Origin of the sequence: Pelagicoccus sp. SDUM812005 (genome assembly GCF_031127875.1) — a bacterium.
In the GTDB taxonomy this organism is placed as follows: Bacteria; Verrucomicrobiota; Verrucomicrobiia; order Opitutales; family Opitutaceae; genus Pelagicoccus.
In genome coordinates this window covers 1-115,343 of record NZ_JARXIA010000006.1, presented here as the reverse complement: position 1 = coordinate 115,343, position 115,343 = coordinate 1, and the positions used below count along the sequence as shown (strand labels likewise).

Annotated in this window: 102 protein-coding genes and 3 pseudogenes (1 of these 105 running past the window's edge); 66 read left to right on the top strand and 39 right to left on the bottom strand. The window is 57.5% G+C overall.

All coding sequences use genetic code 11. The annotated features are described in order from the left end of the window. Together QEH57_RS09155 and QEH57_RS09150 are read left to right on the top strand one after the other, a co-directional pair. Window positions 1-312: the 3' portion of a GxxExxY protein gene (locus tag QEH57_RS09155; protein WP_309006421.1), read on the top strand. It extends 78 nt beyond the left edge of the window; 312 of the gene's 390 nt are visible here — the last part of the coding sequence; the start codon falls outside the window, past its left edge; its stop codon occupies window positions 310-312. A 35-nt stretch (window positions 313-347) separates the two neighbouring features. After that, window positions 348-1,298, top strand: a complete 951-nt coding sequence (locus QEH57_RS09150; protein ID WP_309006420.1) for a GDP-L-fucose synthase — start codon at window positions 348-350, stop codon at window positions 1,296-1,298. A 687-nt stretch (window positions 1,299-1,985) separates the two neighbouring features. Here the strand turns inward: QEH57_RS09150 and QEH57_RS09145 are convergent. Further along, window positions 1,986-2,966 carry an NAD-dependent epimerase/dehydratase family protein gene (locus tag QEH57_RS09145; RefSeq protein WP_309006419.1) on the bottom strand — a complete coding sequence of 327 codons (981 nt, stop codon included), beginning with the start codon at window positions 2,964-2,966 and terminating at the stop codon, window positions 1,986-1,988. Between the two features lie 379 nt (window positions 2,967-3,345). On the opposite strand from QEH57_RS09145, the gene QEH57_RS09140 reads away from it, so the two are divergent. The 21 genes and pseudogenes from QEH57_RS09140 to QEH57_RS24960 all read left to right on the top strand — a co-directional run. After that, the gene (locus QEH57_RS09140) at window positions 3,346-3,606 is read left to right on the top strand and encodes a hypothetical protein (RefSeq protein WP_309006418.1); all 261 of its coding nucleotides are present in this window, start codon (window positions 3,346-3,348) and stop codon (window positions 3,604-3,606) included. Further along, window positions 3,607-4,002 carry a type II toxin-antitoxin system VapC family toxin gene (locus QEH57_RS09135; RefSeq protein WP_309006417.1) on the top strand — a complete coding sequence of 132 codons (396 nt, stop codon included), beginning with the start codon at window positions 3,607-3,609 and terminating at the stop codon, window positions 4,000-4,002. A 505-nt stretch (window positions 4,003-4,507) separates the two neighbouring features. Continuing rightward, on the top strand, window positions 4,508-5,011 hold the full coding sequence (locus QEH57_RS09130) for a hypothetical protein (protein ID WP_309006416.1): 504 nt from the start codon (window positions 4,508-4,510) through the stop codon (window positions 5,009-5,011). 23 nt (window positions 5,012-5,034) lie between these two features. After that, window positions 5,035-6,312: a nucleotide sugar dehydrogenase gene (locus QEH57_RS09125; RefSeq protein ID WP_309006415.1), complete on the top strand. Its 1,278-nt coding sequence runs from the start codon at window positions 5,035-5,037 to the stop codon at window positions 6,310-6,312. 12 nt (window positions 6,313-6,324) lie between these two features. Then, window positions 6,325-7,269 carry a Gfo/Idh/MocA family oxidoreductase gene (locus tag QEH57_RS09120; RefSeq protein ID WP_309006414.1) on the top strand — a complete coding sequence of 315 codons (945 nt, stop codon included), beginning with the start codon at window positions 6,325-6,327 and terminating at the stop codon, window positions 7,267-7,269. Next, on the top strand, window positions 7,266-7,925 hold the full coding sequence (locus QEH57_RS09115; protein WP_309006413.1) for an acyltransferase: 660 nt from the start codon (window positions 7,266-7,268) through the stop codon (window positions 7,923-7,925). The genes QEH57_RS09120 and QEH57_RS09115 overlap by 4 nt, the downstream gene beginning before the upstream one ends. 15 nt (window positions 7,926-7,940) lie before the next feature. Then, the gene (locus tag QEH57_RS09110; protein WP_309006412.1) at window positions 7,941-9,041 is read left to right on the top strand and encodes a DegT/DnrJ/EryC1/StrS family aminotransferase; all 1,101 of its coding nucleotides are present in this window, start codon (window positions 7,941-7,943) and stop codon (window positions 9,039-9,041) included. A gap of 25 nt (window positions 9,042-9,066) precedes the next feature. Beyond that, the gene (gene wecB / locus QEH57_RS09105) at window positions 9,067-10,161 is read left to right on the top strand and encodes a UDP-N-acetylglucosamine 2-epimerase (non-hydrolyzing) (RefSeq protein ID WP_309006411.1); all 1,095 of its coding nucleotides are present in this window, start codon (window positions 9,067-9,069) and stop codon (window positions 10,159-10,161) included. Window positions 10,162-10,215: 54 nt separating this feature from the next. Continuing rightward, window positions 10,216-11,535, top strand: coding sequence for an oligosaccharide flippase family protein (locus tag QEH57_RS09100; RefSeq protein ID WP_309006410.1), 1,320 nt, complete (start codon window positions 10,216-10,218; stop codon window positions 11,533-11,535). 139 nt (window positions 11,536-11,674) lie between these two features. After that, window positions 11,675-12,328 carry an imidazole glycerol phosphate synthase subunit HisH gene (gene hisH / locus QEH57_RS09095; RefSeq protein WP_309006409.1) on the top strand — a complete coding sequence of 218 codons (654 nt, stop codon included), beginning with the start codon at window positions 11,675-11,677 and terminating at the stop codon, window positions 12,326-12,328. Next, the gene (locus QEH57_RS09090) at window positions 12,321-13,076 is read left to right on the top strand and encodes an AglZ/HisF2 family acetamidino modification protein (RefSeq protein ID WP_309006408.1); all 756 of its coding nucleotides are present in this window, start codon (window positions 12,321-12,323) and stop codon (window positions 13,074-13,076) included. Before hisH ends, QEH57_RS09090 begins: the two co-directional genes overlap by 8 nt. Then, window positions 13,073-14,209: an N-acetyl sugar amidotransferase gene (locus QEH57_RS09085; RefSeq protein WP_309006407.1), complete on the top strand. Its 1,137-nt coding sequence runs from the start codon at window positions 13,073-13,075 to the stop codon at window positions 14,207-14,209. The genes QEH57_RS09090 and QEH57_RS09085 overlap by 4 nt, the downstream gene beginning before the upstream one ends. Before the next feature lie 7 nt (window positions 14,210-14,216). Next, the gene (locus QEH57_RS09080) at window positions 14,217-15,413 is read left to right on the top strand and encodes a glycosyltransferase family 4 protein (protein ID WP_309006406.1); all 1,197 of its coding nucleotides are present in this window, start codon (window positions 14,217-14,219) and stop codon (window positions 15,411-15,413) included. A 6-nt stretch (window positions 15,414-15,419) separates the two neighbouring features. After that, a complete protein-coding gene (locus tag QEH57_RS09075) occupies window positions 15,420-16,670 on the top strand; it encodes an O-antigen ligase family protein (RefSeq protein ID WP_309006405.1) in 1,251 nt (416 codons plus the stop codon). Window positions 16,671-16,675: 5 nt separating this feature from the next. Next, window positions 16,676-17,806, top strand: coding sequence for a glycosyltransferase (locus QEH57_RS09070; protein WP_309006404.1), 1,131 nt, complete (start codon window positions 16,676-16,678; stop codon window positions 17,804-17,806). A gap of 1 nt (window position 17,807) precedes the next feature. Continuing rightward, entirely contained in the window at window positions 17,808-19,679 is a 1,872-nt protein-coding gene (gene asnB, locus QEH57_RS09065; RefSeq protein ID WP_309006403.1) for an asparagine synthase (glutamine-hydrolyzing), read from the top strand. Window positions 19,680-19,696: 17 nt separating this feature from the next. Next, the gene (locus tag QEH57_RS09060) at window positions 19,697-20,932 is read left to right on the top strand and encodes a glycosyltransferase family 4 protein (RefSeq protein ID WP_309006401.1); all 1,236 of its coding nucleotides are present in this window, start codon (window positions 19,697-19,699) and stop codon (window positions 20,930-20,932) included. A gap of 22 nt (window positions 20,933-20,954) precedes the next feature. Next, window positions 20,955-21,551, top strand: coding sequence for a sugar transferase (locus QEH57_RS09055; RefSeq protein WP_309006400.1), 597 nt, complete (start codon window positions 20,955-20,957; stop codon window positions 21,549-21,551). Beyond that, a complete protein-coding gene (locus QEH57_RS09050; protein ID WP_309006399.1) occupies window positions 21,538-22,188 on the top strand; it encodes an acetyltransferase in 651 nt (216 codons plus the stop codon). Before QEH57_RS09055 ends, QEH57_RS09050 begins: the two co-directional genes overlap by 14 nt. Further along, window positions 22,182-23,357 carry a DegT/DnrJ/EryC1/StrS aminotransferase family protein gene (locus QEH57_RS09045; RefSeq protein ID WP_309006398.1) on the top strand — a complete coding sequence of 392 codons (1,176 nt, stop codon included), beginning with the start codon at window positions 22,182-22,184 and terminating at the stop codon, window positions 23,355-23,357. The genes QEH57_RS09050 and QEH57_RS09045 overlap by 7 nt, the downstream gene beginning before the upstream one ends. A 14-nt stretch (window positions 23,358-23,371) precedes the next feature. Further along, window positions 23,372-23,512: pseudogene (locus QEH57_RS24960) on the top strand (sugar transferase); the annotation flags it as partial. 91 nt (window positions 23,513-23,603) lie between these two features. On the opposite strand, the gene QEH57_RS24955 reads toward QEH57_RS24960, so the two are convergent. Together QEH57_RS24955 and QEH57_RS09040 are read right to left on the bottom strand one after the other, a co-directional pair. Next, entirely contained in the window at window positions 23,604-23,843 is a 240-nt protein-coding gene (locus QEH57_RS24955) for a DUF6290 family protein (RefSeq protein WP_343224766.1), read from the bottom strand. Then, window positions 23,840-24,256 (bottom strand): putative toxin-antitoxin system toxin component, PIN family, encoded by a 417-nt coding sequence (locus QEH57_RS09040; protein ID WP_309006397.1) that lies wholly within the window; start codon window positions 24,254-24,256, stop codon window positions 23,840-23,842. The genes QEH57_RS24955 and QEH57_RS09040 overlap by 4 nt, the downstream gene beginning before the upstream one ends. A gap of 618 nt (window positions 24,257-24,874) precedes the next feature. Here QEH57_RS09040 and QEH57_RS09035 point away from each other — a divergent pair. Then, a complete protein-coding gene (locus tag QEH57_RS09035; RefSeq protein ID WP_309006396.1) occupies window positions 24,875-26,389 on the top strand; it encodes a capsule assembly Wzi family protein in 1,515 nt (504 codons plus the stop codon). A 582-nt stretch (window positions 26,390-26,971) separates the two neighbouring features. Here the strand turns inward: QEH57_RS09035 and QEH57_RS09030 are convergent. Further along, a complete protein-coding gene (locus QEH57_RS09030; RefSeq protein WP_309006395.1) occupies window positions 26,972-27,121 on the bottom strand; it encodes a hypothetical protein in 150 nt (49 codons plus the stop codon). A gap of 56 nt (window positions 27,122-27,177) precedes the next feature. Here QEH57_RS09030 and QEH57_RS09025 point away from each other — a divergent pair, with 56 nt between their 5' ends. The 4 genes from QEH57_RS09025 (at window position 27,178) to QEH57_RS09010 (ending at window position 31,832) form a co-directional block, all read left to right on the top strand. Next, window positions 27,178-27,462 carry a type II toxin-antitoxin system RelE/ParE family toxin gene (locus QEH57_RS09025; protein WP_309006394.1) on the top strand — a complete coding sequence of 95 codons (285 nt, stop codon included), beginning with the start codon at window positions 27,178-27,180 and terminating at the stop codon, window positions 27,460-27,462. Window positions 27,463-27,897: 435 nt separating this feature from the next. Then, the gene (locus tag QEH57_RS09020) at window positions 27,898-30,435 is read left to right on the top strand and encodes an SLBB domain-containing protein (RefSeq protein WP_309006393.1); all 2,538 of its coding nucleotides are present in this window, start codon (window positions 27,898-27,900) and stop codon (window positions 30,433-30,435) included. A 40-nt stretch (window positions 30,436-30,475) separates the two neighbouring features. Further along, window positions 30,476-30,853 (top strand): GxxExxY protein, encoded by a 378-nt coding sequence (locus tag QEH57_RS09015; protein ID WP_309006392.1) that lies wholly within the window; start codon window positions 30,476-30,478, stop codon window positions 30,851-30,853. Between the two features lie 49 nt (window positions 30,854-30,902). Next, window positions 30,903-31,832 (top strand): Wzz/FepE/Etk N-terminal domain-containing protein, encoded by a 930-nt coding sequence (locus tag QEH57_RS09010; protein WP_309006391.1) that lies wholly within the window; start codon window positions 30,903-30,905, stop codon window positions 31,830-31,832. A gap of 386 nt (window positions 31,833-32,218) precedes the next feature. Here the strand turns inward: QEH57_RS09010 and QEH57_RS09005 are convergent, their stop codons facing one another. The 5 genes from QEH57_RS09005 to QEH57_RS08985 all read right to left on the bottom strand — a co-directional run bounded on the left by QEH57_RS09005 (window position 32,219) and on the right by QEH57_RS08985 (window position 37,958). Next, complete coding sequence (locus QEH57_RS09005; RefSeq protein ID WP_309006390.1) at window positions 32,219-34,195, bottom strand: nucleoside-diphosphate sugar epimerase/dehydratase; 1,977 nt, start codon at window positions 34,193-34,195, stop codon at window positions 32,219-32,221. A gap of 539 nt (window positions 34,196-34,734) precedes the next feature. After that, window positions 34,735-35,361: a VPDSG-CTERM sorting domain-containing protein gene (locus QEH57_RS09000; protein WP_309006389.1), complete on the bottom strand. Its 627-nt coding sequence runs from the start codon at window positions 35,359-35,361 to the stop codon at window positions 34,735-34,737. Between the two features lie 438 nt (window positions 35,362-35,799). Beyond that, window positions 35,800-37,320: a pyridoxal-phosphate dependent enzyme gene (locus QEH57_RS08995; protein WP_309006388.1), complete on the bottom strand. Its 1,521-nt coding sequence runs from the start codon at window positions 37,318-37,320 to the stop codon at window positions 35,800-35,802. Further along, window positions 37,317-37,496 (bottom strand): hypothetical protein, encoded by a 180-nt coding sequence (locus QEH57_RS08990; protein WP_309006387.1) that lies wholly within the window; start codon window positions 37,494-37,496, stop codon window positions 37,317-37,319. The genes QEH57_RS08995 and QEH57_RS08990 overlap by 4 nt, the downstream gene beginning before the upstream one ends. A 72-nt stretch (window positions 37,497-37,568) precedes the next feature. Beyond that, window positions 37,569-37,958: a S4 domain-containing protein gene (locus tag QEH57_RS08985; RefSeq protein WP_309006386.1), complete on the bottom strand. Its 390-nt coding sequence runs from the start codon at window positions 37,956-37,958 to the stop codon at window positions 37,569-37,571. A 156-nt stretch (window positions 37,959-38,114) separates the two neighbouring features. Between QEH57_RS08985 and rodA the strand changes: the two genes are divergently transcribed. The 17 genes from rodA (at window position 38,115) to QEH57_RS08900 (ending at window position 56,946) form a co-directional block, all read left to right on the top strand. Then, the gene (gene rodA / locus QEH57_RS08980) at window positions 38,115-39,317 is read left to right on the top strand and encodes a rod shape-determining protein RodA (RefSeq protein ID WP_309006385.1); all 1,203 of its coding nucleotides are present in this window, start codon (window positions 38,115-38,117) and stop codon (window positions 39,315-39,317) included. A gap of 121 nt (window positions 39,318-39,438) precedes the next feature. After that, a complete protein-coding gene (locus tag QEH57_RS08975; RefSeq protein WP_309006384.1) occupies window positions 39,439-41,187 on the top strand; it encodes an Rne/Rng family ribonuclease in 1,749 nt (582 codons plus the stop codon). A gap of 338 nt (window positions 41,188-41,525) precedes the next feature. Beyond that, on the top strand, window positions 41,526-41,948 hold the full coding sequence (locus QEH57_RS08970) for a hemerythrin domain-containing protein (RefSeq protein WP_309006383.1): 423 nt from the start codon (window positions 41,526-41,528) through the stop codon (window positions 41,946-41,948). A 105-nt stretch (window positions 41,949-42,053) separates the two neighbouring features. Next, on the top strand, window positions 42,054-43,490 hold the full coding sequence (locus tag QEH57_RS08965) for a PQQ-dependent sugar dehydrogenase (protein WP_309006382.1): 1,437 nt from the start codon (window positions 42,054-42,056) through the stop codon (window positions 43,488-43,490). 139 nt (window positions 43,491-43,629) lie between these two features. Next, window positions 43,630-44,172 (top strand): hypothetical protein, encoded by a 543-nt coding sequence (locus tag QEH57_RS08960; protein ID WP_309006381.1) that lies wholly within the window; start codon window positions 43,630-43,632, stop codon window positions 44,170-44,172. Window positions 44,173-44,176: 4 nt separating this feature from the next. Further along, complete coding sequence (sigJ, locus tag QEH57_RS08955) at window positions 44,177-45,079, top strand: RNA polymerase sigma factor SigJ (protein WP_309006380.1); 903 nt, start codon at window positions 44,177-44,179, stop codon at window positions 45,077-45,079. A gap of 63 nt (window positions 45,080-45,142) precedes the next feature. Continuing rightward, the gene (locus QEH57_RS08950) at window positions 45,143-45,670 is read left to right on the top strand and encodes an NAD(P)H-dependent oxidoreductase (protein WP_309006379.1); all 528 of its coding nucleotides are present in this window, start codon (window positions 45,143-45,145) and stop codon (window positions 45,668-45,670) included. A gap of 36 nt (window positions 45,671-45,706) precedes the next feature. Then, window positions 45,707-47,011 (top strand): hypothetical protein, encoded by a 1,305-nt coding sequence (locus QEH57_RS08945; RefSeq protein ID WP_309006378.1) that lies wholly within the window; start codon window positions 45,707-45,709, stop codon window positions 47,009-47,011. 141 nt (window positions 47,012-47,152) lie between these two features. Beyond that, window positions 47,153-48,286 (top strand): efflux RND transporter periplasmic adaptor subunit, encoded by a 1,134-nt coding sequence (locus tag QEH57_RS08940; protein WP_309006377.1) that lies wholly within the window; start codon window positions 47,153-47,155, stop codon window positions 48,284-48,286. A 39-nt stretch (window positions 48,287-48,325) separates the two neighbouring features. After that, window positions 48,326-51,448, top strand: coding sequence for an efflux RND transporter permease subunit (locus tag QEH57_RS08935; protein WP_309006376.1), 3,123 nt, complete (start codon window positions 48,326-48,328; stop codon window positions 51,446-51,448). After that, window positions 51,441-52,862: an efflux transporter outer membrane subunit gene (locus tag QEH57_RS08930; protein ID WP_309006375.1), complete on the top strand. Its 1,422-nt coding sequence runs from the start codon at window positions 51,441-51,443 to the stop codon at window positions 52,860-52,862. Before QEH57_RS08935 ends, QEH57_RS08930 begins: the two co-directional genes overlap by 8 nt. After that, window positions 52,859-53,467, top strand: a complete 609-nt coding sequence (locus tag QEH57_RS08925) for a helix-turn-helix domain-containing protein (protein ID WP_309006374.1) — start codon at window positions 52,859-52,861, stop codon at window positions 53,465-53,467. The genes QEH57_RS08930 and QEH57_RS08925 overlap by 4 nt, the downstream gene beginning before the upstream one ends. A gap of 165 nt (window positions 53,468-53,632) precedes the next feature. Continuing rightward, window positions 53,633-54,688, top strand: a complete 1,056-nt coding sequence (locus QEH57_RS08920; RefSeq protein ID WP_309006373.1) for a sensor histidine kinase — start codon at window positions 53,633-53,635, stop codon at window positions 54,686-54,688. Then, entirely contained in the window at window positions 54,685-55,368 is a 684-nt protein-coding gene (locus QEH57_RS08915; protein ID WP_309006372.1) for a response regulator transcription factor, read from the top strand. The genes QEH57_RS08920 and QEH57_RS08915 overlap by 4 nt, the downstream gene beginning before the upstream one ends. A 16-nt stretch (window positions 55,369-55,384) precedes the next feature. Then, window positions 55,385-56,242, top strand: coding sequence for a transglutaminase family protein (locus tag QEH57_RS08910; RefSeq protein ID WP_309006371.1), 858 nt, complete (start codon window positions 55,385-55,387; stop codon window positions 56,240-56,242). A 344-nt stretch (window positions 56,243-56,586) separates the two neighbouring features. Continuing rightward, window positions 56,587-56,709, top strand: a complete 123-nt coding sequence (locus QEH57_RS08905) for a hypothetical protein (RefSeq protein WP_309006370.1) — start codon at window positions 56,587-56,589, stop codon at window positions 56,707-56,709. Between the two features lie 90 nt (window positions 56,710-56,799). Further along, complete coding sequence (locus tag QEH57_RS08900) at window positions 56,800-56,946, top strand: hypothetical protein (RefSeq protein WP_309006369.1); 147 nt, start codon at window positions 56,800-56,802, stop codon at window positions 56,944-56,946. 31 nt (window positions 56,947-56,977) lie between these two features. On the opposite strand, the gene QEH57_RS08895 is transcribed toward QEH57_RS08900, so the two are convergent. Next, on the bottom strand, window positions 56,978-57,976 hold the full coding sequence (locus QEH57_RS08895; RefSeq protein WP_309006368.1) for a cellulase family glycosylhydrolase: 999 nt from the start codon (window positions 57,974-57,976) through the stop codon (window positions 56,978-56,980). 206 nt (window positions 57,977-58,182) lie between these two features. After that, a complete protein-coding gene (gene rbsK, locus QEH57_RS08890; RefSeq protein ID WP_309006367.1) occupies window positions 58,183-59,100 on the bottom strand; it encodes a ribokinase in 918 nt (305 codons plus the stop codon). A gap of 142 nt (window positions 59,101-59,242) precedes the next feature. On the opposite strand from rbsK, the gene QEH57_RS08885 reads away from it, so the two are divergent. The 3 genes and pseudogenes from QEH57_RS08885 (at window position 59,243) to QEH57_RS08880 (ending at window position 60,702) form a co-directional block, all read left to right on the top strand. After that, complete coding sequence (locus QEH57_RS08885) at window positions 59,243-60,112, top strand: endonuclease/exonuclease/phosphatase family protein (protein ID WP_309006366.1); 870 nt, start codon at window positions 59,243-59,245, stop codon at window positions 60,110-60,112. Window positions 60,113-60,241: 129 nt separating this feature from the next. Further along, window positions 60,242-60,376: pseudogene (locus QEH57_RS24950) on the top strand (type II toxin-antitoxin system HicA family toxin); the annotation flags it as partial. A gap of 5 nt (window positions 60,377-60,381) precedes the next feature. Further along, on the top strand, window positions 60,382-60,702 hold the full coding sequence (locus tag QEH57_RS08880; protein ID WP_309006365.1) for a type II toxin-antitoxin system HicB family antitoxin: 321 nt from the start codon (window positions 60,382-60,384) through the stop codon (window positions 60,700-60,702). Between the two features lie 79 nt (window positions 60,703-60,781). Here the strand turns inward: QEH57_RS08880 and QEH57_RS08875 are convergent, their stop codons facing one another. After that, entirely contained in the window at window positions 60,782-62,128 is a 1,347-nt protein-coding gene (locus QEH57_RS08875) for a GDSL-type esterase/lipase family protein (RefSeq protein ID WP_309006364.1), read from the bottom strand. A 127-nt stretch (window positions 62,129-62,255) separates the two neighbouring features. Here QEH57_RS08875 and QEH57_RS08870 point away from each other — a divergent pair, with 127 nt between their 5' ends. Continuing rightward, complete coding sequence (locus QEH57_RS08870) at window positions 62,256-63,221, top strand: paraquat-inducible protein A (protein ID WP_309006363.1); 966 nt, start codon at window positions 62,256-62,258, stop codon at window positions 63,219-63,221. Here the strand turns inward: QEH57_RS08870 and QEH57_RS08865 are convergent. Continuing rightward, window positions 63,206-63,886, bottom strand: a complete 681-nt coding sequence (locus tag QEH57_RS08865) for a hypothetical protein (protein ID WP_309006362.1) — start codon at window positions 63,884-63,886, stop codon at window positions 63,206-63,208. The genes QEH57_RS08870 and QEH57_RS08865 overlap by 16 nt on opposite strands. A gap of 252 nt (window positions 63,887-64,138) precedes the next feature. Here QEH57_RS08865 and QEH57_RS08860 point away from each other — a divergent pair, with 252 nt between their 5' ends. Genes QEH57_RS08860 through QEH57_RS08850 form a run of 3 tightly spaced genes read left to right on the top strand, consistent with a single transcriptional unit; the run spans window position 64,139 to window position 65,964 of the window. Further along, window positions 64,139-64,417 carry a hypothetical protein gene (locus QEH57_RS08860; RefSeq protein ID WP_309006361.1) on the top strand — a complete coding sequence of 93 codons (279 nt, stop codon included), beginning with the start codon at window positions 64,139-64,141 and terminating at the stop codon, window positions 64,415-64,417. Between the two features lies 1 nt (window position 64,418). Continuing rightward, window positions 64,419-65,309 carry a LysR family transcriptional regulator gene (locus tag QEH57_RS08855; protein ID WP_309006360.1) on the top strand — a complete coding sequence of 297 codons (891 nt, stop codon included), beginning with the start codon at window positions 64,419-64,421 and terminating at the stop codon, window positions 65,307-65,309. Window positions 65,310-65,325: 16 nt separating this feature from the next. Beyond that, window positions 65,326-65,964, top strand: coding sequence for a hypothetical protein (locus tag QEH57_RS08850; RefSeq protein WP_309006359.1), 639 nt, complete (start codon window positions 65,326-65,328; stop codon window positions 65,962-65,964). Between the two features lie 89 nt (window positions 65,965-66,053). On the opposite strand, the gene QEH57_RS08845 is transcribed toward QEH57_RS08850, so the two are convergent. The 3 genes from QEH57_RS08845 to QEH57_RS08835 all read right to left on the bottom strand — a co-directional run bounded on the left by QEH57_RS08845 (window position 66,054) and on the right by QEH57_RS08835 (window position 68,120). Further along, window positions 66,054-66,656, bottom strand: a complete 603-nt coding sequence (locus QEH57_RS08845) for an EF-hand domain-containing protein (protein ID WP_309006358.1) — start codon at window positions 66,654-66,656, stop codon at window positions 66,054-66,056. A 10-nt stretch (window positions 66,657-66,666) separates the two neighbouring features. Continuing rightward, complete coding sequence (locus QEH57_RS08840; protein ID WP_309006357.1) at window positions 66,667-67,287, bottom strand: hypothetical protein; 621 nt, start codon at window positions 67,285-67,287, stop codon at window positions 66,667-66,669. A gap of 311 nt (window positions 67,288-67,598) precedes the next feature. Beyond that, window positions 67,599-68,120 (bottom strand): hypothetical protein, encoded by a 522-nt coding sequence (locus QEH57_RS08835; RefSeq protein WP_309006356.1) that lies wholly within the window; start codon window positions 68,118-68,120, stop codon window positions 67,599-67,601. A 292-nt stretch (window positions 68,121-68,412) separates the two neighbouring features. Here QEH57_RS08835 and QEH57_RS08830 point away from each other — a divergent pair, with 292 nt between their 5' ends. Then, window positions 68,413-69,663: a glycoside hydrolase family 27 protein gene (locus QEH57_RS08830; protein ID WP_309006355.1), complete on the top strand. Its 1,251-nt coding sequence runs from the start codon at window positions 68,413-68,415 to the stop codon at window positions 69,661-69,663. Window positions 69,664-69,714: 51 nt separating this feature from the next. Then, complete coding sequence (locus QEH57_RS08825) at window positions 69,715-70,548, top strand: AraC family transcriptional regulator (protein ID WP_309006354.1); 834 nt, start codon at window positions 69,715-69,717, stop codon at window positions 70,546-70,548. A 128-nt stretch (window positions 70,549-70,676) separates the two neighbouring features. Here the strand turns inward: QEH57_RS08825 and QEH57_RS08820 are convergent, their stop codons facing one another. The 12 genes from QEH57_RS08820 to QEH57_RS08765 all read right to left on the bottom strand — a co-directional run bounded on the left by QEH57_RS08820 (window position 70,677) and on the right by QEH57_RS08765 (window position 85,677). Then, the gene (locus tag QEH57_RS08820; RefSeq protein WP_309006353.1) at window positions 70,677-73,502 is read right to left on the bottom strand and encodes a TonB-dependent receptor; all 2,826 of its coding nucleotides are present in this window, start codon (window positions 73,500-73,502) and stop codon (window positions 70,677-70,679) included. A gap of 196 nt (window positions 73,503-73,698) precedes the next feature. Then, complete coding sequence (locus QEH57_RS08815; RefSeq protein WP_309006352.1) at window positions 73,699-74,733, bottom strand: family 43 glycosylhydrolase; 1,035 nt, start codon at window positions 74,731-74,733, stop codon at window positions 73,699-73,701. A gap of 21 nt (window positions 74,734-74,754) precedes the next feature. Continuing rightward, complete coding sequence (locus QEH57_RS08810; protein ID WP_309006351.1) at window positions 74,755-75,699, bottom strand: glycoside hydrolase family 43 protein; 945 nt, start codon at window positions 75,697-75,699, stop codon at window positions 74,755-74,757. 56 nt (window positions 75,700-75,755) lie between these two features. Then, window positions 75,756-77,114: an MFS transporter gene (locus tag QEH57_RS08805; RefSeq protein ID WP_309006350.1), complete on the bottom strand. Its 1,359-nt coding sequence runs from the start codon at window positions 77,112-77,114 to the stop codon at window positions 75,756-75,758. A 227-nt stretch (window positions 77,115-77,341) separates the two neighbouring features. Next, window positions 77,342-79,519, bottom strand: coding sequence for a serine/threonine-protein kinase (locus QEH57_RS08800; protein WP_309006349.1), 2,178 nt, complete (start codon window positions 79,517-79,519; stop codon window positions 77,342-77,344). Then, window positions 79,516-80,136, bottom strand: coding sequence for a sigma-70 family RNA polymerase sigma factor (locus QEH57_RS08795; RefSeq protein ID WP_309006348.1), 621 nt, complete (start codon window positions 80,134-80,136; stop codon window positions 79,516-79,518). Before QEH57_RS08795 ends, QEH57_RS08800 begins: the two co-directional genes overlap by 4 nt. A gap of 155 nt (window positions 80,137-80,291) precedes the next feature. Then, on the bottom strand, window positions 80,292-81,248 hold the full coding sequence (locus tag QEH57_RS08790) for a glycoside hydrolase family 43 protein (protein ID WP_309006347.1): 957 nt from the start codon (window positions 81,246-81,248) through the stop codon (window positions 80,292-80,294). Between the two features lie 34 nt (window positions 81,249-81,282). Next, window positions 81,283-82,248 carry a glycoside hydrolase family 43 protein gene (locus QEH57_RS08785; RefSeq protein WP_309006346.1) on the bottom strand — a complete coding sequence of 322 codons (966 nt, stop codon included), beginning with the start codon at window positions 82,246-82,248 and terminating at the stop codon, window positions 81,283-81,285. Between the two features lie 94 nt (window positions 82,249-82,342). Beyond that, window positions 82,343-82,663: a winged helix-turn-helix domain-containing protein gene (locus QEH57_RS08780; protein ID WP_309006345.1), complete on the bottom strand. Its 321-nt coding sequence runs from the start codon at window positions 82,661-82,663 to the stop codon at window positions 82,343-82,345. A 117-nt stretch (window positions 82,664-82,780) separates the two neighbouring features. Then, complete coding sequence (locus QEH57_RS08775) at window positions 82,781-83,485, bottom strand: ThuA domain-containing protein (protein ID WP_309006344.1); 705 nt, start codon at window positions 83,483-83,485, stop codon at window positions 82,781-82,783. A 2-nt stretch (window positions 83,486-83,487) separates the two neighbouring features. Continuing rightward, on the bottom strand, window positions 83,488-84,807 hold the full coding sequence (locus QEH57_RS08770; RefSeq protein ID WP_309006343.1) for a Gfo/Idh/MocA family oxidoreductase: 1,320 nt from the start codon (window positions 84,805-84,807) through the stop codon (window positions 83,488-83,490). Between the two features lie 81 nt (window positions 84,808-84,888). Beyond that, on the bottom strand, window positions 84,889-85,677 hold the full coding sequence (locus tag QEH57_RS08765; RefSeq protein WP_309006342.1) for a DUF1445 domain-containing protein: 789 nt from the start codon (window positions 85,675-85,677) through the stop codon (window positions 84,889-84,891). Window positions 85,678-85,782: 105 nt separating this feature from the next. Between QEH57_RS08765 and QEH57_RS08760 the strand changes: the two genes are divergently transcribed. Further along, window positions 85,783-86,964, top strand: a complete 1,182-nt coding sequence (locus QEH57_RS08760) for a DNA-binding transcriptional regulator (RefSeq protein ID WP_309006341.1) — start codon at window positions 85,783-85,785, stop codon at window positions 86,962-86,964. 28 nt (window positions 86,965-86,992) lie between these two features. Here the strand turns inward: QEH57_RS08760 and QEH57_RS08755 are convergent, their stop codons facing one another. The 3 genes from QEH57_RS08755 to QEH57_RS08745 form a co-directional block, all read right to left on the bottom strand. Then, entirely contained in the window at window positions 86,993-87,484 is a 492-nt protein-coding gene (locus QEH57_RS08755; RefSeq protein WP_309006340.1) for an ABA4-like family protein, read from the bottom strand. A 9-nt stretch (window positions 87,485-87,493) separates the two neighbouring features. Then, a complete protein-coding gene (locus QEH57_RS08750; protein WP_309006339.1) occupies window positions 87,494-87,973 on the bottom strand; it encodes a magnesium-dependent phosphatase-1 in 480 nt (159 codons plus the stop codon). 154 nt (window positions 87,974-88,127) lie between these two features. Continuing rightward, the gene (locus QEH57_RS08745) at window positions 88,128-88,559 is read right to left on the bottom strand and encodes a Spy/CpxP family protein refolding chaperone (protein ID WP_309006338.1); all 432 of its coding nucleotides are present in this window, start codon (window positions 88,557-88,559) and stop codon (window positions 88,128-88,130) included. 382 nt (window positions 88,560-88,941) lie between these two features. Between QEH57_RS08745 and QEH57_RS08740 the strand changes: the two genes are divergently transcribed. After that, the gene (locus tag QEH57_RS08740) at window positions 88,942-90,675 is read left to right on the top strand and encodes a response regulator (RefSeq protein WP_309006337.1); all 1,734 of its coding nucleotides are present in this window, start codon (window positions 88,942-88,944) and stop codon (window positions 90,673-90,675) included. Window positions 90,676-90,715: 40 nt separating this feature from the next. On the opposite strand, the gene QEH57_RS08735 is transcribed toward QEH57_RS08740, so the two are convergent. Both QEH57_RS08735 and QEH57_RS24945 read right to left on the bottom strand, forming a co-directional pair. Beyond that, on the bottom strand, window positions 90,716-92,023 hold the full coding sequence (locus QEH57_RS08735; protein WP_309006336.1) for a DEAD/DEAH box helicase: 1,308 nt from the start codon (window positions 92,021-92,023) through the stop codon (window positions 90,716-90,718). 244 nt (window positions 92,024-92,267) lie between these two features. Next, window positions 92,268-92,474, bottom strand: a pseudogene (locus QEH57_RS24945) (VF530 family protein); the annotation flags it as partial. 86 nt (window positions 92,475-92,560) lie between these two features. On the opposite strand from QEH57_RS24945, the gene QEH57_RS08725 reads away from it, so the two are divergent. Further along, window positions 92,561-92,908 carry a zinc ribbon domain-containing protein YjdM gene (locus QEH57_RS08725; RefSeq protein WP_309006334.1) on the top strand — a complete coding sequence of 116 codons (348 nt, stop codon included), beginning with the start codon at window positions 92,561-92,563 and terminating at the stop codon, window positions 92,906-92,908. 27 nt (window positions 92,909-92,935) lie between these two features. Here the strand turns inward: QEH57_RS08725 and QEH57_RS08720 are convergent, their stop codons facing one another. Beyond that, complete coding sequence (locus tag QEH57_RS08720) at window positions 92,936-96,346, bottom strand: hypothetical protein (RefSeq protein ID WP_309006333.1); 3,411 nt, start codon at window positions 96,344-96,346, stop codon at window positions 92,936-92,938. 480 nt (window positions 96,347-96,826) lie between these two features. Further along, window positions 96,827-97,741 carry an Abi family protein gene (locus tag QEH57_RS08715; protein WP_309006332.1) on the bottom strand — a complete coding sequence of 305 codons (915 nt, stop codon included), beginning with the start codon at window positions 97,739-97,741 and terminating at the stop codon, window positions 96,827-96,829. A gap of 344 nt (window positions 97,742-98,085) precedes the next feature. On the opposite strand from QEH57_RS08715, the gene QEH57_RS08710 reads away from it, so the two are divergent. The 7 genes from QEH57_RS08710 (at window position 98,086) to QEH57_RS08680 (ending at window position 107,209) form a co-directional block, all read left to right on the top strand. Next, window positions 98,086-99,393, top strand: coding sequence for a trehalase family glycosidase (locus QEH57_RS08710; protein WP_309006331.1), 1,308 nt, complete (start codon window positions 98,086-98,088; stop codon window positions 99,391-99,393). Window positions 99,394-99,757: 364 nt separating this feature from the next. Further along, complete coding sequence (locus QEH57_RS08705; protein WP_309006330.1) at window positions 99,758-100,219, top strand: hypothetical protein; 462 nt, start codon at window positions 99,758-99,760, stop codon at window positions 100,217-100,219. A 116-nt stretch (window positions 100,220-100,335) separates the two neighbouring features. Next, on the top strand, window positions 100,336-101,583 hold the full coding sequence (locus tag QEH57_RS08700; RefSeq protein WP_309006329.1) for a peptidylprolyl isomerase: 1,248 nt from the start codon (window positions 100,336-100,338) through the stop codon (window positions 101,581-101,583). A 371-nt stretch (window positions 101,584-101,954) separates the two neighbouring features. Further along, window positions 101,955-104,006, top strand: coding sequence for a DUF1800 family protein (locus QEH57_RS08695; protein WP_309006328.1), 2,052 nt, complete (start codon window positions 101,955-101,957; stop codon window positions 104,004-104,006). Between the two features lie 21 nt (window positions 104,007-104,027). Further along, entirely contained in the window at window positions 104,028-105,452 is a 1,425-nt protein-coding gene (locus QEH57_RS08690; RefSeq protein WP_309006327.1) for a DUF1501 domain-containing protein, read from the top strand. 31 nt (window positions 105,453-105,483) lie between these two features. Further along, the gene (locus QEH57_RS08685; protein ID WP_309006326.1) at window positions 105,484-106,242 is read left to right on the top strand and encodes a hypothetical protein; all 759 of its coding nucleotides are present in this window, start codon (window positions 105,484-105,486) and stop codon (window positions 106,240-106,242) included. 199 nt (window positions 106,243-106,441) lie between these two features. After that, window positions 106,442-107,209 (top strand): hypothetical protein, encoded by a 768-nt coding sequence (locus tag QEH57_RS08680; RefSeq protein ID WP_309006325.1) that lies wholly within the window; start codon window positions 106,442-106,444, stop codon window positions 107,207-107,209. Window positions 107,210-107,218: 9 nt separating this feature from the next. On the opposite strand, the gene QEH57_RS08675 is transcribed toward QEH57_RS08680, so the two are convergent. The 4 genes from QEH57_RS08675 to QEH57_RS08660 form a co-directional block, all read right to left on the bottom strand. Then, window positions 107,219-108,415 carry an MFS transporter gene (locus QEH57_RS08675; RefSeq protein WP_309006324.1) on the bottom strand — a complete coding sequence of 399 codons (1,197 nt, stop codon included), beginning with the start codon at window positions 108,413-108,415 and terminating at the stop codon, window positions 107,219-107,221. 165 nt (window positions 108,416-108,580) lie between these two features. Then, window positions 108,581-109,096: a hypothetical protein gene (locus QEH57_RS08670; protein ID WP_309006323.1), complete on the bottom strand. Its 516-nt coding sequence runs from the start codon at window positions 109,094-109,096 to the stop codon at window positions 108,581-108,583. Window positions 109,097-109,298: 202 nt separating this feature from the next. Next, a complete protein-coding gene (locus tag QEH57_RS08665; RefSeq protein ID WP_309006322.1) occupies window positions 109,299-110,216 on the bottom strand; it encodes a branched-chain amino acid transaminase in 918 nt (305 codons plus the stop codon). A gap of 1,294 nt (window positions 110,217-111,510) precedes the next feature. Then, a complete protein-coding gene (locus tag QEH57_RS08660; protein ID WP_309006321.1) occupies window positions 111,511-113,133 on the bottom strand; it encodes a sigma-70 family RNA polymerase sigma factor in 1,623 nt (540 codons plus the stop codon). 202 nt (window positions 113,134-113,335) lie between these two features. Between QEH57_RS08660 and QEH57_RS08655 the strand changes: the two genes are divergently transcribed. Together QEH57_RS08655 and QEH57_RS08650 are read left to right on the top strand one after the other, a co-directional pair. Continuing rightward, window positions 113,336-113,908 carry a CIA30 family protein gene (locus QEH57_RS08655; protein ID WP_309006320.1) on the top strand — a complete coding sequence of 191 codons (573 nt, stop codon included), beginning with the start codon at window positions 113,336-113,338 and terminating at the stop codon, window positions 113,906-113,908. Window positions 113,909-113,953: 45 nt separating this feature from the next. After that, window positions 113,954-115,204, top strand: coding sequence for an acyltransferase family protein (locus tag QEH57_RS08650; protein ID WP_309006319.1), 1,251 nt, complete (start codon window positions 113,954-113,956; stop codon window positions 115,202-115,204). Window positions 115,205-115,343 lie beyond the last annotated feature (139 nt).

The following is a 115,343-nucleotide window of genomic DNA, read 5'->3' as shown; positions in this document are numbered from 1 at the left end:
GAGAAGATATTTGAGAACAGTCTCGCCATCGCTCTCACCGAAGACGGTTTCAAAGTCTCTCAACAGCACCCCATAGACGTGCACTTCCGAGGTCATCTAGTTGGAGAATTTTTCGCCGACATCCTAGTCGACGACACTCTCATCCTAGAACTCAAGGCACTAACCGCCCTAGCACCAGAACACCACGCCCAACTTATTAACTACATCAAAGCCGCAAACCTCCAAACCGGCCTGCTCCTCAACTTCGGCGCCCCCAAGCTCCAAGTCAAAAGAGCCTACCACCCAAACCTACCGTCGCGCAGCGACACCTAATCGGCCGCAGGCCGACCTGACAATTCCCGTCTCACATGACTCCCTCTTCCAAGATCTACGTCGCCGGCCACAACGGCATGGTCGGCTCCGCCGTCATCCGTCGCCTCCACGCCCTCGGCTTCACTAACACGATCACTGCATCCTCCTCCGAGCTCGACCTCACCCGCCAAGCCGACGTCGAAGCCTTCTTCCAAGCCCACCAGCCCGACGTCGTGGTCATGGCCGCCGCCAAAGTCGGCGGTATCCACGCTAACAATACCTACCCCGCCGACTTCGGCTACCAGAACCTAGCCATCGCCAGCAATACCATTCACGCCGCCTACCAGAGCGGCGTATCCAGATTCCTCTTCCTTGGCTCCTCCTGCATCTACCCCAAGCTGGCGCCCCAACCCCTGCGCGAGGACTGCCTGCTCACCTCCCCGCTGGAGCCCACCAACGAAGCCTACGCCATCGCCAAGATCGCCGGCCTCAAGCTCTGCGAGTACTACCGCAAGCAATACGGAGTCCTCTACCACTCCCTCATGCCCACCAACCTCTACGGCCCCGGCGACAACTACCACCCCGACAACTCCCACCTCCTGCCCGCCCTCATCCGCCGCTTCCACGAAGCCAAGGAAGCCCAGGCCCCCGAAGTCACCATGTGGGGAACCGGAACTCCCCTGCGCGAGCTCATGCACGCCGACGACCTAGCCGACGCCATAGTATTCGCCCTTCAACTACAAGACCCACCCAGCATCTTGAACGCCGGCACCGGCGTCGAGCACAGCATCAAGCAAATCGCCGAACTCGTAGCAAAGACCGTCGGCTACACCGGCCAGATCGTCAACGACCTCAGCAAGCCCGACGGCACCCCCCGCAAGCTCATGGACGTCTCCCGCCTGCGCGATCTCGGCTGGACCGCCCAGATCCCCCTCGAAGAAGGCATCGAAAAAACCTACCCCCTCTTCCTCGAGCAGCTGGAGCAAGGCAGTCTCCGCCAAAGGTAGGCCGCAACCGCCGGACACCCCGAGTCCCGAATGAAGGTAGGGCGTGACCGCCGGGCACGCCGAATCTTCAAGCCAAGCTCGCGGTCGCTAAGGCCAACCTTCCGCCCCTACAGCAAAAACCGGTCTCCCCTTATCGGACCTCGCTTCGAAACATCCTTCGTCATAAATTGCTGAGCCCAATTCAAAAACGCGTTCAGCTCCTCCACCGACAACGGCCTTCTCGCCCCCGCCTCCAAGGCCCGAAACTCCTCCCGACGGTCCTCCGAAAGCGAATCCTGGAGAAACTCCCCCTTTTCCTCCCTGCTCAACCTAGCCACAATACACCTCCTTCAAACTCTTTAAAATCTCACCCCGATCAAAAAGAGCGAAATAGTCACCCAGTAGCCCCCAATCAAAGCATATCGGACTCCTTGCTCATCAAAGCTCTGCAAAACCTTGTTTGTCACCAACTGAAAATCCATAGGCACCTCACTACGAAGCCTGACGCGTCAGCGAACTACAGCCACCAAAAAGTGAAAAGCCCTTCTCTCCTGTTTTCCAATCCTCCATCACCTTAGGCGATGGACGGACAGCGATTAAAAAAAACCAACCTTCCGAACGATTTCGCGAACATTAGCGTTTTTTGCGGTCACCCCACTTCCGCCTGTCGCCCTACATCATGATCCTTCGTGCCCCTAAAGGGAGAACCTACCGCCAATCAAGCTTCCCCTCAACCTCGGCCCGGTACCATTTCACCATCCGCTCCAAGCCTTCCCGCAACGACGTCCGCGGCTCCCACCCCAAAGTATTGCGGACCTTCTCAATATTCGCATGCGTGGCCGCCTGATCTCCCGGACGCGGAGGCAAGACCTCGATCCGAGCCTTCTTCCCCATGATCTCCTGCACCGTCTCGATCGCTTCCCCTGTGGTAAAGCACTGATCCGTACCCACGTTGAAAATCTCTCCCTCGACCTTCTCCCAGTTTCCCAAAACGCAAGAGATCGCCTCGCAAATGTCGCCCACATAAGTGAAGGACCGTTGATGTTCCCAGCTACCCTCGAACAACGGAAACTCCTCGTCCTTCGCGATCGCTCGAATCAGCCGCGGAAACAGCTTATCCGGCCGCTCCCGTTCCCCGTACACCGAAAACAAGCGCAGCGAACAAGCAGGAAACCCATTCAAGCGATGGGCTCCCATCACCTCCAACTCCGCCGCCAACTTCGTTTCCCCATACCACGAAGCCGGTTTCGGCTCACCCACCTCCGAATCCATCGCCCGCAGGCCATAGACGGAGGACGAGGACACATTCACAAAACGCTTCACTCCCGCCACTCTCGCCGCCTCCAGCAAGCGATGCGTCGCCACCACATTATTCCGATTGTAGTCCTCCCAAGGCGTCTTCGCCGAAATCCCCGGCTGGGCAGCCAGGTGCACCACCGCATCCACGTTTTCAAGGTAGGGCGGCATCGCTGAGGCCGCCGCGCCAACCAGATCCTCCTCCCAAATCCCTCCCCCCAGATCCGCCTCCAGCACCTCGATCCCGCCAGCCTTCAGCCGCCCCACTGTATCCCGCTTCAAAGGCACCGCATAGTAGTCCGTAAACGCGTCCACTCCCGACACATCCCAGCCCGCCGCCTGCAAGCGCAAGGCCAAGTTCGAGCCAATGAAACCAGCAATCCCTGTAATCAAAACACGCACCGCACGACCCATCTAACAAAGCCCCACCAAGGCAACTCCAAAGGCATTCGCACCACTCGCTATTGAAAATATAAAATCCCAAATCGAAGGTAAAACCCCTCTCCACTTTCTTGGAGCGGCGGATGCCACTCCGTCCGCCCTGCAGAATCAACCCTCAGGCGACGACCCATACCAAAACCGATTCGCATGCCCCCTCATCCTTCCCTGTCCTCTGTGAAATCCGTGGCTAGAAAACTTCTCGTCGCCCAGCGACACCTAATTGGCCGCAGGCCAACCTGACACTCCCCGTAAGCGCCACCCCGCTGTCCTCCAGAAAGCCAGACTATGCAGAAACATTGACGTGGTTCACTCCTTCATCCATTCATGAACCATGAAATCAATCACAATTCACAAACTAGATGCTGATCTGGCCGAGCAACTCGAAAAGCGAGCCCGCAGAGACGGAACCTCGCTCAACCGAACAGTGAAATCCATCCTACGCACCAGCTTGGGCTTGGACAGAAAGGCAATAGAAGACCACAGATCCGACTTCACCGACCTCTTCGGCAGCTGGTCCCAAGAGGACGCATCAGCCTTCGACGAGCGCACGAGCAAAGTTCAGACTGTCAATTCCAGCGACTGGGAGCGGTAGATGGCAAAGATCACCTTAGACACCAATGCCTACAGCGCCTTCATGAAGGGCGACGAAAAGGTCCTCGACACCCTTGCCAGCGCAACCACCGTGTACCTGCCCCTGTTCGTGATCGGCGAACTCCACTACGGTTTTCGAGGCGGCAGCAAACTCCAAGAAAACCTAAGTCAGCTCAAAGCCTTCTTGAACAAACCCACTGTCGATTTCTGGCTCCCAACCCTGGAGACCGCACAGATATACGGCGAAACCCAAGACCAGCTCAAACGCGCCGGTAGCCCAATTCCCATAAACGACATCTGGATCGCCAGTGCCTGCATCGAATCGGGCTCCACTTTGGTCACCTTCGACCAGCATTTCCGAAAAATCCCCGGCCTACGCCTCTGGCCCTGGATTTGACTCCCCATGGGCCACCCAATTTCCACCCAAACATCCTCCGTCGCAGAACCCAAACTCCCCCCACCCTACGTGCCGTAGGCACCTGCTCGGCGAAGCCGACCTGACAATTCCTCCCCGAAACAACCACACATTACGCGACCGCCTTCGTTGTAGCGAAGGCCAGATACAACCCGACTCTTCGCGCATCTTGGTGACAAAAAACAAACCTCACGTCGCCCAGCGACACCTATTTGGCCGCTGGCCAACCTAACCACCAAAACTCCGTGCCCCTAGCGTACTCAGCGGTTAATGCACGTCCACACACTTTGCCAATCCCGATCCTAGATTACCGGATCACCGATAACCGATCGGCCGCATCCGCGGCCGTGTTCATTTTTTCTTGAACTCCCTGAACCAACCTTCAGTACTTCCCGCATTTCCCATCACGCGACCTTCTCGATCTTCTACCGAGGCGACGCCGACACAGGAGCAACGCGACCAACCATTATTAATTTTTAAATCTTCAATGGCGAATTACAGTGAAGCCCCATCCAGCGAAACGCGCGACGCCATCATCGCCTACTTCGTGAACGCCGCCCAAGCCTTCGGTATCCCCAAATCCATCGGCGAAATCTACGGCCTCTTTTTCGCGACCGATGCGCCTCTCGCTCTCGACGACGTCATCGAGCAACTGCAAATCAGCAAAGGCTCCGCTAGCCAAGGCATCCGCTTCCTGCGCAGCATCAACGCCCTAAACCCCACTTACATCCCCGGCGACCGCCGCGACCACTTCAAAGCCGAAACCAGCCTCCGCCGCATCGCTGACGGTTTGATAAAAGAGCGCATTAAACCCCAGCTCGCATCCGGCGCTGAACAGCTAAAAGCCATCCAAAACCAGACCCGAAAAACAGAACTAGGCGAATACCAAGACCAACTTGCCACCATCCGCACCTGGAGCAAAAAGGCCGACCTCGTCCTGCCCTTCGTCTCAAAATTCCTAGGCGACAAAAGCAAACCAACCGTAATCTAATTTCACAATCCACGCACTTCTGCATGAAAAATATAGCAATCGTAGGACTCGGCTATGTCGGCCTCCCTCTCTCAATTCGATTTTGCCAATCTGACGTCAAAGTAATCGGACTCGACGTCAACAAAACGCAAGTCGACAAGCTCAACAGCGGAAAGAGCTATATAAAGCACATCAGTTCCGACGATATCGCTCCAATCGTGGACCAAGGCTTATTCGAAGCCAGCACTGATTTTAGTCGCATCGAGGAAGTGGAAGCCATCATCATCTGCGTCCCCACCCCGCTAAACAAATACCGAGAGCCGGATCTCTCCTACGTACTTGCCACCGGCCGCTCCATCGCCCCCTACCTCAACAAAGGAACCCCCAACAAACTCGTCGTGCTCGAGAGCACCACCTACCCCGGAACCACCGAAGACGAACTCCGCCCCATCCTCGAAGAAGGCTCTGGTCTTACAGCCGGTAAAGACTTTCACCTCGCCTTCTCTCCAGAACGCGAAGACCCAGGCCGCACTGACCACAGCGTCAAGACCATCCCCAAGGTAATGGGCGGCTACACTCAAGTCTGTCTCGACAAATGCGTCGCTCTCTACAGCAAGGCTCTCGACGCCGTCCATCCCGTCCCTTCCTGCCGCATCGCCGAAGCCACCAAACTCACCGAAAACATCTTTCGCTCCGTCAACATCGCGTTGGTCAACGAGCTCAAAGTCGTCTACGACAAGATGGGCATCGACGTCTGGGAAGTCATAAACGCCGCCGCCACAAAACCCTTCGGCTACATGCCTTTCTACCCCGGCCCCGGCCTCGGCGGGCACTGCATTCCCATCGATCCCTTCTACCTGACTTGGAAAGCACGCGAAGTTGACCAGCACACTCGTTTCATAGAGCTGGCTGGCGAGATCAACACCGCCATGCCCGACTACGTTGTATCCAAAGTCTCTGACGCACTAAACGCGGAAAAGAAATCCATCAATGGCTCTCGCATCCTCCTACTCGGCATCGCCTACAAGCCAAACGTCGACGACGCCCGTGAATCCCCCAGTTACGTCCTGCTAGAAAAACTTGAAACGCGTGGCGCCGAAGTTTCCTTCAACGATCCCCACGTCCCAGAAATACAACCTTCCCGCGAACACCCAGACTTGGCCGGACGCAAATCAGTGGAAATCACGGACGATTACGACTGCATCCTCCTTGCCACCCATCACGATGAGTACAAAAGTTTTAACTTCTCGAAGTTCAAATGCCCCCTGATCGACACTCGTAATTGCATCACCAATACGCCTTCAAAATATTACAAAGCGTAACGCTACCTATTCATGTCTGAGAATTCATCCAACGTAGCTGTAATCGGAGCAGGAAACTGGGGCAAAAATCTCGTTAACAACTTCGAGCAACTGAGAGCCCTCGTTTGCATTGCCGAGTCCCATCCAGACCTTCAAGCCAAGTTCAAAGAGCAGCTCCCGAAGATCCCCATCTACGACGACTACCACCAGGTCCCACTCGACCAGATCGATGCAGTGGCCATCGCTACACCAGCCCCAACCCACCACGAAGTCGCCAGCTACTTTCTCGAAAACGGCAAGGACGTCTTCGTTGAAAAGCCAATGACCCTCGCCTCCAAGGAGGCCATCGCTCTGCAAGCCCTTGCAGAGCGAAACAACCGCATCCTGATGGTCGGCCACCTCCTACTCTACCAACCTGCTATCCAGTTCATAAAAAAGTTCATCTCGGAAGGCAAGCTGGGCAAGCTCTACCACCTCCACCAAGAACGCAAAAAACTGGGCCGCGCCCGCTATGTAGAGAACGTCACCTGGAGCCTCGGGGTCCACGACATCGCCGTCCTACTCTATCTAGTTGGCGAACAGCCAAAGCACATCTTTGCCTCCGGCCATTGCGGACTGCAGAAAACAGTCGAGGACGACGTCTATGTGCACATGCAATTCGTCGACGGCGTCAAAGCCCACCTGCACAACTCCTGGATTTGGCCGGAAAACCGTCGCCAACTGACCATTGTAGGCGAAAAGGGTATGCTCTTATTCGACGAAATCAACAGCCGTGTCACCTATCACAACAAGACCATAGACGCCGATCTCAACAACTGCGACCAAGGCAGCAAAGTCGTCTTCGAAGGCACCGAGCCACCCCTCAAGCTCGAGCTCCAGCACTTCCTCGACTGCGTCGCTAGCCGCACCACGCCCATCTCCGATGGGCAAAACGGTATCGACGTCGTCACTACACTCGAACGCCTCATGATGCTATGAGTTCCTTCTACGCCCACCCCACTGCCATCGTCGACCAAGGCGCCCAGATCGGAGACAACTCAAAGATCTGGCACTTCGCCCACGTATTCTCCAAAGCCCGCATCGGCCAAAACTGCAGCTTCGGACAAAATACCATGGTCTCCGACGAGGTCGTTGTCGGCGACAACGTCAAAGTGCAAAACAACGTCGCCATCTACACTGGCACCGTCATCGAAGACGATGTCTTCCTAGGCCCATCCTGCGTGCTGACCAACGTCACCAACCCGCGGTCCCAAGTAATCCGCCGCAACCTCTACGAAAAAACGCTCATCCGCCGCGGCTCCACCATCGGAGCAAACGCCACCATCGTCTGCGGCATCACCCTCGGCCGCTACTGCTTCATCGCCGCCGGCGCCGTCGTCGCGAAGGACGTGCCCGACTACGCCCTCATTGTCGGCGTTCCCGGCAAGAAAGCGGGCTGGATGAGCCGCCACGGACACATCCTCAAGAATCCGGACGCTGCGGGCATCATGACCTGCCCGGAAAGCGGCTACCGCTACCAAGAAAAAGACGGCGCCCTCACCTGCCTCGACTTAACCGAAGACCAGCCACTACCAGACTCCCTCAGCAAAGGCGAACGCAGCTACGACGAATTTAAACAGCAAACCAACTCCTAGTCTCCCAGATTTACAATGGTCCCTTTCATCGATCTCAAAGCGCAGCAAGACCGCATCAAACCGCAAATCGACGTCGCCATCGCACGCGTCCTCGAACACGGCAAATACATCATGGGCCCCGAGGTCCAAGAACTCGAAGAACGTCTAGCCAACTACGTCGGCGTTAAGCACTGCATCGGCGTTGCCAGCGGGACCGACTCCCTCCTCATCGCCATGATGGCCCTCGGCATCGGTGCGGGTGATGAGGTCATCACCGTCCCCTACACCTGGATCTCAACCGCCGAAATGATCGCCCTGATCGGCGCCACCCCCGTCTTCGTCGACATCGAAGAAGACACCTGGAACATGGACCCCGCAAAACTCGAAGCCGCCATCACCCCCAAAACCAAAGCCATCATACCCGTCGGCATCTTTGGCCAAACCGCAAACATGACCGCGATCAACCAAATCGCCGCCAAACACGGGAACCTCGCCGTCATCGAAGACGCCGCCCAAAGCTTCGGCGCCACCCACCACGGCAAGCGCTCCTGCGGACTCTCCACTATCGGCAGCACCTCCTTCTTCCCCTCCAAGCCTCTAGGGTGCTACGGAGACGGCGGGGCCCTCTTCACAGACAACGACGACCTCGCCCAACGCATGCGCCAGATCCGCGTCCACGGCCAAGCCCAAAAACACCACCATCCATTGCTCGGCCTAAACGGACGTCTCGATACCATCCAAGCCGCCATCCTCCTCTGCAAACTGGATATCTTCGACGAAGAAACAAAACTCCGCCAGTCCGTGGCCCAAAGTTACGACCAAGTCTTCGCAGGCACCACCAAAGTCCAAGCTCCGCGCGTCGGCCCGGAAAACACCTCCGTCTACGCCCAGTACACCATTCTCACCCCAAAACCCGACACCCTCAACCAACAGCTGAAAGACCAAGGCATCCCCTCCGTCAGCTACTACGCCACACCTCTTCACCTGCAACCCGTCTTCGCCTACCTTAACCACAAAAAGGGCGACTTCCCAATCACCGAAAAAGTAGCATCGCAAGGCCTGAGCCTCCCCATGAGCCCGTATCTGAAAAGAAACGATATTGACTCCATAAAAACCACATTAGCCACTACAATCTAAATTTACTCGAAACTCGACAGATACCATGAGACTTACTACAATCGTCGGAGCTCGACCACAGTTTATCAAGGCTGCCGCCGTCAGTAAAGCCATCGTTGATCACAACGCCAACAACGATAATAAAATAATTGAAAACATTATACACACAGGACAGCACTACGACGAGAGAATGAGTTCCATATTCTTCGAGGAACTAAAAATCCCCAAGCCAACAAAGAACCTTAAACTGGGGGGCGGCACACACGGGCAGATGACAGGCGAGATGTTAAAAGCAATTGAAGAACATCTTATAGACTCCTCGCCGGACATGCTTTTAGTGTACGGCGATACCAATTCGACCCTCGCAGGGGCGCTTGCCGCCGCAAAGCTTCACATTCCAGTCGCCCATGTAGAAGCTGGCCTACGCTCATTCAACAGACAAATGCCCGAAGAAATAAACCGGGTTCTCACCGATCACGTTTCGACACTGCTTTTCTGTCCTACAACTGCATCGGTAACAAACTTGCATAAGGAAGGAATCACAAAGGGCGTTCATCCTGTCGGTGATGTAATGTACGACGCCACGCTCGCTTTCACCAAACAGGCAGAGAGTCAAAGCAAGACCCTCCGCAGCCTCAACCTATCTGCTTCTAGCTTCATCTTCGCAACCATCCACAGAGCAGAAAACACCGACAACAATTCAAGGCTGGCGGAAATTGTATCCGCTATAAACGAACTTTCTAGCAACCACACAATTGTGCTTCCTATCCATCCGAGAACAGATATTGCACTCACGAAACACCAACTCAAATTCAATAAGGATGTCCTAATAATCCCTCCGACATCTTACCTCGACACACAGATTCTGATTAAGAACGCCATAGCCGTCCTAACCGATTCGGGCGGCATGCAAAAAGAAGCATACTTCCACAAAACAGAATGCATAACACTAAGAGACGAAACGGAATGGATTGAAACCGTGACCGCTGGCTGGAATCAACTCGCAGGAGCAAGCAAGAATCGTATTCTTGAAAGTTTAAAAGCAACAGGTCCATCCAAACACAAGAAAACCATAGACGAATACGGCACGGGAAACGCTTCAATAAAAATTTTGAGTCACTTGCTCGAACACTGTGACTGAGGCCTTCTTTCCATTCTCAAAAGCCACAATAAACACCCTTTGATTCCGAACCGAGTGAGCTCTTCTTCAAACAACCGAGCATTTCTCTCGAATATAGCGAAACTGGCTAGCAGCACAACCGCAGCACAAATAATAGCCCTGCTCTCCAATGTGGCCCTCACCAGACTGTACTCTCCCGATGCCTTTGGAGTAGCTGCCTTCGCGGCTTCCACAGCTGCATCATTAGCAGTCTTTTCGACTCTACGCTATCAATTTGCAATCGTCACTACGAACACAAGAATCGAAAAGATACGACTAGTGCAACTAGCGCTAAGTCTGGCGGCGATTTCTTTTATCGTTTTCCTAACTATTCTACCACTTTTATGGTATACGAATGCACTTCCAAGTGACATTCCAATCTCAGTTGCACTATTGATTCCCGTTCTCGCGCTATCGACTTCAGTCGTTTCGATACTGACAAATTATCAGAACAGTCAAAATGGCTACAACTCCATAGCAAAATCCACCATAACCCAGTCAACCGCTAGAGCAGGAACATCAATACTTACAGGTATCAAATGGCCAACAGGACTCAGCCTTACACTAGCCCAAACCCTGTCTACAGCCCTTTCCATCATACCCTTAATAAAGGATTCAAAGATACTGAGACACCTTTTCCTAAGCGAAACCCAAAACATAAATAAGCTCCGAGAGACAGCTCGGAAACATTCAAAATTCCCAAAGTTCGACCTATGGGCAGACTTGTTAAACACAACTTCGGCAAACTCCCCAATTTTCTTGGCTACGATACTATTCGACAGCGCTACCTCCGGCCTCATCAGCCTTAGCCAACGGGTAATATCACTTCCTGTATCCGTCATAGCGCAAGCTACAGGCCAAGTTTTCTACAAAAGGGCAAACGATCTAAAAGACACTCCAGAACAACTCTCTCAACTCACTCAAAAGACCTACCGCAGTCTCTCGGCAATCTCGATCCCACTAACTGTCGTACTACTCCTATTCGGAGAGAATTTATTTGCTATAGTATTTGGAGAGAATTGGGCCAGAGCGGGCCTACTTTCTCAATATTTAATTACCGCAACTGCCTACCAACTAATTGCAGCTCCTCTTTCTGCCTTGGTTTGGGTATGCAACAAACAAGAGTTCTCTCTATACTTTTCCATCATTCTCTACATCCAGCGCGTAGGGTCATTCACAATACCAATACTTATCGGATCCTCCCTAGAAACCACAATCCTCGTATACTCCATCTCAGGCTCAATTGTCTGGTACCTCTACTCACTATATTTACTTAGCCTAACAAAATCAACAACACCGCTAAACTGCCTAGCAAGCCTACCTCCCATAATACTGTTACTAATAAACATAGTATAAAAAACTCAACACACGCTCCTATGCCGAAAAAGCTTTATTTTCGCGGAAACCAATCCAAAAGCAATGCACCTAGTCCAAACTATTTCCCCCGCAAATACCCCCCCCAAAAAAAAAGCAACCCGACACCAACCACCAAACAATGAACACAGCCATCGACACAAAGCAAACAACCGTCGGCGTTCTGGATCTTAGCATTGGAAACACAGGATCAATAATAAACATAATCAAGTCCGTAGGAGGAAAAGCTGAACGTATCAAAGATCATCAGCATATTGAGCGATACAACGCTTTAGTGCTGCCGGGAGTAGGCAGGTTCGACCACGGCATCACACGACTTCGAAACCTTGGGTTCGAAGAACCCCTTACAAGGGCCGTACTCAAAAACAAAACTCCAATACTTGGTATTTGCTTAGGCATGCAGCTCATGTGCAACGACTCAGAAGAAGGCTCCTGCCCCGGTCTAAAATGGATCGATGCTTCCATCAAAAAATTGCCAAGAGAACACAATGGAGAATCCATGATCATCCCCCACATGGGATGGAACCGCATTCGCACAGACACCGTACAGGGCTTATTCAAAGGGCTAGATAACGCTCGCTTCTATTTCGTACACTCATACGGATTAATCAAACCGAACGAAACACTACAATCCGCAACAACTACCTACGGTACAACATTCATATCCGGTTTTATAAAAGAAAATATTCTCGCCGCACAGTTCCACCCCGAAAAAAGCCACAAACATGGGAAGTTATTTTTCCGCAACTTCATCGATTGGATTTCCGATGTTTGAGAAACGACTGATTCCAACCCTACTGTACAAAGATCGAGGGTTCGTAAAAACGATTCAATTTAGCAAGCCGCGCTACATTGGCGATCCGATAAACACCTTAAAGATCTTCAACGAAAAGGAAGTCGATGAAATCGCCGTACTCGATATCGATGCATCAACCAAAAATAGAGGACCTGATTTCAATTTCATAAAATCTATCACCAACGAGTGCTTCTTCCCTCTTTCCTACGGGGGTGGAATTACGACAATAGCCCAAATCGAACAGATTTTCTCTCTTGGAATCGAAAAGGTGATCCTAAACTCTAGCCTTGCACTAAACCCCTCACTCACGAAGGAAGCGGCTAGGTCATTTGGCAATCAAAGCATTGTTGCCTCCATAGACGTAAAACAAAGCTTATTTGGAAAGCAAGCAGCCTACACACACTCTGGAAAAAGGAAGATAAACGTTCCCCTAGCGGATTATGTCAGATCAGTTGAAGATCTTGGCGTTGGTGAATTAGTCATCACGTCAATAAATAGAGAAGGCACCTACAAAGGTTACGATCTTCAATTAATCGAAAACGTACGACAACTCGTTTCCATTCCAATCATCGCAAATGGAGGAGCGAGCAATTACAAAGAAGCAGAAAATGTATTTTCACTCAATTGCAGTGCCGCCGCAGGAAGTATATTCGTATACCACGGCCCCCATAGATCAGTACTGATAAATTATCCAGAAAGAGATCAGCTCAAAAGAATTAACCAATGAAAAGTGCAGACTATTTTATATGCAATCGTTGCGTCATGGACTCAACCGCACCAAGCATACAGGCAAACACCGATGGCACATGCAATTTCTGCAATTCCTTCCACGATAAGGAAGGAAAAATTGTAGACAGTTCAGGCTCCACCCTCAACCGATGGGTCACACAAATCCAGCGAGAAGGAAAAGGAAAACAGTACGATTGCGTAATCGGAGTAAGCGGAGGCGTGGACAGCACCTATACCGCCTACAAAGCAAAAGAGCTTGGCCTTAGACCTATTGCAGTACACCTAGACAACGGATGGAACTCTCAATTAGCAGTAAAAAACATTGAGAACACTTTAAATAAGCTAGACATCGACCTGTACACGCATGTCATCGACTGGAACGAATTCAAAGACCTACAACTCTCATTCCTAAAGGCATCAATACCAGGCATGGAGATCCCAACCGACCATGCCATATATGCACTACTCAACAAATCGGCCATTAAGTTTGGCACTCGCTATATAATAAACGGGTCCAATTTTCGCATGGAACATATAATGGATCCTGCGTGGTCGGAAATGGTCGGCCAGATGGATTGGCTACTCATAAAGAACATACACAAACAGTTCGAAAACTCCCCCTTAAAAACCTACCCAAGAATGACGCGACTGGATCTTTATCGCACGCGTCTACTAAACAAACACATCGTAATCAACCTGCTCGACTTGATCCCTTTCAGTAAGACGGAAGCAATGCAAACGATCCAGAACGAGCTTGGCTGGGTTTACTACGGTGGAAAGCACTACGAATCTATTTACACACGCTTCACACAAGGGTATATACAACCCATAAAATTCGGCTTCGACAAACGACGAGCACACCACTCCAACCTAATCTGCATGGGCGAGATGTCTAGAAATGACGCTCTCCAGAACCTCCAAAAGTCTCCATACCCCAACGAAGCGATGCTCCGAGAGGACAAGGAATTCGTTATCAAGAAACTAGATCTAGACGAGGAGAGCTTTGAGAAGATAATGAAGACTCCCATAAAATCATACAAAGATTACAAAGGATACCACAACCATAAGATTCACAAATTCATCTACGAAACCGCACTAGACCTTCACCTGAAAAGAAAGAGAACCACATAATCCCACTATGCGCATACTCTACGTCACAGCCTTCTGGAGTGGGTTGAAAGATATTCTATTGGAAAACAAAGCCGAAGCCTCAGGCATGCCTGCCTTCATCAAACCTCTCAAGCACCTACTAGAGCACAGCCACTCGATAGATCTACTAATTGCTTCCGATAAAAACTCCACAATAACCCTCCCAAGGGAACATTGGTTAGGAAAATGCAAAGTCCGAACTTTCCGCTTTCAAACAAAAGGCACACTGACACGTGCTACCTCTTATCTCTCAGCCACCGCAACAGTCACCAAAACGTTGGTAAAGCGAAAGTATGATTTTGTCTATATGCAAGGTTCCTCCGGCACCGTAGCGAATATTCCAGCCCTACTACTCAACATCAAAGCAGGGCAGCGCCTATACGGCACTTTCCTCGCAGAGAAGTCAGGAAAACAATCCCTGCTCAAAACCCTACTACAACACCCCCTAGAGGCTTTGGCCTTGATCCTGCCAAAAGCATTCCTACTGATAACCAACGATGGCACCAAAGGCGATATACTTCATAAGAACATTGGAAACTCTCTTTACAGTTTTCATTTTCTACTAAACGGAGTCGATCTTCCACCCATCTCACGCGAGAGCAAAACGCCAAGAGGCGAGCAAATTCTCTTCTACCCCGCAAGACTCGAAAGATGGAAAAGACAAGATATTGCGCTCGAGATCCTATCAAAGCTTCATCACATACATCATTTAAAATTCAGGCTGGTTTGCGCAGGGCACATCTACGACAAAAGCTGGCACACTGAACTACTTGAGAAAGCCGAAAACCTCGGAGTTGCCCCTTACTTCACACACCACGAACGACTGAATAAAGAAGAAATGATTCAGACCTACAGCTCCTCCTTCGCAACACTCTCCCTATACGATCTATCCAACCTAGGTAACGTCGCAATAGAAGCACTTGCGACAGGAGCTCTCTTAATGGCACGAAACGATGGCTCCCTAAACTCGCTCGTCGCAAACAAAAAAAGTGCAATATTGATCATGAACGCCGATCAAGGAGCTCACGAGATAGCTCGGTTGTACGAAGCACCGCAGGAACGACTAAAACTAATGAAGAGTGCGAAAGAAGTTGCGCAAAAGGTTTTCAAACCGTGGAGCACACGCTGCAGAACAGAAGAGGCAATCATCAAATCATCTGGGAGCTGCACAATCAACATCATATAGGGCACAATGAGCACTCTCCAACGGCCCAAACTCGCAATAAGACTGCCAAAAATCCCACACTTCGAAGTATCCATCGTGCTTCTAGTATTTGCAGGAAAGTTGAAGGCCGTCGCTCCTTTTTCACTACTCCCCTTTGACTTCACAGGAGCCGCCCTTGTCCTTTGCACAGCGACAGCTATCGGACGCATATCCATAAAGAAAAAACTCCCAAAGCAAATCATAATTGCACTAGCCTTTTTCGCTCCCATACCAATTTTGGTCGCCACCTCAGTCGCTTGGTCCCCACAAGGAATCTATTCCCTAAGCAAAGCCATAAACTTTTGCTTAATAACCACACCAATCCTAGTCCTCCCTCTCATTGTTAGAAACATAAAACTATCTGCAATAATACACACGACATTCGCACTCGCCCTTTTGTACGCAATTCTATATTTTTACAAACAGTCTACCAACCCAGAAGAGACTATCGAAATCAACTACCTATCGAGTTCTAGATTCATCGCAACCGGAGCCTGCATAGGAATCTGCCTTTCAACAGTCGCACTCGCAACCGGTAAAATCGGAGCATTCACAATACTAATAGCTGCCACCATTGGCCTCACCACCTCGACCTTTATAACTGGCGGAAGAATGCCACTGATCGCACTGTTAACCACAACAGCAGCGAATATAATATATTATTTGTCATCACTATCCCACGGGAAACAAAAACTAGAGCAGATAGGATTCGGTTGCCTATTTGGAGTAGCATTAATTGTCGCGATCGGCTCCCTAAAATCACAGACTACCTTCGACTTCCACACCCTCAATCGCATAACTGTACTTTTCAACGAAACAGGCATGGGCGACTCCGCCACTGCGAGAATATCACTAATCAACGCATCCCTTGAGGCAATCAACACAAATCCACTAACAGGCACTGGTGCGGGAGGACTAGGAGACGGAACAGACAGAGTATACTCACACAATCTATTCCTAGAAGTTATCACTGAATATGGAATAGTCCCATTCATCGCGCTTTGCCTACTGATAGCCCATTCCTTCGGGTCGCTTATTGCAGCGCATACAAAAGGGTGCCCCAATTCCATCGTGCTTACCATTCTTTCAATTCACCTCTTTAACTTAACAAACGCTATGGTAAGTGGCGACTTGAACGACAACAGAGCTCTCTTCTTCACAACCTCGCTCTCAATCTTGACTGCGACAATCCGAGAGCAAAAACCAACCATTCGCTCTCACTTCCGTGGCACAATATAGTGAAAATGGATATCGTTCACGCAACCACAGTACACCAGAGAGGCGACACTCGGATCCTCTTAAAAGAGTGTCAATCACTCGCCAAGGACCATAGATATTCAGTCACACTGTGGGTGAAAGATGGCCTACCACCTGAAACCAACGCGAAAGTGAAAATCCAAAGCATTGGTGACGCACCAGCAAACCGGACCAAGCGTTTCTTATCTGGAATATTATCACTCGCCATCAATTCCACCCGCAGAAAGCCTGACATTATTCACATCCACGACCCAGAGCTAATCACCCTGATCCCTCTCTTAAAAGCATTGAGAGTAAGCGTTATATTCGACATGCATGAGAATGTCCCAAAGGACATCGCAAGCAAGCATTACCTATCGCCTAACCAAAAGAGTTCGATTCACTTACTGTACAAAATTTTCGAGCGAATTTTAACTCTTTGCGACTTTGTTATTTTCGCAGAAAACTCGTACAAAAGCAACTACACCTGGCTAAGCTCAAAGGTAACTATTCTAAATTACCCGAAAACTGAATCGATCCCCAAGCGATCGCCCCAAAAGGATTTCACTTTCGGCTACCTCGGTGCAGTTTCGCACAATCGAGGAATCGTCCCTGCAATCAGAGCAGTAAAACGACTACGCGAAACAGGAATTTCAGCCACTTTTCTGTGTATCGGACCAATCGACCCAAAAGTAAGCTCGGATCCTGATTTTACGGAAGCACTCAACGAGGGTTGGCTGAATGCCCCAGGGAGAATCCGAGCCGATGAAGCATGGCCCCAAATAGCGCGCTGCCAAGTCGGGCTAGCAATACTGGATCGCGAGGAAAACTTTATTACCTCATATCCGACAAAACTGTTTGAGTATATGTCGATTGGAATCCCAGTCATCACATCGGACTTTCCACTTTACAGAGCCGTCGTAGACAAAGCAGATTGCGGATTAACCGTTCCACCCGAGGACCAGATAAAAATATTTCAAGCAATGAAACTTCTAGCAACTGACGATAGCCTTTGCACACAATTAGGCGAAAGAGGGCGCCAGTCCGTCCAAGAACACTATTCGTGGAATTCACAAGAGAAGAAGCTACAGTCGCTTTACAGCCTGCTGTATTCTAATAAAACAGGAGTGCCCATATAACATGTGTGGAATCATCGGTTACATTTCTAAAAACGCCATAGACAAGAATCTTTGGCACAATGCAATCAAAAGCCAACAGCACAGAGGGCCAGACACTCAGGGCGAGTGGCATGGAAACCATCACTCCTGGAAAGTCGGTTTCGCTCATCAAAGACTCTCCATTATAGACCTAAGCCGAGCCGGACACCAACCAATGGTCTCGAAAAACGAGTCAGTCCTCTCGTTTAATGGTGAATTATACAACTATTTGGAGCTCAAGCGGGAATTAACTTCAAAAGGCAATCACTTCAACGGCAATTCAGATAGCGAGGTTCTCTTGAACGCCCTGGAACACTGGGGGTCCGACAGCACCAACCAAAAAGCGGACGGCATGTGGGCTTATTCGTTTTTCAACGACGCGGAAGGTATCCTAACCTTGTCTAGAGATCGATACGGTGAAAAGCCCCTCTACTGGACCTACGCTGAAGGAACGTTCCTATTTGCTTCGGAACTCAAATGCCTACTCGAGCTCACAGGTCGCAAACATGAGCTGAACCCAACCCCAATTAAAAGGTACATTCTTCAGTCGCTCATTGATTCGACGGAGGAAACATTCTTCGAAGGGATCCATCAGCTTGCTCCAGCGAGCTCAATGACGCTCGACCTCAAAAAGGATAAACTATACCCTCAGCCCTACGCATACGCAACCATCGGCAAAAAAGCGTTCGACCCGAACCAAACCGAATGTGAAATATTTGAACAGCTAGAATCCTCTTTCACCAAAAGCGTTGAGCGTCGACTTAGGAGCGATGTCCCCGTCGGCATATTACTTTCTGGCGGATTAGATTCGTCTGCAATCGCGTCCGTGGCGATCAAAATATCAAACTCAGACGCAACACTCCTTTCAGCAGTTAGTAGCGATAGTAGATTCGATGAATCTGAGCATATCAACAGAATGGGGAAATACTTAGATCGACAAGTTCACTCCATTCAACTAACAGAGAACCCAAACAAACTATTCTCTGACTTAGAGGAAGCAACTTGGTTTGCAGATCACCCGATATCAAATCTCTCAAACCTTGCCCACCGCAAACTGATGCAGCGAGCCAAAGAGCTTGGCATTACTGTGATACTGAGTGGGCAAGGAGCAGACGAACTACTATGCGGCTACAAGAAATATCTGGGCTTCTACGTTCAAACTCTTCTTCGAGAAGGAAAAATTGCAAAAGCCCTGAGTGTCATAGCTGGCTTCTACAAGAACAAGTCTATCGTAAACCAATTCAATTTCGCGGAAGCAAAACGCTACATTCCCGGGTTAGGTAAAAAATCAGATATCGAGCATCTCGGTCCGAAACTCAATGAACCAGGCCTAATTCCGCTCGGCATCAAAAAAGGCCAATCCTTAAAATCGCGGCAAATTGAAGATGTATGCCTATATTCCGTACCAAATCTCAACCACTATGAAGACAGAATGTCGATGTCTTATAGCCGGGAAATCCGACTTCCCTTTCTAGAATCGACCTTCGTAGACTATGCTCTAAGCCTCCCCCCCCACCTTAAACTAAACGGAGGTTGGACCAAGTATGCGTTTCGCAGGGCCATGGAAAAACACCTTCCGAGTGAAATAACATGGAGGAAAGATAAACAAGGCTTCGTCAATCCACAAAGCGAATGGATAAAGCATCAACTCCGAGACCATATCCTTAATGAGTACATGCCTTCTGATGCATTGATGTTTAAATCGGGATTAATAAAGGAGCAGGGGCTTCACAAGCTATACAACTCGTATTGCAATCAAAAAGCAAACTCGGGTCGAATTTGGTTTCGAGAAATCTTCAACCCAATAGCCTTAGAAATCTGGCTCAGAAAATTCGAGAAATACATCAGTATTTAAAAAGCTTAAGAACCGGCATGAACGTGCAGCAATCCATAGACAAATCTAAACGAAAACTGCTCTACATACATCAGCATTTTTGCACCCCAAAAGGACACGGAGGAACAAGAAGCTATGAGTTCGCCAAGCGATGGAGCCACAAAAATTACGACATAACGATCATCACAGGGCATGGTTATGACCAAACACTCACCACTCGAGGAACATCTAAAATCGAGGGCTTTACAGTTAAACTACTCGGATCGAAATATCACAACACCATGGGATTCCATAGAAGAGTCGCCTCTTTTTTTCGATTCACGATTGAATCTACTCTATTCTGTTTACGACATGGAAAAAAATACAATTTGGTCCTTGCAACTAGTACACCGCTCACGATCGCAATCCCTGCCCTAACCTGCAGCTTGGTTCACAAGACTCCCTTCATATTCGAAGTTCGCGATGTTTGGCCCGATGTTGCGATTGAAATCGGCGCACTCAGAAATCGAACGCTCAAGAAATTGGCATTCTTCCTAGAGAGGATTGCGTATAAAAAGGCGTGCCATATTGTACCCTTGTCTTCTGGAATGGAGTCGAGAATCCTTGGCAAGGGAGTCCCCGCAGAAAAGTGCACAACAATTCCCAATTGCTCCGATACAGACCGTTTTTATCCAAACTGCACACGCCGCTCCAAATCAGATAAATTCAGAATTCTATATTCCGGAAGTATTAGCCTAGCGAATGATATCGAGTTTCTCGGAGAGCTTGTGTTAGCAGCAAAGCCTATGAAACAAGTTGAATGGGTATTCGCAGGCGAAGGAAACAGGCTTTTCTGGCTCGAAAAATTCGCCTTTGAGAACAAGCTTTCGAACCTCAAAATTTTGGGAAAAGTTGCGAAGAACGAACTACCGAAACTATTCTCGAGCTGCCACGCAGGCTTGGTTTCGTTCCGATCCGAGCCCATTTTTTACGAAAATTCCCCCAACAAGTTCTTCGACTACGCGGCAGCAGGCCTACCTACTATCTTCACTCGGACAACTTGGCTTGCTGACGTCGTAGAGGAAAACGATATTGGATTCATCTCCAAAGATAGATCTACAGCACCAATACTGGACTACATAACTCAATTGTCCTCTTCAGAGGCAAAGCGGATCGAATCATCAAAAAGAATCAGAACTATCGCCGAAACCATGTTCTCCCGAGACCTAATGGCCAAAAGATACGAAGCACTGCTCTCTAGATTCGCTGATACAAAACGCATTCCCAATAAGTGAGAAACAACGACTCTTTAAAACATTGAAAAGGCTAACAGACATAATAATCTCACTCACACTCTTGGGAGCACTGTTTCCACTAATCGTACTTATCTCAATCTTCGCGTGGCTGAAGATTGGGAGGCCCATCTTTTTCACACAAATTCGCCCAGGGAAAGGAGGTCAGCCTTTCGCGATGACTAAATTTCGGTCCATGAAAAACCTTGTCGACTCTCAGGGCAATCCACTTTCAGACTCTGAACGACTCACGAAATTTGGCCGCTTGCTGCGAGCGACGAGTCTAGACGAACTCCCGGAGCTCTGGAATGTGCTGAAGGGCGAAATGAGCCTTGTTGGGCCGCGTCCCCTCCTCATGGAATACCTCCCCTTATACAACGAACGCCAGATGCGACGACATGAGGTTCGCCCTGGGATAACAGGCTGGGCCCAAGTTAACGGTCGCAACGCGATTAGTTGGGAACAGAAATTCGAACTCGACCTGTACTACGTAGAAAATCAATCGCTCTGGCTGGACGCTAAAATTCTCCTGATGACGGTGATGAAAGTATTCGCCAAAGAAGGCATTTCGTCCGAAACCAGTGCGACCATGGAAAAGTTCACTGGGAATGAGCGAAACTAGTCACCTCAAGAAGCTTGCGATCATCGGGGCCAGCGGCCATGGCCTCGTTCTCGCAGAAAGCGCCGAGAAAACGGCAAAGTGGAAACATATTGAGTTCTACGATGACGCCTTTCCTGAAAAAACAGACAATCCTCCCTATCGAATTCAAGGTACCAGCGAAACCGCAATGGGACTGAATCCACAAGAATACGACTTCGCATTGGGAATCGGAAACAATAAGATCCGTTTCGAATTAGCTCAAAAGCTGGAACACACCGGATACAGCCTCCCCGCAATCATCGATCCTTCTGCGGTCGTTTCGAAGTACGCACAAACCCACGCGGGCGCCTTCGTCGCAGCAGGAGCTGTCGTCAACGCAAGGACTACCATCGGAAAGTTCACCATCATCAACACAAAAGCGGTCGTAGAGCACGATTGCACCATCGCTGACGGCGTCCACATCAGCCCGAACTCCTCCATAGGAGGCACCGTCACAATAGGTGGACTTACATGGATCGGAATTGGGAGCTGCGTCAAAAACAACCTCTCTATTGGCTCGAACTGTGTAATCGGAGCAGGCTCCGTCGTCGTTTCTTCCATCGACGACAATACCCTTGCCTACGGAAATCCTGCCAAGAAAAAGCAACCGACATGCTAAACACTCATTTCAGCCCTTGGCCTTCTTTCACCGAAGAAGAAGCCGAAGCCGTCAAACAGGTGATCCTATCCAACCGTGTCAACTACTGGACCGGCCGAGAATGCCGCGCGTTCGAGAAGGAATTCGCCTCGTTGTGCGATTGTGAATACGCAGTCGCCGTGGCGAACGGAACTCTAGCCCTCGACGCCTGCTGGGCGGCCCTCGACATTGGTCCCGGCGACGAAGTCATCGTGACATCACGGACCTTCCTTGCGAGTGCCTCATCCATCGCGAATTCCGGAGCCCGACCTGTATTCGCAGACGTCGATCGGGATAGCCAAAACATAACCGTGGGCACGATCGAGCCACTCCTCACATCGAAAACGAAAGCCATTCTTTGCGTCCATCTTGGAGGCTGGCCCTGCGACATGGACAGTATCAACACTCTAGCAAAGGAGCATAGCTTGTTTGTGGTTGAAGACTGTGCGCAAGCTCATGGAGCCAAAATAAACGGCAAGTCGGTAGGCTCCTTTGGCGATCTTGCTGCATGGTCCTTCTGTCAGGACAAGATCATGACGACCGGTGGTGAAGGCGGCATGGTGACCACCAACAATCAAGAGCTTTGGAGTAAGGTTTGGTCTCTTAAAGACCATGGTAAAGACTACGACACGGTGTACCACAAACAGCACCCTCCCGGCTTTCGCTGGCTCCACAATTCCCTCGGCCACAACTGGCGCATGATGGAAGTGCAAGCCGCAATTGGCCGCATCCAGCTAAAACGAATGCCTGACTGGAAAGAGACACGCACTAAAAACGCTATGCAAATCGCCGAAACCTGCAAAGGCATGCCCTGCTTACGTACGCCCTTGCCCTCGATTGGCAGAGAGCACGCGTGGTACAAATTCTACACCTTCGTTCGACCGGAGTCGCTCAAGTCCAATTGGACCCGCGACCGAATTATGAATACCATCACAGAACAGGGAGCTCCCTGCTTCAGCGGCTCCTGCTCGGAAGTCTACCTAGAAGGAGCATTCCAGAGGATGGGACTTGCTCCTAGCGAGAGCCTACCCATCGCCAAAGAGCTCGGCGAAACCGCACTGATGTTCCTCGTCCACCCGACACTCACAAGCGAAGAAATCGAAAAGACCTGCAACGTGATCAAATCCGTCTGCGAACAAGCCAAACGCTGAGCCGACATGTCCAGTCCACCCCGAAGCCGCTGGCCGAAACCGATGCCCAGATGCTCGAAACCCTCTGCGTCAAAGACTATTTCCGCTACATCCTCTTGACCGTGACCGGCAAGGGAGCGGGAGACCGCGTGAAGCCGCCTGCGGCGAATAGTTGATCCATGATCGCAATCGGTGACCCCCGAGCAAAATGCGGTGTCCTGACCGCCCAGCCGCTATGCGGCTTCGAGATCGCGATGATCGCAGAGGCTAATTGAGCTGATCCGACTCAAGCGGTGGTCGATCCCTAACGCTGCCGAGGATTTCTCGAAACGCCTTCTCGCTACCACGGTTCGCACGCTCCTTCAGATACTCAAGCGTCAACACTGCTGACAGCTTCTCGGACGCAGCGGAGCTTATGAACTGGTTCAACGAAATTCCGTCGCGCTTGGCGACCTCCTTTAGTTTTCGATGCAGTGACTCTGGTAGCCTGATTGTAATCGCGCTCATCGTTTTCCTTTCTTCTTAAGATATTCGCCAGGTGTAAGAACCTTGATCCCGAATTTCTCGCATCCGGAAAAGTCCTTCTTGTTGTGGGTTAAAATAGCATGAGCCTCAAAAGCGACAGCTGCCTCAAGGACGAGATCGTCCTTCGGATCCTTGAGGACGGGCCGCCAGAGGAAAAAGACATCCAAAAGCTTCGCCTTACTGCATATAAAATCCAGAACCGATTCCGCCTCTTCGTCTGTGAAATCCCCCGACAAGGGCGGGCGCCGCAACACATCGGAGTATTCTTCGTACAGCCCTACTGACAACCCCACGTCCAAAACCGAATTCGCCAAATCTTGCAGCACGAGGTACGAAGCCCCCTTTGACGAGTACAAACCCGCATAAAGTACATTCGAGTCCAGAACAACTCGCATGGTTTCACATACGCAACCAAACCATGTACCAAGTCAACGATAAACTCGCTCTAAGGTCGTGACCGGGTCCTGATTTGCCCCCTCGATCCAACGCGGCTGACGGAAAGTTTTCTGGCACCCCCCGAAATCACCGCGTTGCCTTGAGCACGAGCTCAGGATATCGACTCTGTTCACGCTCAAAGCGCCGGCCGAAACCGCGATCCGTATGCGTAAGACCCTCTGCGTCAAAGACTACTTCCGCTCCATCGTCATCGGCAAAGGTGCAGGAGATTGGATCAGGCCGCCTACGCCGGATCGGTGATCTATGATCGCGAAGCGAGTGAACCTAAAGTCGCAAAGCGACACCTATTTGGCCACAGGCCAACCTGACAATCCTCATTCCTGAATTACCACAATCAGTGCCCATCTGTGTCTATTGTCTCTTCGCTTCGCTCCTCGATTGTCGTCACTTCGTTCCTCGGTAGTGGTTAAATCAAAACCAAGTCCTCCACTTTTTGACACGTCTGGTTGGTGTCGCTCCGGTACACAACTCCCCACAAACTCCGCGATTGTCTCGCAGTTCGCGGTTAAAATAACTTTGCGTCCTCCGCGCTCTTCGCGGTTAAGAAAAGCCTTCACATGCAAAAGCTCCTTCCACTCTTCGCCATCACCCTCGCCACTAACGCATTCGCCTCCCCCCGCATCGAGTCGGATTCCATCGCGAGCCGGCACGACATGCAACTGCTGCGGGACAACGGGGCCATCGAGAGCGCCGCGCTAACGTGGCCTTGGCCAATGGGGCGTGCCACGCCCGATTCAAGATTGAAGATTGAAGATTCGGGATTCGGAGCACCATTAAACAGATTCGAAGACAACTACGAAGAAGAGAGCGAACTGGGATTAAGAAAGACGAAAACTTCGATTTCCCTCGCGACTGATACGCTCCCTTTCCGATCCTTCGGCTCGCAGCCGCGCGAGCAGTTTGAAGCCTCCCTATCCCAGTCATGGCTGAGCGAATGGTTCGCAGGGAACATCAGCCTCACTTACGCGGACAATCCCCTTGACGGCGACGAGTTCCGACTCGACGGGACCTACCTCGCGATAGCCCTCGGCAACTGGTCCTTCGGCATCGACCAGGTGGACCGCTGGTGGGGGCCCGGCTGGGACGGCTCGCTGATCCTCTCCAACAATGCCCGCCCTGTCCCCGCCCTCTCACTCACCCGCATTTCGCCCGATGCCTTCGAAAGCAAGTGGCTAAAATGGATCGGTCCCTGGACCTTCAACACGTTCATGGGGCAGCTCGACAACGACGAAGGGGATCGGCCCGGATCCGACGCCCGGCTCTTCGGCATGCGCATCGACTTCACCCCCTTCGGCTGGGAAAATCTCGATATCGGACTCAGTCGCACCGCTCAGTGGGCGGGAGACGGTCGCCCAGGAGGGTTGGACACCTTCAAAATGCTTCTCCTCGGCGAAGACAACCGCGTCAACGGCGTGACAGCGGACAACGAACCGGGCAATCAACTAGCGGGCATTGATTACCGCCTGCGTATCCCCGGCTACAATTTGGCTCACTACTTACAAATTATCGGCGAAGACGAAGAAACATTCCTCCCCGACGCCAATATGCTTCTGGCTGGAATTGAAACGTGGGGAAAGCTCGACCGATCCGACGCAACTTGGCGGGTCTACTTCGAATGGGCAGACACCCGAGCCGGCTACCTACGACGCGATCCGACGCCCTCCCGCGACTTTAACACCGCCTACAACCACGGCATCTACCGTTCTGGTTACCGTCGCAAGGGCCAAGCAATTGGACACGCCATGGATGGAGACGGCGTCATGCGCTCCATCGGCGGATTCATCGTGCAGGAAAACGGCAACCTCTGGGGAGCCAAGTACCGCAACTACTCCCTTAACCGCGACGGCCGCGGCCCCCATTCCATCACCATCGACCCAGTCGAAGGAAGCTCGCTCGAAGTGTTCGCGGAACTGAATGACCTCACCCTTCTACCTTTCGTCAGCGATCAGCGTTCAGCCATTAGCCATCCGAAGCTCACCTTCGGAATCCACTACATCGACGAGGAGAACCAGGTTACCGGCAAGAGCGATTCGGACTTCGGCGGGCATGTGACGATTACCACAAGTTTCTAGTTCGGCAAACGCCCAAATTGAAAACTGCAGATTTGGCATTGAAGATCAAATAACTGCCGAGGACGCTAAGCTCGCCGAGGGAGAGATTGGGTTGTTTCAGCAGACTAACGGAGCGGCTGTTCAACCCAAGAGCAATCCAACGAACGACCCGAAACTTGCCCCATTTATTTATCCCAAATAGTCTCGTCGCCATACTCCTCAAGCGTCGACCAGCAGACTGGGTTGGGCAATCTCCGCCGTGAAAAACAAACCCTAACGTCGATCCGCGACACCTCCTCGGCCGAAGGCCAACCTGACCCCATTTCGCGAACAAACCGCACAACGCCCGCGAAGCAGCACCCCATCAAAAGCGCCCGCAGCCATCAGGCTGCCCTTTGCAAAAAGGTCATCAGACCTTCCCATGAGAGTTCTCAGAAAATTTGCGTTCATCCGCGGCTTAACCTTAACCCTTACCGCAGCCAGACTTCGACACGGAATCCTTCCAAATTGACAGAACAGCGACACTGTGCAACAGATAGCGACATCATGGCGAAAACCCAAGGAATAAGGCTCGACCCTGAGACTCAGGACCGACTCAAATGGCTAGCCGAACAGCGAGACCGGAGCATGAATTACCTCATAAAAGAAGCCGTGGGCCGGTATTTGGAGGATGAGGAGCGTTTCGAAAGGGAACGAATCGAAGACAAGGATCGACTGGAGCACTTTCTCCACACCGGTGAGCATATCAGCCATTCTGAGATGAAGCAAAAACTAGAACAGCTTCTGTCTAGGGCACGGCAAGCGGCTTCATGAGGCCGGTCTGGCTAAAGGAATCCGAGGAAGACATACGAAGGCTATTTGAGTTTCTATTCGAAAAGAGTCCGAACGCCGCGGCTCGGGCGATCGAATCCATTCTGGAGAAATCTGAGATGCTGAGCGACTTTCCCGACATAGGACACTTGATGAAAGACAACAGCGGCAGACGCGAACTGTTCATCCCTTTCGCTGCTGGAGCGTACGTGTTGCGCTACTACGTGTTGAACGACTACGTGGTCATCGTAAGGATCTGGCACAGCAGGGAATCGAGATACTGATGCATCATCTCAGTGATTTGATGCCCAATTGGATAAGCCACAGATTACTGTGATCGTGAAAGGACGGTGGGCGAGTAGAGCGTCCAGCAATTCGCTCTGGAAACCTGAAGATCAATCAACTGTGTTCTGCGATTAAGAGAACGAAACCTACCGTCGCTCAGCGACACCTACTTGGCCGAAGGCCAATCTGACCCAACCCCGCAACCTGAACGCTCGCCGCGCTCGAGGAGCGCAAAGCATCCGTAGGGCATCTAACAATTCCCCCATTGTTTCGTCGCGTTTTGCCCCAAACGTCATCACGAAGAGACGCGGCAAGCGAAATTGTCTCGTCACTCTGCTCCTCAAGGGTCGCACAAGGTGCTCGATACACGACGTTCGCGATTAAAAAAACTTTGCGTCCTTCGCGATCTTAGCGGTTAACCTTCACCCTTTCCCATGAAGTTGCTCAATCCACTCCTATTACTCGCCCTCGCCTTCAGCGCCGCGACTGCTTCGCAGGCCCAAACGCTATCCGCCGAGCAGCAGGCCAAGCTCAATTCTCTCCCTGCGCCCCTTAGAGCCCAGGCCATGGACGAACTGCGCAAGTACCAATCCCAGCAATCCAGCAACAGCGCTAACCAGGCCCTAGAAACGCCGGAAGTTGTCAAGAAAGGCACCCCCAAGGCTAAGGAAGGCAACGAACAGGTAGAAGAGGAATTCGATACGGCAGGCAAGTTGGCTGACGAAGAGGAGAAGAGCGAAGCGAAGGTCGTTAAGGACGAGCTCAAGCAGTTTGGCTACGACCTCTTCGAAGGCTCCCCTACCACCTTCGCTCCCGTCACCGAAATCCCTGTGCCTGTCGACTATGTCATCGGTCCCGGCGACCAAGTACGTATCCAGTTTTTTGGGAAGCAAGCAGCCTCCTACGACCTCTACGTATCGCGCGACGGCGTACTGCAAATCCCCGATCTTGGCCCCATGCCCGTAGCGGGCCAAAGCTTCAACGAGCTAAAAACCACCATCGTAGAACGCGTAAAGGAACAGATGATCGGCGTCGACGCCTTCGTCAGCTTAGGGGAACTGCGGTCCATGCGCATCTTCATGCTAGGCGACGTCAACCGCCCCGGCGCCTACACAGTCAGCTCCCTCTCCACCCTGACCAACGCCCTTTTCGTCAGCGGCGGCATTCGCCCCATCGGCTCCCTGCGCAACATTCAGCTCAAACGAAACGGCGAAGTCGTGGCCACCCTCGACCTTTACGAGCTGTTGCTCAATGGCGACACGTCGAGCGACGCTCGCCTTCAACCAGGCGACGTGATCTTCGTTCCCCCTGTCGGCACCTTGGTCGGCATCGCCGGCGAAGTACGACGTCCGGCCATCTACGAAATCAAAGAAGACACCAGCATCCAGACCCTCTTCGAAATGGCTGGAGGACTCACCCCAAAAGCCTACCCCTCCATTTCCCAAATCGAGCGCATCTCCTCCAGCGGCCTGAAAGAGCTGATCGACGTCGACCTCAGCGCCAGCGACAAGCGCTCGGATTTCGTGCAAAACGGCGACATCATTCGAATCTTCTCCGCTTTGGATCGCGTCGAAAACTTCGTCCGACTCCAGGGTGCCGTCGAACGCCCCGGCGACTACGCTTGGAAAGAAGGCCAGCGCATCTCCAATATAATTCCCCACGTCGAGCAGCTCCTCCCAACTGCTGACCTCGACTACGCTCTAGTGGTGTCCCGAAACCCAATTACCGGGGTGACCACCACCCGATCCTTCAGCTTAGAACAACTCTTCCTGCATAAAGACAGCAAACACGACCTCTTGCTGGAGCCCAAGGACCGCATCATGGTCTTCGACGCTACCCCAGTAGATAGAGAGGCGATCAACGAAAAGGGCGAAAAACTAAAGCCCCACGCCCTCACCGAAGCCCGAGAAGGATTGGGCGAAATCGTAGCTCGACTCAAAGCCCAGAGCACCAGCGAGGAGCCACAAAAGGTGGTCACCATTACCGGAAGAGTTCGCCACCCTGGAGAATACCCCCTCGACCGCTCCATGAACGTGTCGGACCTCGTGCGGGCCGCAGGGGGATTCACCGAAGACGCCTACACCCTGCAAGCCGAACTGGTCCGCTACCAGGACAACAACAAGACCAATCGCGATTCACTGCTCATCCCTGTGAGCCTCGCGGGCTCACTGAGCGACTCCGCTGGCCAGCAAGATATCGCCCTACAGGAATTCGATCAACTCAACATCAAGCGCGTCCCCGAATGGACCGAGCAAGAAACCATAACCATCAAGGGTGAAGTCAAATTCCCGGGAACCTACGTCGTCGAAAGAGGAGAGAGACTTTCCCAAGTCATCGAGCGAGCAGGCGGGATCACCGATCTCGCGCACCCTGAGTCTGCAGTGTTCCTTCGAGAAAGCCTACGCCTCAGCGAAGCAGCTAACCTGAAAAAACTACGCGAACGCCTCAGCAGTGACATCGCAGCTGCCTCCATCCAAAGCGACGCCATCAGCCTCGACGGCGTAGAAACTGCCCAATCCCTCCTCGATCAACTCGAAAATACCGAGGCCGTTGGCCGCCTTGTCATCAACCTGCCCGACATCCTGGATGGACTTGAAGATATCACCGTTATCGATGGTGACGAATTAATCATCAAGCAGCGCCCACAGGCCGTCACCATTATCGGCAGCGTAAACTACCCGACTTCCCACCTCTATCAAAGCGGGCTCTCCCACATCGATTATATCAACCTGTCAGGCGGGCTCACCAAGAAAGCCGACAAGAAACAGATCTATATCGTTCGCGCCAACGGCCAAGTCGTCACCGAGCAGCGCTCCCGCTTCTTCCCCAAAGGTGGAACCATTATCGAAGCCGGTGATACTGTGGTAGTGCCAATCGACGTTGACCGCGTCGCCCCGCTCAAGCTCTGGACCACCACCAGCCAAATCTTCTACCAAATCGCCCTCGGCGCCGCCGCTATCAATTCATTTTAATTAACCGCAGAGTACGCAGAGTACGCAGAGTACGCAGAGAATGGATACGGAGAAACTGACGTTTGAAATTATCGGAGCAGCGATTGAGGTTCACAGGGAGCTAGGCCCTGGACTTCTTGAATCGACTTACGAACGCTGCCTAGTACATGAGCTTACTCTGCGGGGAATTAAAACCGAACGGCAGAAGGTCCAACCGATAACATACAAGGGCTTAGAACTCGATGAAGGCTATCGCTTGGACATACTCGTAGAGTCCAAGATCATTCTAGAGCTCAAAGTCGTGGACGAACTAAACGACATCCACACAGCGCAGCTACTCACCTACCTAAAACTATCGAAATTGAATCTAGGGTACTTACTTAACTTCAACGTCACCCAGATGAAGCAAGGCATCAAACGCCTCGTGAACAATTTTTAGAGAACTCCGCGTCCTCAGCGAACTCTGCGGTTAAAACATCCTTTATCAAATGCCCGACACACCGTCACAGTATCCACAGTACCCTTACCCTCCTGAAGAAGATGAACTCTCCCTCATCGACCTCTGGAACATCGTCTGGAAGCGCAAGTGGCCGTGGCTTACCTTCGGTCCCCTCTTCGCCATCATCGGAATCTTCTACGCTCTCAACCAGCCAGAGATTTATAAAGCCGAAACAACCTTGGTGCCCAATTCCGAGGAACAGGGAGGCGGCGGACTAGCAGCCCTAGCCGGACAATTCGGCGGGCTCGCCTCCATGGCAGGCATCAACGTAGGAGGCGGTGGCTCAACGGAAACCGCCATCGCTACCTTAAAATCCCGCCAATTCCTGCTCCCCTTTATCGAAACCGAGGAAGCGCAGAAGGCGATATTCCCGGACGAATGGGACGAAGAAACGAAGTCCTGGACCGCATCCAGCGAAAGAAGACAAAGCAGCAACCGCCCTACCAAGCTAGAAACCTACGAACGCTTCACCAAAGAGTGCCTGAGCGTCTCGGAAGACAAGAAAACAGGAATCGTCACCCTCGCCGTAGAACTACAAGACCCCGAGCTCGCAGCAAGCTGGGCCAACCTGCTGGCCAACCGCCTTAATAGCCACCTGCGCGAACAAGCCAAGCAAGAGGCGAGAAAGAATCTCGAGTACCTGAACAAGCAAATCAGCGAAACCCGCGTACTGGAAATCAAGGAATCCCTCTACGGACTTATCGAAAGCCAAACCAAGAACGCCATGCTGGCGAATGCGAAAGAGGACTACGCTTTCAAGGTAATCGACCCTGCCGTTGTACCCGAAATTCGAGTACGCCCAAAACGAGCCCTTATCGTCATCGCGGCCGGCATGCTGGGCGGCTTTTTCGGCCTCTTCCTTTGCTTCGTTCTGCACTTCGTAGAGACAGCCAAACGACAAGAAGCCCGTTCCGAATAACGAAACGACGTCGCAGACTTCCCGACAGTAGCGGAAGCATCCTGCTTCCGTTACCCGATTATTACTCCCGTCGCCTTCCCTCTCGACTTCACCCGCTTGCTTCGTGGGAGTATCTGAATTCGCGAGCCTGCCCAGAGGAATGCTTCGCCGCGGCATATAAAAAAACAAACCGGGGTACTCTTTCTCAGCAAGCAACTGCCACAGGCAGGGAGTGCACTCAATGCTGAATCACTTACGTCTTCAGCCCCCCTTACGAAACTGCCTTCCCTGACCCATCCTAGTACAGCAAGGATGAATCGGAACTCGGGGATCCCCCCGCTAAGACTCAGCCTCACCGAATTGAGAGGGCCCTCAACATAGGGAACATCAAAGAAGAACCTGCGCGACTAAGCGGTATTTCCTTTAAAAGAAACGAGCTTCTCTCCCTTTACCTCCGGCCCTTGCTTGCGGTAGGCGGAACCGACCTCGGCATGGGCAGGAGCCCAATTAGGCGCCGAAAAATCGGGGACGTATTCCGGAACGAAGCTATGCAACTTGCGCTTTAAAGCATTGTAGTCGGAGGTCCGCAGCATCGGCGACAGCTCCTTGAGAAACTTGCGCACTTCGCATTCCTTCGATTTCTGCCCTGTAAAGCGGAATACCTTTTTGTTCTCCGTCAATTCCAGCGTTTCCTGACCATGCTGCAGCTCTTCGTAGAGCTTCTCCCCAGGACGCAGTCCGGAGAAAACGATATCGATATCCTCTCCCTCGCGCAGGCCACTCAACTTGATCATCTGCTTGGCGAGATCGTAAATCTTCATGGGCTCTCCCATGTCTAGCACGAATATCTCGCCACCTTCCGCATCGACCGAACACTCGAGCACGAGCCCGACGGCCTCCGGAACTGTCATGAAATAGCGGGTAATTTCCGGATGGGTAACCGTGATGGGGCCACCTTCTTCGATCTGTCGCTTAAAAGTTGGAATCACGCTTCCCGAAGACCCGAGCACGTTTCCAAATCGTACCGCTACGAACTGCGGGATCCGCGTGGAATCCTGCAAGGATTGGAGGAAGATCTCAGCCAGGCGCTTGGAAACGCCCATGACGTTCGTCGGATTGACCGCCTTATCCGTGGATATGAACACAAAGCGTTCCACCTCGTACTTGATCGCGAGGTCCGCAAGCAACGCCGTTCCCAAAGTGTTGTTGCGGATCGCTTCGCCCGGCTGGTGCTCCATCATAGGCACGTGCTTGTGGGCCGCCGCGTGGAAAATCACGTCGGGCAGAAAGCCTCCCATGAGAAAGTCCATGCGAGCCTCGTCCGTGATATCTCCGATAAAAGCGTGGGAGGCGACGTCTGGAAACTCGGACTTCAATTTCTGCTCCGTTTGGAACAGCAGGTACTCCGCACGCTCCACCATCAGGACCATGCTGGGATTACACTGGGCGATTTGACGACAGAGCTCGCCGCCGATCGTTCCTCCAGCGCCCGTGACCATTACCACCTTGCCGGTAAGCTCTCCAATGACTTTCTTGGAGTGAAGCTTGATGGAGTTACGGCCCAAAAGGTCGTCGATTTTGACAGGGCGGATCTTATCCACCCGCTTACGCCCCGAAGCCAGGTCTTCCCAGGAAGGCACGATCTCCACCTTCAAGGAGAGCTTGCTCGCTTCCTCCGTGATCTCGCGAATCTTAGAGGGACTCGCCGCCGGCATCGCCACAATTAGCTTCGTGGCGCCGCATCCGGAATTGGCGTCACAGGCCTTCGAAATCGAACTGTACACCTTCAGGCCATGCACGTTTTTATCCCACTTGAAGGGGTCGTCATCGATAAAAGCCACCGGAGTCAGCGAACGATGGCGTTTCGCCATCAAATCGGCCGCGAGAGCAGCGCCCGTATGGCCAGCCCCAAAAATTACGACGCGATGTTGGTCGGATGGGTCCGAGAGCACCCGCATTCCTGTTCTCTTTTCCCGATAAATACGAAGCGAAGTGCGGAAGATACAGAGCAGGCTAACCGAAAAGAAAAAGTCTAGGATGATGGCAGCCTTGGAATGAAGGATGCCGAATTGCGTGTAGAAGGAAGCGACAAAAAACAAGAGACTCGGAATCCCATAAGCCGCCCCCACCCGATACACATCGGGCAAGCGGAAAAAGGTGAGCAGGCCGCGATACTGACCGAAAAAGTAGAGGGAAACCAACTTGATGGGCAGAAGCCAGAAAACCGTGGACCACAGCATGCCGGCCGTTGCGTCCGAAATGGTGAAATCGTCCCTGAACTCGAAAGCGAGAGTGAGGCTTGCCACGCAAATGATCGAATAGATCGCACTTAGTAGTGAGAGACGACCCAACTTATGGACCCACATATTTGAACTAGTTTTCATCGGCATGAGGAAGCTGTGCGTGGATAAGAGAACACCCTCTGATCGCGAGCCAAATTTGATGATTAAGAGGAGGCCAACAACCGTGAGGATTACTACGTAGATGCGAATGTCAGTCACACGTGGGATTCAAAAAAAAGCAAGCCATTAGAATCGAATTGATTGCAAACGTAAGAGGTGAGACGCACGTCTCGGATCCCCTTCGACCTCATACTCCCCTCCAAAGGATAGAGGCCTCTAGGGCATGACACTTAGCATGACTCCATCTCATACTGGCCTTTTGCTTCAATGAGCTCGATCGCTGGAATCGTAAGCTGCCCAAACACGCCCGTTTTGGCCAATAACCTGAGCCTGATGCAAGAGCGTCTGCCTAAACACGGCCCTCCCCCCACTTTCACTCACGGCCACTCGCCGACGGCTCCCAACAGCGGGCAAGGCAGAGAATAGAAACACGCAGCCCACCAAATCCCTAATCAACTACCACAAAAAAAGAGGATGCCAAAACAGCATCCTCCTTCGATCGCGGTAGAAAATCGGTTCGACTAGGCGGTCATGCGACGGCGAGCGACCAAGCCTGCGAAGATCGAAAGCCCCAGCAGAGCCGCGGTGCTGCCGGAATCCGGAACTCGCTCCGCATCCGCAGCCAACGCCGCCCAGTACAAGGTGACTTCCCCTTGGAAGCTGTCGTCGAGCTCCACTCTCCAAGCCAGCAAACCGTCGTCCTGCAGATCCAAGATTAGGTCGCCTGCAATGTTGCCCATGTAGGCCGTCGCCAAATCAAATTCGAAGAGAGTCGTCCCGGGAGAAGTAAGCGATCCCGCCAAGGAGGAGAGCCCTTGCCCCAAGAGATAGCGAAAATCCCCCAAGTAGTTCGGAGTCGATTGGCTCAAGTCGTAGAAGCCAAAGCCAATTTCCGCCGCCGTGATGACCTCCGCTCCCGGAGTGAACCCATACTTGTCCCAAGTGTAGATATCGCCGTCATCGTTCACGATATCGAAGACGCCGCTGGCAAACGAGTTGTCCACCTGGTCAATGCCCACTTCGTTGGTGAGCAACTTTCCTACGAAATCCGCATCGCGGTAGTCGGAGTACTGGAAGCTGATGGCTGACGCTTGGCTCGCCAAAAAGGCAAGCGCTACAGCGGAAAGAGTGAAGAGTTTCGTTTTCATGATGTTGTTTGTTTCGCAGTGGGATCTGCTGGATTGACTAAACAATCGCTCGAAAAAACACCCCCAGCAAGCAACTCACCTTCAGGAACTTACCTCTCAGCTTGCCCCCTATGCGGGCAATAGGGGCCAAATGCGCAAATCCTCTAGGGTGCCTGAGGGGCAGCGCTCAGGAATCCTGTAAAGAACCTGTGAAGCGCCGCCGTTTCCGCTCCTAAAGCCTCCTTTTTTTCAGAATTCTTTACACTCCTAGGGTTCCAATCCCTCTCCAATAAGGGATTCACGCAAACCCGCCCCACCGTATAGATTACAACCATCTAACAAACAGCAACTTAACCCAAAGCAACCCCACATCAGGGAAACCCTCACCTCCCCGAAAGACCACCCCTAAACCGCTTACCTACTCTCAGCCCTGTACCCAGAACCCAGCAGCCAGTAGACCTATACAATCCGCCTCATCGCCTCGGGCGAAATCTCCTTCGCGTAGCGCAGGACCGTATCGCGCTCCAGCACCGCAACGCGAAACGCCGCCCGCGACGCGTCGCTCGCGAAATCGAAGCCGATCAAAGCCCGCCCCACGCGCTCGCCCGTGTAGTTGTAATTGAAATAGACGATACTGGCGTCGCGGCAATTGTTGCCCAAAAACTCCTTCAAGGCCCCCGGGCGCTCCGGAAACTCGATCCGGATAAAGAGCGGACGCTCCAGCATGGCCGCATCGTAGTGGATGATGCGAAACTCCACGTCCTCCTGGCCCGTCGCATCCTCGTAAGGAATGCTCAAAGCCTGCAAGTTCCTCTCGAACAACTGCAGCTCCTGAGGCATCGCGTCCAAGCCGATCACCGGCTTCGCCGCTCGCCCCTGCACCGCTCCGTGCTGAAACTCCACGATGCTCACCCCTGCCGGAAAGCGCTCCAGCAGCGACAGCAATGCCCCCGGACGCTCCTCGATCTCGAAACGGTAGTACTTGCGGTGAGCCGAACCGATGCCCGCATGGCGCACGATCCACGACAGCTGGCCGAAGTCCATGTTGCCGCCGCACATGATGGTCAGCACCCGCTTCCCGCGGCAGCGCTCGCGCTCCTTCATCCAAGCCGCCAGCCCCATGGCGCCGGCCGGCTCCGGAATCGCCCGCAAGCGCTCCCAAAGCAGCTGCACCGCCGCGCACACTTCCGCGTTCGTCACCGTCACGAAACGGTCGATCAGCTTCGCGCAAAACTGGCTCGTCAAATCGCCCGCCCGCTTCACCGCCGTCCCGTCGCAAAACACATCCAAGTACTCCAAGGTAACCGGAGACCCGTTCGCCACCGCAGCCGCCATGGACGCCTGGTCCACGCCTTCCACCCCGACCACCTCGATCTCCGGATAGTAGCGCTTCAGCCAGCAGGCCACGCCCGACGCCATTCCACCGCCGCCGATCTGCAAGTAGACCACGTCAAACGCTCCTACGCCGGCCATCACGATCTCGTCCGCCATAGTCCCCTGGCCCGCGATCACCGCCAAGTCGTCGTATGGATGCACAAAAGTCTGCCCCGTCTCCGCCGACAAAGCCTTCGCCGCCGCCGAGGCTTCGTCGTAAGCGTCGCCCTCCAAAATCACCTTCACCGCCGATCCGCCGATCGCCTTCACCGCCTCCTGCTTCATCAGCGGCGTCGAACGCGGCATAAAAACCGTCGCCGTCGTGCCCAGCTTCCGGGCCGCCAAGGCCACCCCTTGGGCATGGTTGCCCGCCGAGGCGCACACCACGCCCCGCTTCCGCTCGCCCTCGCTGAGCAGCTTCATGCGGTTGTAGGCGCCGCGCCACTTGTAGGCGTGGATCGGAGAAGTGTCCTCCCGCTTCACGTAGACCTCCTCCTCCGTGCCCAGCTCCAGCTTCTCCAGCGGCGTCGCCGAAGCCGCCTCGTAGACGCGTCGCCGCGCCGCCAAGGTCTCGTTAAAGAGCTCCTCTAGATCCGCTTCGCTCACGAGTAGAAGGCGCCCCAGAGGCTCATGAATAGCACCGTTCCGAACCAAGCCGAGCCGATCGCCAAAACGCCGAGCTCCGGCATGCCGATCCACAGCACCAGCGCAAACGCCGACGCAATTGCCACCGGCAAGTAGATGGTCTTCACCTTACTCGGTTCCTTCGGTTCTTCTTCCATTTCGCCAAGCTAGAACGCCCCTCCAAAAATCCAACGCCAAAAGAACGAATCTCGAACCGGAAAACTCCCCTATCAATCCCCGAACAGCCGCTCCATGTCCCGCCGCTCCCGCTTGGTCGGCCGCCCGCTGCCCGCCTCCCGCCTCAGGACCACCTGAGCCAGCGTTTCCCGTCGCGCCTCCAAGCGCTCCGGAGGGGTCAGGTCCTCCACGAAATTGGCCGCCACCTTCGCTCCCACCCGCTTCAGCAGCAAGCCCAGCACCTTGTACTCCCGCAGGACTCCGTCCTTCATCACCTCCACCGTTTCGCCGACCCGAACCGGGCGGGACGGCTTCACGTTCTCGCCCCCGATTTCCACCTTGCCGCCCTTGCAGGCTTCCGCCGCGTCGCCACGCGTCTTGAAAACCCGCACCGCCCAAAGCCAGCGGTCGATACGCACCTTATCTAGACCTTTCGATTCCAAGGCTCGAAATTAGGAAACAAAACCCCGCCGCCGCCACTCTTTTTCCTTCCCATTTCCGCCAGCCCCAGACCAATCTCAAGCCAGCAGAAGTGAGCCCCAGCCGCGCCCACCGCGCATTCACCGCTCGCTGCTTACCACTCACCACCTTCTCCTGCCTTGCTCCCGTCTTCCAACAAGCACCACCATCCCAGGGTCGATCTCATCAACCCCATCTGCATGCTGCTGCTCGCCGCCATCGGCATCCTCTTTATATACAGCGCCCAGTCCTCCCGCGGCGGCAGCGAGTGGCTCAGCCAAATCGCCTGGCTCTTCATCGGCATGAGCCTCTACACCGGCATCTCCCTCACCAACTACGCCCTCTTCATGAAGTACAGCCACTGGCTCTGGCTGCTCGCCGTCGTCATGCTCGTCATGGTCAAATGGAGCCCCCTAGGCGTCTCGCGCTACGGAGCGGAACGCTGGCTCAACCTCGGCTTCTACACCTTCCAGCCCGTCGAAGTCGCCAAGCTCGCCGGCATCGTCATCAGCGCCAGCATCCTCACCCGCTCCGAGGTCGGAGACGTGAAGGATTCTCTCCAAGTGCTTGCTAAAATGGCGCTTGCGATTTCCATACCCTTTCTATTGATCTTGGCTCAGCCCGACCTTGGATCGTCCATGGTCATACCCTTCTTCGTGTTCGCGCAACTATACGCCTCTAACCTTTCCAAACGTTTTTTCACCACCGCCATCCTCCTTTTCGTGGCGCTGGTGGGAGCCATTTTAATCGATAACCACAACTACGTAAAATTTTTAGACGAAAACGGCATCGATCCTCAAAACATCGACGGCCGCTACCAGGAAACCACCTGGTTCCCCCTCAAAGATTACCAACGCAACCGCATTTTAACCTTCGTAAACCCCGACAAAGCCGACCCACGCGGGACCGGCTGGAACCGGGAACAATCCATCATTTCAGTCGCCTCGGGCGGCCTGTTTGGCAAAGGCGTCAGACAGGGCTCCCAGGCCCAACTCGGCTACCTGCCCCGGTCGGTAGCCCATAACGACTTCATCTTCTCCGTACTCGCGGAAGAAGCCGGCTTTATCGGAAGCGCAGTCGTGATCAGCCTCTTCGGAATATTACTAGCAAACAGCCTGCGCATCGCCGGCCAAGCCAAGGACCGCTTCGGTACCTTGCTCGTGCTTGGCGTCGTCGCCCTGTTCTCCGTCCACGTCTTCGTGAACATCGCTATGACTATTGGCCTGATGCCGATCACAGGATTGCCGCTCCCCTTCTTAAGTCATGGAGGCACCTTCATGGTGAGCTGCTGCATCCTCCTGGGACTGGTTCAAAGCGTCTATCGCTATCGAAAGGATTTCTAAGTCTGCCCTAAAAAGCCGACGCGCCCAACGCCTTCGAGAAATACCGTCCAAACAGGAAACCAAACCGCCGCCGCTCTCCATTCAAGGCCGCCCCCTGCAGAAACACAGGAAACGCGCCCAAATGAGCGAACAAGAAACAAACAAAAACCAAGCACCAGACCAAGCGAGCAAACTAGACGAAGAGCTTCGCCACCCACCCAAGCCCCAGACCGGCACCCGCGTCGATCAGGACAAGCTCCGGGCGGAAGCGAACCAGCGCGCCAAGAAACGCCCGCTAATGACCAAGATCATTGAAAAGTTCAAAGGGGAGAAAAAACCCTACCGCGAACTCATCATCAACTCCGAGCCCCTCGAAATCCGAGTCGGCTCCCTCGTCGACGGCATCCTCGACAAGTTCGACATCGAGCGACGCCACTCCGCCCAACGCATCGTCGGCGGCATCTTCAAAGGCCGCATCAAAAACCTCGACCCCGGCCTCAAAGCCGCCTTCGTCGACATCGGCATGCCCAAGAACGCCTTCCTGCACTACTGGGACATCCAGCCCCAGGAAGCCGACTCCTCCATCGAGGTCGTCCGCGTCAACTCTTCCAAGAAAAAGAAGAAGCAGGCCAAGATCCCCCTCAAGGACATCCCCCAGCACTACCCCATCGGCACCGAGATCGTCATCCAGATCACCAAAGGCCCCATCGGTACCAAAGGCCCCCGCTCCACCACCAACCTCTCCCTCCCCGGACGCTTCATCGTTCTCGTTCCCAACTCCGACCAATGCGGCATCTCCCGCAAGATCGAAGACAACAAGGAACGCGCCCGCCTCAAGAAGATCATCCGCGACCTCACCATCCCCGAAGGCATGGGCATCATCGTCCGCACCGCCGGCGAAGGCAAAAAAGCCCGCTACTTCGTGCGCGACCTCCACATCCTCCTGCAAACCTGGGAGAAGATCCAAAAGAAGATGGACTCCGCTCGCGCCCCCGCCTGCCTCTACAAGGAGCCAGACCTCGCCGAGCGCACCGTGCGCGACTTCCTCACCGAAGACATCGACCGCGTCCTCATCGACAACGCCGAAGACCACGAGCGCATCTCCGAAACCGTCGCCCAGATCTCCAAGCGCTCCACCTCCAAGATCCAGCTCTACAAGGACTCCATCCCCATCTTCGAGCGCTACAACATCGAGAAGCAGATCGAGCAAACCTTCCAACGGCAAGTGCCCCTCCCCTCCGGAGGCGCCATCGTCATCGAAGAGACCGAGGCCCTCATCGCCATCGACGTCAACACCGGCTCCCACAAGAACAAGGGCAACGAAAACGACACCATCTTCCAGGTAAACTGCGAAGCCGCCGAAGAAGTCGCCCGCCAGATCCGCCTGCGCAACATCGGCGGACTCATCATCATCGACTTCATCGACATGAAGCAGCGCCGCCACCGCAACGCCATCCTCTCCCGCATGCGCGACGCCATGGCAGCCGACAAGGCCAAGACCCACATCCTGCCCATCTCCCCGCTCGGCATCATGCAAATGACCCGCCAGCGCATGCAGGAATCCGTCTCCTCCGGCCTCTACACCGACTGCCCCTACTGCCGCGGCAAAGGCATCGTCAAATCCGGTACCACCGTCTCCGTCGAACTCCAGCGCAAGCTCTCCGGCATCATCCGCCGCGCCCGCAACCGCACCCCCGACCTCGAGCGACCCATCAAGCTGCGCATCCTCGTCAACCCCTCGATCATCGATCGCCTGCGCGAAGAGGACGCCGACCTGCTCATCTCCCTCGAGAAAGACTACAACGCCCAGCTCACCTTCCGAGCCGACCCCAACTTCCACGTCGAAAACTACCGAGTCATCGACGTCGAAACCGGAGCCGCCTACGGCTAAGCCCCAAGGTCACGCTCGCGGCCCCACCCCGCCGCAACCGCACTTACCCACCCCAAATCCAACAGCCCGGCCCGCGCAAGCAGCCGGGCTGTTTTGCAAGATCACCGTAGGGCGCGGGCTTCACGCCCGTCCCGCAGCGCAAACCCTCCCCAAAAAAACCTCGCCCCACCCGACACCAAACCAGCGCGCCGTTCTGATTTGTTCGCGCAGGCCCATAACCAGACTCCCCGCCGCCTTAAGCGCCCCACAACCCCTCCTAATACTTCGCCAGCCAATCCAAGCTGGCGTTGCCGGCCTTCCCCTTGCGCGCAAAACTGATTCCGATCCGGAGGACGTACATGGCTATCGAATGGAAAAACCAATTCGCGACCCACGACTCTCATATCGACGAACAGCACCAGCAAATCTTTCGCTTCGCCAACAAGCTCGAAGCCCTAGCCCAGCAAGAGGACGTCGATACCAGAGAAGTCGACCACCTGCTCAGCTTCCTCGAAACCTACATCGCAAACCACTTCCGCTACGAGGAAGCCTGCATGCTCAAGCGCCGCTGCCCCGTCGCCCAAAAGAACCGCTCCGAGCACCTCGAGTTCAAAGCCTTCTTCGCCCGCAACGTCCAGGACTACCGCCACCACGGCTACTCAAAAGCGTGGGCCCTCCAGCTCTTCAGCAAGATCGAACACTGGCTCTCCCACCACATCTGCCACGTGGACGCCGAGCTCCGCCACCACCCCGAAAAGGCGAGCACCCCCTCCCCCCGCTAGCCGCCGGGCGTCCGGCTCAACTGTTAGACAAGATTGCAAGAGATCTTCCCAGCCATTCGTCTGGCAATCGGAAGATTCCTCCCAACAATCCCCCGCTCTAACGCCATGAAACCATACGCCCCCATCGCCGCGCTCGCGCTCGCCACCCTCGCCCACTCCGCCTCCGCCCAAAACCGCATCGGATCCGGAGACGTCAGCGAACTCTTCAACACCTACTGCGCCACCTGCCACGGAGAAAACCTGCGCGGCGGCCAAGGCAGCTCCCTCGTCGACGGCGTCTGGGCCCACGGCAGCAGCGACGCCGACATCGCCCGCGTCATCGCCGAAGGCATCCCCGACACCGAGATGATCCCCTGGAAGCACTCCCTCTCGGAAAAGCAAATCCGCTCCCTCGTCATCTACATCCGCGAGCAAACCCAGATCGCCGCCCGCGCCGAGCTCCCCCAAGACGCCTTCCAGCCCAAGGACGGCATCTTCACCTCCGAAAAGCACAGCTTCACCCTCGAAAAAGTCGGCGAAGGCGAAGGCATCCTCTGGGCCCTCGAATTCCTGCCCGACGACTCCCTGCTCGTCACCCAGCGCGACGGCATCCTCTGGCGCTTCCAAGACGGCCAGCGCACCGCCATCCAAGGCACCCCCGAAGTCTGGCAACACGGCCAAGGCGGACTCCTCGAAGTCCAAAAGCACCCCGACTACGCCAACAACGGCTGGATCTACCTCGGCTACTCCGAAAACGTCGGCGGCAAGGAAAACGGCAAGAACGCTGGCATGACCGCCGTAGTGCGTGGGCGAATACAAGGCGACAAGTGGATCGACCAAGAAGAAATCTACCATGCCCCCAAAGACCTCCACACCTCCGCCGGAGCCCACTACGGCACCCGCTTCGTCTTCCAAGACGGATACCTCTACTTCGGCATCGGCGACCGCGGACGCCAAGACCAAGCCCAGGACCTCAGCCGCCCCAACGGCAAGATCCACCGTATCCACGACGACGGACGCATCCCCGCCGACAACCCCTTCTTCGACACTCCCAACGCCCTCGCCACCATCTGGTCCTACGGCCACCGTAACCCCCAGGGCCTCGACGCGCATCCAGAAACTGGAGACATTTGGGAAGTCGAGCACGGCCCCCGCGGCGGCGACGAAACCAATCTCCTTCGCCCCGGCCTCAACTACGGCTGGCCCGTCATCACCTACGGGATGAACTACAACGGTTCCCCCATCACCGACCTCACCGCCAAGCAAGGCATGGAGCAGCCCAAGCACTACTGGGTCCCCTCCATCGCCATCTGCGGCATCGACTTCTATACCGGCGACAAATTCCCGCAGTGGAAAAACAACCTCTTCGTCTCCGGCATGGCATCCGAAGAACTCCACCGCCTCACCATCGAAGGCGAGCAAGTCGTCGCCGACGAAATCGTATTCAAAGGCCAAGGACGCATCCGCGACGTATACAGCGCCCCCGACGGCTATCTCTACGTGCTGCTCACCCAACAATCCCCCCGCATCGGCTCCATCTACCGCCTCGTTCCCGCCCAGTAACGCGGCCGCCCCTGACCGAGAGCATCATTAGAGCAGACGGGCCGGCGCCAACGCCGCGCCCCTCTTCCGCAGTTCTTTTCCTCAAGAAAAAGACCTTCGTCCTGTCACGTTCGCTTCTCCCATCTCGTCATCCCCAGTGATGACGACAAAAACAACCCCCAAGGCCACCGAGCCAAAACAGGCTGCCCTCAGCCAGATCGAATCCTTCGAAGCCGCCTACGGCTACGACGCCACCTACATGAAGGCCATGCTCGAGCACGCCCCCGAAGCCCTCGAGACCTTCAACAACTTCGTCCCCATGGCAGGACACCGCGTCCACGCCCCGCTCGAAGTCTATTTCGCCGCCAAGCTCACCGCCTACCGCTACGCCGACTGCGGCCCCTGCCTCCAGCTCGCCATCCGCTTCGCCCAGGAAGCCGGCCTCTCCGACACCCTCATCAAAGCCCTCGTCTTCGACCAAGGCGAACTTCCCGAGCTGCTGGCCCGCACCCAAGCCTTCGCCCGCGCCTGCCTCGCCGGCAGCCCCGACTGCGAAACCCTGCGCAGCGAACTCAAGTGGGAGCTCGGCCCCGCTACCCTGATCGAGCTCGCCCTCGTCATCGCCGCCGCCCAAGTTTTTCCCGTCGTCAAACGTGCCACCGGCTACTACAAATCCTGCTCCCTCGTGTCCCTAGAAGCCTAACACCATGAACCCGGCCGACTCCCACGCTACCGCCATCGAAGCCCATCGACCCAGCCTGGAAAACCTCGCCTACCGCATGCTCGGCAGCTGGGCCGACGCCCAAGACATCGCCCAGGAAAGCCTGCTCAAATGGCACGCCCTCGCGGAGTCGGCCCGCTCCTCCATCCGAGAACCCCTCGCCTGGCTGCACACCGTAGCCAGCCGACTCTCCCTCGACCGACTCAAGTCCGCCCAGCGCCGCCGCGAAAGCTACGTCGGCCCCTGGCTGCCCGAGCCCCTCATCACCACCGATCATACCCCCGCCGACTCCGCCAGTATCGACGATTCCATTACGATCGCCCTGCTCCACGCCATGGAGCAGCTCACCCCCACCGAACGTGCCGCCTTCATTCTGCACGACGTCTTCGACTACCCCTTCCAGTCCGTCGCCTCCATCCTGGAAAAAGAACCCGCCACCTGCCGCCAGCTCGCGGCCCGGGCTCGCAAAGCCCTCCGCAGCCAACGCCCCAAATCCCCCGTCGACCCCGACTCCCACCAACGCCTCCTCGCCGCCTTCCTGCAAGCCGCCTCCGAAGGCGACGCCCGCTCCCTCGAATCCCTCCTCGCCACCGACGCCATCCTCTACTCCGACGGCGGAGCCAAAGCCAAAGCCGTACGCAAGCCACTGCGCAGCCGCGAGCTCATCGTCCGACTTCACCTCGGCCTCGCCCGCAAAGCCCAGAAAAGCGGCCAACAAAAAACCGCCCGCTTCACCCAGCTCAACAACCAACCCGCTGCCCTCGTTTACACCGACGGCCATCTCGACACCGTATTCAGCATCGAAATACAGGACGCAAAAATCCAAACCCTCTTCATGCAGCGAAATCCCGACAAGCTTCGCCTCCTCCAGGCCCGCCTCCCGAACTGAAGAAAGAGCAAAAACAGGCCCAAACAAGTTGCTTGGGCTCCGATCGCGCCCCAGAGTCGCCGCATGAAAGTACTCGCCTTCGGCGCCTCCACCAGCTCCACCTCCATCAATCGTCAGCTCGCCAACTTCGCTGCTAGCCTCGTCCCGGGAGCCCAAGTCACCCAGCTCGACCTGCGCTCCTACCGCCTCCCCATCTACAGCGCCGACGAAGAAAAGGCCAACGGAGTCCCCTCCGACGCCAAAGCCTTCCTCGCCGCCATCCGCTCGCACGACGCCCTCGTCGTCTCCCTCGCCGAGCACAACGGCTCCTATGCCGCCGCCTTCAAAAACCTCTACGACTGGGCTTCCCGAGCCGAGCAAAAGGTCTGGGCCGGCAAGCCCATGCTCCTCCTCTCCACCTCCCCAGGCGGACGCGGCGGAGCCTCCGTGCTCGAAGCAGCCAAAGCCACCTTCCCCCGCATGGGCGCCGACCTGAAAGCCACCTTCAGCCTGCCCAGCTTCCCCGATTCCTTCGATCCCCAAAACGGAATCACCGACCCCATGCGCCTCGAATTCCTCCGCAACGCCTGCGCCCAACTTACAAGCACCTAAGCCGCCGCCTGCTCGTCCCCAAACGCTTCCTATAGAATGAAACTAGAGCCGCTCGGGGACCTGTACGACCGCGTCAATGGCGAAGAGGAGACCCGACTTTGCAAGGACATCCCCGACGCCGCCTGCAAGCACCTGCCGCGAAACTACTTCGCCTACCTTGCCTCCAATATCCTTAGCAAGCTCGCCGACGAGCTCAGCAGCGCCCGCCTCGTCCTTCCCTGGCTCTTCAGCTCCCTCGGAGCGCCCCTAGGCCTCGTCGGCTTCATCGTCCCCCTCCGCGAAGCAGGCGTGCTCCTGCCTCAGCTGTTCGTATCCGAATACCTGAGACGGAAAGAAAAGCGCAAAAACGCATGGCTCGCCGGGGCCGCCTTTTCCGGAGTCTGCCTGCTCCTCGTCGGAGGCCTCACCCCCTTCCTGCCGAGCTCCCTCGCAGGCTACCTCACCCTATTTCTCCTGCTCGCCTACAGCCTCGGTCGCGGCGTTTGCTCCGTATCCGCCAAAGACGTCATCGGCAAAACCGTATCCAAAAAACGGAGAGGCGCCCTCATGGGCTACAGCGCCGGCATCTCCAGCGCCCTCGTGCTCGCCGTTGGACTCTGGCTCACTTTCGCCAAAAGCGACTCCGGCAGCTCCCTCCCCTTCGTGCTCATCCTCGCCGCCGGAGCCCTCTGGCTCCTCTCCGCCCTTTGCTTCTCCCAAATCGTAGAAGAGCCCGGCGCCACCGAAGGAGCCCGCAGCCCCGTCGACGCCATCCGCGAAAACCTGGCACTCCTCACCGACGACCGCGAATTTCGACACTACCTGCTCGCCCGCGGACTCCTGCTCAGCGTCGCCCTCGCCCCACCCTTCTACACCCTCATGGCCAAAGAAGGAAACGACTCCGCCAGCACCCTCGGCTGGCTCATCGTGGCCGGAGGCATCGCCGGGACCATCGGAGGCCCCATCTGGGGACGCTTCGCCGACCTTTCCAGCCGCATGACCATGGCGATGGCCTCCCTCGCCAGCGGCATCTTCGGCATCGGCATCGCCCTCGCCTACCAGTTCGGCGATAGCCGTTGGCTGCAAGCCCCCCTCGCCCAAGCCATCCTCTTCTTCACCATCAGCGTCTTCTACGCCGGCGTGCGCCTCGGCCGAAAAGCCTACCTCGTCGACATGATCAGCGGCGACAAGTCCGCATACGTCGCCGTCGGCAATACCCTCATCGGCATCGCCCTGCTCCTCATGGGCAGTCTCGGATTCCTCGCCCAAAGCCTCGGCCCCAGCGGGGCCATCGGCATCCTCGGCCTCATCTCCGTAGCCGGTTCCCTCGTCGCCTGGCGCCTGCGCGAAGTCAGCGGCTAAGGCCTACCGGGCGCCCCCCTCCGAACCGGGTCGCCCCGCTTCAAGACTCGAGCGGGAGCTTTTTATTCAACTAAAATGAATGAACGTTCATTTCTTAGTTGACGTGACAAAATGAACGACCATTCATTCGGGGCTAAAACCATGAAAGCTCTACTCCGCACCAGCGCTCCCGTCTTCCTCATCTCCGTCCTCGTGGCCGGCTGCAGCCCCGAGCCCGCAGCCGTCGCCTCCCGCCCGGCGCCTACGGTCACCGTGGCCGAAATCGAGACCGAGGCCGTCACTCTCACCCGCCAGCTCCCGGGCCGGGCCACCGCCTCCCTCATCGCCGAAGTCCGTCCCCAAGTGAACGGCATCGTCGCCGAACGCCTCTTCCAGGAGGGCGGAACCGTCGAGGCCGGCCAAGCGCTCTACCAGCTGGACGACTCCCTCTACCGCGCCAACGCCAACATCGCACAAGCGACCCTGCAAAACGCCGAAGCCGCCCTCGCCCTGGCCCGCACCGAAGCCAAGCGCAGCTCCGAACTCTATTCCTCCAAGGCCATCAGCGCCCAGGAATACGACGCCTCCCAGGCCAAGCTCCAGCAAGCCGAGGCCCAGGCCCAGCTCGCCGCCGCTTCCCTCGCCAGCGCCCAGATCACCCTCGACTACAGCCGCATCACCGCACCTATCAGCGGACAGATCGGACGCTCCTCCGTCACCCAAGGCGCCCTCGTCACCGCCAACCAAAGCGCCCCGCTCGCCACCATCCAACAGCTCGACCCCATCTACGTCGACATCACCCAATCCAGCAACGAGCTGCTCCAGCTCCGCGCCGCCCTCGCCCAAGGCGAGCTGCAGGCCGTCGACCTGCCCGTGCAGATCATCCTGGAAAACGGCAGCCCCTACCCCCACCCGGGCAAGATCGCCTTCTCCGAAACCACCGTCGACCCCGGCACCGGCAGCTACACCTTGCGCGTCGAGGTCCCCAATCCCGACCACCTCATCTTGCCGGGAATGTACCTGCGCGGCATCGTCAGCGTCGGCCAACGCGAAAACGGCATCCTAGTGCCGCAAAAAGCCGTATCCCGCAACTTCGACGGCTCCACTTCCGTCAAGCTCGTGGCCGCCGACGGAACCGTCGAAAACCGCCAAGTCACCCTCGGCCAAGCCGTCGAAAACCGCTGGATCGTGGAGAGCGGCCTCTCCGCCGGAGATCGCGTAGTGGTAAACGGAATACAGAAAGCCGTCCCCGGATCCAAGGTGCAAACCAACGCCGCCGCTGCCTCCGAAGGCTGAACCGCCTCCTCGGAAAAACACCCTTAACGCACACCTGCTATGGCACGATTTTTCATAGACCGACCCATCTTCTCATGGGTTATCGCCCTCACCATCATGATTGCAGGAGCGCTCAGCATGACGCAGCTCCCCATCTCCCGCTACCCGACCGTGGCCCCGCCAGCGGTCGCCATCTCCGCTGTCTACCCGGGCGCCTCCGCCCAGGTCGTGGAAGACTCCGTCACCCAAATCATCGAGCAAAGCCTCACCGGCCTCGACGGGCTCATCTACCTCTCCGCCACCAGCGACTCCTCCGGCGCCTCCCAAATCACCGCCACCTTCGAAACCGGCACCGATCCCGACCTCGCCCAAGTGCAGGTGCAAAACAAGATCCAAGCCGCGACCGCCCTGCTCCCTAGCCAAGTGCAGCAGCAAGGCGTCACCGTATCCAAATCGGGCGAAGGCTTCCTCATGGTCATCGGCTTCGTTTCCGAAGACGGCAGCATGGGCCGCGTGGATATCGCCGACTACCTCGTGGCCAACGTGGCCGACCAAATCGCTCGCGTCGACGGCGTCGGCGGCACCCGCGTATTCGGCGGGCAATACGCCATGCGCATTTGGCTCGATCCCAACACCCTCCATTCCTACCAGCTTTCCGTCTCGGAAATCACCGCAGCCGTCCAAGCCCAAAACCAACAGGTTTCCATCGGACAAGTCGGCGGCGCCCCCGCCGTCGAAGGACAGCAGATCAACTTTACCATCAACACCCGCGGACGCCTGCAAACCGCCGAGGAATTCGCCGACATCGTCATCCGCAGCGAACCCGACGGTTCCATCCTCCGCCTCGGCGACGTCGCCCGGGTCGAGCTCGGCTCCGAAATCTACGGATTGGAAACCCACTACAACGGGCAAATGGCTGGCGGCATGGCCGTCACCCTCGCTTCCGGAGCCAACGCCCTGGAAACCGCCGCCGCGGTCAAAGAGCTGCTCGACGACATCGCCCCCTTCCTCCCCGAAGGGCTGAAGGCGGAGATCCCCTTCGACAACACCCCCTTCGTGGAAGTCGCTATCGAAGGCGTCGTACACACCTTGCTCGAAGCGGTTGCCCTCGTCTTCATCGTCATGTTCCTCTTCCTGCAGAACTGGCGAGCCACCCTCATCCCCACCATCGCCATACCGGTCGTCTTGCTGGGAACCTTCGGCGTTCTCGCTGTATTCGGATTTTCCATAAACATGCTTACCATGTTCGCCATGGTGCTCGCCATCGGTCTGCTCGTGGACGACGCCATCGTGGTCGTGGAAAACGTGGAGCGCCTCATGAGCGAGGAAGGGCTCAGTCCCAAGGAAGCCGCCCGCAAATCCATGGACCAAATCACCGGAGCCCTCGTCGGCATCGGCGTCGTGCTCTCCGCCGTCTTCGTGCCCATGGCTTTCCTAGGCGGCGCCACCGGCGTTATCTACCAGCAGTTCTCCATTACCATCGTATCCGCCATGGCCCTCTCGGTCATCGTGGCCATCGTCTTCACCCCGGCCCTCTGCGCCACCATGCTGAAGCCGATCGAAAAAGGTCACCACATTAAGGATACAGGATTCTTCGGCTGGTTCAACCGGACCTTCGATCGCGCCAACACCCGCTACCAAGGCGCCGTCAAAGGCATCATCGGCTACCGCAAAAGCTTCTTCGCAGCCTTCCTCGTCATCGTCGGGCTCATGGTCCTGCTCTTTAGCAAGCTGCCGACCGGCTTCCTGCCCAACGAAGACCAAGGCTCCATCTACGCCCAAATCATCGGCCCCGTCGGTGCCACGAAGGAGCACACCCTCGAAGTCATCGAGCAAGTCGAAGACTACCTCCTCAACGAAGAAGCCGGCGTCATCGCCGACGCGTTCACCGTACAGGGCTTCAGCTTCGCCGGCTCGGGACAGTCCAACGGCATGGCCTTCATCAGCATGACCGACTGGAGCGAACGCCCCGATCCGGAACAAAGCGCCCAAGCCCTCGCCAATCGCGCCAACGCCGCCTTCAGCAAGATCGAAGGCGCCACCATCTACGCCTTCGCCCCGCCGCCCATCACCGAACTGGGCAACTCCGCAGGCTTCACCTTCTACCTGAAGGACAACGGCAGCCAAGGGCACCAGGCCCTCATCGCCGCCCGCAACCAACTGCTCGGCCTCGCCGCCCAAAACCCGAAGCTCACCCGCGTCCGCCCCAACGGCATGGAAGACGCCCCCCAGCTCAAGGTCCTGATCGACAACGCCAAAGCCACCTCCCTCGGGCTTTCCATCCGCGACATCAACACCACCCTCGGCGTGGCCTGGGGCGGCCTCTACATCGACGACTTCATCGACCGCGGCCGCGTCAAGCGCGTCTACGTCCAGTCCGAAGCGGCTTTCCGCATGCAACCGGAAGACTTCGAAAAGTGGTCCGTGCCCAACAATCAAGGCGAGATGGTCCCCTTCTCCGCCTTCGGTACCACCGAGTGGGACTACGGTTCCCCTCGCCTCGAACGATACAACGGCGTATCAGCCGTACAAATACAAGGCGAAGGTGCCCTCGGCACCAGCTCCGGCGACGCCATGCTGGAAATAGAAAAGCTCGTGCAACAGCTGCCGGAAGGCTTTGGCATCGAGTGGACCGCCTCCTCCTACCAGGAGCGCCAAGCGGGCAACCAGACCACCCTCCTCTACGCCCTTTCCTTGCTCATGGTCTTCCTCGCCCTCGCCGCCCTCTACGAAAGCTGGTCCATCCCGACCGCCGTCCTGCTCGCCGCCCCGCTCGGCATCGTGGGCGCCGTACTGGCAAACATGGCCCGCGGCTTCGAGCGCGACGTCTACTTCCAAGTCGCCATGCTCACCACCGTCGGCCTCACCAGCAAGAACGCCATCCTCATCGTCGAATTCGCCAAGATCAACCTCGAGAACGGTATGCATCTTTTGGATGCGACCTTGCACGCCGTTAAGGATCGCTTGCGGCCAATCCTCATGACCTCGCTCGCCTTCGGCCTCGGCGTCGTTCCGCTCGCCATCGCCAGCGGGGCCGGCTCCGGAGCCCAGCAAGCCATCGGTACCGGAGTCCTCGGCGGCATGCTAGTCGGCACCTTCCTCGGGATCTTCTTCGTCCCGCTCTTCTTCTTCGTCATCGAACGCCTCTTCATCCGCAAGAAAGGACACCAGAGCCATGCGTAACTTTAAAATCACAGTTCCTGCCTTCGCTGCAGCCATCAGCCTCGCCGGCTGCGCCTCGCTTCAGACCGAGCTTCCTGAGCCCGACGTTCAGCTCAGCGAAAACTGGTCTACCGGCACAACATACTCAACGCCAGCCGACCCGGCTGAAAACGCCTTCGGCGCGCCGTACGCGTCCGAAATCGGCTGGCGCAATTTCCTCACCGATCCGAAACTCGAAAGCCTCGTCGAGCAAGCCCTCGCCCACAACCGAGACCTGCGCATCGCCGCCCTAAACGTCGAACGAGCCCGAGCCACCTACCGTATCCAGAAATCGGATCGCATTCCCTCCGTCAACGCCAGCGCCAGCCTCACCCGCAGCGGTGGAGACGCCGTCGCCGAAGTCGAAACCTACCAGGCCAACCTCGGGCTCGCCCAATACGAGATCGACCTCTTCGGACGCGTCAAGAACCTCAGCGGCGCCGCCTTGCAGCAGTACCTCGCCACCGAGCAAGCCCAACGCAGCGTGCAGATTAGCCTGGTCGCCGAAGTCGCCAACGCCTACTTGACCCACTCCGCCAACCTGGAGCTCCAGCGCATCGCCGAGTCCACCCTGCAAAGCTACCAGGAACAATTCGAGATCTCCCAGCGCGGCAACGAGCTGGGCAGCGTTTCCAACCTGGAGCTCAGCCAAGTGCGTACCCTGCTCGCCAGCGCCCAGGCCGAGCTCGCCTACTACCGCGGCCAAGCCGTACAGAGCCGCTCCGCCCTCGAGCTGCTGGTAGGAAGCCAGCTCTCCGAAGAATACCTGCCGGATCGCTTCGACCTCGAAGTCAGCGGCCTCGCCGCCCTTCCCGCCGGCATTCCCTCGGAAACCCTCTTCCGCCGGCCCGACCTCCAGCAAAAGGAACACCAGCTCGCCGCCGCCAACGCCAACCTGGCCGCCGCCCGCGCCGCCTTCTTCCCGCGCATCACCCTCACCGGAACCGTCGGCAGCGCCAGCGGAGAACTCTCCGACCTCTTCGGCGACAACACCGGCGTCTGGAGCTTCCTTCCCCAAGTCACCGTGCCCATCTTCCAAGCCGGCAAGCTGCGCGCCAACCGCGACGCCGCCCGGGCCGACCAGGACATCGCCCTCGCCAGCTACGAAAAAGCCATCCAAAGCAGCTTCAAGGAAGTCGCCGACGCCCTCGCCCTCAGCTCCACCCTCGCCCAACGCCGCCAAGCCATCGAAGCCTTCGTGGAAGCCGCCGACGAAACCCAAAGCCTCTCCGAGCTGCGCTACCGGGCCGGACGCGACAGCTATCTGACCTTGCTCGACGCTCAAAGGACCCTATACAGTGCCCGCCAATCCCTCATACAGTCCCTGCTCAGCGAACAAAGCAACCGCATCGCTTTGTACAAAGCCTTGGGCGGCGGCTGGATGGAAGAGTCATGAAATCCTCCGACAAAGAAAGTCCCCGCTCCCCCGAACGCGCCGAGGCCCAGCGCAACCGCATCCTCGACGCCGCCCAATCCTGCTTCATCCAGCACGGCTTCCACGCCGCCAGCATGGCCCGCGTCGCCGAAACCGCCGGCATCAGCCAAGGCCTCGCCTACCGCTACTTCAAGAGCAAGAGCGCCATTATCCTCGCCATCATCGAGCGCCAGCTCTCGGAACGCCACACCCTCACCGAAGACTCCGACACCGTCGAAGACTACATCAGCAAGCTCCTCGAGCTCATACAAGAGTGGGGCAAGGACGGCAGCACGAAAATGAACCCCGTCCTCTTCATCGAAATGTGCGCCGAAGCCACCCGCGACCCCGATATCCAAGCCGCCCTCGCCCGGGCCGATACCCTCTACCGCGAAGAGTTCACCAAGTGGATCACCCTCATCGCCCGCAAGTCCGGCACCACCGTAAGCGAGGAGGAAATCAACAAACGCTTCTTCGCCCTGCAGTGCCTCGTCGAAGGCTCCGCCATGCTCACCACCCGACAGGAGCAAAACGCCACCCGCAACGACTACCTGCTCTCCTTCCTCCGCCAAATCGTCTCGCCCTAGGTCCACGCCCCAAGAAGGCCCCGCCTCCCCCCCCCAGCGCGGGCAACACCCCAAGACTCTTTGCTCGCTTCTCTCCCCGCCCGGCCCTAGTTTGCTCGGACAGGCATGCTCAACAGGAGCAGGCCTGAACGCGGCCCCGCACGGGATCGGAGCAAACGCAGCATTATGGGGGGAAACAGGGGAAAACAGTTCAGTCTAGCCTACGAGGAGGCCTTGCGCCGCCACTTGACGAGAAAAGGGCGAACCAACGGCAAGTCCCTGTCCGCCCGCAAGCTGGGCAAAAACGCCATCGAGCTGGACCTCAACGCCATCGACCTCGCCCACATCCACGACCAAGCCCTCAAGCGAATCCACTCCTGCCCGCCCCTTCCGCAACCGGAGCGCCCCCAAATCTCACCCGCCGCCCTCTTCTACGTCGAAGCCATCGCCCCCCTCGAGCGAGCCCACAGCGCCGCCCGCAACCAACTGAGGCAAGTGGACAAAAAACTTGCCAGCCACTCGCTCGCGGAAGGCAAACGGCGAAACAAACTGGTGGAGCAAGCCGAGCGGCAAAAGGAACAGGTCCGGCAGCTAACCCACCAGTTCCTCCTCTCCCAAGAACAGGAACGCAAGGAGATCAGTCGCGACCTGCACGACGAAATCGCCCAGGTCCTGGCCGGCATCAACGTGCGCCTGTCCGCCCTCAAGAAAGTCATCGAAGTAGGCAGCGACGACATTGGCGAACGCATCGACCACACCCAAAAGCTCGTCGAGCAATCCGTCGCAGCCGTGCATCGCTACGCCCTCCGCCTGCGCCCCTCCCTGCTGGACGACCTCGGCCTCGTCCCCACCCTTCGCTCCTACATCGCCTCCCTCTCGGAACACACCCCCATCAGCTTCCACTTCAAAGCCATCGGCAAAACCGACCTGCTCGGCAACGAACAGTGCACCGCCCTCTACCGCGTCGCCCAAGAAGCCCTCACTAACGTCATCCGCCACTCCCACGCCCAGAACGCCAGCGTTAAAATCCAGAAACGCTCCCAACTGATACGCCTGGAGATCCAAGACGACGGCAAAGGCTTCGACGCCACCCGTATCCTAAAATCAACGACACACAAGCGCCTCGGTATCCTAGGCATGCGAGAACGGGTCGAGATGCTCGGTGGAACCTTTTCCATACGCTCCTCAGCCGCTGCCGGCACCACCGTCCTAGCCGCACTCCCCGCCTCTGGAAAGCCATGAAGAAGATCACCGTACTCCTGGCGGAAGACCACGGCATCGTACGCGAAGGCCTACGAACCCTGCTCGAACTTAGCGAAGAATTCGCCGTGGTAGGCGAAGCGTCCAACGGCCGGGAAGCCGTGCGCATGGCCTGCCAGATGCAGCCCGACGTCATCGTCATGGACATCGCAATGTCCGGCCTCAACGGATTCGAGGCCACCCGGCAAATCCTCCTTTCCACCCCCCAAGTCAAAGTGCTCGTCCTCTCCGCCCATAGCGACGACGAGTACATCAGGCGCATGCTCGAAATCGGAGCCGCAGGCTACTTGGCAAAGCAAAACTCCGGCGAGGTGCTCGTCCACGCCATCAAGGAAGTCGCCGCCGGAAAGCCCTACTTCAGCCCGAGCGTCGCCAAGCGCCTCCGCCACGCCAAGGAAAAGGCCCGCCTCGCCGGCGCCCCGCATCCCAACCCCGCCCCCACTCTCACCAAAAGAGAAGCCGAAGTCCTGCAGCTCGTCGCCGAAGGACTCGCCAACAAGCAAATGGCCGCCGAACTCGGCATCAGCATCAAAACCATCGAAAAACACCGCCAGCAACTGATGAACAAACTGGATATCCACGACACCGCCGGACTCACCCGCCACGCCATCGCGACCGGCGTGATCGAGAGCAGCATCCAGGAAACGACCGCAAATCGCTAAAGGCATCCAACCAACCATGAGACTGAAGATTTCCCACCGCACCCGCTACCAATACAACCGGCCCGTCCAACTCAACCCGCACCTGCTCTACCTCCGCCCCCGCGAAAATCCGCTCCAGTCGGTGAACGCCTTCCGCATGGACTTCCAGCCCGCCGCCCGCGTCGACTGGATGCGCGACGACTTCGACAACCTCCCCGCCAGCGCCCACTTCGAAACCACCTCCGACGTCCTCGACATCCACGCCCACTGCCAAGTCACTACCTCCGACCTCGGCCCCTTCGACTTCCTCGTCCGCGACTACGCCACCCGCTTCCCCTTCCAGTACGAGCCTCTCCACAAATTCAACCTAGGCATCTACCTCAAGCCGCCCGAGCCCCCAGTTCGCCAAGCCCTCAATCACTGGCTCCAGCAACGCTTCCCCAAACGGCCGCAAGAGACCGTAACCGCCCTCTTCGAACTCAATCGCGTCATCCAGCAAAGCATCGCCTACCAAAGACGGGACGACATCGGTATCCAATCCGCCACCACAACCCTATCGCTCGGAACCGGCTCCTGCCGCGACTTCGCCGCCCTCTTCATCGAGTGCGCCCGTACCCTAGGCATCGCCGCCCGCTTCGTCAGCGGCTACCTCTTCGACCCCACCCTCAACGCCCAGCAAGCCGGCGACATGCACGCTTGGGCAGAAGTCTTCCTCCCCGGAGCCGGATGGCGGGGGCTGGACCCCACCCACGGGATCTTCTGCGACAACGCCTACATCCCCGTCGCCCACGCAGTCGTAGCCGAAAGCGTCAACCCCGTCCAAGGCTCCTTCTTCAGCAACCCGCCAGCCAACGACCAGCTCTTTAGCGACGTGCGCGTGCAACGCTTGGACTGAGCCCCCGCTGCCGCGTGCCCAAAGGCGGGTTTCGCCCCATACCGCCAATCGCCTCATCGGTATAAAGTAGCGATGACCACACCTATCCATGCAAAGCCACGAAACGAAAGACGACTCGAAGCAAGTCGAAGCCACTCCCAACGAAAACCCGCCCAGTTCACACGCCCGGGACGAAACAGCACCCGAAGGACGCCTAAGCAGCATGCTCAGAACGCTCCATACCCGCACCGTGACGCTAGCCAAAAAGACAGCAAAAGCCTTCCACGAAGGGAAAAACTCGAAATAAGGCCCATCCAAAAAGGTACCCTTAAAACAACTACAATTTACCTTACCAACGAAACGCCATGCCAAAGACAAAAGACACCAAGAGAGAAGGCCGCAAGGCACCGCAAATGACGGCCAAGGAAAAGAAAGAAGCCAAACGCGTCAAAAAAGAGAAAGCTCGCACCAGCACCGTCGAAAGCTGACCCCACCACCTACGGCAGAAACTCACGCCGCGCCAGTACTCACTCAGAAACCTTTTCCCATTAACCAGCCGTCACGCTGGTCGCGACCTTATGAACGTCACTCTCATCTCGGTAGGGGCGATCGCTATCGCCACCCTGCTACTCCCACTCGCGGCACGAAAAGCCACCTACCGAAGCGAACGGTCCTTACTCGCGCTCGCCATCCTGACCTTCCTCTACGCCGCCTACGGAAGCTAGCCCAGCTGGCTCCCGTTCGCAGAAACGTCCCTCACGGATTCAGCGCTTCCAGCTTCTTTTTGAAGAAGGCTCCCTGACGCGTGGGCGTGTAGTCCGCGTCCTGATACAGCTGCGGCGACCAACGGTCGTCGAACACCCAAGCCGTCCAGGAAATGCCCCGCTCCTCGAAATAGGAGATCAAGGCTTCCCCATACACCTCGTCTCCGATCACCGGAATATGAGCCCCCGGCCCGTCCTCCGACATGAAGCCGAACTCCGTGCACACCATCGGATACTTTTCCGCCATGAAACCCCAATCCCGCTCCCAGTCCGCAATCCACGGCGCCGGCCGCTTCTGAGGATACGGATGCGACACATAGGCGACTCCTGGAAAGTCGATCGGATCGTCCTTCGCCACCGACAAGTCATAGCCCCAATTAAAGCCAGCCACCAAAGGAATGCAGCTCTCGTCGATGGCCCGAAGCATATAAATCAACTCCTCGATATACGCCTTGTATTCGGACCAAGGCAAGCGCCCCATCATGCCGCCGCGATTGGTCGGCTCGTTCCAAAGCTCGTAGCAGGCCACCGTACTGTTGCCCGCGTAACGCTGGGCAACCGTATACCAAAACCGAAAGGTCTCGCCCCGCGAGGTCTCGTAGATGTCCCGGTGAAATACCTCCGTCAACGGATTGCCGATCGTATGCCAATCGATGATCACGTACATGCCCAGCTCGCCGCTCCAGCGCACCGCGTCGTCCAAAGCCTGCAAATACCAATCCTGCCCACGCTCCCGCCACCAAAGCGGATGTATGGCGATCCGCACTACGTTCGCATTCCACGAGGCCGCCGCCTCGAAATAGGACCGGTCCCACGCTCCGCGCTTGTCCAACTCCGCCGGATCCACCGTCGCCACCCCGCGCAGCACCACCGTATTCCCGTCCGGATCCACGAAGCGATTTCCCTGCACGGTAAGCTTCGGCAGCGACACTTCAGCCTCCAGGGCCTCCTGCCCGTCGCTAAAGGTTTTTTCGGCAAAGGCAGTCGTCAACGCAAGGCCGGCGAACAAAACGCAAGAACAGCAAGTGAGGAATCGATTCAACGAAAGGTGCATAGCGAGTGGGGGGTAAACAGGAGCAGCGCAGGAAAAACGCTCCCTAAAATGCTGCCCGCCCCGTCCCCAGAAGCAATTCCCGTTTCGCTTTTACTATTGAGCGAGCCGCGGAACGTTCGTTCCCGCAGGCAAGGGCGGCTCCCTCAAGCCCCCTTCAGAACCTCCTCCACGCTGGGAAAACTGTCCTGGGCCCCGGCTCGAGACACCGAAATCGAAGCCGCCATGCAGGCGAAACGAGCCGCCTCCAATGGTGCCACCCCACGCGAAAGCGCCGCCGCGAAGGCGCCGTTGAAACAATCCCCAGCCCCCGTCGAATCCACCGCACGCACGCTCACCGCATATACCCGCTCCACTCCCTGCCGGCTCACCAAGATCGCTCCCCGCTCGCCCAGCTTCGCCAGGACCTTGCCCACCCCGTAATCCAGCAGCGACTTCGCCGCCGCCACGATTTCCGCCGCGCTCGACTCCTCCCCTAGCTCCCGCTGCGACAGCAAAGCCAACTCGCTCAAATTCGGCGTCAGGTAGTCCACGAGCGACAGGGCCTCCTCGCCCAATTCCCGCGCCGGAGCTGGATCCAAAATCGTGATACAGCCCCTTTCGCGAGCCAGCTGCAAACCTCCGACCACCGTCTCAAGCGGCGTCTCCAACTGAAAAAGCGCCAACTTCGCCCCCTTGAAAAAAGCGGCATCCCGCTCCAGCTCCACCGGGCAATAAGCGCCATTCGCTCCCGGCACCACTACGATCCGATTCTCCCCGCCCGCCTCCACCGTAATCGAAGCCACTCCCGTAGTGACTCCCTCGATACAACGAACGCCCTCCACCGCCACGCCCACCGACTCCAAGCTCCCCAGCAAACCTCGCCCATAGGCGTCGTCGCCCACCCGCCCCAGCATCGCCACCTCGCCGCCCATTCTCGCCGCGGCAAACGCCTGGTTCGCGCCCTTGCCGCCATTGAAGACCGCGAAGCTCCTTCCCGGCACCGTCTCGCCTGCCGCGGGAGCCCGATCGACAGACACCACCAAATCCGCATTCAAACTCCCCAGCACAACGATATCGCTCATCCCCAAATCCCTAGGGCCCTCCCCCCAAAAACACAACCCGCCACTTCTACCAAGGAACGCCCCAGCCGAAGCCATTTGACCCCGACCCAAAACGAACCAAAACTCCCTCACCACTCGCACCCCACCCCGCTCCAAGAAACCTATGAAACGCATCGCCGGCCTTCTCATCGCCCTAGCCGCCCTCGCCAGCAGCGGGGCCACCGAGCTCAGCCTCATGAGCTACAATATCCGCCTCGACCTCCCAAGCGACGGCCCCAACCGCTGGGACAACCGCAAGCAACAGCTCGCCGCCCAAATCGCCAGCCTCGCCCCCGACATCCTCGGCATCCAAGAAGGCCTGCCCCACCAAGTCGACGCTCTCCAAGCAAGCCTTCCCGGCTACCGGTACATCGGCGTCGGCCGCGACGACGGCAAACGCCAAGGCGAGTTCAGCGCCCTCTACTACCAACCCGAAAAAACGGAACTGATCGCCTCCGACACCTTCTGGCTTTCCCCCACGCCCGACCTCCCCTCCTACGGCTGGGGAGCCCACTACCGCCGCATCTGCACCTACGGACACTTCCGCGACCGCCAATCCGGATCCACGTATTGGGTTTTCAATACACACTTCGACCACGAAGTACCCGAAGCCCGCCTCAACGGGGCCAAGCTCATCCTCGCCCGCATCCAAGAACGCGTCGCCCCCGGCGAATCCTACTTTCTCATGGGCGACCTCAACGCCACCCCCGAAGCGCCTCCCATCCAGCTCCTATCCCAGCGCCTCCGCGACTCCCGTCTCCATGCCCAAACCCTGCCCTTCGGTCCCGAAGCCACCTTCAACGCCTTCGATCCCCACCAAATCCCCAGCCAACGCATCGACTACATCTTCACCGATCCGCAAACCCAAGTCACCACCTACGCCACCCATAGCGACCTCATCGACGCCCGCCACCTCTCCGACCACTTCCCCGTCCTCATCAAAGCCCGCCTCCCACAAGCTCCCTCCTCAAAAGACTCCACGCCCCACCCTTAGCAGCAAAGTCCACCAACCCCCTTTTGCCCGGGCGACAATACGCCGCAACAGAATCAAGAACTTTGACATAGTAGCGCTTTTAGCCACCAAATTAACATGAATCGAAGGCAACGACTACCCTGAAGAAAGCAAGGGAGCGGCTCTCGCGTTCGCGTCTACCTAAACGGGGTCAGAGCGGTATTTCACCGCCCTCACCCTCAAAAGGAAACGGACGGGGGAGCGGTCAAGTCAGTCAGACGGTTTCTGGAAGCTGCAGGAGTGTAAAGATCATGGAATACAAAGGATACGTAGGAGCAGTTCATTTCGACGAGGAAGCCGAGATCTTCCATGGTGAAGTCATCAACATGAGAGACGTTGTCACCTTTCAGGCCGACACGGTCGAAGGCCTAAAGAGAGAGTTTCAGCTTTCGATCGACGACTACCTCGACTTTTGCGCCGAGCGTGGAGAAGAACCCGACAAGCCCTTTTCAGGAAAGCTAACCCTTCGACTGGATCCGAACCTTCACCGGAGCATCTACATTCGATCGAAGAAAGAAAACAAGAGCCTGAACAACTGGATCATCGAAGCGCTCGGAAGAGAATGCAGCTGAGCTAGAGCTCAGGTATCCGGAGGATAAAGAGGCTCCACTCCTCCCATTAACCAATTCCTAAAGAGCCAAGCCCCGCCGCCTACAGCTCCTTGATGCGGATCCGGCGATACTCCATCTGGCCGCGGTCGCCTTCCACACCGATAGATCCCGTATCCGGAACCTCCATACCCTCTTCCAAGACCTCACCGTTGCACAGGCAACGGGCCTTGCCGCCCCTCACCGTGATCTCCAAGGTATTCCAGCCTTGTGGCACATAGTTCTCCAAGTCCTCGTAAGGCCCCGCCAACGCATAGTCGCGACACTGCAGCTGCGGCCCGCGTATGTATACGCCGCTATCGGCAAACGGCGACGCCCTGAATTCGAGCCTCAAAACGAAATCCTTGGGAAACTGACGCGTGGTATGCAGCTGCTGGATCGAGCGGTAAGCCGACGGGATGCGCACCAACAAGCGGCCATTGACCGCCGCGAAGCGCCCGTCCGGCGACTCCTTCAATCCGTCGAAGGACTGCGGCTGGGTCACGACCGGCCATTCCGCCGCCCCCTTCGGATCACGCTGGCGCCAACGCGCCCCCGCTTCGATATGCTTCGGGGAAGTCACTTCATAGCCCCACCCCGTCAGATCGTATCCGTTGAACAGATACTCGAACCCGTCCTCCAAAACGAAGTCCTCCTCTACCGGAAGCAGCTCCAGTCCCTCCAAAATCGGTCGCAAAGCCGCAGCCCACTTCGCGTAGCCAGCCTCGTTCAAATGCAAAAGATCGGGAAACAAGGCCGGAATCGCATCGCCGCTTCCGTCGTCGAATAGCTCGAAGGTATCCACCACCAGCACCTGCTCGTTCCCCTTCACCAAGTCGCGGTAGAGTTCATTCACCTTCTGGATCTTCTCCGTTGGACGGTTCTTGGAATCGTGACTAGGAAACACTTCGCAAAGCAGCACCGGCACCTCCGGATCATGGGCAGCGATCGCTTCCAAAATCAGCTTCAGGTTGCCCGCGATCATTTCGGGCGTACCCGCTTCGTCCAAGTCGTTGGTACCGATCAAGAGCACGATCCCAGCCGGATCGAGCGAAAGCACGTCCTCCTGTAGACGGATCAAGACCCCACGCGTAGTGTCGCCGCTGATACCGCGGTTCGCCACCTTCATGCCCGGAAAGGAGGCTCCCAAGGCGCCTCCCCATCCTTGCGTGATCGAATCCCCCAAGAAGACGACCGCTCCGCGATCCGTTTCCGCCGCCTTTGCCCAAGCCGAACGGCGCCCCTCCCACAGCTTCTGGAACCACTCGTAGCGACGAATCACTCCCTCCCCCGGCAGCCCCTCGTTCGTCTCCGGTATCTTGAAGTCGCGTCCTTCTTCCGCACTAACGGCGAAGGCGAAAACTAAAAACGGAAGGGCAAGCAAGCGGACGAAGCAGGGTATTCGATTCATAAGGTCAACAACATCGCACGCCAAGCGACTCGCAGGCAACCCCTCGCTTAGTAATCCAATAGAGTTCCTATCCTATCTTGCTTGCGATCCAGAGCTCGCTCTATCTAAAGGAACCCTACCAGCCGCCATGCCTTCGTTTTCCAATCCCTTCTCAAAACAGCTCCTGCCTGCGTGCCTCCTGTGCCTTTCCCTGATCTGCAACGTCGCGGCCTTGGCCTACCCCTTCATGAAGCTGCGCAAGGGCCTGGACAACGAACTCTACACCCTCCTGCATTCCGTCAGCCTCCTTTGGAGCAAGGGCCTCTACGTGCTCAGCCTGCTGGTAGTTGGATTCTCCATACTATTCCCCTTCGCTAAACTCGGAATCCTCTTCTGGATCATCTCCGCCGACGGCGCCGGTCCGCGCCGTCAAAAGTGGCTCGAGCGCGTGGAACGCCTCGGCAAGTGGTCCATGTTGGACGTCTTCCTCGTATCCATAATCCTCTCTCTCGCTTCGAAGCAATTCTTCGTCGGAGCCAAGCCCGAGATCGGCCTTACCCTATTCATCGCCGCAATCCTCGTCAGCATGGGCACCGGCGAGCTCATCGCTGCCCGCCTCCACAGAGAGCTCCCGCCGCCGCCCGCTCCTTCTGGACGAAACGGCGGCTTCCTGCTCGCCCTTTCCGGCATCGCCCTGATCGCCGCCCTCAGCTTGCCCTTCCTGCGCATCGAGGACTGGCTCCTCAAAAACAGGGAATACAGCATCTTATCCCTCGTACCGGCCCTGTGGATACAAGGAGCATGGGTCAGCTCCGCCCTTTCCGCCCTCTTCCTAGTCGCCGCCCCCATCCTCGTCTTCGGCGCGCAATGCTACGCCTGGAAAACCCGCGGACACCCGCGCTGGATCAATCGCGCCCAGCGGTGGAGCATGCTGGATGTCTTCGGCCTCGCCCTCGTCGTCTTCGCCATCGAAAGCGACCACCTCATGAAAACCGAAATCCACTGGGGCACAGTCTTTCTCGGCGCCACCCTCTTGCTGCAAACCGCGTTCTCGCTCGTCCTGCAAAAGGCCAACAACGCCCCCACCCCAGCAAGCCCTCAACGCTCCGCGTAGAGCACCGAAATCGATCGCGTTCCCGCCGCCAGGAGGCGATCCCCCTGCCCGTCGAGCACGTAGCGGATCTCGTAGGTGCGATCCGAACGCCGCTCCTCAGCGATGCCCTCCGGCTCCCGCTTTTCGTAGCTGTAGGTCAATACCATCTCCCCTTCGCTGCGCTCGACCTCGTACGGCGGTCCGAAAGTCTCCAGCAACTGCTCGTAGGAAGCCGCTGCCAACTCCTCGCCAAATGACTCCTGCGATCGCGCTTCCACGGACTTCTTCAGCTTGAAAACCCGCGACTCCCCCAAGGCCCGCATCGTCGCCAAGATAAGGTCCGGCGGAAAACACTCCAGATACGCGTCCGGAATCAACACCGACACCAGCAAGCTCTCCTCGAAGCGCAGCTCCGTCCACACGTCGTGCTCAGGATCGGGCTCCCGATCGCCCGGCAAGCGCTTGCGCATCTCCACCTGCCAAACCTCCCCCGACTCCGTCGTTTCCGAACTCAACGGCACCACGCCGAGCCGCTTCAAGTCGCCGTCCCTCAAGGTCGGATCCTTAAAGACCAGCTCCATTCCAGCCTCGGTCCGCTCTGCCGCGAAATAGCGGTCCACCTCCTTCAACTGCCCCTTCACGTCGAGCAGACGCAAGTACACGCAGCCCGGCAAAAACAGCAGCAAGGCTGCAAAAAGCCCCCCACGCAGCAGCCAAGCGCCCCTGCCCCCATCACGCCGTCCAGACACGGCGAAACCTTTAAAGTATGAATCCCTCACGCACCCTACCGACCCAGCGGAGGCCGCTCCGTTTCATGGAAAGCGAGAATTTACGCAGCTTTAGCCAAGCCCCCCACAGGGCCAGCCCTCAGAGATTCCGAACTCCCCCATCGGAAAGCCCGTCTACCCAAACCGCCGCCCCCCTGCCATAATCGAACCATGAAAAACAATCCAGTCCGCCACCTCCCCATCGTCCGGAAACTGCTTCGCCTGTTCGCCGCCCTCCACCGTTCCCTGCCTGATTTCACCGCGTTTCCGCACGAGGGCGGCCGCCCAGGCATGAAGCTCTTCCTGCACGGCACCATCGTCACAATCCCCAGCTCCCGCCCGACGCCGCCAAAAACGCTTCGCACCGCGCAACAAAACCTCGCCGACGCCGCCACCACGCCGCAAAAAGGAGAGGTACACAGCCCGCTCGATACGCCCAGCATTCCCTAGCATGGAACTCTACCAACTCAGATCCTTCGTAGCCGTCGCCGAAGAAGGCACCCTCGCCCGGGCCGCCATGCGCCTCTTCTCCAGCCAGCCCTCCGTCAGTGCCCACATCAAGGCCCTCGAAGACGAGCTCGGCATCGCCCTCTTCGAGCGCAGCGCCCGCGGCATGCAAATCACACCCGACGGCGAGGCCCTCCTTGCCCGCGTCTACGCCATCCTCAAGGAAACCGCCGCCCTCAACAACCTCGCCCGCGACCTCCAGTCCAGCCCTTCCGGAAAACTCACCATCGGCGTCAACACCGGCTCCGGCGAGCTCCCCCTCGACACCATCGCCCAACGCCTGCAGGAAAGCTGCCCCAAGCTGCAGCTCGAGTTCCTCCACAGCTCCTCCGGCTATATCAAGAAAGGCATTCTCGAAGGCGACATCGATATCGGCTTCTACGAAGGCGAGATCGACTCCCCCAAGATCATCAGCTCCCAGTTCCAGGAAAACGCCATCCTCGTCATCGCGTCTCCAGATTTCAAGGACGCCCTGCAAACCACCCGCTGGTCCGACCTGCAAAAGCTGCCCTGGGTCTTCAAGACCCCCGACTGCAGCTACTACCAGCTCATGGACCGCATCGTCAAAGCCCACGAGCTCGATATCGAGCGACGCTACACCATCGACGAAGAAGGCACCTGCCTACGCTTCGTCAAAAGCGGCACCGCCCTCTCCCTCATCGGAGAAGCTATCGTGCGCGACGAGATCGCACGCGGCGAAATCATCGCCTGGGACGGGTTCCAATGCCGCCTTCCCCACAGCCTCATCTGCCTCGGAGCCCGCTACCACGAACGCGCCATCCAAGCCTGCGTCGACGCCTGCTCCCAAACACTCGCCCTTTCCAAACCTCAGTAACAACCCAAAGCCACTCATGAAAACCATCACCGAACTCGCCCGCCACCCAGCTCCCGCCGACCTGCCGCAATCCCTCGCCTGGGACGGCGAAACCCTCTGGCTCGGCTCCCTCGCCAGCAAACGTATCTACCAGATCGATACAAGCGACTGGTCCGTGAAATACGAGATAGCCGCCCCCGGCACCCCCTTCGGCATGGTATCCATCGGCGAAGAGCTCCGCGTGCTCTGCGGCGAGACCGAAGAAGATTTCCGTAATATCCGCCGCCTCATGCCCGGACACGGCTTCGATACCGTGTTCAAACTGCCCTGCCCCGACGACACCGGCTCCCAACTCGGTTGGGACGGCCACAGCCTCCACGTCAGCCAATGGTACAAGCAAAAAGTGCTCGCCCTCTCTCCCAACGGTGGCGTCACCAAAACCTACGACGCCCCCCGCGGCATCTGCGGCCAAGTCATCGTCGGCAACTTCATATACCTCGCCAACACCGCCGAAGAGGAACACGGCGCCTACTACCTCGGCCGCATCGACACTACAACCGGCGCCTACGAAGACCTCGCCCTCATCCCCTTCCCAGCCCGAGCCCTCGCCCACGACGGCACCCACTTCTACTCAAACCACCGCGCCGCCGGCGAAACCGTACACTTCAGTCTCTAACAAAAGAGGCGGCCAAGGCCGCTTCCAAGGCTATCCGTCTCGGCGTGTTCGCCCGGCCGCGCTGGAGCGTTCCAACTCGGAGCCCCCCTTCACGTTTCCCTCGCTAGCGGCCGGTCGCTTCGCAAGAAGCGACCCGAATCCACCAAAACCTCTCGCCTGAGATCCTTCTTCAATTCGGTTTTCTTTTCTTCCTTACGCTCGGCCTGCTCGACCAAGTGCTCGATGGCGGACTCAAGCTCCTTCGGATCCAAGACCCCATTTCCATCGAGATCGAACTTCTCGAACACGATTTCGAGCATCTCCTTCGAGAAATCGAATTCTAGCTCATTCGCTACGAACTCTCCGAAGTCGTCGAGCGAAATTCCACTCGATGTATTCAGGCCCTCTGATTCCCTCGCCGCTTCTAAGCTGCGCAAGTGCTCATCGAAACCGTAGCGCCCGTCTCTATTCCTATCGAAACTACGAAACTGGGAAAGAACTCCCTCATCTCCCAAAAAATCCATAGCGTAGCCCCCTCCGGCTCCGGATCCCGCCTCGACTGGCTTCGCTCCTGCCTCACCCTCTTCCGCAGGAAGTAATGAGCTGAACGCCATCGGATCGAAGACAACTCCTTTTCCTACCGACTCCCTACGAGCCTCAAGCAACTGCTTTGTAAATTGGCCGGAATAAGTCCCTTGAACATTCTGAATCATACGTATTCCTTCACCGGATACATTCAACAAACGGAGCCCACATCCCTAATTCTGGCCCAAACGAAATCTCGCTACCTGCAGTCCTCAGCTCGGAATCGTTAGACAAGACCTCCGCTTGAGCGCTCGAGGCTACTCGCTCCCTTTCCAACTGGGACTCGATTCGTAGCTGGGTCTGACTCTCAATCTCCTCGAGAGCCTCTTCCATCTCGACTTCCGAAATCACACCATCCTTGTCTTTGTCCAGTCGAGCAAACAAGGCTTCCGAATCTTCCTTCGAAAACACTCCATCGAAAACGGACCCTAGATACTCCTCCAATTCTTCGAGATCCTCGGAGCTTCTAAAGCGTATCCCCGATTCACCTACAGAGCCGCCATTTCCAATGTCGACCGGGTTGGAGAAGGCGAACGCCATCTGCATATTCTCGCGGAAGTTAATCTTCCCATCCTGATTCGCATCGAATTGCGCGAGTATACTAAGCGGGTGTTCTGCACCTAAGTCCTCGAAACGCGGACCACTCAAGCTAGCCCGAGCCGCCGCCTCCGTTCCCGGAATAGCTATTTCGAATTCGCTCGGCCGGAGCTTTTCGCCATTCATTTTCGCGGCAGCCGTCGCCTCACCCAGCTGCCTCATGAATTGAGCAGCATAAGTTCCTCCGACGCTCCGCACGCCATTTACATGAGAGCCAATTTCCATAGTGCTATACTAAATTACCTAGGGTCCCCGCCCTCAAAGCAAGCTGTAGACCAGCGAGCGGAAACCTCTGCTCGTTTACCGATTTCTTACGAAAACGGGGCACTAGCAAAGCAAACACTACGTGCCCCCACTAAAGCGCCTCGCGCTAAAGGAGCTTCACGGGAGGAAAAGCGATTCCCCTGCCCTCGCGCTCTTAGGAAATCCTTGCCGCCACGCTCCCACGGCGGACACCCTTTACTGCTCCGTATTCAAAACTTAGCGACGGAGGATTTCGGTTCGTTCGCCAGCTTTCCTTCGTCCACCACTAGGTTTTGGGCAAAACCGTCGAGCGTGGACTGCTCCAGGCCGTACACCGTGCCCAAGATCGACTCCATGCGCCCGAGGTAGGAAGCCAGCGACTCGTCGCTTTCCCAATTCGCTATATTGCGGAAGGTCGCCTTGTTGACCGACACCTCCACGCGGTAGCTGCGGCTCCCGTCCTTCTCCGGCACCGACATCTCGTCGACCACGTGCGAAAGCGGGATTACCCCACGACCGCCCCACCAGCCCTTGACTTGGACCACGTACATCTGAGCAGGGCCTCCCGGACCGCTGCGGGCCACGCCCACGATCTCGCCCAGTTGGGTGTATCCAGCGATACCCACCACCTTGGCACCGATCATCGATTCCGGGTCACTCCGCTCGCCATTCGCAGCGAATCCGCTCCCAGCCCCTAGGCCCAGAGCCAATACGAGTCCCAAAATTTCTCTTACGCATGCTTTCATCATCATAAATTACCTCCGCCTCCCTCTTGCTTAAGGCATGCCAGCCGCTCGCTCTCCTAGGCCCACTCCCGCTATCCCCCTCCGGACGAGCAGCTTGCAATTCGCGCTTTTCCGCGGCCCTCCCCCTCCCCAGGAGCGGGCCGTCCCCAATCCTGCAAAACGCAATCCCTCGCCCCCTCCGCAGCACGAGCGTCGCCAAACGTGATCCCATTTTGTGCAATATGTGATATTCCCACCTCCCTCGTTTGACTCGCTCCTTTCTCTGCGTGGCACTAAGCCGAACCCCTTAAACGAAGACATGCAAAACACCCTTAAACAGACCCTCGCGGGCAAGGCCGCCTTGCTCCGCTCCGCACTCCTCGGACTGGCCGCGGCCACCGCCCTCGCCGGCGCCGCCTCCGCCCAAAAGTTCGAAGGCCTGGCCCTCACTCCGCCCATGGGCTGGAATTCCTGGAACACCTTCGAGTCCGAAATCAACGAACAGCTCGTGCTCGACACCGCCGAAGCCATGAAGGCCAACGGCATGCTCGACGCCGGCTACCAGTACATCGTCATCGACGACACCTGGTCCCTGCGCGAGCGCGACGCCGACGGCAACCTCGTGGCCGACCCGGCAAAGTTCCCCAGCGGCATCAAAGCCCTCGCCGACCAGCTCCACGCCATCGGCTTCAAGTTCGGCATCTACGGCGACGCCGGCAAGACCACCTGCGCCGGCTATCCCGGCAGCCAAGGCCACGAGTACCAGGACGCCCGCACCTTCGCCTCCTGGGGAGTCGACTACCTCAAGTACGACTGGTGCGCCACCGACACCCGCGACGCCAAGGAAGCCTACACCACCATGCGCGACGCCCTCTACGCCGCCGGACGCCCCGTCGTCTTCTCAATCTGCGAATGGGGCGACAACAAGCCCTGGGAATGGGCCCAGGACATCGGGCACCTCTGGCGCATCTCCGGCGACATCTACGACTGCTGGGACTGCGAATTCAAATGGTCCCGCGGCTTCAAGACCATCCTAGACGGCTACCACGAATCCAAGCCCTCCGTCGTCGGACGCGACGGACTCGGCCAACACGCCGGCCCCGGAGGCTGGAACGACGCCGACATGCTCGAAGTCGGCAACCCCGGCCTCACCCTCGCCGAATCCCGCTCCCACTTCACCCTCTGGGCCATGATCTCCTCGCCCCTCATGGCCGGCAACGACATGCGCGTCGTCACCCCCGAGATCATAGAAATCCTCACCAACAAGGAAATCATCGCCCTCAACCAAGACCCCGACGGCGTGGCCGGCTGGCGCATCTTTACCGCCCCCGAAAAGTACGAAATCTGGGTCAAGCCCCTGCACGACGGCGACTGGGCCGTCACCGTGCTCAACACCTCCGAAACAGCCCAAGACGTCACCGTCGAATGGCACCGCATGGAGCAAACCTTCCCCGACCACTACCGCATCCGCGACCTTTGGGCCGACCAGGACCTCGGCGACACCCACCAGCCGCTCAAGGCCCGCATCGCCAGCCACGACGTGCTCACCGTCCGCCTCAGCAAGAAGTAAGGCCCACCGCAGGAACCTGGGCTCCCAAAACCCTCGCCAACTGTGCAAAACTTGATACGTCTTCCCCACATGCGGGAAGACGTTTTTGCACGAGTGGACGGGGGCGCCGACGAGACGCGCCACGACACCAGCTACTACTGGGACAACTCCAAACGCAGCGAATCCAACCGCATCAACCTCCAGCGCACCCTCTCCGGCGAAGGTTTCTTCGAAAACGAGACCGGCCGCTACCTCCTCCCCAAAGGCAGCCTTATCGCCTTCACCCAGCGCGAAAACTCCCGCTACGGCTACCCCGCCACCGCCACCGAGCCCTACCGCCTGCGCTACCTCTCCATCGACCCCAGCGCCACCGCCACCCCGCTCTTCAACCGTATCCGGCGCGACTTCGGCTCCGTGCTCTCCATGCCCGAAGGCAGCGAATCCTGCGCCCTCTTCGACGAGCTCTACCAACGCTTCCAAGCCCGCAACTTCAGCGACCGCTACCACGAGTCCGAACTCGTCACCCGCCTGCTCACCGCCATCTATCGCCAGCAAGTCAACGACACCCAGCACAGTGACCCCGTCGAATACGGCTACCACCTGCTGCGCAACCGCTTCGCCAGCCCCATCACCCTCAAGGAAATCGCCAGCGCCTGCGGCGTCACCCGCGAACACTTCATCCGCTCCTTCTCCCGCCGCTACCAGCAATCCCCCGGAGCGCTGCTCCGCCAGCTCCGCCTGCAGCACGCCCGCGGGCTGCTGGAAACCACAGCCCAGCCCCTCGAAACGATCGCCCGCTCCAGCGGCTTCTCCTCCGCCAACGTCTTCTGCCGCGCCTTCCGTAGCGCCTACCACACTACACCGACCCAGTACCGCGAAGCCGCAAATCGTAGCGCTGAGCTTTAGCCAGCGGCCCCTTTGCAAGATCAGCACTGCGGACGCTGGCTAAAGCTCAGCGCTACGGCCCAACACAAAAAAAGCAGGACGCCCCCCCGAGCGTCCTGCCAACAATGTGTATCGATCAAATACCGAAACTAAAATGAATAACGAGCGCCGATCGAAACCGTTCGGCTGATCAGCCAGTTCCCAAAGTTATGAGTATCTGGATACTCGTAGTAGCTGTGGAATTCCTCGTCCGTAAGATTCGTCGCGTCGAGCGTCAGCACCAGGTCTTCGGAAACATTGTAAGAGAGCTGCAGATCCAAACTCTGCTGAGCAGTATTATACACGCCGAGCGGGTTGGCGAACAAACGAGCTTCGTAGTGGTGGAGGAAGTCATCTCTCCAGACGTAGGATAGACGAGAGCTGAAGCGCTCCTTCTCGTAAGCGAGCACCACGCTGTAAGAGGAATCGGATACGGCGAAGAACGGTGTCGTATCGGTACCCACGACCTCGCCAGCATCGTTGGTGATAGGGATATCCTGAATCGAGTCCAGAGTCGTATAGCTTGCTTGGATACCAAATCCCTCCGCCCAATCAGGCAAGTTCTCCGGGAACCAAACCAAGCCGAATTCCAAACCGTCCAACTCCCCGTTCGAAGCGTTGTCTGGCTGAGAAAGAATATAGTCGTATCCTTCGTAGTTCACACGGTTTACGAAATCGATGACGAGTCCCTCGATCTTCCGCTTGAAAGCGGTAGCATAAACCATATTCGCCCCTTTCTCGCCGAAGTAACGCTCGAGCGAGAGATCGTAGTTCTTCGACTCGGTCGGAGCTAAGTTTGGATTTCCGCCAGATGCAGTTCCGTAACCGATGTTCGTCACGTCTTCGACGTATGTGATATTTGGATTCAAAGCGCCAAATCCAGCATAACGAACCGTCTCGCCGTAGCTAGCCCGCAGCCGCAGATCTGGCGTCAAATCGTAAAGCACGACGGCGCTGGGAAGAATCGAATCCCCGCTGGTTGAGCTGCTCGAAGAGATAAAGTCTAAATCGCGATCGACCTTCACGTAGCGCAAGCCAACCTGACCGCTCAAAGCCTGATCGCCGAAGTCCCTCATGAAGTCAGTTTGCACATAGGCTGAAAGCGTTTTCTCTTCGATCTCGAAATTCTTGGCGATCGAGAATTCCGAAGAGGTAGGGTAGCCGTACAAGGCGCGCACCGTGTCTCTCTCAGCGCTCAAATAGTCAGCATTGATAAGCATCGCGGAGGCAGGAATATCGGTACGCCCATCGTAGTATCCAGAATTCACATACTGCATCTCTGGATAATTCGCCAAAGGCTGGTTCAAATCCGAAACGCCGCTACGGTATTCAGCTTCCGAGGCGGAGCGCGTATCGTAACGGATGCCAAAGCCAATATTCTCGAAGAAGCCTTCCTCGAGTTCGTAGACACCGTCTACCTTCAGCTCTGTCGCATCGCCTTCGTCGCGGTCCGCGTTGTCGAAGAAGGGACCGATATTCCACAGCTCCGCAACCGTGAGGTCGCTTTCGTCGACAGCGGTGTTCGGGTCGTCCCCAAAGCTGAAGGCCGGCACTCCGCCACCTGCATTGAAGTCAACGGAGATGCTCGGTGGGATGCGATTCGTTTGGATCGCGAGGAAGTCCACGGAGAACTCGCTCTTCTGGTACGAAAGGTCAGCCGTCATGGAGAGCTTCGAGCCAACCTGCCACTCGCCGGAAAGGGCGTAGAGATAGCTATCGGTCTTCTGCTCGGTGCGGTCGCCACTCATGAAGCTGAATGGGTTTCCAACTGTGCGTTCCTTGATGATATTCGTCCCTGGGATCAATTCGAAGTCGCCCGGATTGCCCCACCAGTCCGCTAGCGAGAACATCAGGTTGTTGTTAAAGCTTTCGCGATAGCCGTTATAGAAAGCTTCAAAGGTGTAAGTGGTATTGTCGTCCGGAGCGAATTGCAGCGACAGGTTTGCCGCAGGACGCTCGCGCTTTCCGTAAAAGTCGGCCGAAAAAACCGCATCGCGCGTCAAGTAGTAAGGCACCTGCTGAGTCGCTCCCCCGCTGACGGGCGTCAAGGGCAAGGTCGCGCCTTCGTTGAAAGGCAGGCCAGCTTCCAGACCTGGCTGCCAAAGCGGATTTTCAACCGCGGAGGGATGCGTCGTAAAGAGGCGCTCGAGCGGAGCAAAGGTGAAGTCCGCAGGTGGGTTCTCCGTTATGAAAGGGACCATCGCGCCGGCAGTGATGCTCTTGTCCGTCCAATTCGATTCCGCGAAGGACACGTTAAACAACGCCCCGAACTTGCCACCGTCCGTTTCCCAAACGTTGGAGAAAAGGGCGCTCACATTCGGATCGAACTCGTCCGAAAGCTCGGAGTAGATCCCACGAGCCGCCAGCACCGTCTTTTGACCGTCGAAATTGAAGGGACGCTGCGTGCGCACGTCGATCACGCCTGCGATGCCGTGCTCGATCTGGGAAGCGGAACGCGTCTTATACACGTTCACTCGGTTCACCAAGGAAGCAGGAATATCCGCCAAGGCTACGGAACGGCCGGACGAAGTGAATATATTGCGACCATTAACTGTAGTGGTTACGTCGTTGAGACCGCGAATGGTAACGGTATTCACCTCGCCGCGAGCTCGGTCCGTCGTCTGAACGCCAGCCACGCGCTGCAACGCTTCCACAACGTTGTTATCTGGAAACTTCCCGATGTCCTCCGCTACGAGAGCATCGATCATCTGGCGGCTGTTCTTCTTGATTTCAACACCAGCAGCCAAACTGTCGCGGATGCTGTTCTCGACGACGAACGCGTCGAGCTCGAATACCTTTTCGTCGTCTTGAGCGAAGGCCTGGCCGGCTCCGCCCGAAATCGCCATGAGCATGGCGACGGAAAGACCAAGTGACTTCTTGCTCTTGGCAGAAAACAGTGGGGTCTTTTCTTCTAGGTTATTAATCTTCGGGGTCATGTTAATATGGTAGTTTTCGGTGTAGCTGATTTAGTCGAAACAAGAACTAAAAGGGCATCAGCTGAGGAACTCCTCACTAGCCAATGCGCGGTAGCCGCTCCAAACCCGCCAAAAAACTTTTCATAATATCCAATTATCGAGGATATCCGCTTTTCGAAACGTGGCGAGTGGACAACGGCTTTTCGGTCGACGAAGCCTATTCGAGCACCGGCCACCCATCCTCGGTCCATCTTAGGACTTCGATGTGAAGCTTAGGCAGACCTCGATCCGTCTCCCCGTCGTAACCGTGAAAAACAGCGTATTCTACGCCATCGATATTCGAAATACCGTTGTGGCCGAGACCCTGCCAGCGCTGGTCTCCCTCCTTCAACAAAGTACCGCCGCCCTTCAGCATCGAATGGCCCTCCCGATCGAGATAAGGACCGCGAATGTCACGCGAGCGGCCGTAAACCATTTTATAGGTGCTGTCCTTACCGCGGCAGCAAAAGTCTACCGAAGCAAAGAGATAATAATATTCTCCCTTTCTATAAATAAATGGCCCCTCGATCGCATCGTTCCCTTCCCGCACCACAGGAGCCTCACCAGGACCCGCGGATTTTAGCTCAAACCGGCGGCTCGCGATGGCGATCGGTTCCGCCCCCTGCTCGACCCGGGCGAGCTCCTCGTTCAAGGGCATCAGCTTCAAGCCGCTCCAGAACGAACCAAAGGCAAGGTAAGGCTGCCCCGTTTCATCGAATATCAAATTTGGATCGATCGCGTTCCAGTCCTGCAGTCCGGGCTCCGAGCGAACGACCACTCCGTGGTCCTTCCATTCGAAGTCTGGACGACTCGCATCCAGCGTCACGTTACTGGCCATGCCGATGCACGAATCGTTCGACCCGAAGGTGGATACGGAATAATATAAAATATACCGACCATCATGGTAACTGATATCCGGCGCCCACATATGCCCCTTAAAGCCGGACACCAGCTCCGTCGCCCAGCTTGGAGCCGTATCGAATACCGGATCCTGCATGGTCCAATGCACCATATCGCTGGAACTCCAAACCGACACCCCCGGACCAGTCGTAAAGAGATAATACGTATCCGCTTCCTTTATAATAACCGGATCGTGGGCCACCACATCTTCACGTGGCACGTCAACGGTCTCTCGAACCTCCGCCGGCTCATCCCCGCAAGCTGCCAGGGTCACGCAAAGCAGGCAGGATACACTTGAAATCATTCGTCTCATCGTTCGTCCTTCCAATTCAAATTAGGTACGCTGCGCATCGAATACAGGCATGCCCGTTTCATCCCAAAGAAGTTTCTTCACGAAAGTGTGCCGATTCGGATCCCAAAGCGGATCGCCTTCGATTTCCGTGTATTCTCGAGCATGATACACCAGCAGGTCGTCCTGTCCGTCCTCCGAAACCGTGAAGCTGTTATGCCCGGGTCCAAAGTGCTTGAACTCCGGGCGAGAGCCGAGCACCGGTTCCCTACGCTTCGTCCAACTGCGTGGATCCAGCAGGTCGCAATCCTCGTCCGCATACAGCAAGCCCATCGCATAGTTCTCGTCCGTGGCGCTCGCGGAATAGGACAGGAAGACCTTCCCGTTCCGCTTCAGGATCGACGGTCCCTCGTTCACCCAAAAACCGCGTATTTCCCAGTCGAACTCGGGAACGCTCAGGCGCACCGGCTTCGTCGCCAGCGTAAGCGGCGTATCCATCTTAGCGATGTACAGGTTCGAATTCCCCTCGATCCCAATCTCCTTCTGGGCCCAAACGTAGAAGAGCTCTCCCCGGTGCTCGAACACCGTCGCATCCAGGCAAAACGTATCCATTCCGGTTTCGATCCGAACCGGATCCGACCAATCGCCCGCCAGGGGGTTCGCCGCATCGGTATGGATCGCATACATGCGATGCTGGAAGAGGTCGTATTTGATTTCTCGCGACGGAGCTGCAGCGAAATAGATATACCAAGCGCCCCGCACGAAGTGAATTTCCGGAGCCCAAATCAAATCCGAAAACGGTCCCTCCTCCGGCTTCGTCCACACCGTCACGCGATTCGCCTCCGCCAAACCGGCAATCGTCCTGGAACGACGCAACTCGAGCCGATCGTACTCCGGTACGGAAGCCGAAAAATAATAGTACCCGTCGGACGCCTTCAAAATGTGCGGATCCGCTCGTTGCTCGATTAAAGGAGTAGGTCGTTTGTCCATAATATATAAATTGCTACAGCTGATACGATCGAGGCGAATCGTCCCGAAACGCGTTCCTAGGCGCCCTTCTCGGCAGGCTTCAGAATATCGCTACCATCCACCATTTCGTGATAGAACTTATCCGTGATCTTATACTTAAACATCATCACCCCGAGCAGGGCATGGAAGACGCCGGGTATCACCGTCAACATCAAGGCAATCCCATTCAAGGTGTAGGCCGTCTGCTCCACATCTTTCTCGTAGTTGAAATAGCTGAGCAACAGTCCGCCAATCAAACCTGCCAGACCGCCGCCCGCCTTTTGGCAAAATGATATTCCACCGAAGGCCAATCCAGAAACCCGCTCGCCGTTCTTGGCCTGTCCGTAGTCCACCGCCTCCGCGATAGCCGACCAGAAAACCGGTGCGTGCAGGTCCACCACGAAGCAAAGGAGAATATAAAGCCCGAAAGCCAGCACCACGTCGTCCGGCGTTACGAAGAAATAAAGGGCCACGCTGACCACACCGGTCAAAATCTGGGACCACCGAAAGAGCGCGATCTTGCAGTAACGTTTCGTAATCCAAGTCGACGCCACCATCGACGCGATCGAAGCCGCGATGCCCGAGCTCGTGAAAGCCGATATTATAACCTCGTCTCCAGCCAGAAAATACTTCGCGTAGTACATCGCCACGCTCCCGCGAATCGCGTATCCAAGCGTACCGACAATACAGGCTCCCGCTAAAACCAGCCATTGGTCATTGCGCAAGAGCAGCGAAATCTGGCGACCGATGGGACGGCGATCCGCCACGTATTCTACCCGCTCCCGTGTAGTGAAAAAACAAAACAACAAGAGCAAAACTCCCACCCCCGACATCAAGCCCATCGCCAGCTGGTAACCTTTCCCCAGATCGTCGCCGCCCCATGCCTTCGCCAAGATCGGCACCGATGCAACGATGACGACGTTCGCGATCTTCGCGAAAAACATGCGGTACCCATTCGCCGACAACCGCTCCTGCGGGTCCGAAGTTAGCACTCCGATATAAGAGATGTAGGGAATCGCCACCCCCGTAAACATCAAGGTTGCCAGCAGGTAAGTCGCATACGCCCAAACCAGCTTCGCCGCATAGTCCCAATCCGGCGTGGTGAAGAGCAACACCATCGACACGCCATAAGGCACCGCCAAATAAAGAAAATAGGGCCGAAAACGCCCCATCCGCGTCGTCACCTTATCGGTGATCAACCCCATCATCGGATCCGTGAACGCGTCCACGAAGCGGGCCACCATGAACAAGATCCCCATGTGCACCGGATCCAGACCGAAGATGTCCGTATAGAAAAAGGACATGAAGAAGAACAAGGCGGCGACCATTACATTGATCGACATGTCGCCGGCGCCGAAGCCGACCTTTTCCAAGACAGTAAGCTTCTTCGAATTCATAGCGTGAAGGAAGAAGCCTCCCTGTAAGCGAAAGATAGAGATAAGGGCATAATAGAAGGAGTTCGATATCCAAAGACCGATCGGCAGCGAATAACCGCGACACCCATCGAGCTACCCCTACATGCGCCCTCCCCGCTCCAAACCCGCCAAAAAAAGGTTCAAACGCGAAGCCCCCTCCGTAGCGCAGCGCAGGATCCCTCCAGCTAAGGCTCAACAGTTCCCGACGCTCACTCCATCCCCAGCAGGCGAGACGCCTCCCGCTTGATCACGCGGGCAAACGCCCAGTCAAACCAGAACCCCTGCACCGGATTGCCCAGGTCGATGTTCGTAACGTACTTGCTCTCCACCAAACGCGCCGCTGCTCGATACGCCGCCTCCGCATCGTCCGTACGCCCCATCTGATAGGAAGCCATTGCCAAGACGAACCCCGCCGCCGCATCGCGCGGGGCATTCGGAGCCCCGTAGGCAAAGCAACGCCGCGCATAGGCAACCGCCTCCGCGTAGTTGGCCCGCCGATACTCGAAAAGCGCATGCGACATGGAACGCCAGGCCGCCTGGAAATTGTCGCCCGAAGTCTCCGCCCCATGGATCGACACCTTCGACGCCTCCGCAAACGGCTCCAGCTGACGCAGCATCTCGCCATTGGCCGACACCAGCAAACTGATCTTCACAATCCGGTCCGCAAAGGGCAGGTCCACGCCGGAAAAGCGCTCCACCGCTTGACGGCGAAACCGGTCGTACTCGTCCAAGTCGCCCAACTCGATCAACACTGGCCCCAGCTCGAGGTAGTCCAAACTGGATACGTCCGCACCTTCCAGCTGGTTCACCTTCAGCAAGGTCTTGAAACGCTCCGCCGCCAAGCGCCAGCGGCCATTGATCGCGTGCCATTCGCCCAGGGCCCGAAAGACCGCAGCCCCCTCCATCGTCGCTTCGTTGAGCTCCACTCCGCCTACCAAAACGTCCGCCTCCGCATACTCCTCCTTGCTCACCAGCATGGCCGCCTCGGTCAGCTGGCCGCGAAACTCCGCCTCCTGCCGCAGCCGCGCCTGCTGCTGCTCCGCCGCCTCCGCCCGCTGACGCGCCTCCCGCTCTCGCATAAGCAGCCAAGTCGAAAGCCCCAGACCAAAGATCAAGGTCAGGGCCACCGCCGTGGAAGCTAGCACCATGGTGCGGTTTCGCTTTACCATCTTGCGGTAGCGATAAAAGAACCCGGGCGAGTGAGCGACCACCGGCTCGTCGGCCAAGTAGCGCTTGATCTCCGTGGCCAAGGCGTCCGCCGTCTCGTAGCGGCGATGGCGATCCTTGGACATCGCCTTCATCACGATGCAATCCAAGTCTCCCTTCAATCGCGAAACGAGGCTCTTCGGCGTCTTGTTCAAGGAGGCTGAAATCGTATCCGCTTCCTCACTACCCAGACTAAGAATGCGTTCCGATGGAAGCGGCGGCTCTTCCTTGCCCACGATGCGACGCAAGTCCGCGATGCCCACGTTCGCCAAGCGATCCTTGTCGAAGGAGGGCTTGTCGGTAAGCAGCTCGTAGAGCAAGACCCCCAAGCTGTAGACGTCGCTCCGCGTATCCACATCCAAACCACCGAGCTGCACTTGCTCCGGACTCATGTAGGACGGCGTGCCGAGCACCTGCTTGTCCGGTCCGGAAAAAAGCATCATCTCGCTGAAGCCCGCCTCCGTGGCCCGAGCGATGCCGAAGTCGATCACCCGCGGCACGGCGCCGCCGTCGTGCTCGCTGACGATGATGTTGGACGGCTTGATGTCGCCATGGATAATCCCCTTTTGGTGGGCGTGCTGGATCGCATGGCACACCTGCATGAAGAGCTTCAGCCGATCCACGATGCCCAGCTTGTGCCCGCGGCAATAGTCCGTGAGCGCCTCTCCGCGCACATGCTCCATCACGAAGTAAGGCGAGCCGCCCGCCGTCTCCCCCGCGTCGAAGACGCGAGCGATATTCGGATGGTCCATCATAGCCAGGGCCTGGCGCTCCGCCTCGAATCGCGAAATAACCCGCTCCGTCTCCATCCCCAAACGAATGATCTTCAATGCCACCGCGCGGCGTACCGGCTCTTCCTGCTCCGCGAGGTAAACCACTCCGCAACCGCCATCGCCAAGCCGTTGCAAGAGCCGGTAGCGGCCAATCTTCACCCCCACTTCCTCCTCCTCGTCCGGGTCGCGACGCAGCTTCTCCGCCACCTCTTCGGAATTGATCGCCCGAGCGCTCTCCGCAAAGAAGTCGTCCACCTCGTCGGTGGTCTCCAGCATCGACTTGAGGCGACGCAGCATCCCCGGATCGTCCGCGCACTCCGTCTCCAAAAAAGCGCTACGCAGCGCCGGGTCCGCAATGGCGCGGGCCGCATCGAATACTTCTTCCTCTCGGGCGCTCTCGGAATTCATAGGGGATGGGCTTGCTGCTGCTTGATGGTGTCGAGAAGCCAAGCCTTGGCAAAAGCCCAACGCCGTTCGACGGTGCGCTCGCTGATGCGCAACATGTCCGCCACCTCCGCGTTGGTGTGGCTCATAAAGAACTTCAACATCACCACCCGCGCCTGCTCCGGATCCTTTTGCTTAAGCTTCTCCAAAGCCTCGTCGATCATCAGCACCTTCTCTTCCGGGGTCGCCGTCGCTACGTCGATGCTCGCGAGATCCACCCGCACCAGATCGCCGCCGCGCTTGAGCCGCGCCTTCCTGCGAGCGCTCTCGATCAGGATTCGGCGCATCGCCTCCGCCGCCGCGCCGAAGAAGTGGGCCCGGCTCTCCCAGCGAATCCCTCCCTTGCCTACCACCCGCAGCCACGCTTCGTGCACCAGGGCCGTCGGCTGCAAGGTATGGGCCGAAGATTCGCGGGCCATGCGCACGCCCGCGTGCTGGCGCAGCTCGTCGTAGACAAGCGGCAACAGCTCCTCCGAAGCCCGTTCGTCCCCCGCCTCGATCGCCTGCAAGCAGACCGTCAGGTCCGCCATGCTGGCGCCGGACCAATGAGGTTTCGGGGATTCGCTGGGTTCAGATTTCATGGGGTCGCAACAATGCCTCGAGCTCGAGGAGGCTCCTTTTCCGTCCATCAAATGGGGCAGGATCGAAACGGGCTCCTCCGACTCTCCGCCCACGCTAGAGGCATTTCCCGCGATATCAAACATTTGCCTCCATCTCCACGCAAGGGAGCGTCCTCCTAGTCGATCCGCGGCACGCTGGTCTGGGTGCGGACCACCTTCTTGATCAAGCCCTCTTCGTCGTACTCGAGCTTGTCCACGCAAAGGGAACGCCGGTACACCCCGCCGCCGGGCAAGCCCGCGTTGTGGTAGACGAAATACCAATTGCCCTTGAACTCCACGATGCCCTGATGGTTCGTCTCTGACTTGGGCAGCAGATCGTTGATCACGCCTCGGTAGGTCCAAGGCCCCGTCACGCTGTCGCTGGTGGAGTACTCGGTGGTCGACGGGTAATGCGACGCGTAGGTGAGGTAGTAGGTATCGCCCCGCTTGTGGATAAACGGCGCCTCGAAGAAGTTGTGGGCCTCCAAGGTATGCACCTCCCCTTCCAGCTCGAGCATGTTGTCCTTGAGCCGCGCCCAGCGCCCTTCGTTCCAGGACCCCCAGTAGAGATAGGCCTGCCCATCGTCGTCGACGTAGACCGCCGGGTCGATGTTCAGCACTACTGAATTCGGCGTCTCGTCCGTAATCAAAGGCCCGCCGATGGCGTCGCGAAACGGGCCAGTCGGACTATCGCTCACCGCTACGCCGATCGCGAAACCTTCATGCACGCGGATTTCCTTGTGGCGAATCGAGACGTACCAATAGAACTTGCCGTCCCGCTCCGTGACATGGCTGGCAAACGCGTCCCCCTGAGCCCATGCAAAGTCGTCCACCGATAGCAACGGACCGTGCTTCTCGTAGTCCACCATGTTCGTAGTGGAAAAAGCATACCAGTCGTGCATCTTGAAGAAGCGATCCGTCTCGTTCTGGATATCGTGACCCGTATAGAGGTAGAGCGTATCGCCATGGACCAACGGAGCAGGGTCCGCCGTAAACATATCCGTCACGATGGGATTGCCGCGATACTGGGCGGGATCGGCCCAAGCTGCCGCAGCAAGGCCCAAGCCTATTGCCGCCAAAAGTGTGGTTCTCAATTTCGAAGTCATTTGTGATCAGTTAATGGATACGCTATTTCGCTCGAGGTTCGTCCGCCGACGGAACGCCTTCCAAGGTGGAAACGATGCGCTGCAAGCTTCCGTCCTCGTTGTAGCGTAGTTCGTCTATGCATACGGAGCGGCGAAAGCTACCGCCCGTCAGCAAACCGCCATTGTGATAGATGAAGTAGTCGCGCCCCTTGAACTCGATGATGGACTGGTGGTTCGTATTGCAGTTGCCCGCCAAGCCCTTGATCACGCCACGGTACTCCCACGGACCGGTGACGCTCTTCGAAGTCGCGTAAGCCGTGCGCTCCGGAAAGCCCCAAGCATAGGTCAGGTAGTAGAGATCGCCCTTCTTGTGCACCCAAGGCGCTTCGGTAAAATGGGGCAGCTCGATCTGATGGATCTCGCCGTCGAGCTCGATCATGTCGTCCTTAAGCTTCGCCCAATAGAGGTTCGTATTGCCCCAAAACAGGTAGGCCTGCCCGTCCTCGTCGATGAAGGCCGCCGGGTCGATGTCGTCCCAGGTCACGCGGCGCCCTTCGGGGTTGATCGGATCAGGAGTCATGTCGCTGGAAACCAGCGGCCCGCCAAGGGGATCGCTAAACGGCCCCGTGGGGCTGTCGGCCGTAGCCACCCCTACCGCGAAGCCCAAGCCTTCGCCCCGCCAGACCGAGACGTACCAGAAAAACCTCCCGTCCCGCTCGATGGTATGGGCCGCCCAGGCGTTTGCCTTGGCCCAAGGAAAGTCCTCCAGCGAAAGAATCGAGCCCTCCGGCTTCCAGTTGACCATGTCCGTGGACGAGAAGCAGAGCCAATCGTCCATCACGTAGCCGGGCTTGTCGGGCAAGGCCTCGTCGTGCCCCGTGTAGAGGTAGACTGTGTCGCCATGCACCATGGCGGCCGGATCCGCCGTAAAAACGTCCGTGATGATCGGATTCCCAGCATAGGCCGAGGCTGCTACCGCCCACGCGGCAAAAAGGGTAAGGGTCTTCATACCCTTAGACATGCGCCCCCTTCCACTCGAACCCGCCAAATCAGACGGAAAAAAACGCGGCCAGCCCTCGCCCGGCCGCTCGCGGCGCCTCGCCTCAGTCCTTGTGCACGAAGTCCAGCAGGTCGCCGACCGAACGGTGCGACTCGATGGCGTGGCGCAGCTTCACCCGGCGATTGATCTTGTAGCGATTGCGGCGCCCTTCCTTGAAACGGGTAATGATGCCGGCCACCTCCAGGTCGGATACGATCTTCTGCACCGCCCGCTCCGTTATCCCGACCTCCACGGCCACGTCGCGCAGCACCTTGTCGCCGCCCTTATCCAAACAGAGCAGGACATGGGCGTGGTTCGAGAAAAACGTCCATTGGGAAGGTTCTTTGGCAGAGGGAGCTGCCTCTTTCTTGCTTTCAATTGCCATATGCGTGAGTCCATTCGATCAAGAGGCGGCAAATACCGCCCCCGAGTTTCATGTACTCCGATTCGTACGATACGAATCGCGATTGGCAAACCCATAGATTGCAGCCGCGAAACCGCCCTAGCGTCCCGCCACCCAGAACAAAGCCCGCTCCAGCATGCCCAGAAAGCGCTCGTCCCGAAAGTCAGCCGGCACGCCGAGGCTGGAGTAAAACACCCGCTGCGTCCCATTCACTCGCTTCCATGCGACCGGAGCCTCCTCCGTGGGAGAGCTCGCCCGCAGGAGCGCTTCCACGTCCGCGGCCAGCTCGGGATTCCGATACAGCTTGCCCGGCCGCGTCCAGCCCTCGAGCCCGTAGAGGATCGGGTCGGATGCATTCGCCTCCACGATCTGAATACGGATCCCCTCCTCCGCCGGACCATGACCGCTGTAGCTGCCGCCCAACACCTTGGAATCGAATTCCTGGTAGAACTGGAAGGCATGGCTCGCGGTGCGTATCGCCAACACCGGCTTCCCCGCCTCGCACCAATCGACGATGCACTGGGCCTGCTCGCCTTCCAGCTCCCAGCGCCGACAAAAAAACACCAACACGTCCGCCTTCTCCAGACCTTCCAAGCCCGCCACCGCAGCGACCTTATCCGTCCCCAACGAGAAGCTCGACTGCACCCCGTAGAGCTCCTCCAGGCGCTCCGCCCAGCCCAACAGACTCTCCTCGGATCGGTATTCAGCCGAGCCCGACAGCATGTGCACCCGCACGGGCTCCGCTCCCGCCGACGTCAAACACGCCAGCGCCAAAAAAACGCCTACCCAAAGGAATCGCTTCATCGCTAGAAGCTCCACTTCGCGCGGGCTGGACGGTTTCTCAAGGCATTCGCATGAGCGTCGTCCAAGAAACTCTCCCGCTCGGGGTTCCAGTACAGCGGACGACCCAGATCGATCGAGATGTTAGCCAGGTGACACAGCGTCGCCGAGCGATGCCCCACCTCTACCGGAGCGTGCAAGTCCTCCGCCCGACGCGAGCGCACGCAGGCCAGCCAATTCTGGAAGTGGCCGCCCTTGGTCCGCCGCAAGCGTATCGCCAAGTCCTCCTGCTGCCCCTTGTATTCGCGGATCAAGTCCTTCGGATTCGTCCAAAGCTCCTCCCGGTTCACGTAAAGCTGCCCGCTCGTCCCGAAAAAGGTAACCCCGTTCTTCCCGGACCTTAACTTCATCGTCACCCCATTCCCATACTCGTAGTCTACATCGAGATCGAAATAGCTGGTATGCCGCGCCCCGACCGGATTCCGCTGCCCCATTCCTCGCACCGAAACCGGCCCCGTCACATCCGTTCCCAATCCCATCTGCGCCGTATCGAGAAAGTGGGCACCCCAGTTCGCGATCTCCCCGCCGGAAATCTCCGGCATGAAGCGAAAGTTGTAGTGAAGGCGATCCGAATGGTAGTCCGACCAAGGGGCCGGGCCTAACCACATGTCGTAGTCGAGCCCCTCCGGAATCGGCTCCGGCTTCCACTTCTCCGCGCTGCCCGGTCGGGTATTGATGGATACATCCACATGCTTGACCTCTCCCAGCAAGCCGTTCCTCACAAATTCGCTGGCAATGATGAAGCGATCCTGCGAACGCTGCTGACTTCCGACCTGCAAGATCCGCGGATGGACCTTCAACAACTCCACCAGCTCCCGCCCTTCCTCGATATGCAAGGAAAGCGGCTTCTCCACATAAACGTCCAAGCCCGCTCGGATCGCCTCCTTCGCGATCGGCACATGCCAATGATCAGGCGTCGCAATCATCACCGCATCCAGATCCTTGCGCTGCAGCAGCTCGCGAAAATCGCCGTAGGTCCGGATCCCCTTGTATCCACTTTTCCCTGCCTGCTCCGCATAGAGCCCTTCCGCCGTATTCAAGGCCTCCTCCGCGACCTTCGCGTCGACATCGCAAATCCCCACTAGCTGGCACTCCGGCGATCCCACCACCGACGGCAAATGAACCTTGCCGCCGAGATTCTTCACCCCGATCAAGCCTACGTTGATACGGTCGTTAGCCGAACGCTTCCTCTTGCCCTCCGCTTCCGAGGCGGCAAAGCCTTTGAGCGACAGGGCCAAGCCTGCCCCCACTCCACTAGCGGCGCGAATAAAGTCTCTTCTTATCATTTTGGGGTCTTCGTTTTATAGGGTTCTTTTAGTAGGACAGTCGCTTGCGACAGCCGCAGGGCAGGTCTAATTCAACGCCCATCAAGGCAGGCAAATTCGGTCCACCTTCAAATCGCACATGAATGGATGCGCCGGCGTATGGGTGATCAACAAATCGGGCTTCGCCCCCAGCAAGGTCACCTGAGGCGTCACCCCACAGGCCCAAAAGACCGGCACCACTCCCTCCGGGATCCTCTCAACCGGAGCGCCCACAATCGGATTCTCCAGGTCCGCGCCGATCGCCGCCGGATCGCCGATATGCACCGGAGCGCCATGGTTGTTGTAGTAGCGAGCGGTCAACTGAGTGGCGATCACCGCCTGCTCCGCGCTCATCCAACGCATAGTAATCACCATGTTGCCGGAAAACTTCCCGGACGGACGCGTCGGTATCGACGAATTCAATACCCAGACATCCGGCGAATACGGAACCCCCGCTCGCGCCAAAGCATTGTCGAAGGAAAGACTCGAACCGATCAGGAACGCCACGCTGTCATCCCGCCACAAATCTCCGATCTCCCGCACGTCCGCCTCGAACTCGCCCTCCCGAAACACGCGGTAGCTGGCCAAATCGGTTCGCAAGTCCGCTCCGGGCGCGCTGTAGCGGGGCTCCGGATCGCCGGGCTCCAATATCTCGATCAATGGGCAGGGCTTGGGATTGCGCTGGCAATACACCACGAAGTCGTAAGCCAAGTCCTTCGAGACCACCACCAAGTTGGCCAGCACCTGATCCCTGGCCCGAAACTGCGTTACCCCCGTCCACTCTCCGCGACGCATCGCCAGTCGCGACTCCCTCGCAAACAACAATTCCTCTTCGTCCTGCACCTTCGACATAATCACCGCATCATAGCGGAAAAACGCTCCCCACACATTACCTGTTCTCTTATTTTTATTAAGTTTTCTCGTATCCCAGAGAAAATCTCCCAAGCTTGCCGAGAGATGAGGACCCCTCGCCCCCGCCAGCCCCGAAGACTCAAAGTAGCCCTGCTGATCGAAACCTCCCGCGCCTACGGACGCGGACTGCTGGAGGGCATCGCCCGCTTCAACCGCGAAAACCCGAGCTGGTCGGTCTACTTCGAACCCTCGGGCTTCGCTCGAGCCGCGCCCTCCTGGCTTAGGAATTGGGATGGCGACGGTATCCTTGCCCGTATTAGCGATTCCGATACAGCCGAACTTCTCCTCTCTCGCAATATTCCCCTGATCGACCTGCGCGGCATCCTGCCGGACCTGCCTACGCCTTTCGTCGGGGTCGACAACCGCAGCGTCGCCGAACTGGCTTTCCAACACTTCCGCGATCACGGATTCGAACGATTCGCCATCGTAGGCGCCCCCAGCGGCTACCATCCCCACCTCGACCAGCGCTGCGCCTACTTCCAGCAACAGGTTTCCCAAGCGGGCTACCCCTGCGCCACTTTCACCGACACCCGCCTCGGCCGCCCCAACGCCACTTGGGAAGCCCAACAAAAGCGCATCTCCAAATGGCTCAAAACCCTCGACGACCGCACCGCAATCCTCTGCGTCGACGACCTCCTAGCCCGCGAAACGATCGACGCCGCCACCCGCTCGGGAATCTCCGTTCCCGAAAACCTAGCCGTGCTCGGGGTCGACAACGACGAGCACCTCTGCACCCTCTCGCCCACTCCGCTTTCAAGCGTCGCCACCGACGCCGCCCGCGTCGGGCACCTCGCCGCCAGCCTGCTCCACCAGATGATGCGCGCCCCCAAAAAACGGATACCTAAAGAGCAGCTCGTCCCCTGCCGCGCCGTGGTCACCCGAGCTTCCACCGACATCCTCGCCATCGACTCGCCTCAGCTCATCCGCGCTCTCGACTTCATCAAAACCCACGCCTGCGATCCGATCTCCGTCGAACAAGTCGTCACCCAAACCTTCGTTTGCCGCACCCTGCTCGAAAACGAATTCAAGCGCCACCTCGGCCGGACCATCTTCAAGGAGATCCTCCGCAACAAGCTCCAACGCGCCCAGACCCTGCTCTCCCACAGCAAGCGAACCCTCGAGGACATCGCGGCCGAGTCAGGCTTCCAGTCCGCCACCTACCTTTCGCAAGTTTTCCGACGCGAGCTCGGCCAAACGCCCGGCCAGTGGCGAAAGCAAAACAGCTAAGTCCGCAGCAGCGAACAGAGGCGCTGACCTAGTCTTCCTCCGTCACCGCTTCCTTTCGCGACCGCCACTTGCCAATCAAAGTCGCCACCCAATAGCGAGCGGCGAAAAACAAGGTCCCGATCGGCCCCAACAGCCAAACCAGCACCAGCTCGAAACGCACCTCCCACCCGCGGAAGCGAGCGAAGCGGGAAATCCAGATCCCCACGAACAAGTCCATCGTCAAACGATGCATCCACAGGGCGATAAACAAGATCGGATGCGCCCAAAACCGCCGCACGTTCTTCATCTCCACGCCTTCCAAACGCGGCAGTCCCGTAACGTCGTAGGCCAGATAGAACAAATACAAATAAAACACCCCAAGCAAAGGCGGAGCCAACCAAAGGCGACACAGCGTATTGGTCAGGCGACTACGCGGCCACACCAGCATGAGCAGCCAAAAGGGAGCCGAGCTCGCCGTCGCCACCCAAAACAAAGTATTGAGCTCGCGACTGCCAAAGTACTCTACCAACCAAATCGCCATCCCCCGCAGCTAAAGCGAAATCTCCGCGTCGAGCAACTCCCGGCGAAATCCGTTTCGCACATGCACGCAACGCACGCCCAGCTCCCCGGCCTCCTCGATGTTCCGCATTTCGTCGTCGAAGAAAAGCATCTCCCCGTACTGGTAGCCCGTCGCCGCCTTGAGCTCCGCAAAGTGCCTCACCTTCGACGAAGGATAGATCTCCTCGTAAGCGAAATGCTCCCGCAAGCCCAACAGGTCCAAGAGCGTTCGGGCCCACTGCGGCTGCGTCGTCCGCGAGGCGATGGCCAAGTCCAAGCCCGCGGCCGCCAAATCGAGCAAGCACTCCGGAATCTCCTCGTAGGGACGCACCCAGGCCTTCGCCGCATCGAGCACCCGTCCATCCCGCTTGGAAAACGGAGGTTGCAAGCAATCGCACCACACCCCACCCGCATCCCACAAGGTAAAATCGAGGTCGAATACCACCAACTTATACGTCCGAATTGAAATCACGCAGGAACCACAAACCTCTCCCCCCGCAATTGCGAACCGAATTCCCCGCCCAGCAATCTCAAGCCGCAAAAAAAAGGTTCGCCGGACCCTACTCCAGCGAACCTTCTAACGCGTACCCATCGATAGGATACGCGACACGTACAACTAAGAAATCTTACTCCTCGTCAGAGTCGGCGTTCTGCTTCCGATTGCCGCCGGCTCTGCCACCCCGATCGTTCGCAGCGAGCAGCTCTTCCAACTTCGAAATCTGCTCCTCGCTCAACAAAGCCTTGGCCTTGCTCTCAGTCTCCTTGCGCAAGGCCGCGATCTCAGGCTGGGCTTCCCGCATCTGCTCGCGATCGGGACGCACCCCCTTGCCCATCTCGATGCCATGCTTGGCAAGAATCGCCTGGCGCGCCTCGCGCGACTCCGCAAAGACCGCCTTCAGTTGGTCCTTCTGCGTATCGCTCAAGTCCAGCTGCTGGACCAAGCCCTCGATTCCCCCTCTTCCTCCGCGAGCCTGCCCCCGGTCCTGAGCCCCCAGATTAGCCGCCGCGATAAGCGTGAAACCACAAAGTACGAAACGAAACAGTTTAGAGATATTCATAGGCGAAACCTTCTGCATTCAATATGCCAATACACGCAACCGCCACACAACACACTCTAATACAAGGACTTCCCACCGAACCGACTCGTTTCCACCGCCAGCGAACACCACCCCTTTGGGAATCCTTTCCCAAATTTTTCCTCCCGCCGCTTCCCCGCTTGGGAATCCCTCCCCAGCCACGTACCCACAGTTCGACTACATCACCTCACAGTCGCCGCAAGATTACGTACATGTTTTAATTGAACAAGGCTAGGTCCTCTGATTGTGTCGCCCTCGCATTTAACCACGAATTTCGCAGCAAGCGTCCGTCGCACCGAAATCTCGAACTTCCCGCAGGCAAAACGGTTTCAAACCCGCCACGCCAATCCGCTCCGTCTCTCCCATGCCACCCCCAGATCCCGCCCCGAAGCTCCAGCCTGCCCCCATCGATTTCCTCGAGCGAGAGATCCCCAAGCTTCGCCAAATCGCGAAACGGCTCAACGCGATCGAGGATCCCGACGAGCTCCTGCGCAGCGCCGTCGAGGAAGGCCGCAAGACGCTTCTATTCAGTCGCATCAGCTTCTGGTTCTTCGACGGCGGCTTCCACGCCCTCAAGGGAAGCTTCGGCGTCGACAAAGAGGGCAACGTCGTCGACGAGCGGCAAAACACCGTTTTCGACCACGGATCCATCGCCCCCCAGCGAGAAGCCTGGGCCCAGGCCCCCCACTACTTCCTCAAAACCGATAGCCCGCTGCGAGATTCCGAAGGCGGCATCATCGCCCATGGCGTCCACTTCACCGCTCCCCTGTACGAGGGCGGCGACATCACAGGCTACCTCTCCGTCGACGACCTGCTCGAAAGCCCCGCCATCAACTCCAAGACCGGCCCGCTGATCTGCCTCTACGCCGAAATCGTAGCCGGACAATACTACAGCAAGAAAGCCGATCAAAAAGCCCAGCGAGCCATCGAAGCCGCCAATCGGTCCGACGACATCAAGCGCGAATTCCTCGGCATGCTCGGACACGAAGTCCGCACCCCCCTCAACGCCATCCTCGGCTTCGCCCAGCTCCTCTGCCTCAACGAAACCTCCGAAGAGCAGAAAAACCTCGCCCACACCATCGAGCAAAGCGGAGACCACCTGCTCAACATGCTCAGCAGCATGATGGACTACGCCAACCTCGCCGACCGCGACCTGCGCCGACGCTACCTGCCCTGCGACCCCGTCGAAATCGCCCGCGAAACCGTCGAATCCTTCACCCAGATCGCCCGTAGCAAAAACCTGCACATCACCTTCCGCCATCTCGGCGACTTCGAAGGCTCCGTCCTAGCCGACCCCACCGGACTCCGCCAGATCCTCTCCAACCTCGTACAAAACGCGATCAAGTTCACCGACAGCGGAAACGTCCGCGTCGTCGCCCAATCCCAACCCAAGCCCAACGGCAGCCTCGCCATCCAGTACACCATCGAGGACACCGGTTGCGGCATCGCCCCCGTCCACCAAAGCAGCGTCTTCGAGCCCTTCAAGCAAATCGACTCCTCCCTCACCCGCGCCCACGGCGGCATCGGCATGGGCCTCGCCATCGTCAAAAGGCTCGTATCCGGAATGCAAGGACAGATCCAATTCGAATCCGAATCGCTCATCGGCACCACCTTCAAGGTCGACTTCCAATTCGAGTACGCCAGCAAAGCGCCCCACGTGCAAAGCTCCCCCATCGGCACCCGAGCCCAAGTCAACAAAGCTTCCGACAAAACCAAGATGCTCATCGCAGAGGACAACGACAACAACCGCATGCTGCTCGAGCGCTACCTTCGCCAGCTCGGCTACCCCGCCCCCACCGAAGCTCAAGACGGCGAAGAAGCCCGCATCCTCATCGAAGAGAACCCCTACGACTTCGTCCTGCTCGACCTGCAGATGCCCCAGATCGACGGACTCTCCCTCACCCGCATGATCCGCAGCGGCATGTGCGGCTCCATCAACCGCGACGTCCCCATCATCGGCCTCACCGCCCACAACATCCAGTACGACCGCGAGCGAGCCATCTCCGCCGGCATGGACCACTACCTCACCAAACCCTTCAAGCTCGAGCAACTCCGCCACGCCATCGAACTGGCCTGCACGCGCAGCGCCGAGCTTTAGCCAGCGCCCGCCATGCCAGAGCGCCGCTCCTAACCCGAGCCTAGTCCCCCTTCGTTTTCCGCAAGGCTCGTGCCCAGGGACTGGATACATCCTTAACGCCGCCCGACCCGCGACCCTTTCCAGCCGCCAGCTTGCGCAACTTGTCCTTCTTGCTCGGACGCTTGCCCTTCACCGGAGCCTTGCCCTTGTTCGGGTCCTCCGGATTCCAAGCCTCCGGCTCGAAGCCTGCGATCCGCTCGCGAGCGATCGGCTCGATCTTGTTCTTCTTCTCGATCTGGCGAAAATGGGCGTCCATGTCGTCCGTGATGAAACTCACCGCGACACCCTCGCCACCCGCCCGGCCCGTACGGCCGATGCGGTGCACGTAGTCCGCCGCCGCCCGCGGCAAGTCGTAATTGATCACGCACGGCAAGCCCGCGATGTCGATCCCGCGCGCCGCCACGTCCGTAGCCATCAGCACCCGCGCCTTCTGCTGCTTGAACCGCTCCAAGGAACGCTGGCGCTTGTCCTGCGACATGTCGCCATGCAAGGCCAAGGCCTTGATCCCGTTCTTCGTCAGCTTCACCGTCACGTTCTCCGCCCGACGCTTCGAGCCCACGAAAACCAGCACCCGTTCCCAGCCCTCCACTTCGAGCAAATGCCGCAGCAAGCCCGTACGCATGTTGCCGTCCACCTCGATCGCCCGCTGGGCAATGCTCGCCACCGGCTGGGCCGCCGCCTCCAGCTCGATCCGCTCAGGATCCTCAAGCAGGGAATCCGCCAGCGAAACCACATGCTGCGGAAAGGTCGCGGAAAAAAGCAGGTTCTGCCGCTTCTCCGGCAACATCTCGATGATCGCGTTCAGCTCGTCCGCAAAGCCCAAGGCCAACAAACGATCCGCCTCGTCCAGCACCAGCAGCTCCACCTCGTCCAGCTCCACCGAGCGACGCTCCACCAAATCGATCAAGCGCCCCGGCGTCGCCACCACCACGTCCACTCCCGCGTAAGCCGCCTTCATCTGAGCCTCGTAGCCCACGCCGCCAAAGGCCACCAAGACCCGCACCGGCGCCGGAGCGCCCTGGGCGTAACGCTCCAAAGCGGCGCCGACCTGCACCGCCAACTCCCGCGTCGGCACCAAAATCAAGTGACGCGGCTTCCGGGCCTGGCTTTCCGCCGTCGCCACCTTCTGGGCGATCGGCAGGGCGAATGCCGCCGTCTTGCCCGACCCCGTTTGCGCCGCGGCCCGCAGATCCTTGCCCGACAAGATTACCGGGATCGAAGCCGCCTGGATCGGAGTCGGCTCGGCGTAGCCGAGGTCCTCCAAGGAACGGAGCAAAAAGTCTGAGAGATCAAGCGAAGCAAATGACATAGCCCCCACACCTGCGCCCAAAGCGCCCCCAAGGCAATCCTCCAAAAATCCCAATCCAGCGCCCTGCCGCCCGGAGGCGGGACGCTCACTCCTCCAGCGGCTTGCCCGTCCAAGGATTGACCTTGCCCGCAGACGGCTCCCGTCGCTTGAAAGGGCGCCGCGACGGCAGCAAAGGCTCCGGGCGCGGAGCCGGCCGCTCCTTCGCCGCCGGCTTCTTCCTCACCGGCGGCTCCACCCCGATCGACTCCATGTAGGCGATTTCCACCTTGTTGCGAGCCCACGGGGTCTTGCGCAAAAACTTCAGGCTGGAGCTCAAGCTCGGATCGTTGGCGAAGCAGTTGATCGAGATCCGCGCCGCCAAGTCCTCCCAGCCATACTTCTCGACCAGCTCGGTCAACATCGCCTTCAAGGTCTTCCCATGCATCGGGTCTTTCTTCGCCGCTTCGCTCATCGCCAAACATAAGCGAGCAAGCCCCCCACAAGGTCAATCCGCATCAATCCCCTTGTCTCGCCGCAGCCACCCGCTATTCAGGCCCCATGGACCAAATCCCGAACTGCCCGCAGTGCGACTCCGAATACGCCTACGAAAACGGCCCCACCCTCGCCTGTCCCGACTGCGGACACGAATGGGTCCCCTCCCAGACGCCCGAAGCCGCGGCCGGCGAAGCCGAAGACCGCGTGCTCGACTCCAACGGCAACCCCCTCGCCGACGGCGATACCATCACCCTCATCAAAGACCTCAAAGTCAAAGGTGCCCAAGGCGACCTCAAGGCCGGCACCAAGGTCAAAAACATCCGCCTCTGCGACGGCGACCACAACATCGACTGCAAGATCCCCGGCTTCGGCGCCATGAAGCTCAAATCCGAGTTCGTCAAAAAAGCCTAAGCCCGCCGGGCTTCAATCGCTAAGCCGTCACTCAAAACTCAGGTTCCGAAGACGCTCCTCTTCTTGCTCTTTTGCCCGCTGATCATCTACCCATGTTTGAACCTTAGCCTTGGCCTTCGCCAACGCCAACTCGGAGGTACGGCCAACCGCTTCCAGCTCATCAAATAGGCGGAGCCTGCGTTCCAACGTATTCGCCAAAGATCCCATCCACGATAACGGGTATAGTTGGCCCACAAAACCCGCCAGAACTGCTTTCTTGTCTGGTGCAGACTTCCATAAGGCGAAGCCGATGTCGGTTAGTTTCAAGCCGCTATTCCCATCTACTTTCTTAAAAAACGAACATATATTCGCTATGAATTGATAGCGAGACTCCGGAGCAATGGAGCACCACTCCATCAGAATATCGGTTGGTACCTTGTCGATCACTCCTGCCTTTCGGTCCGAGTAGCGATCCTTCATTAGCAACCGAGCGCGATTGTATTCTTTCTCGCCCGTTTCTCCGAAAACGAGATCCAATGCAAGGACAGGGAATTTTTCGAAAATTGGAGCGAGCACCTCTCTTCGGCAGTCCTCAAAACCCATCGAGTACCGCTCGTCGGTTTCTAATATCCGTTTTATGATAAGCGCTACGCTAGATGCGGATTCTTCGTACTTGATCCACAGCTTTGTGATCTGCTCGAACTCAAAATTCAGGGGTGGTCCTCCCATTTTCTGCAATCCCTCATTTTCCCACTCAAAGTGAGCCAAGAAATCCCCGACGAACCTACCGAGTTCGCGACAGTAAGATTCATCCTTTCCGTCGGACCCGCTAACCACCATCGTCAAAACGTCCAATGCAACGACCAATCCAGAGTCAGGACGCTGACTAAGCTTTCCGATAAGAGTAGCGATCTGGCCGATCTCCAGCGCTTCCGTCGAACGCCCATATCGCAGACACGAAAATTGTCCTGTTGGACAAGCGGCCGAGTCGAGTGCTGCACAGAGCCGTTCGTAGCCGGGTCCAGAAATCCCACTCTGGGTTTGGAGAGAAACAAACCAAGTAATCCAAAACGAATTCCCGATAGCGGAGTCGAGGAAAGCCTCTAGCGACTCAGGATCCGAACGACTCCAACCTGACACAAATCCGAGCACGAACCTGATGTTCAAGGAATTTTCAGCAACGACACACAACTGCGATCGAACTTCATCGAGGAAACCTCGCTTATCCGGATGTATCGAGCCTGCACCAAATCCAAAATCAAAGACTCCTTCTTTGACCTCACTAGAGCAGAGTTCCGGAATCAGGCGCTTTAAAAGCAGCGGCTGAACAGCTGCTTTCTCTCCAAGAGCAATTCGCCGCTCCTCCGCGATCCTATACATATCAGGCCCCGATGGTCTTTTGCTTCCTGATCCCGCTACAGACTGCGATTCAAGATCATACAAAGGAGCTTTCGGCGAAATAACTTTGGCTCGAATCTCTTCTATCAAATTTGAAGGAGCCAACTTTGATTCCATTGAACGGAGCCACGACAATGTTGCCTCGTCTGCATCCTTAACGTCCCAGGCCAGTGCTTCGCGAACACCTGCCCAACCTTCTCCCCAGCCATCAATGGCTTTCAACCTCTCAGCAGCCTCTGATAGAGCGTCCCGCAAGACTCCGACTCGGCAAAGCCCTCGCATCGACGCACCGAGAACAGCGCGAAACTTCTTTCCTCCACTAGCATCCGCCTCACCAAACTGGACCGCCATTTCAATCCATGGAAAATACCAATCCCGGAGGTCGTCACCCGACTTCGGCCGCCAGCCGTGATCCCTACGTTTCGCCCCAAAGTCCGAGTCGTAGCTTGAGGAAAATTGCGTTGTTTTCAAACCTGCGGTGATCAGCCCCAAGCCAAGTTCGCGTTCATATTCGGAAGTGCTATTCGAAAGTTCAGAGGCAAATTGGTGTCGCTGGGAGGGAGTGGCATGCGTTCCTGAAAGGTGAGCTTGGCAGAAGGTCTTTAGAGCATCACGAGCCCCAGCTCCGAAACGGTCCCTCGAAACGCCTAGGGCAAACTTAATCAATACCCTTACCGCATCATCAAAGAATTCGGCATCGTAAGCGATCTCTCGCGTTACACGAACCAACCTATTTCCGTTTTGATTTCTTATACCTTCCAATGCATTTACCAAAAGCGACCGTACTATCGCATCAAGAGCAGCCTTAGGAGCAACCGGGGCCAAGTTCTCAAACATTTGCATCTGAAACCCAGATAAATCGAAAGGCTCACCGAGGACCCCACCGCCCTCAAGAAGCATTGTCGCAATTTCTACGGCTCGCCTACAGTCATGCAGATAACCAAGGCGCCGCGTAAACGATCGTGCGACCCTATCTCCTGATCCCAGAATTAGCTTTTCCACAATCAGCCCGACCGGAAGTGAGTCGAGACAGCGAGCAGCGAGACGATTTGCTATAGCATGCGGCAATACAGCTCTCCATTGAGCTCTAGACTGCACTAAGCCGCGACGCCGTAGTTCAGCTATATGCTTTGAGAAGCGAAGAGTCGAAACTTCAGCCAGACAAGCGAGCAAAGCTAATTCACCTCCATCCGAAAAATCGTCGCCGTCAAACGAATACAAAAGGCTCGCAACCTCCGAAGAATGAAGCAGTTCTTCACTTGGCCTTCTTTGCTGTTCGAAAAGCCTCAAAAACAAGACCTCGTCCCGCAACTCGCATAGCTCGCCTCCAACCTCCGCAGTTGAAGCGAGAGCAAATGCGACTCGTGCATTCCCATCCGAAAACTCTGCAATTCGTTCACGATCACGCTGGGATAATCGCTTGTACTTCCTACTGACTAACTGGCTTATGATTTCAGGCGAAGAACCCTCCAATCGAAATGCATCCGTGCCCTCAGGAATGTCATCACGAATATCATATTCGATGCTGATAAGCTTTAAACGGCTTTCGCTTCGCCGAACAATCTCGGTCAAACGAGCGTGCGTCTCGAATCCGCAGTTATCTACCACAACGACAGAATCAGAACCGCGAGCAACTAAACGCTCCACCATCTCAGTTGGGGAGGGATACGGATTGTCGGCAAGGTCCCCATAGATCACGTTTCCGGGATCCAAGAACAATAAATTAGGACAAACTCGCTCATCGAACAAAGCTTGAACCAATCTCGTTTTCCCAACGCCTGAAAGGCCGACAATCCGAATCGAAACCGAACGCTGCAGTTTCGCCCTCAATTGAGCTATCGCATCAGCAACAGGCATTCCTTCTTCAGAATTCGGAGCGAAAACTTTCACACGATCATCAATTAAGTATTCTGAATCTGGATTCTCTTCTCGATACGCCCAGGCTCCATAAGGTTTCCACCCCTCCAGCGGTTGCCCTAACTTAGATCTCAACCAAACAGCGACCTCTTGATGTTGTTCGACCCAATCCGCGATTCGGCGACTGTCGTAAAAGTCAGACACAACACTCTCCGCCAAACCATAGTTGCTCAGGCAACGGACAATAGCGTTCTGGCGAGGGCCCAAAGAAATATCGCTGCCATCGTCCCTGGTAGAAACGATAAGATAGCATCCTCCAGTATTTCGCAGAGCTTCGATAGCTGGACGTATTGAGCCAGCTGGAGCCATTTCGGGCCCAATCTTAGCTGGCCCAAATGTCTCTGCCTTAACCTGAATTAAAGTTCGCGAGGACTTCACAAAATCAGCGTTCCGAAGCGGAGTGGCACAATTAACTCGGACGTCTACACCTCCATCTGCAGCACGTTGATTACCACCCCAGGTAACAGCGGACTCGGCAAGTCCCTGCAATCGCAGCTCTGCCTTGCATAGGCGAGCCACTAGCTCTCGGGCCATCTCGTCATCGACCGACTTGATTAAAGTGGATTTTATTTCAAATGGAAATGCCATCGATAGTGAAAACTGCGTTAAGGTCGTCGGAGGAGCTCATTCCTTCGATTCCCAGAGCGGGTGCTTATACCAATCTGTGGTTAAACCCATTTTCTCTAACGGATTCGAACAACGGGGCAGACTCCCAAGTATCAGCGCTTCGACTCGTCTCTTCCATTTCTTCGCAAACAAACGTTCAGCAGCACAGCGATTTAGCAAAACGATCTGGAGTAGCAAGGAGGAGAAGAGGCGGTCATTCTTCGGCAAAAGCGGACGGCTCCAATTCCTGCCAGCTGGCAGATTGGGCAAGATAGACCACTTCCGATCCCATAAACGAGCGTGATGAGCGCAAATGTTCCTCACGTACACCAGATGGTGAAGACAAGACACGAAGGTAGCAGGCTGCATCCCATATCGATACGAAACCTTCTTGATGTCAGCCTTGTGCATACCGGAAATCATTCTGGAAACAGCGCCGAACGACATCACTTCAGTCGCCACCCAAATCGGCAAATCCGGATATTCTCGGTAGGTCTTCTCAAAGTGACTCACAAATCGTTCCCGAGATCTTCTCGCCTCTAATCTTAGGCCTTCCAACCAAGCTGAATGATCGAACCGTCCGAAGAAGCTCTTCGCATCCGTATGTCCAAAAGGACCGTAGATCTCACCGAAATGGTAGGCAACCGTCGTTCTAACATCGAGTTCGATCACCTCCATCGATTCATAGACCAAATCTCGTAAACTGCGGTCGAATTCGTAAGCCGCCTTAACATGCTCAAAAGTGGTACCCGCTCGGTATTGATGACGCGAAGTCTCGAACGCTAAACCATAACCACTGAAACGATAGTAGTTGAGATGACGCAAAAACAACCGTGCCGCCTTCTCATCGCTTACCTCTAATCCGTTCGATTTCAGCTTCCGGATTTGACCCTCAATTGATAGCCAAGGCTTGTTGTAAACCGAACCGGCCATCTAACGATTGTTACCTTTAGACCGTCTGATTTGGGCAAAAAAAGACGCGCCCTTGATGTGCATCCTCCTTACGGACGAGAGGCACGGCGCGTGTGTTGTCGAATAGCGTCCGCTAGTCGGAGCAAATGACAAGCCTATTCGGTCGACTCGAAATTGCGAAAAATACATTTGGAACAAGAGGAGGAAAACCAAACTCAAGAATATCCCGCACCAAAAGCCAACAGGATTCGCCCCGCCCATCGCCCAAAATTGAGCTCTCGCCCATCCGGCGCAAACCCTGCTCTCCGACCGCACCGCCGGCGCCAAAACCCTCTCACCTTCCAACGCGCCGCGGACGCCAAAGCATGAGCAAGCTCCCGACAGACGAACCACCCGCCGCCAAGAAAATCGACCTCGACAAACGAGCCATCGAAATCCTCCGCGAGAACTCCTGGGGCGACTACACCCTCCCCACCAAAGGCCTCTATCCCTACCAGTGGAACTGGGACTCCATGTTCGTCGCCCTCGGCTTCTCCGAGATCGACCTCGACCGAGCCTGGACCGAAGTCGAATCCCTCTTCCAAGGACAATGGAAAAACGGCATGGCCGCCCACATCGTCTTCCGTCGCGACTCCCCCTCCTACTTTCCCGGGCCCAAGATCTGGGGCGGCACCCACGAAGTCGCCACCTCCGGCTGCTCCCAGCCCCCCGTCGCCGCCACCATCGTGCGCGACCTCTACGAAAAAGACCCGCAGATGGGCGAAGAACGCCTGCGCAAGCTCTTCCCTCGACTCATGCGCTGGCACCGCTGGTTCCATACCATGCGCGTCATCTCCGGCGGAGCCGCCATCGCCGTCACCCACCCTTGGGAATCCGGCCGCGACAACTCCCCCGACTGGGACGAAGCCCTGCAAAACGTCGACCCCACCGGCGTCACCCCCTACCAACGCAAGGACCTCGGCCACGTCGACGCCGAGATGCGCCCCACCGACGCCCAGTACGACCGCTACATCAAGCTCGTAGAGTACGGCCGCAACTGCGGCTGGGACCACTCCCAAATCACCCGCGAAGGCCCCTTCGCCGTAGCCGACCCCGGCATCACCTTCATCCTCGCCCGGGCCGACCGCGACCTCCGCGCCCTCGCCCGCTACCTCGGCGCCCGCGACTCCGCCCGCGAGATCGACAAATGGCTGCGCCGCAGCCAGCTCGCCGCCGACTACCTCTGGAACGACCAGATCGACGCCTACGCCGCCCGCGACCTGCGCACCGGCCGCTTCTCCGACGGAGTTTCCTCCGTCGCCTTCCTTTCCTACTACGCTGGCATCACCCGGCCTCGCCGCGACGCCAAGCTGCAGAAAACCTTAACCCGCATCCTAGACTCCGCGCCCTACAGCCTGCCAAGCTTCGACCCGCAACACCCCAAGTTCGACTCCCGCCGCTACTGGCGCGGACCCACTTGGGCCATCGTCAACTACCTCGTAGCCCGCGGGCTCGAGGAATACGGCTTCGCCGAAAAAGCCCAACGCATCCGCCTCGATACCCGAAAGGTCATCCAAAACAACGGCTTCTACGAGTACTTCGATCCCATCACCGGAGCCGGCTCCGGCGGGAACCACTTCACCTGGACCGCCGCCATCTGGCTGGCATGGGCATCGCCCATGACCGACAACTGACGCCCAAAAAGCGCCGTCGCCGTCCCACCCCAATTCCCTTCGCAAACGACGCGAAAAGACCGCAGGCGAATTCAAGGCCCCCTCGGCTTCGTTGAACCCTCTGAATCCACACAAAAGCCGTTCTCGCTCCAAGGGACCGATCCAAGGTTCAGCCTATCCGATCCTCCCTAGGGGACTCTCCTCGGAGACGCCCCGCCCGCGCAGGGACTCTCCCTAAGCCGCCGCAGCGAAACTCCCGAGACGCCTGTAAAGCAAACGCCAAAGACCGAGCAAACGCCCGTCAAAGCAACCAAACCGCCTGCAAAATCCGATCTATTGACTAACTTCGTTAGCAAGCGAACCAACCCGTAAAACCCATCTCCCCATGGTACAAATTTCCACATCCTACCGCAAAGCGCAGTCCATCGTCGACCCAGAGTTCCTGCCGCAAGCCCACGAACGACAGCTCCTCGAGCAGCTCTGGCACTCCGGCCGCCTCCAGCGACACCTCGACGCCCTCGAACGCTTCTACCGCGAAAAACGGGAAGAGTTCAAGCAGCTGCTCGACACCACCAGCGACAACGACGAACTCGTCGAAATCGCCCAGTACCTCGTCGTACAAAGCGGCATCGTCGACCGCCTCGCCGAAACCCTCGACCAGATCAAGGAGATCGAATCCGAGATTTGGATACAAGGCGAACTCGGCAACCACGACCGCAACAAGATCGCCGAAGAGTGGACCCTGCGCCACGCCCGCTCCTGGCGCGAGTGGCGCATCAAGGAATACCTCTACGCGGTCGAGCAAATGGAGGACCGCCTCACCGCCTGCCTCCAACAAGCGAGCTAACGCCGCGCCGCCCAAAGAAAATTTCACTTTCCTGAACCCAAAACGGAAAGAAGCTCGTAAAAAGAGCGTCGCCTGACGAAAACCGGCGACCCAAATACGAACTCCCTTTCCATCCCGTGACTTTCAAGAAAGCCCTTTTCGCCGCCCTGCCTTCCATTCTGCTGCTGGCTACTAGCCTGAACGCAGCTCCTACCGAAGACGGGCTCTACGCCGTTTTCGATACCAACAAGGGATCCTTCACCACCGAGCTCTTCTTCGAAAAAGCGCCGCTCTCCAGCGCCAACTTCGTAGGCCTCGCCGAAGGCACGCTCCCGCATTACCAAAACGGATCCGACACCCCCATCTATTCAAAGTTCTACGACGGACTCACCTTCCATCGCATCATTGACGGATTCGTAATCCAGGGCGGCGATCCCAACGGCAACGGCTCAGGAGGCCCCGGATACAGCTGGCCCGACGAAGTCCACCCCGACCTCAAACACCAGGGAGAAGGCATACTCTCCATGGCGAACAGCGGAGCCAACACCAACGGCAGCCAGTTCTTCGTAACGCTCGACACCACCAGCAGCCTAGACGGCATCCACAACGTATTCGGAAAAGTCGTCGAAGGCATCTCCGTCGTCCGATCGATCGGATCCACTCCGACTAACGACAACGACGCTCCCACTAGCCCGATCACCATAAACTCGATCGAGATTCTCCGCATCGGAGCAGCCGCCAACGCCTTCGACCCCACCTTCTACGCCAACCATTTCGACCCCTTCATCCCCCTCTTCGGACAAAGCATCCTGAGCCCCACGCAAGTAGACGCGACCGGCTCCGACACCTTTACCGTGTCCACCGCCTTCGCTCCCCTGACCGAGTTTCGCGTTTTCACCAGCAACGACCTGGAAAACTGGGAGCAGACCCAACTCATCTCGCCCAGCCTCGATCCAGACACCGCAGCTCCCTCCGCCCTGCTCGCGCCGGCCAGCGCCGACGGCCCTAGATTCGCCACCATCGACGTCATCAAGCGCTCGGTTTCCGACATGAGCGGCATCATCGACCAAATAAAGATCGAGAGCCAATACCAAGGAACCGACTACGTCGAAATCATCAAGATCCAGCCTGACCTCGTCGGCACCTACACCATCAACTCCTCTTCGGAGATCCCTGTCTATATCGACTGGATCGAAATCAGCCCCACCCGCACCCAAGTCCAAATCTACTTCTACCAAACAACTGGATCAGCGATCCAACTGTTCCTGGACCGAAGCGCCGGACTTAGCGGAAACGTCTACATTCGCGACCAAAACTCCACCGCTAGCGATTCTCGGGACGACCTCGTCATCGAAGGTACCTTCACTCTCACACCAGCCGACTAAACAGTCGCGCCCACCTTCGCCCCTCCTCCCCCAGCTCACGGAACCTCGCGACAGAGCTCGCAGCGGACTATTTCCCAAAAGGCATTCCGCAGCCCTGCCCCCAAGCTGCGAATACTCCCCAACCCAGGAGCGAGCCACCGCAGCCCTTTCCTTAAGACGCTCTGCATCTGACACTTGCGAACCCGCCCTACGTGGCGCAAATCGTGCAATTTAGCTAAGCGGGCCAGCGTCCCATCGACGCATCCTTGCCCAGCGGCTAGGCGCAAATCCGCAGCAATAATCCGTTGCCGCCGCCTTTTCGCCCTTACACTTTTACCCCAAGGTCTGCCCCAGCGGCCCCGCCCCCCGTCTCCCCCCAAAAAACGCACAACATGCCCAGAAAGCTCTTTTCCGCAGGAGTCCTTCTACTCCTGGCCGCCCGCGCCGCAGCCTCCTTGCACGCTGCCCAGCCCGACGGCCTCCCCCTCAACCACCCGGACTGGAAAAGCCAAATCCCGGGCGCCCCCGCGATCGACGATCCCGACGGCGACGGAGCCACCTCCTTCTACGAATACGCCCTCGGAGCCGCGCCCGCCGACGCGGTCGACCCCCACAAATCCGGCAACTCCCCCTACCTTTCCACCCAGACCGGCGACGCCCTGCTGCACTTCGACTTCGTCGGACGCCAAGACGTCGTCTACCTCTTCGAGTCCCGCACCGACCTCTCTCCCGACGCCTGGACCACCCTCGCCTGGAAGCTCGGCCCCACCCCTTGGCAAGTCGTCGATCCCCAGGCCAGCCTCACCCAAGACGGCGACTTCCTCCGCTTCCAGCAAAGCTCCGGACGCGCCAAGCTCTTCCGCCTCCGCGTCGAAACCCAACCCACCTTGCTCAACGAAGCCCAAGCCGTGCGCTTCCTCCGCCAAGCCACTTTCGGCCCCGCCCCCGCCGAAATCGACGAACTCCTGAACCTCAAGCTCGACTTCGAAAACTGGATCGACGCCCAAATCGCCCTGCCCGTCACCACCTTGACCGATACCGCCGCCGACATCCCCGGGCTCGCCGGCTTTCCCCGCAGCTTCCCCTTGGGCAACCGCCACGCCAAAGGCGCCGCCTGGTTCGAAGCCGCACTCAACGCCCCCGACCAGCTCCGCCAACGCATGGCCTGGGCCCTCGCCCAAATCATCGTGCTCGGCGAGATCGGTTCCGCCAACAACGGCAACCTCGACGAATGGCTCCACTACTACGACCTCTACCTCCACAACGCCCTCGGCAACTACCGCGACCTCCTGCAAGACGTCACCCGCTCGCCCAAGATGGGACGCTACCTCACCTACCTCAACAACCAGAAAGAGCGCGGCACCCGCAAGCCCGACGAAAACTACGCCCGCGAAGTCATGCAGCTCTTCACCATCGGACTCTGGGAACTCAACCGCGACGGCAGCCTCAAGCTCGACGACGACGGAGAGCCCATCCCCACCTACGACAACGAAGACATCACCGAGATGGCCCGCGTCTTCACGGGATTCGTGCTCGCCCCCGACGATCCCAACTACGAGGACACCGACCAAAACTGGATCGACCCCATGCGGGCCAACGAAAACCGCCACGACCGCGGCGAGAAGGTCCTGCTCGAAGGCACCGTCCTCCCCGCCGGGCAGGACACCCTCACCGACGTCACCCAAGCCCTCGACGCCCTCTTCCAACACCCCAACACCGCCCCCTTCGTCTCCCTCCGCCTCATCCAACGCCTCACCTGCTCCAACCCCTCGCCCCAATATCTCGACCGCGTGGCAGCCGTCTTCGAAGACGACGGCTCCGGCGCCCGCGGCAACCTAGCCGCCGTCGCCAAAGCCATCCTGCTCGACCCCGAAGCCCGCAGCGGCGCCTTCCTCGTCGACCCCACCCGCGGAAAGCTGCGCGAGCCGCTCAACCGCTTCCTGCAAGTCTCCCGCGCCCTCGGACTCGAAAGCTCCCGCGCCGACAAGGTCCTCTACCTCGCCGACCTGCAAAACCAGCTCGGACAATACCCCTTCCGCTCCCCCACCGTATTCAACTTCTACGAGCCCGACTTCGCCCCCGCCGGAGAACTCCGAGACCAAGACCTCACCGCCCCCGAATTCCAGATCCTCGACGACTCCACCGGCATCCTCTCCTTCGGCGTCATGCAGCGCCTCGTCACCAAAGGGCTCGCCCAACCCTTCCTAAGCGGCAACGCCTCCCATGGCCGCCTCGACCTAAGCTACGAACAAAGCCTGGCCAGCGACGCCGCAGCCCTCGTCGACCACCTCAATCTCCTGCTCGCCAACAACGCCCTCACCGAAACCGAAAAGACCGCCATCGTCACCGCCGTGGAAGGCCTCGATCCCAGCCAAGCCCAGCAACGCGTCGAGCGCGCCCTCGTCCTCCTCTGCATCGCCCCCAGCTTCAACGTCCTCCAATAAGCCCGCCCCCCTTTTTTTCACATGAGCCAAAAAAACAAACGCCTCATCTCCCGCCGCCGCTTCCTCGGCGAAGCCCCCTGCGCCGCCGTTGGCTCCACCGCCCTCTTCTCCAGCCTGCTCTCCCTCAAGCTCACCAGCGCCGCCGCAGCCGCCAACGCTCCCAGCGCCTCCGCCGACGACGACTACAAAGCCCTCGTCTGCATCTTCCTCGCCGGCGGAAACGACTCCTTCAACATGCTCGTCCCCCGCGACAACGAAGCCTACAACGTCTACGCCACCACCCGAGAAAACCTCGCCGTGCCCAAGGACGACTCCGACCCGCAGTTCAACATCCTGCCCATCACCACCACCGGCCAAGCGTATTCAGAATTCGGAGTCCACCCCAAGCTCAACCGCTTCCAAACTCTCTACAACGAGCAAAAGCTAGCCTTCGTCGCCAACGTCGGCACCCTCATCCAACCCATCACCAAGGCCGACTACCAAGCCCGTCGCTACCTCCCCAAAGGGCTCTTCTCACACTCCGACCAACAAGCCCACTGGCAAACCTGCCTCCCCCAAGTCCGCGGCAGCCGCCCCGGCGGCTGGGGCGGACGCGCCTCCGAGCTGCTGGCCTCCCTCAACGCCGAATCCCAGATCTCCATGAACATCTCGGTCAGCGGACTCAACATCTTCCAGACCAGCGACGAGGCCTTTTCCTTCGTCGCCAACAACGACGGCGGAGCCGACATGATCGCCTACAGCGACCCCCTCGAGCGGGCCGCCGTCGACAGCATGCTCACCGAAAACTACAAAAACCTCTTCCAGAAAAACTTCGGCCGCAACAGCAAGCGCTTCATCGAATCCTCCATCGCCTTCAACGACGCCTTCGACACCACCACCCTCGACCAAGGCTTCCCCAACACCAACTTCGGCAACAACCTAAAAACCGTCGCCCGCACCATCGCCGCCCACGACAAGCTCAAGATGAAGCGGCAAACCTTCTTCGTGCGCCTCGGCGGCTGGGACCACCACACCACCCTGCTCGACAGCCAAAACAACATGTACCCGGACGTATCCGAAAGCCTCTACGCCTTCCAAAAGGCCCTCGAGGAAATCGGCCTGCAAGAAAACGTGCTCACCTTCTCCGTCTCCGACTTCGGACGTACCCTCACCTCCAACGACGCCGGCTCCGACCACGGCTGGGGCGGCAACGCCTTCGTCATGGGCGGCCCCGTGCAAGGGGGAAAGATCTACGGCACCTATCCCGATCTCCATGTCGGATCCGACCTCGACACCGGACGCGGTCGCCAAATTCCAACTACATCCGTCGACCAATATTGCTCCGAGATCGCCAAATGGTTCGGCGTATCCAACGGCGACCTCGAAACCGTCTTCCCCAACATCCAAAACTTTTACGATCCCTACTCCCTCACCCCGCCCATCGGCTTCCTCAAGTCAGTAGTATAAGCCCGCCAGAAAGCTTCCCAAAAACAAACGCATGCTCGCCCGCATAAACATCAAGCTGCGACTCTCCCTCGCTGTACTCGTTTTTCTACTACAACGAGCGCCCAATCTCCCCGCTGGCCTGCTTTCGCGCCTCTCGCTGCCCAGCATCCAAATCGTCCAAAAGGCCTTCATCGCCGCAGCCTCCCTCGCCGCTCCCCACGCCGTATCCGGAGCCACCACCTCCAAGTACAACGTCAACGACGCTTCCTACACCGTCGCCAACAAAAGCATCCTGCACATCGAGCCCGCCCAAGTCGGCCTCAAAACCAAGATCGACATCTCCAACACCATCACCGCCGCCTCCTGGACCATCGAAGGCGAGATGCCGCCCGGCCTCGTCGCCACCGACATATTCGACGAAGTCCAGCTCGTCGACGGCGTCATCAACACCCCCTTTCCCGTCATCAAAGGCACGCCCACCGCCCCCGGTCCCTACGGACTCATCCTCAAGCCCTGGAGCTTGAAAGACGGGCAAGGCAACACCGCCCCCCAACTCCTTGGCCTCGCCTTCGACATCGCTCCCGAAGATCCCGCCCCATCCACGCCGCCCCGACTAGGCTACCAACGCCAAGCAGACACCATCACCCTCTACTGGACCACCGACGAAGCAGCATCCTACCAGCTCACTCGCTCCACCGACCTCGCGCTCTGGGACCCCGTCACCCTCACCCCCGTCCAAAACGGCGATCAATCCAGTATCCAAATTCCCCTCACGCAATTCGAATTCTACCGCTTCGCTCCCGCCCCTTAAGGCACCAAGCTCGCGAAGGCATCGCGGCCGCCACCTCCCTCCCCTAGTCACTCTCCCGCTCGCCGAGCGTACCGCCCCCTCAGGGAACGCGTAACCAATTCGCCCCAACTTGCGTTTCCCTCCCCCTCCGACTAGGCGAAACTGCCTCCTCCATTACAAGCAACGGACAATACGGCGTTATCCATACCGCCTATTGCCCGTGAAATACTATCTGCTTCCCAAACTCCTCTCCGCCCGCCTGCACCTCTCCCTCGCGCTGCTCCTGCTCGTCCTGCAGCGCAGCCCCGCCCTCAAGCTGCTGCTCCACGCCAAGCACCTGCAAGCCAGCGCCCCCGTGGCCCGCATCCTCCAATCCTTCGCCCTGCCCGCCGCCGCCCTCGCCACTCCGCACGCCCTATCCGGAGCCAGCACCTCCAGCTACACCGTCGAGTACATCAACACCCCGGAAGTCAAAGTCGGCGTCACTGCCGTCATCAGCTTTTCCAATTCCATCACCCCCCAGTCCTGGACCCTCGCCGGCGAACTCCCGCCCGGCTTGCGCGTCACCGACCTGCGCCAACGCAAAGACCTCGTCGACGGCGTCATCGCCACTGGCCTCGGCCTCCTCGTCGGCACCCCAACACAAGCCGGCACCTACGACTTCGTCCTCACCCCCTGGTCCAACCCCGACGGTACCGGCGAAACCGCGCCCGAGCCAGACCCCGGAGCCCTGCGCCTCAGCATCACCGTGCTACCGGACGATACCGCTCCCTCCGCCGCCCCCGAAATCACTTTCACCACCCACCCCGGGTCCATCGATCTCAGCTGGCAAGCCGACGCGGCCCTGGGCTTCACCCTAGCAGAATCCAGCGACCTCCAAGCCTGGACTCCCGTAGCCACCTTGCCCCAGGTCACGCAAAACGTAGCCAGTATCAGCTTTCCCATTACAGGCGGCAATCCAACGTTCTACCGCCTCCAAGCCGAGTAACAAAAGCGCTCACCCGTCCGCCGCGACCGGAGCCCACCTCCGCTCCCAAAGCAAGAGCCCCACCATCACGCTCAAGTAAGCCGGCACGATCCAAAAGCTCGCGCGCAAGCCCACCCAGTCGCCGATCAACCCCATCGTCCATGACACCGAGGCAAAGCCCACGATTCCGCCACACGAAAGCAGGATAAAGGCGCTGGTCGCGTCGCAGGCCATGCGATCCACCGCGTACGATTGCAAGGTCGGCCAGAAGCAAGCCATCGCCAAACCGGCCACGAAGAGGTTCACGTAAAGCGGCGCCAAGGCGTCCGTAAGCGGAAACACGATCCCCACCGCCAGTCCCGCCACGGCCGAGCCCAGCAAAAGATGCCACAAGCGACTCTGCGGAACCAGCCAGCCCCATAGCAAGCGAGCCACGATCATGCCCGCCGCGAAAAGCGCCACGCCCACTCCCGCCGCCCGCGGTCCCGCCCCGTGCTCCAGCTGCAGCAAGCTCGCGCTCCAGTAGGTGAAGGCTCCTTCCGCCGCTCCGCCCAGAAACATCAAAGCGGTGAACAACCAAAATCGCCGCAGTCCCAGGATTCGCCGCTTGTGGGCAAGCACCGTCGCCAGCTCGCTCTCCCTCCCGACAGCTCCCCCCGCTCCCTTCAACGCCAGAAACAAGGCCCCCGACAGCAGGCTAAAACAGCCCAAAGCCATCATCACCGACCGCCACGACACCAGCTGGGTCAAAGCCTCCCCCGTTCCCAGCATCGTCAACAAAACCCCGATCGACCAAAACGCATTGATCAAGTTCAGGTAGCGCCCCGAGTCCTCCGGATGCAGCTCCTGCACCAAGGGATTGATCAAAGCCTCGATCACGCCACCCCCGAAGCCCAACAAGGCAACCGCCAAAAACAAGGCCCCGTACGAGGGAGCGAAGCTGTATAAAAACATTCCCGCCCCCATCACCAGGCACGCTAAGCCGATCGACCGAGCCTTCCCGAAGCGAGCCGCCACAAAACCGCTAAAAAGCAAAGTACCCAAAACGAGGATACCCTTCGTCATCTCCAAGCCGCCGGCCTGCGAAAACGACAAGCCCAAGTCCCGCGTGATCGCCACCAAGCAAATTGGAATCGCCGTCACGCACGACGCGTAGGCCAGGAAGCCCACCATCGCCGCCCCATCCAACGGACCAAACGACAGCCGCCTCGATTCATTCGCACCCATGCTCATTTCCCAGCAAGGTGCCACCCCAAGCCAACAAGGCAATCGAGAAGCTTCCCTTCCAGAAGAACCCGTCTCCCACGCCAAAAGGGCAACGCTTCGCCCAAAAAAAAGGGAAAACGGATACACCGTTTTCCCCGAGCAAAGTCACATCAGCGACGCGATCGCTTAGTCGCCACCGCCACCACCGTCGCCACCACCGCCGCCGTCACCGCCGCCGAAGCCGCCGCCCGAACTTGCCGGAGGAGGATTCAAGGCCGCCATATCGTTTTCGTTGATGCGGGCCAAGGCCTTCATCTGCTTCTCGTCGAGCTTGTCCGACAGTTCCTTCTCCAACTTCTTGTACCAGGAACGCAGATCCCTACGCGCCACCTTCTTGGCTTCTGGATCCGCGGCTCTCCGCAAACTTCCCGCCAGCGGAACCCGCTTCACGTAATACTGCGTCAAGATAGGGCGTATCGTCTGCTTCTGCTCCTCGCTCAGCTTCAATTTCTTCTCAGCCGTCGCAACTTGCTTCTCGATCGACTTGATCAAATTCGCCTTTCGCTTCTCCAACTCCTTCGCTTTCTTCGCATCGAGCGGAGCGGATGCCGGTGGCGTTTCCCCTGGAGCGCTTTGAGCTAAAAGGGAGGACCCGCCGCTCGCCAAAACCAAGGCGGCGGCAATCAACATTAGACTTTTCATTGAGGTAATAAACAACTCGTAGCACGCCCTCCCAAGCACCGTGCTTGATCGGAACGCCGAGGCCGCCCATTGTGCAGGGTCGCGACAAATTATCAAGCGAGATTTTCGCCCGCCCGAAAGCCTCAAAACGCCTCCTTCGCCCGAGAAAACCGAGGGCTCGCGCCCCCTCCCTCCGCGCCTCGCGAACGCTAGGCCACCGGCCCTACTCAACCTTTTCCAGCCACCCGCGCGTGTCTTCCGTCGAACCGTCGAAAAGGCCAAAAAACGCCTTTTGTAGTTGTTCCGTCACGACACCTCGCTTGCCGCTTCCGACCGTCAATCCATCCACCGAACGAATAGCCGCGATCTCGGTCGCCGTACCGGTCATGAAAACCTCGTCCGCCACGTAGAGCAGCTCTCGCGGCAAACTCTCCTCTCGCACCTCGTAGCCGAGCCGCTGAGCTAGATCGATCGTAATGCTGCGGGTGATACCCGGCAAAATCGCGGCCGTGATGGGAGGCGTGAGCAGCACCCCGTCGCGAACCACGAAGATGTTCTCCCCTGCCCCTTCGCTCAAATGCCCCGACGCGTCCAGACCGATCCCTTCCGTGTATCCATGGCGATGCGCCTCCATGGTAATCAATTGCGACGAAAGGTAATTCCCGCCCGCCTTGGCCATGGTCGGCAACGTATTCGGAGCCACCCGAGTCCAGCTCGACACCCCCACATCGACGCCATTCTCCAAAGCGTCCTCGCCGAGATACGCTCCCCACGGAAAGGCCGCCACCGTCACCTCCACCGGATCCGCATTCCCGTAAACCGTGATCGGTCCGTATCCACGAAACGCCAAGGGACGCACGTAAGCCGAAGTCAACTTGTTGGCCCGAATCACCTCGTGGCAAATCCGTCTCAGCTCCGCCACCTCGAAAGGCATAGTCATCCGATAGATCCGAGCCGAATCGTAAAAGCGCTTCAAATGCCGCTCCAGGCACAAGAACGCGGGGCCCTCCGCCGTATCATAAACGCGGATACCTTCGAAAACCGAGGACCCATAGTGCAAGGCGTGCGTCATCACGTGCACCGTCGCATCCTTCCAAGCTATGAGCTTCCCGCCGTGCCAAATAAATTCCGTCTCTTCCATGGCAGATACCTCGCTCCTGGGCCCGCAGAAGTCAAACCCGCCGCTTCTCCTCTAGCGCCCAAGCTTACTAACCCAACAAAACCTTGTGTGCCCCATTTCCCCATCGTCCCCTGGAATTTGGGCAAAGAAAAAACCCGCCTGAGCTAAGCTCAGCGCGGGTCTCTTTGATAGCAGGAGTACCCCTACTCCTTTGATGCTATCTAGTATGTTTATACCCCAAAAAAAAATTCTGTAACGAAGCTCGGCTTCGTATCGATTGTGCCTCTCGGTTGGTCGATGTAAGAACTATACGGGATTCTTGCCATAATGTGAAATACTTAGAACCACTAGCAACCATAGTAAAAACCTATAGCAACCCCGATCGTCTCGTAACCTGCTGCAAGCGAGCGTCTTGAGTTTCGCACTAGAAGTGTATCCCTCCTTCATGAGGGTCACCTTTTTACAATTAAAAAAGCGCAGCGGGCATGCGAGCCTCACGCCCGTAGGACCTACCGCCTCCCCATGGCTGCCTTTTTCCAAGCGAAATTCGCCATCTCCAGACACGAAAAAACCCGCCTGAGCTAAGCTCAGCGCGGGTCTCTTTGACAGCAGGAGTACCCCTACTCCTATAACGCTGTCGTGTATGTATATACCCCAAAAAAACTGTAACGAAGCTTGGCTTCGTATCGTCCTGACCTCTCGGTTGGTCGATGGGTGAACTATACGATATTCCTGCCATAATGGGAAATACTTCGTTCCACTACCAACCATAGGACACACCTATACCTTTCGATCGATGGACTTAAGCTCCTATCCAAAAGCCACTTAAACATCGTCCACGGAAAGAAAATACGCCGAATACGCTTCCGAAAAATCGAATTCCCCCTCTTTTGCCGCAATTCTCGCCAGCAGCGGACCGCCCTCTCGCCGTCCCAAACCGAAAACGAACCAGCTTCCCACTCCGGAAGTCGCTCCCGCAAACGGAAGCCCCCTCCTCAACATCCGGACACGAAAAAGCCCGCCAGAGCTAAGCTCTGTGCGGGCCTCTTTGACAGCAGGAGTACCCCTACTCCTATAACGCTGTCGTGTATGTATATACCCCAAAAAAAACTGTTTCGAAGCTTGGCTTCGTATCGTCCTGACCTCTCGGTTGGTCGATGGATGAACTATACGATATTCCTGCCATAAATGGAAATACTTCATTCCACTAGCAACCATAGGCTACACCTATACCCAACTACATCTCTCGCATCCTCCTCTCAATCGGCAACTTGCGAATCTATAGACGAAAGCTGCCGACTCGAAAAAAGGCGAGTTAGCCGCTTTTTTTGCCAAATCGCTTCCGGACCGCTTTCGCGTAAAACGTCACCGGCACCAGCACCAGGACGGCGATCAGGCCCAAAACGCCCACGTAGCTCGCTTCCAACGCTCCGAGGCGAGCCAGCTCCGCCGCCGCCTCGGTGTTCGCTTTCGCAGCGAAAGCCACCTTCCCGATGGCAGCATCGCGAGCCACCGCGAACCCACCCGAGATGGCCGTATCCCCTCCTAGCGAAGACAGCGCCGAAAAGGTGTTCCAACCGACAGCCGACGAGCCGAAAGCCACCACGCCCCAGGCGATCATCCCAATTCCCAAAACTCCGAACCCGATCGTGCCCACGCTCAGCAATCCGACCGAAACGATCCCCACGCACACTGGAGCGACCACGAATCCGCCCCAGGCAAAGAGCAGCCCGTAGGCCTGCTCGCCCGCGGCGATCCATCCAAAGACCGGCTTGTCGCCCTCTTCCGCCGCTGCGAAACGCACATGCACCAAGGGCACCCCGAACAGCTTCCAGCGACTCTTGAATTCTCGTCCTTTTGCCGTCTTCGCATCCCTCTCGTCCAGGAAACACTCAGGATGGGCCAGGCGTTCCTCCTCACGCAATTGCCGCGAGTATTTGAACATTCGATACGTCATGCCACAACAGGCCAGCGTCGCACCCACTGTGAGCAATTGCATGCCAGCTGCGTAGTATCCAGAGCTCTCATACGATTGGCTTGCCAACCAAAGCAACAGGTAGCCTCCGCCTACGTAGGCAGCGGCAACTGCCAGAAAGCCCACCACCGTGCGGATCACATTCAGCCTCTCCCGCTCCGTTCGCGATTGATCCAAGCTCGCCCTCAAAGCAAACACGCTACTGATCAAACCGGAAAACGTTCCCACAAAAGCGATCACGCTCGACCACTTTGCCAAAGATCCCAGCTTCGCAGCAACCGCAGCCCCGGTCGCCGCCTTGGCGGGAGGCGCCAGAGCTGGCAAAGCCGCCAGTACTCCCAAAGTGAATACACGTCCCGGCGTGCTGCGTACCAGCGAATCCTCCACGAAGCTCATCATCCGCTCCTGCAACATCTTGCGGCCTCGCGAAAGGCGCTGCTTCACCGCATCCTCCGACAAGTCCAGCTCGTAGGCCACGTGCTCGATCGACTGATGCTCTCTATAATAGAGGACCAAGGGCTCGCGGTACGTTTCCGGCACCCGCTCCAAAGCTTTCCACAAAAGCGCCTGTTCCTCCGCTCGCATCGCCGACTCGTCCACTCCTTCTCCCTCCGCTTCCATATTGACCAACTCCTCGCTGCCCTCCGCCTCAAACACTGGCTGCCGCGCGTCCTTGCGACGGCGATGGCTAATCTTGAATCGCAAGATTCCGCACAACCACGACTTCAGCTTCTCCGGCTCCCGCAGGCTGCCCAGCTTCTTCCACGCTTCTACGAACGCTTCCTGGGCCACCTCCTCGCTAGCGCTTAAGCTGCCGAGCGACGAGTACGCCACCGAGCACAACATGCGCTGGTAGCGCGTTACGATCTTTCCAAATGCCTGACGGTCGCCGCCGAGACACGCAATCACCAGCGACTCGTCGCTGGCGTCTATAAACGCTGGGTTTTCCTTTTCCGTATTCATGGGCTTCTGCAGACAAGTGCCCCGCTCGCCAGCAAAGGTGACAAGAAATCCGAGAAAAAACCAAAAAACGGCGGGCTGCAAAAAGAAGCGAAAAAATCTGTCACCTCTCCCGCCGCCCTCGGCACTTACCCAGCGAACAGCAATCGCTCGCAACAACACCGCCGAGCAAAAACCAATAAATCATCTAAACACAGAAAACCGCATGAAATCGCTCAAAACACTTCTCGCCGCCGCCAGCCTCCTCGCCGCCAACGCCTTCGCCAATCCCGTGCCCGCCACCCTCGACAGCTTCGACGACGCCAAGGCCAACGCCCTCGGACTCGAGCGACTCTTCCTCGACGACAGCTCCGCTGGCGGAAAAACCACAGCACGCTACACCATCGCCAACGGCACGCTCTCCGCCAGCGGCGACATCGCGCCACCCCGAGGCCAACCTGGCTGGGCCAGCGTCATCTTCCTGCTCGACGCCACCGGCCAAGCCCAAAACCTCAGCCACTACCAAGGCATCCGCCTCAAGATCCGCATCCAAAAAGGAAACGTCTCCATTTCCGCCAACAGCGCCGCAGTCAACAATTTCGACTACCACGCCGCCCCCATCGCCCGCAAGGCAGGCAACGACTTCCAGGAAGTCAAAATCCCCTTCTCCTCCCTCAAACGAGCCTGGTCGGAGCAAACCCCACTCGATCCGAAAACCATTGTCAGCCTCAGCCTCGTCGCCTTCGACATGCAACCCACCGCCTTCGCCTTCGAGGTCGAGGAAATCGGATTCTACTGAGCCCGCCAAAGCCAAGCGCATACAACGTATCCAACATCCAGCGACATGAACGCCCACCCCACCTCCGCTCAACGACTCTACCACCTCGACGCCGTAAGAGCCTTCGCTCTCTTGCTCGGCATCGTATTCCACGCCAGCCTATCCTTCACCCCTATGTACATTGGCTGGGCGGTCATGGACATTTCAACCAGCTCCCTCGTCTCCGTCTTCATGCTCGTCAGCCACTCCTTCCGCATGGAGCTTTTCTTCCTGATCGCCGGCTTCTTCAGCCATATGACCTTTCACCAGCGAGGCTTCCGCGCCTTCGCAAAATCTCGGCTGACCCGCATCGCCCTCCCCTTCGTCATCGGATGGTTCATCCTGCGCCCCCTCTTGGTAAGCGGTTGGGTCATGGGCATGGCCAGCCTCAGGGGGGAGGTGAACATACTCGAAGGACTCCAAACCGGAATCCAATCCTTGAATACGCTCCCTGCAGGAATCCTAGTCGGCACCCATCTCTGGTTCCTCTACGACATCCTCCTCGTCACCGCCGCAACCCTCGCCCTTCGCAGCCTCCTCAAGCAAGCTCCCCAACTTCACGCCACCGCAGCCACCGCCGCCGACCGAGCCTGCAACTGGCTCGCCCACTCCAAACTTACGCTCCCCCTTCTCTCCGCAATCGTAGCAAGCGGGCTTTGGTTCATGAGTCATTGGGGAATGGATACGCCCGATAAATCGCTCGTTCCCCACCTTCCCACCTTCTTTGTCTACGGAGGCTTCTTCGGCTTCGGCTGGATCCTGCACCGCCAGGCCTCCCTGCTCGACACCCTCAGCCGCTTCAGCTGGACCCGACTCCTCAACAGCGCCGGAGCCATCGCCGCCATCACCGCCCTCTCAAAATTCGAAAGCGACTACACCCACGAGAACTACACCCTCCTGCGAGCCGGCTTCGCCTTCGCCTACGCCTACACCATGCTATGCCTGGTTTTCCTCACCATCGGACTTTTCAAGAAATGCTGCAACCGTCCCAACCGCTTCATTCGCTACGTCGCCGACTCCTCCTACTGGCTCTACCTCGTCCATCTCCCCGTAGTCGTATGGCTCCAAGTCGCCTTCGCCGAACTCCCCTTCCACTGGTCCCTAAAGCTCGGCGCCATCTTCCTCATCACCGTCGCAACATCCCTGCTCGTCTACGACCTGCTCGTTCGTCCCACCCTCGCGGGCAAGATCCTCAACGGCAGTCGCAAGCAATCCTGCCTCCTCGCCCCCTTCCGCAAGGCCCCCCACAAGCCCACCGCCGCCCAAAGCGCCACCTAAACCGACCTCCCCGCGCGGGCCGCCAACCGTTCCCGCCCTCCAAGCACAACAAAGCCCGCGCCGAGCTAAGCTCAACGCGGGCTTTTTTCGATAGCGGGACTACCCCTAATCCCTATCTGCTATCTATTTTGTATGTTAC

Excerpts from the sequence above, each read along its gene's own strand:
- QEH57_RS08925 (WP_309006374.1), top strand. The coding sequence starts at position 52,859 with ATGAAATCCTCCGACAAAGAAAGTCCCCGCTCCCCCGAACGCGCCGAG.
- QEH57_RS09025 (WP_309006394.1), top strand. The coding sequence starts at position 27,178 with ATGAGGCCGGTCTGGCTAAAGGAATCCGAGGAAGACATACGAAGGCTA.
- QEH57_RS08880 (WP_309006365.1), top strand. The coding sequence starts at position 60,382 with ATGGAATACAAAGGATACGTAGGAGCAGTTCATTTCGACGAGGAAGCC.
- QEH57_RS08900 (WP_309006369.1), top strand. The coding sequence starts at position 56,800 with ATGAACGTCACTCTCATCTCGGTAGGGGCGATCGCTATCGCCACCCTG.
- QEH57_RS09035 (WP_309006396.1), top strand. The coding sequence starts at position 24,875 with ATGCAAAAGCTCCTTCCACTCTTCGCCATCACCCTCGCCACTAACGCA.
- QEH57_RS08650 (WP_309006319.1), top strand. The coding sequence starts at position 113,954 with ATGAACGCCCACCCCACCTCCGCTCAACGACTCTACCACCTCGACGCC.
- wecB (WP_309006411.1), top strand. The coding sequence starts at position 9,067 with ATGAGACTTACTACAATCGTCGGAGCTCGACCACAGTTTATCAAGGCT.
- QEH57_RS08870 (WP_309006363.1), top strand. The coding sequence starts at position 62,256 with ATGCCTTCGTTTTCCAATCCCTTCTCAAAACAGCTCCTGCCTGCGTGC.
- QEH57_RS08735 (WP_309006336.1), bottom strand. The coding sequence starts at position 92,023 with ATGTCATTTGCTTCGCTTGATCTCTCAGACTTTTTGCTCCGTTCCTTG.
- QEH57_RS09115 (WP_309006413.1), top strand. The coding sequence starts at position 7,266 with ATGAGTTCCTTCTACGCCCACCCCACTGCCATCGTCGACCAAGGCGCC.
- QEH57_RS09085 (WP_309006407.1), top strand. The coding sequence starts at position 13,073 with ATGAAAAGTGCAGACTATTTTATATGCAATCGTTGCGTCATGGACTCA.
- QEH57_RS08770 (WP_309006343.1), bottom strand. The coding sequence starts at position 84,807 with ATGATAAGAAGAGACTTTATTCGCGCCGCTAGTGGAGTGGGGGCAGGC.
- rbsK (WP_309006367.1), bottom strand. The coding sequence starts at position 59,100 with ATGAGCGATATCGTTGTGCTGGGGAGTTTGAATGCGGATTTGGTGGTG.
- hisH (WP_309006409.1), top strand. The coding sequence starts at position 11,675 with ATGAACACAGCCATCGACACAAAGCAAACAACCGTCGGCGTTCTGGAT.
- QEH57_RS08850 (WP_309006359.1), top strand. The coding sequence starts at position 65,326 with ATGAAAACCATCACCGAACTCGCCCGCCACCCAGCTCCCGCCGACCTG.
- QEH57_RS08840 (WP_309006357.1), bottom strand. The coding sequence starts at position 67,287 with ATGAGGCAGCTGGGTGAGGCGACGGCTGCCGCGAAAATGAATGGCGAA.
- QEH57_RS08805 (WP_309006350.1), bottom strand. The coding sequence starts at position 77,114 with ATGAATTCGAAGAAGCTTACTGTCTTGGAAAAGGTCGGCTTCGGCGCC.
- QEH57_RS08875 (WP_309006364.1), bottom strand. The coding sequence starts at position 62,128 with ATGAATCGAATACCCTGCTTCGTCCGCTTGCTTGCCCTTCCGTTTTTA.
- QEH57_RS08860 (WP_309006361.1), top strand. The coding sequence starts at position 64,139 with ATGAAAAACAATCCAGTCCGCCACCTCCCCATCGTCCGGAAACTGCTT.
- QEH57_RS09040 (WP_309006397.1), bottom strand. The coding sequence starts at position 24,256 with ATGCGAGTTGTTCTGGACTCGAATGTACTTTATGCGGGTTTGTACTCG.
- QEH57_RS08960 (WP_309006381.1), top strand. The coding sequence starts at position 43,630 with ATGACGACAAAAACAACCCCCAAGGCCACCGAGCCAAAACAGGCTGCC.
- QEH57_RS09120 (WP_309006414.1), top strand. The coding sequence starts at position 6,325 with ATGTCTGAGAATTCATCCAACGTAGCTGTAATCGGAGCAGGAAACTGG.
- QEH57_RS08695 (WP_309006328.1), top strand. The coding sequence starts at position 101,955 with ATGCCCAGAAAGCTCTTTTCCGCAGGAGTCCTTCTACTCCTGGCCGCC.
- QEH57_RS08755 (WP_309006340.1), bottom strand. The coding sequence starts at position 87,484 with ATGGCGATTTGGTTGGTAGAGTACTTTGGCAGTCGCGAGCTCAATACT.
- QEH57_RS08655 (WP_309006320.1), top strand. The coding sequence starts at position 113,336 with ATGAAATCGCTCAAAACACTTCTCGCCGCCGCCAGCCTCCTCGCCGCC.
- QEH57_RS08920 (WP_309006373.1), top strand. The coding sequence starts at position 53,633 with ATGGGGGGAAACAGGGGAAAACAGTTCAGTCTAGCCTACGAGGAGGCC.
- QEH57_RS09150 (WP_309006420.1), top strand. The coding sequence starts at position 348 with ATGACTCCCTCTTCCAAGATCTACGTCGCCGGCCACAACGGCATGGTC.
- QEH57_RS08670 (WP_309006323.1), bottom strand. The coding sequence starts at position 109,096 with ATGAAAAGTCTAATGTTGATTGCCGCCGCCTTGGTTTTGGCGAGCGGC.
- QEH57_RS08820 (WP_309006353.1), bottom strand. The coding sequence starts at position 73,502 with ATGACCCCGAAGATTAATAACCTAGAAGAAAAGACCCCACTGTTTTCT.
- QEH57_RS08685 (WP_309006326.1), top strand. The coding sequence starts at position 105,484 with ATGCTCGCCCGCATAAACATCAAGCTGCGACTCTCCCTCGCTGTACTC.
- QEH57_RS09125 (WP_309006415.1), top strand. The coding sequence starts at position 5,035 with ATGAAAAATATAGCAATCGTAGGACTCGGCTATGTCGGCCTCCCTCTC.
- QEH57_RS08715 (WP_309006332.1), bottom strand. The coding sequence starts at position 97,741 with ATGGCCGGTTCGGTTTACAACAAGCCTTGGCTATCAATTGAGGGTCAA.
- QEH57_RS08915 (WP_309006372.1), top strand. The coding sequence starts at position 54,685 with ATGAAGAAGATCACCGTACTCCTGGCGGAAGACCACGGCATCGTACGC.
- QEH57_RS08950 (WP_309006379.1), top strand. The coding sequence starts at position 45,143 with ATGAAAGTACTCGCCTTCGGCGCCTCCACCAGCTCCACCTCCATCAAT.
- sigJ (WP_309006380.1), top strand. The coding sequence starts at position 44,177 with ATGAACCCGGCCGACTCCCACGCTACCGCCATCGAAGCCCATCGACCC.
- QEH57_RS09050 (WP_309006399.1), top strand. The coding sequence starts at position 21,538 with ATGAGCGAAACTAGTCACCTCAAGAAGCTTGCGATCATCGGGGCCAGC.
- QEH57_RS08675 (WP_309006324.1), bottom strand. The coding sequence starts at position 108,415 with ATGGGTGCGAATGAATCGAGGCGGCTGTCGTTTGGTCCGTTGGATGGG.
- QEH57_RS08800 (WP_309006349.1), bottom strand. The coding sequence starts at position 79,519 with ATGAATTCCGAGAGCGCCCGAGAGGAAGAAGTATTCGATGCGGCCCGC.
- QEH57_RS09020 (WP_309006393.1), top strand. The coding sequence starts at position 27,898 with ATGAAGTTGCTCAATCCACTCCTATTACTCGCCCTCGCCTTCAGCGCC.
- QEH57_RS09005 (WP_309006390.1), bottom strand. The coding sequence starts at position 34,195 with ATGAAAACTAGTTCAAATATGTGGGTCCATAAGTTGGGTCGTCTCTCA.
- QEH57_RS08965 (WP_309006382.1), top strand. The coding sequence starts at position 42,054 with ATGAAACCATACGCCCCCATCGCCGCGCTCGCGCTCGCCACCCTCGCC.
- QEH57_RS09140 (WP_309006418.1), top strand. The coding sequence starts at position 3,346 with ATGAAATCAATCACAATTCACAAACTAGATGCTGATCTGGCCGAGCAA.
- QEH57_RS09090 (WP_309006408.1), top strand. The coding sequence starts at position 12,321 with ATGTTTGAGAAACGACTGATTCCAACCCTACTGTACAAAGATCGAGGG.
- QEH57_RS08855 (WP_309006360.1), top strand. The coding sequence starts at position 64,419 with ATGGAACTCTACCAACTCAGATCCTTCGTAGCCGTCGCCGAAGAAGGC.
- QEH57_RS08725 (WP_309006334.1), top strand. The coding sequence starts at position 92,561 with ATGGACCAAATCCCGAACTGCCCGCAGTGCGACTCCGAATACGCCTAC.
- QEH57_RS08745 (WP_309006338.1), bottom strand. The coding sequence starts at position 88,559 with ATGAATATCTCTAAACTGTTTCGTTTCGTACTTTGTGGTTTCACGCTT.
- QEH57_RS08910 (WP_309006371.1), top strand. The coding sequence starts at position 55,385 with ATGAGACTGAAGATTTCCCACCGCACCCGCTACCAATACAACCGGCCC.
- asnB (WP_309006403.1), top strand. The coding sequence starts at position 17,808 with ATGTGTGGAATCATCGGTTACATTTCTAAAAACGCCATAGACAAGAAT.
- QEH57_RS09070 (WP_309006404.1), top strand. The coding sequence starts at position 16,676 with ATGGATATCGTTCACGCAACCACAGTACACCAGAGAGGCGACACTCGG.
- QEH57_RS08905 (WP_309006370.1), top strand. The coding sequence starts at position 56,587 with ATGCCAAAGACAAAAGACACCAAGAGAGAAGGCCGCAAGGCACCGCAA.
- QEH57_RS08945 (WP_309006378.1), top strand. The coding sequence starts at position 45,707 with ATGAAACTAGAGCCGCTCGGGGACCTGTACGACCGCGTCAATGGCGAA.
- QEH57_RS08975 (WP_309006384.1), top strand. The coding sequence starts at position 39,439 with ATGAGCGAACAAGAAACAAACAAAAACCAAGCACCAGACCAAGCGAGC.
- QEH57_RS08930 (WP_309006375.1), top strand. The coding sequence starts at position 51,441 with ATGCGTAACTTTAAAATCACAGTTCCTGCCTTCGCTGCAGCCATCAGC.
- QEH57_RS08690 (WP_309006327.1), top strand. The coding sequence starts at position 104,028 with ATGAGCCAAAAAAACAAACGCCTCATCTCCCGCCGCCGCTTCCTCGGC.
- QEH57_RS09135 (WP_309006417.1), top strand. The coding sequence starts at position 3,607 with ATGGCAAAGATCACCTTAGACACCAATGCCTACAGCGCCTTCATGAAG.
- QEH57_RS09130 (WP_309006416.1), top strand. The coding sequence starts at position 4,508 with ATGGCGAATTACAGTGAAGCCCCATCCAGCGAAACGCGCGACGCCATC.
- QEH57_RS08765 (WP_309006342.1), bottom strand. The coding sequence starts at position 85,677 with ATGTCGAAGGTGCAGGACGAAGAGGAATTGTTGTTTGCGAGGGAGTCG.
- QEH57_RS08970 (WP_309006383.1), top strand. The coding sequence starts at position 41,526 with ATGGCTATCGAATGGAAAAACCAATTCGCGACCCACGACTCTCATATC.
- QEH57_RS09110 (WP_309006412.1), top strand. The coding sequence starts at position 7,941 with ATGGTCCCTTTCATCGATCTCAAAGCGCAGCAAGACCGCATCAAACCG.
- QEH57_RS08935 (WP_309006376.1), top strand. The coding sequence starts at position 48,326 with ATGGCACGATTTTTCATAGACCGACCCATCTTCTCATGGGTTATCGCC.
- QEH57_RS24955 (WP_343224766.1), bottom strand. The coding sequence starts at position 23,843 with ATGAGCGCGATTACAATCAGGCTACCAGAGTCACTGCATCGAAAACTA.
- QEH57_RS08990 (WP_309006387.1), bottom strand. The coding sequence starts at position 37,496 with ATGGAAGAAGAACCGAAGGAACCGAGTAAGGTGAAGACCATCTACTTG.
- QEH57_RS08705 (WP_309006330.1), top strand. The coding sequence starts at position 99,758 with ATGGTACAAATTTCCACATCCTACCGCAAAGCGCAGTCCATCGTCGAC.
- QEH57_RS09010 (WP_309006391.1), top strand. The coding sequence starts at position 30,903 with ATGCCCGACACACCGTCACAGTATCCACAGTACCCTTACCCTCCTGAA.
- QEH57_RS08810 (WP_309006351.1), bottom strand. The coding sequence starts at position 75,699 with ATGGACAAACGACCTACTCCTTTAATCGAGCAACGAGCGGATCCGCAC.
- QEH57_RS09045 (WP_309006398.1), top strand. The coding sequence starts at position 22,182 with ATGCTAAACACTCATTTCAGCCCTTGGCCTTCTTTCACCGAAGAAGAA.
- QEH57_RS08815 (WP_309006352.1), bottom strand. The coding sequence starts at position 74,733 with ATGAGACGAATGATTTCAAGTGTATCCTGCCTGCTTTGCGTGACCCTG.
- QEH57_RS09075 (WP_309006405.1), top strand. The coding sequence starts at position 15,420 with ATGAGCACTCTCCAACGGCCCAAACTCGCAATAAGACTGCCAAAAATC.
- QEH57_RS08760 (WP_309006341.1), top strand. The coding sequence starts at position 85,783 with ATGAGGACCCCTCGCCCCCGCCAGCCCCGAAGACTCAAAGTAGCCCTG.
- QEH57_RS08710 (WP_309006331.1), top strand. The coding sequence starts at position 98,086 with ATGAGCAAGCTCCCGACAGACGAACCACCCGCCGCCAAGAAAATCGAC.
- QEH57_RS08775 (WP_309006344.1), bottom strand. The coding sequence starts at position 83,485 with ATGAAGCGATTCCTTTGGGTAGGCGTTTTTTTGGCGCTGGCGTGTTTG.
- QEH57_RS08885 (WP_309006366.1), top strand. The coding sequence starts at position 59,243 with ATGAAACGCATCGCCGGCCTTCTCATCGCCCTAGCCGCCCTCGCCAGC.
- QEH57_RS08660 (WP_309006321.1), bottom strand. The coding sequence starts at position 113,133 with ATGAATACGGAAAAGGAAAACCCAGCGTTTATAGACGCCAGCGACGAG.
- QEH57_RS09080 (WP_309006406.1), top strand. The coding sequence starts at position 14,217 with ATGCGCATACTCTACGTCACAGCCTTCTGGAGTGGGTTGAAAGATATT.
- QEH57_RS08830 (WP_309006355.1), top strand. The coding sequence starts at position 68,413 with ATGCAAAACACCCTTAAACAGACCCTCGCGGGCAAGGCCGCCTTGCTC.
- QEH57_RS09030 (WP_309006395.1), bottom strand. The coding sequence starts at position 27,121 with ATGGCTGATATGCTCACCGGTGTGGAGAAAGTGCTCCAGTCGATCCTT.
- QEH57_RS09015 (WP_309006392.1), top strand. The coding sequence starts at position 30,476 with ATGGATACGGAGAAACTGACGTTTGAAATTATCGGAGCAGCGATTGAG.
- QEH57_RS08665 (WP_309006322.1), bottom strand. The coding sequence starts at position 110,216 with ATGGAAGAGACGGAATTTATTTGGCACGGCGGGAAGCTCATAGCTTGG.
- QEH57_RS08740 (WP_309006337.1), top strand. The coding sequence starts at position 88,942 with ATGCCACCCCCAGATCCCGCCCCGAAGCTCCAGCCTGCCCCCATCGAT.
- QEH57_RS08780 (WP_309006345.1), bottom strand. The coding sequence starts at position 82,663 with ATGGCAATTGAAAGCAAGAAAGAGGCAGCTCCCTCTGCCAAAGAACCT.
- QEH57_RS09000 (WP_309006389.1), bottom strand. The coding sequence starts at position 35,361 with ATGAAAACGAAACTCTTCACTCTTTCCGCTGTAGCGCTTGCCTTTTTG.
- QEH57_RS08940 (WP_309006377.1), top strand. The coding sequence starts at position 47,153 with ATGAAAGCTCTACTCCGCACCAGCGCTCCCGTCTTCCTCATCTCCGTC.
- QEH57_RS08785 (WP_309006346.1), bottom strand. The coding sequence starts at position 82,248 with ATGAAGACCCTTACCCTTTTTGCCGCGTGGGCGGTAGCAGCCTCGGCC.
- QEH57_RS08835 (WP_309006356.1), bottom strand. The coding sequence starts at position 68,120 with ATGATGATGAAAGCATGCGTAAGAGAAATTTTGGGACTCGTATTGGCT.
- QEH57_RS08845 (WP_309006358.1), bottom strand. The coding sequence starts at position 66,656 with ATGATTCAGAATGTTCAAGGGACTTATTCCGGCCAATTTACAAAGCAG.
- QEH57_RS09060 (WP_309006401.1), top strand. The coding sequence starts at position 19,697 with ATGAACGTGCAGCAATCCATAGACAAATCTAAACGAAAACTGCTCTAC.
- QEH57_RS08795 (WP_309006348.1), bottom strand. The coding sequence starts at position 80,136 with ATGAAATCTGAACCCAGCGAATCCCCGAAACCTCATTGGTCCGGCGCC.